The following is a 115,343-nucleotide window of genomic DNA, read 5'->3' on the forward strand; positions in this document are numbered from 1 at the left end:
GGTGGGGCAGTTCCGCTGCCAGCACCGCGTTGCTGCAGTACGAAATCGACACCCATATGACTGCGTTAGCCGAACGCTATGGTGAGGCCGACGCTGTGCGTGCTTACCGCGCTTGTGCCGAGGCTATTGGTGAGCTTGAGTCCTTGGCGGCAGGGCTGGGCAATGTGGATTTTGAACGTCAGCAAAGTCTTTACTATGCCAGTAACGAAGAGGATGTTGCGTCCCTCAAAGAGGAGTTGGCGCTGCGCCAAACACACGGGTTTGAAGCCGAATGGATGGAGCGCGAGGCTATTTTGGCCGAGTACGGCTTTGTGGCACCTGGCGCTATTCTTACTCGGCTAGCCGCCTCTGTTGACCCCTACCGCATGGCGTATCAGCTGTTTTCCAGGGTGGTTGAGCGGGGAGGGGAGGTATATGACCGCACACAAATGGAGACGATGGTGCCGGATGCTGAAGGTGTCACGCTCACGTTGGCTAATGGCGCCAAACTGCGTTGTCAGAACGTCGTTATGGCCGCAGGGTATGAGTCGCAAGCCTGGCTGCCAGAAAAGGTGGCCATCAACCGCAGTAGCTATGCGCTGATCACCGACCCGTTACCACCAGAGGCATTGGGTAAACTACGCCACACCATGGTATGGGAATCGGCGCGGCCTTACCTCTATATGCGCACTACCCGTGATGGACGACTCCTCGTGGGCGGCGACGATGATGACGAAGATATTCCCAAGCGCCGCGACGCGCGAGTAGAGGAGAAAGCGGAAGGGCTGGCAGCTAAAATAGAGGTGCTATGGCCTAAGCTCGATATCAATCCTACCTTCTCCTGGGGCGGCACCTTTGCTGAAACCGACGATGGCCTGCCGTTCTTCGGCCCTCATGAGGCCCAGGGCCCACGCGTTCATTTTGCCATGGCCTACGGCGGCAATGGGATCAGCTATAGCATGATTGGCGCCAAGCTGCTGCGAGCACTTATTGAGGGAAGAGAACACCCCTTGGCGGAGCTGTTTTCGTTTAGGCGCCTAGCAAAAATGACGTGAACAATGTCTATATGCGGGTTTGAAAACAGTAGCAAGCAAGTTTAAAACGCGTATTCTTAATGGATACTCATAGGGATAGCGGGCGATGGGCCACACACTATATTTACGTGCACTGGAGCGCAACGACCTGCGCTTTGTTCATGAGCTAAATAATAACCAAAGCATTATGTCGTACTGGTTTGAAGAGCCTTACGAGTCATTTGATGAGCTGGAGGAGCTGTATAACAAGCATATCCATGACAACGCCGAACGGCGCTTTGTCGCGGAAGATAGCCATGGAAATGCCATTGGTCTGGTAGAGCTGATTGAGATCGACTACATCCATCGCAGCGGCGAGTTTCAAATCATTATTACCCCGGAACATCAGGGGAAAGGATTTGCCCGCACGTTAATTCGACAAGCGCTGCATTACTCGTTCACCATTCTAAACCTGCACAAGGTATATCTCATTGTGGCGGTGGATAATGTCAAAGCGATTCACCTTTACGAGGAGAGTGGCTTTATAGAAGAGGGCCACTTGGTGCAGGAGTTCTTTATCAATGGCAAGTATCGCGATGTAAAGCGGATGTATATCTTGCAGGACACCTACCTAATGCAGCTGTCTGAACGGAGTGATGAAAGCGGCGAGTGGGCTTAAGCACGTATTGGTCTGCTTTTGGTTATTTGTTAACTAATCTTAATTCTCCTGCCAAGTCAGCACAGAAGCTAACTTGGCAGGAGTATCGGTGCTTTATATACTTACTGGAACGAAGCTTCTAGGCGCTCTGCACGGTCACCCGCGGCTGGGTGGCTGGAGAAGACGCTGCTGTTGTTGCCGTACTTGGCTTCCATTTTACGTAGAGCTGCAACTGAAGCCTCTGCATTCATGTCGTGGCGCTGCATTAGCTCAATGGCATAGTCATCAGCTGCACTCTCTTGGCTTTGAGAGAACTGAGCATTGATCAGTTTTTCGCCCAGGTCACCAAGCTCAGAGCTTGATAGTGCGGCGGCGGTAGTGCTGCCGCTGGCCGCAGCTGCCTCACGTGCAGCGGACGCCGCATAGGCAACCTGGAAAGCACGCTTAGAGTGTCCTAACGCGACGTGGCCGATCTCGTGGGCGATAACGTAACGCACTTCATCGTCGGTCATCTCATCCATCAGCCCGCTATGCAGTCGAATGGATCCGTTGGGTACCGCAAAAGCATTCATTTCTTCTATTCGATAAACGTTATAGTCAAGCGTATGGCCGTCGACTGTTTCCCAGCCTTGGGTTAACTTGGCCAAGCGTTTTGCATACTGGCTATCGTCTGCAACAAGGTGGTTCTGGGAATCAAGCTGGGCGATGGTTTGATCGCCTAGTTGTTGCATTTGCTGATCTGACATCGTGGCTGCGCCGGCTAAGCTGGAGCCCGCAGACATTAAGCCGCCGAGATCAGCGCCAGATTGACAGCCGCTAAGAGCGAGTGTCGCCGCTAAACCTAATGCATAAGATGTTTTGCGAACCAAAAAAGGTGTTTTCATCGTCCGTTCCTTCGTCAATGTGCGTGCATAACAAGAAGAGTCTGCACGTTGAGTATTGCGCCTTTATTAGCCGAATTAATATTAGACTATTTCTTTATAAGTAGTTATGCAAAAGTTATTGAGTAATCAGTGCCGTAACCATTGCATACGTTTTTGACCGCTTCACAAAGCTTATCGAACGAACTGTAGGCTGTTAACGGTAGCCACCGGTATTTGATTTCGCGCCAAAGGATTTCGATCAGGTTCAGCTCCGGCGAATACGGCGACAAATAGACCAGATGAATGCGATGTGCCATCCAATCAATAAGTTTGCGCTGGAATGCCTTGGAACGGTGCATTCTGGCATTATCCAGTATCACGACGGCGAAGGCGTGGGTCTTTATGTGCCGCAAACTGATCAAAGGCTTCTATAACGGTCTCAGTGGTCACTGACTCGGTGGTCATGTGGTGAAAAAACTCGTCTTTTCTGGTGAGAAAGCCCAGTACATTCAACCGTTTGCTGTGTGGGTAGGCCGTGACTTCCCAGGGCTTGCCTATCGGGCTCCATGCATAAGGAAGTGACGATGATTGCGAGAAACCGGCTTCATCAAAGAAATAGAGATCGCACTCACCCTCATCTTCCCACTCCTTCAATACATTGATCATCTCTTGCGTATGGCGGAAATCTGTTTCGTCACGCTGTGCCCTCAATGAGCGGCGTATCCGCTTACAGCTATAGCCTTTTTTTTAACGCGCGCCGCAACGTGTCCTGGCTGACGACGTTGCCTGTCTGCTCCTGAAACTTGGCATGGAGGACAGGCAATTGATGGGGATATTCTTCAACCAGTTGCTCTAACACAGCAAGATCACTCTCGCTGAGAAGGTGGGGGCGTCCTTCGCGAGGCTTGTCTTGAAGCCCTTCAATACCCTCTGCTTCCCATTGAGATAACCAAGTCGATACCGTATCGCGCCTGACCCCGATAATATCGCGAATCTGGTTAATCGTATGGCCCTTGTGGTTGAGCAGAATGGCGTGAGCCCGACGACGTAGCGCTCTCTTTTCGCCGTACTGGTAGGCTTCATTTAAGATACGTTGCTGGTCAGGTGTTAAAGAAACAAAACGTAAGCGCCGAGACATGGTTCCGTGTTTTACTCTGATGGATTTTTGTTCTTTATACGCGATAATTTATGCGCAGTCACTTATAACTCCATACCTACTCGTGTAAAAAACGATAGAGATCGACTAAGCCCATTGCAAGGTTACGCTAAGCGTTGTTGTTCAATCTGCACAAAGCGTAATTAATCGTATCCGTGGGCAGTATTAAAGAGATCTATCTTTACAAGTATAGAAGCTTGATAGAAAAGGTTTTCTTGTGCAGGCATCTTTTGTCAAGGATGGATGTGGTTTTTGAAGCATTGCAGTTAAAAAAGCGATGTGTAAAGCGTAGCTACAGCTTGGAGGTTGCTTATCTTAGCCAGTGATTGATGGCGGAGCTTGCCAGTTCACCGGTATACAACGGGCGTAAAAAACGCCTCGCTAAAACGAGGCGTTTTATGGTGATGAAATAGCGTACCGCATCCAGGCTTAACGCAGATAAGCTTTAATAGCGTCAAGTGCTGCGCGTTGCTGTATAGCACGCTGCGCCCATACTTCCATGACATCAACTGCCAACGTATGACCTTGGTAGGCTATTCGTTGCATGGCGTTCACTCCTTTTGCAGGGGGTGTGTTATGTGAAAGATATTGTTGTGTACAGCTGGTGTTGTGCAGAGCAGCAATTTAGCTGTGGTGAGATGTTAAGAGCTTTTTTTGTACGGGGCCAGTCCTAACGATGTAGGTGATTTGCCATTCTACGTAAGCTATGGCTTAAAAATCCTGATGTGGTGATATTAGGTATTTGAATGGAAAAGGTTTTCAACCACATAAAAAAGCCGGAAATTAATCCGGCTTCGGTGTTTAGCTTTGGATCTCAAGGGGAAGAAAGCACCTGAATTAGCCTAAATAGGCTTTCACTGCTTCGACTGCGGCACGATGCCATTGAGCATTCAAGTTCCAGAACTCTAGAACTTCATTATCGTATGCAGGGGGTGTTATCAGAAAAGTCATATGTGGTCCTCCTAGTGGGACTACATTATTAGTATAGCACTTTTTTGTTGCAGTGCAGCATTAAGTGGCGTTGCACCGCTGTCATGCGACAAAATAAACGAAGCTGGATAAAATGGTTTGCATAAGTATTTGCCACGAGAAGCCCTATGCGTCTGCGTATTTTGTCTGACCTGCACCTGGAATTTTTTGACGGAAACCGCGAGCTGCCTGAGGTGGATGCCGATGTCGTCGTTCTCGCGGGGGATATTCACCGCAAGTGCGAAGGTCTTGTCTGGGCGCGTTGCCGCTTTCCGGACACGCCGATTATCTATGTGCCCGGCAATCACGAGTTCTATGGCACCTGCATGCCGTTGCTGCGTGATGAGCTGGCGCTGGAAGCTGAGCGTCTTGATATTGAGCTTCTTGATAACCGTGCCATTACGCTTAATGGCACGCGGTTTTATGGCACAACACTGTGGACGGACTTTGCGCTCTATGCTAATGACCCGACCCAAAACCCTGCCCATACCGAATCAAAAGCATTGCGGTATATGCCCGATTTTAAGATTGTTCAAACTTCGCCTGGGGTAACGTTCACACCCCAGGCGAGTCAGCAGGTGCATGCTGACGCACGCACGTGGCTTGAAGAAGAGCTGTCTCAACCGTTTGATGGCCCAAAGGTGGTGGTGAGCCATCACGCACCCCTTCATGACTGCATTCCTGATCAATATTTAGGCGATGCGTTATCCCCCGCGTTTGCCTCTCATCTGCCGCAGTTAATGGGCAAGATGGATGTATGGGTGCATGGGCATGTCCACGAACCCGTGGATATTCTGCGCAACGGTACACGTATCATTGCTAACCCCGGTGGCTACCCCTATGAATTCAATCCGCCGTTATTTAAGCCGGATTGGCTGATTGAGATTTAAAAATATAAGTTTTCCAATAGATTAGCTATCGAGTTCGAACGTCTGTGGCTTCGTTGGAGAAAGGTCATGCCTGCTACTTTGGTTTAAATTTGACGGCTTTTGCTTGCGCCATTCTGACAAGATACCTATCGTCTTAGTTGTATGATGTATTACATAATATATTAGCCAGATCAGTAACCGATATTGTCGGCACGCTAAATGGCCAGCGCATTTATAAAGAGGGCTTAAGGTGACGTTTTCAAAGCAAGCAGTAATTAATGCCATCGGCGATGGCCTGCTATCGTTCCCGATTACGGATTTTGATAGCCAGGGCCATTTCGATGAAGCGAGCTATCGCAAGCGACTGGAGTGGTTTATTAGCCACGATATTTCAGCTGTTTTCGTTGCGGGTGGCACAGGTGAGTTTTTTAGTTTATCGCTGGAAGAGTACCGCGACATTGTTCGCGTGGCGGTGGAGGTGATCGACGGGCGCTTGCCGGTGATCGCCAGCGCGGGTTTAAGCGTGGAAACCGGCAAAGCCTTTGCAAAAGCGGCTGAAGAGGTGGGCGCCGATGGTATTCTGCTAATGCCGCCCTACCTGACCGAGTGCCCGCAGGATGGCTTGGTTGAGTACGCTCGCCAGATTTGTGATGCCACCTCTATCAACGTTATCTACTATAACCGCGGCAATGGTGTTTTGAGCGCGCCCTCTGTGCAGCGGTTGGCCGATCTTTGTCCGAATTTGGTGGGGCTAAAAGATGGTAAAGGCGATATTCAGGCGTTAAATAAAATCGTTAAAACTGTTGGTGATCGCCTGGTCTATATCGGAGGTGTGCCGACCGCTGAAATCTTTGCTGAAGCCTACGTCTCTATTGGGGTGAACACTTACTCTTCGGCCGTTTTCAACTTCGTGCCGGAAATGGCCGTCACATTTTATAAGGCGCTGCGCCAAGGCAATAAAGACGTTGTGAAACAGATTACCAACGACTTTTTTATTCCTTTCGTGGATATCAGGGATCGTAAGGCAGGTTACGCGGTGAGCTTAATTAAAGCAGGGGCCGATATCGTGGGCTACCCCGGTGGGAGTGTGCGGGCGCCTTTGTCCATGCCCAGTGAAGAAGAAATCACCAAGCTTAAACAATTGGTTGATATTGCGAAGTCTTTTTAAAAGCGTTAAAGGCGATCATAGAGGGCGGCGTTTGTTCGTCCTGGAGCGAGATATTACGCGCGGAAATGTTAGGTAAGACGCTCTGCGTGCTGAAGCCGTCTGTTGGAGAACTGTTATGCCAAGCAACGATACGCCCACGATAACCGAGATGCAGGTCATTCCCGTCGCTGGGCGCGATAGCATGCTACTCAATATCGGAGGGGCGCACTCGCCGTATTTTACCCGCAACCTGGTTATTCTCAAAGATAACCACGGTAATGTAGGGGTGGGTGAAGCCCCCGGTGGTGAGACGATTCAAACGTCTCTGGAGCAGTCACGAGAGATGGTGGTCGGTCAGTCGATCGGAAAAATGCGCTCCATGGTTGCGTCGTTGCACAATGCCGGACGGAGTGCCGATTTTGAAGATTTTGGTAAAGGCTCCTGGACATTTGAGCTGCGCATCAATGCGGTTGCCGCGCTTGAGGCTGCGTTACTAGATTTGATGGGGAAATTTCTGGGCGTGCCGGTGGCAGAGCTCCTGGGAAATGGCAAACTGCGTGATAGCGTTGACGTGCTGGGGTACTTGTTCTTTATCGGTGATGGGCACGCTACGCCGCTGGATTTCCGCCGTGGCACCGAGGGCTTGAATCACGATTGGTACCGTTTGCGTGACGAGGCGGCCATGACCCCGCAACACATCGTTGAGCTCGCTCAGGCGGCGCATGATCGATACGGCTTTAAAGACTTTAAGTTAAAAGGCGGGGCGCTGGCTGGCGAGCAAGAAATAGCGGCCGTCACGGCACTGCACAATGCGTTTCCAGATGCGCGCACGACCATTGATCCTAACGGCGCTTGGTCGCTCGAAGAGGCGATCCGGCTGTGCAAGGACCTCCATGGTGTGATTGCCTACGCAGAAGATCCTTGTGGGGCGGAACAAGGCTTTTCCGGTCGCGAGATTTTAGCTGAGTTTCGCCATGCCACAGGATTGCCTGTCGCCACCAACATGGTAGCCACCAACTGGCGGGAAATGGCTCACGCACTGATGCTGCGCTCGATCGATATTCCTCTGGCTGACCCGCATTTCTGGACACTTTCCGGTGCGGTACGCGTCTCCCAGCTTTGCCAGGATCATGGTATGACCTGGGGTTCCCACTCCAACAACCATTTCGATATTTCTTTGGCCATGTTCGCCCAGGTGGGTGCCGCCGCCGTGGGGCACACCACCGCGCTTGATACCCACTGGATATGGCAGGAAGGCGACGCTCGCCTGACTCACAACCCTCCGGAGATTGCGGGTGGCAAGGTAGCCGTCACCGATGCGCCCGGGCTGGGGGTAGAGATCGACATGAAGGCCATTGAGGAGGCTAATAAGCTCTATCGTTCACTGCCTGCTGGTGCTCGGGATGATGCGATGGCAATGCAGTATTTGATAGATGACTGGAAGTTTGATCCGAAAAAGCCAGCGTTGGTGCGCTGAGTGAATACCCTAAATGTGACAAAGAAGGACATTACAATGAAAAAATTAGTACTCAATTTATCTGTTGCGACAGCGATGATGGCCAGTGCCGGTGCATTTGCCGAATATCCTGAGAAAAACATCGATATGATCGTGCCCTTCTCTGCCGGCGGTGGTAACGATACCTTCGTTCGCGCACTACAGCCGCTACTGGAAGAAAAACTCGATACCAACTTGGTCATCCGCAATATCTCGGGCGGTGGCGGGGCCGTGGGGCTGACGCGTGCGCAAGCCTCTGATGCGGATGGCTATACCTTAGCTGCCGCCAGTAACGCATTGCTGACCCTAGAGGCGCTTGGCAACGTTGCTTTTACGCATGAGGATTTTGATTTTATCGCTAAAATCCTTGAAGAGCCTTATGTCATTGCCGTCGGTGCAGACAGCGAATACGCAGACCTGGGTGCGATGGTCGAAGATGCAAAGCAAGGCTCCTCGGTGGAAGTGGGTGTTTCGGGGGTAGGGTCATCCGCTCACATTGCGGCGGTGGCGTTTGCTGATACCGCTGAAGTCGATTTTAACTTCATTCCCTACCCTGGCGGCTCTGAGACTATCGCCGCTGCTATGGGGGGGCACGTGGATGCTGTGGTGCTAGGTGGGGCAGAACTTCGCTCGGCGCTGGAGTCAGGTCGTTTGAAAGCCCTTGGTATGTCCTACAGTGAGCGTAGCGAGTCGTTGCCCGATGTCCCGACTTTCCAAGAGGAAGGCTACGATCTGTCTCTAACAGTATGGCGCGGTATCGCGGGACCTGATGGCCTTCCTGACGAGGCCAAGGAGAAGTGGGTTAACGCCATCAAAGAAATTGTAGAAGAAGGGACTTTCGAAGAGACAGCCTCGAACCTGGGCTTGGATATTGTTCCGCTGTATGGGGATGAACTAGTGGCGTTTATTGCCGAATCGGCGAAAGTAATGAAAGAAAGTGCTGGCGACTTAGCGGCTGAATAAAATAAGGAGTTAGTGACTGATGGCAAAGGATATAGGTAAACCGATCTTTGATCTGTTTCTTGTGGTGGCATCGGCAATTGGGTTTTATATGGCCACTACGCTGCCAGCAGTCAGCATGGCGGGGGGACTTTCCCCCGCTTCTTTTCCAAAACTGATTTCTGGCTTGATTTTTGTGTGTGCCGTGCCCTGCTTGATACGTGATTGTTCCGAATGGTTCGGAGCAAGAGTGGATAGAGAAGTAGACAAAACTCGTAATGCTATGTCTTCCAAGAAAGGCATGATGCAGTGGCTGATCATTGTGGCTTTGATTATTGTTTATATCAATTTGTTCGAGCGGCTTGGGTATATCGTAAGCACAGCGCTATTTTGTTTCTTTAATGTTGTTTGCCTTGTTGTAGCTAGCGGTGAATTCCAGAAATTAAGCAATAGCCGTAAACTGCGAAACTTGGCAGCGTATACAATTTTCTCGGTCGCATTGTCATTGGTTATTTATTATGTATTTACCGAGCTATTCAATATCCCGCTACCGGATTGATGAAGGAGAAGTGAGATGCTGATGGGATATATGGAAGGTTTGGGATTAGTCTTTCAGTTCGGAACATTACTGGCAATAGCCGGGGGAACCTTTCTTGGGATCATCATGGGGGTACTGCCTGGCTTAACATCGGCGATGGCGATAGCGCTATTGTTGCCGGTAACGTTTGGAATGCCGCCAGTGATGGGTATCGGTATGCTGCTAGGCACCCTGTGTGGTGCTGGCGCCAGTGGCTCGATACCGGCCATATTGTTGAATATTCCAGGGACGCCATCCTCGGTCGCGACTACTTTCGATGGCTTTCCAATGGCTCAAAAGGGCGAAGCGGGGAGAGCCCTGGGGCTGGCAATTGTTGCCTCTTTCTTTGGCGGTGTGGCGAGCATGGTGGTGCTGAGCCTTCTTGCTCCGCCTATCGCTGAGTTTGCGTTGCGTTTTGGGGCGGCAGAGTACTTTTCCCTAAGTATTTTCGGGTTGGTAATCATTGCTTCCGTGGCGGGGAAATCCCTACTGAAGGGGTTGATTGCAGGCCTTATAGGCTTCTTTTGTTCTACCATCGGTACCGACCCCATAGCGGGGGTGGATCGTTTTACCTTTGGGCAACTTTCCCTATTGACCGGGATAAACCTCTTGCCGGCGCTGATTGGGTTGTTCGCAGTCTCGCAGGTACTTAAGGACGCTTTCGATTATGATCCGTCCAATAAACTCCAAAATAGTCCCCACAAAGTCGATATCGCGCGACCCCGGTTTCTTGAGACGTTGCGCAATTGGCGTGCGCTTCTTGTCGGCATCGTATCTGGTTCTGTCGTGGGACCTGTGCCTGGTGCGGGGGGCAGTATCGCCTCGCTGGTAGCTTATGACCAAGCGCGTCGTTTTTCTAAAACACCTGAGAAATTTGGCAAAGGGCATAGTGCCGGCATTGTCTCGGTTGAGAGTGCGAATAATGCGCTGTTAGGGGGGGCGTTAATTCCTACGCTTGCTCTAGGTATCCCAGGTGAAGCTGCGACTGCGGTTCTCTTGGGTGGTTTGATGATTCAAGGCGTCACACCGGGACCGATGTTATTTGAAAACCAGAGCGGCATCATATACGGGATCTTTCTAGCGTATTTAGTCGCCAATTTCTTCATGCTTATCATTATGTGTTTAGGTATTAAACTATTTGTCCGCGTACTGCTGGTGCCCAGGAAGCAGTTGCTTTCGGCTATCATCGTTTTCTGTTTTATCGGGGTGTACGGTGTTGATGGGGATGTGTTTAATCTCTACATAATGTTGGCATTTGGGTTGCTTGGCTACTTTCTCAATCGCTATGGGTTTGGGACAGCTCCCGTTATTCTAGGTCTAATACTGGGGCCTATAGCTGAATCAAACCTGAGACGTGGCTTGCAAGTATTCGGAGGCGATTGGTCACCGTTTTTCACACGCCCCATTAGCGTTACCTTTTTAGTTATCGCCTTTGGGCTTCTGTCGTTGACACTTTGGCAGAACTATCGATCACGTCAGAAAGAGGCGAGCTCTGCCACTACCTGAAACCCATGGGCCGCCATGTGAGGCGGCTAGGGTATTGAAGCCCACTCAAGGGAGTGGGCTTTCTTATTATGGGAGTAAGTGATGGCTAACATTGATTTTGAGACGTTGCGCAATACGATTGAAAAGTCACTCTTGAAGGCGGGCCTAAAGCCTGCTGATGCTGAGATCTGCGCGCGAATTCATGCTGAAAGCACCCGCGACGGCGTACATTCGCATGGCATTGGGCGGGTTCCGCGTTTTATTGAGTACGTCGGGAAAGGCTGGATCGATGTCGACGCTAAGCCAAGCCTTGTTCAGCGGCTGGGGGCGATTGAGGTGCTGGATGGAGGGTTTGGCATAGGCGTGGTCAATGCACTCCATGCGACAGAACGGGCCATTGTATTGGCACGTGAACACGGTATGGGGCTGGTGGCGTTACGCGACACCACTCACTGGATGCGCGGCGGAAGCTATGGTTGGCATGCGGTTGAGCAGGGGTTCGCGACGATTATGTGGACCAATACCGAGTCTTGTATGCCCGCCTGGGGCGGAGCTTCCCAGTCGATCGGTAATAACCCACTGGTGATGGCTGTACCACATAGTACCGGGCCTCTGGTGCTTGATATGGCGATGTCGCAGTTCTCCTACGGCAAGCTGCAGACGACTCAGTTGAAAGGTGAACAACTACCCGTCGATGGCGGTTTTGATAAACGTGGAGCGTTGAGCCGTGATCCTGCGGCGATCGCTGAGACGCGCCGCTTGCTGCCGACCGGTTATTGGAAAGGCTCTGGGTTGGCGATTCTATTAGATGCGTTGGCGGCGCTGCTTGCTCAAGGACGTCCTAGCCATACCATAGATAGGGTTCAGCGCGGCAGTGGCGGCGGTTGCAGTCAGGTGTTTATGGTCTTTGACCCTGAACAACTCGGTGGTCGAGAAGCCTGCGATAGCATTGTCGAAGGTATCCAGACGCATCTGGCCGCTAGCACTCCAGCCGAGCCGGGTCGTAAAGTGCGCTGGCCAGGTGAGTCGACTTCACGTCAGCGATATGGTGATGGGGATATTGTTATCGATGACACGCTATGGCGTTCAGTCTGCGAGCTCGCAGGTGAGCCGTAAAAAAGGCTTTTTGTATCGGTAGAAGAGGTGGAGGCGCTGAAGTATTGACCTTAACAACGCTTGGTGGAACTTATAAGACCTAGGTTGTACGATATAATACAACTAGTGGATTAACGAAGGATAGCTTTCATGGCTAAACCCAGCGCAACGGCAACTGCCCTAAAACCGCTTAAAGTAACTAAAGTGACGCAGCAGGGAAGCTTGTCCGTGCATGTGGCCGACCAACTGGAAGCGTTGATCACCCAGGGTAAAGTCGCGGTAGGAGAGAAGCTACCTACAGAGAACAGCCTGTGTGACTCCTTTGGCGTTAGCCGCACTGTGATCCGTGAAGCGATTACCCATCTTAAGTCTCTGGGGCTGGTGGAAACCCGGCGAGGCGTAGGCACATCAGTGCTGCGCTCTTCCACAGTAGAGGCGCGTCCTGCAGAACGCATTAACCCCACTACTGTGGAAGATATCTTGCACCTGCTAGAACTGCGGCTAACCTTAGAGCCAGCGGCGGCGGAACTGGCCGCCTTACGCCACGACGATGAAGATCGTCAGCGGCTGGAGGCGCAGCACCTTGCCTTTAGTAATGCCTATACTGCAAAAACCCAAGCCCGTGAAGAGGATTATCTGTTTCACTTTGCGATTGCCACGGCGACCAAAAATCCCTTTTTCCAATCTTTTTATAAGCAGTGGAGTCAGAGCGTGATTCCCCGCGCCAAACTGCTGAGTATTGATATTAACCCGATCTCCTCCGAGCGCTATTTAGAGCGAGTTCAGGAAGAGCATAGCTATATTCTTGAAGCTATTCTTTCCCGCGATGCGCAGGCTGCCCGCGAAACAATGTTTCAGCACCTTAACCGGGCGCGCAACACCTACGCCCAATATCGTGGACAGAAGTAACGCGCGCAGTAGCAATGCGACACGGGCGACCAGTGATATCACTGACCATTTAAGGAGCGACGTATGACAATGCGAGGCGAAATGCTGATTGGTCAACAATCAGTGACAGGTACCCAAGCCAACATTCAAGCAGTTAACCCGGCTACCGGTGAAAAGCTTGAACCTATCTATGTCGGCGGCAGTCGTGCACACGTTGAGCAGGCTTGCGAGCTGGCTGAAGCGGCCTATGCTACCTATCGCGAAACGTCCCTCGAAGAGCGGGCGACCTTTTTAGAAACCATTGCCAGTGAAATTGAAGCGATTGGTAGTGAGCTGATTGAGCGCGCCATGGCTGAAACGGGCCTGCCCCAGGCACGCATCGAGGGTGAGCGAGGCAGAACCTGCGGGCAGCTGCGGTTGTTCGCTTCAGTAGTGCGTGCCGGTGAGTGGCTTGATGTACGCATCGACCCGGCCATGCCTGATCGCCAGCCGCTACCGCGTGCCGATCTGCGCCAGCGTCATATCGCCCTGGGGCCTGTGGCTGTTTTTGGTGCCAGCAACTTCCCGCTGGCATTTTCGGTAGCGGGTGGTGATACCGCTTCAGCCCTGGCGGCTGGCTGTCCGGTAGTGGTGAAAGGTCACTCTGCGCACCCAGGCACCTCTGAACTGGTGGGCCAAGCGATTCAAAAAGCTGTAAAAGCCTGCAATTTACCAGAAGGCGTGTTCTCGCTGCTATTTGGTGCCGGTAACGAAATTGGCCAGGCGCTGGTAGATGATCCGCGCATTCAAGCCGTTGGTTTCACCGGTTCACGCAGCGGTGGGACGGCGTTGATGAAAACCGCTCAAGCACGCCCCCAACCCATCCCGGTCTACGCTGAGATGAGCAGCATTAACCCCGTCTTCTTGCTACCGGCAGCCCTTAAAGCACGTGGTAAAGAGCTCGGTGAAGCCTTTGTCGGTTCGCTCAATATGGGCGCGGGCCAGTTCTGCACCAATCCCGGTCTGGTGATTGCGGTAAAAGGCCCTGAGCTGGATGCCTTTATTGAAGCGGCACGCGGTGCGGTGGAAGCCAGCGGCGCACAGACCATGCTAACGCCAGGCATTCATCGTGCCTATCAAGAGGGCGTTTCCAGCCTGAGCGGTGCTGATAAGGTGCGTGAAATTGCCCGTGGTCAAACCGGCAGTGACTATCAGTGCCAAACGGGCCTATTTGCTGCAGCAGCGAGCGATTTCCTCGCTTCAGAAGCGCTGCAAGCGGAAGTGTTCGGCGCTACCTCGCTGGTGGTTGAGTGCGAAGATGCGGCGGATGTAAAACGTGTTGCTGAGCAGCTAGAAGGCCAGCTCACCGTCACACTGCATATGGACGACGCCGATTTGGATGCCGCTAAAGCGCTGCTGCCCACCCTAGAGCGTAAAGCCGGGCGTATTCTCGCCAATGGTTGGCCCACGGGTGTCGAGGTTTGCCACGCTATGGTGCACGGCGGCCCGTTCCCGGCCACCTCTGATTCGCGTACGACCTCTGTCGGTTCGGCGGCCATTCACCGCTTCCTACGGCCGGTTTGTTACCAGTCGCTACCGGAAGGCTTGCTACCCGAGGCGCTTAAAGAGGGCAACCCGCTGAAGGTGTCGCGGTTAGTTGACGGTAAACGTGAGCTGTAGCAATAGCGTTGGGCCAATAACTGTTGTCTCCCTCAAGCGGCCTTCGGGCCGCTTTTTCTTTGCATTGCTTGGGGGCGTTTTGAAAACTGACTAGAATTAGACCGTGGTGCGCTGTTTCATCGAACTAATACAACACGACGGGCCAGGGCCTTTGCTCGCGTGTGTAAAAAAACGAACTGGAGAGTATTCCCATGGAGACCCTCGATTTACTAATTGCCCCGCTGCGCGATGGTCTCTATGCCATCATGATGCCGGTCAGTAACTTTATCTGGAGCTATATTCTTGTCTATCTACTGCTAGGCGCTGGTCTGCTGTTTACCATTATGACGCGAGGTATGCAGTTCCGCCTGTTCAGGCATATGGCCTATGTGACGTTCAGCGCACGCGGTGCTGGGGATGGCATTAGCGGCTTTCAGGCGTTTGCCACCTCCATGGCGGCAAGGGTCGGCACCGGGAATCTAGCCGGGGTGGCTCTGGCGCTCTGGGTGGGTGGGCCTGGGGCTATTTTCTGGATGTGGGTCACTGCGCTGCTTGGTTTCGCCACGGCGTTTATCGAATCAACCCTGGCCCAGATCTATAAGCATCGCAATGAGGATGGCGTATTTCGCGGCGGGCCAGCCTACTATATCGAACGCTGCCTGGGGTGGCGCTGGCTCGGTGGGCTGTTCGCGGTGTTTTTGATTATTGCGTATGGCTTAGCGTTTAACGCCGCGCAGTCGAATACCATTGCGCAAGGCATGAATGGCGCCTTTGGCATTCCTAATTGGCTCACCGGGGTGGTGATTGCCATTTTGGCAGGCTTGGTGATTTATGGCGGCCTCAAGTCAGTGGCGCGTACTGCCGAGAAAATTGTCCCCGCGATGGCGATTGCGTATTTGCTAGTGGCGTTATGGATCCTGGTAACCAATCTTTCTGCCGTGCCCGATATGCTCTCGCTGATTGTGATGAGCGCCTTCGGGCTTGGCCCCGCGGTGGGTGGCGCTGCGGGTTACGCCATTAAAGCGGCGATGGAAAATGGCGTTAAGCGCGGCCTGTTCTCTAATGAAGCGGGCATGGGTTCCACCCCTAATGCGGCGGCTCAGGCAACCGTGAAGCACCCGGCCGCCCAGGGGCTGGTGCAATCTTTTGGGGTGTTCGTTGATACCATCGTGATCTGTAGCTGTACGGCGGTGGTGATTCTGCTTTCCGGGGTGTATGAGCGGCTGATGTCGGAATCGCCGGGAGACAGCATCGAAGGTATTCAGCTCACCCAGGATGCCATGGTCGACCACTTAGGTGGTTTTGGGGAGATATTTATCGCCCTGGCAATTCTGTTTTTTGCGTTTACCTCCATTTTGGCCAACTTCTCGTTCTCGTCGGTGAATATCGAATTCCTGTTCCGCCGCCACGCCAAGAAAGCGGTCAGCGTGTTCAAGGTGATTATTATCGCCATGGTGCTGTTAGGTTCCGTCGCGGAGCTAAGCGTGGTCTGGGACTTTGCCGACTTGGCTATGGGGCTAATGGCGACCACTAACTTATTTGCCATTCTGATCATGGGGCCGATTGCCGTCGCCGTGCTGAAAGATTATGAGCGTCAGCGCCGCGAAGGTATTCATGAGCCGATATTTGACCCTGCCATTCTTAAGCGCCCTGAGCAGGTGGATGCGGATGTATGGCCAGTGAAGGAAGCCAAAGAGAAAGAAGCAAAATAAAGCTAGGGATTTAACTCGCTGCTTCAATAAACGCCTTCGCCCTGGGATCCTGCATATAGGCAACATTGAGCCGGACCCAGGGTGTTGGCTGGTGGTCAGCAAAGAATAAGTGTCCTGGCGAGAGGGTGATTTCCCAGCGGTTGGCCAGCTCGTTCAGGGTTTCAGGCGTGATGGCCGCCGGTGGTTTTGCCCACACAAACATTCCACCTGCCGGTTGGCTATAAACCACCCAACCGGCATTTTTAAGCATCGTTAAGGCCATTGCCATTTGCTTGGCGAGCTTGGTACGTAGCCGCTCGGTGAGTTTCCGGTAGCTGCCGTTTTGCAGCATGGTAGTGACGACATGCTCGGCAAAGCGCGAAGCCGAAATACTGGTCAACATCTTGATATCCACCAAGCGCTGTACTTGCCCAGGCGGGGCGGCGATAAAACCGACTCGTAGCGAAGAGGAGAGGCTTTTTGAGAAGCTGCCCAGATAGAACACCCGGTTTAAGCCATCTAGTGCGGCCAGTCGGGTGGTGGGAGTGTGCTGAAAATCCGCGTAGATATCATCTTCAATCACCTTAAAATCGTGCTGCTCGGCGAGCTGCAACACTCGGTGCGCAACCGCCGGGGTGAGGGTACTGCCCGTAGGGTTATGAAACACGCTGTTAATATAAAACAGTTTAGGGCGGTACTCGGCTAACAACGCCTCCAGACGCTCAATATCCGGCCCGTCCGCAAGCCGTGGCACGCCAATCACGCGAACACGCTGTAAGTGCAGTAGGCCGAACAGGTTGTAATAGCCTGGCGACTCTACAAACACCACGTCGCCGGGCTCAAGCAGCATTCTTACCAGCAAATCCAACGAATGGCTGCCGCCGCCGGTCATCACGATCTGCTGGGCGTCAGCGGTAATCGCTAATGGGCGCAGGCGTTCCTGGATCAAACCGCGTAGATCCTGGGGCCCTTGAGGGGTGCTGTATTCGAAGATTCCCGAACGACTTTTACGTGCCACTTGGCGAATAGCATGGGTGAGATCGTCGCCTTCGCGCCAATCGCTTGGCAGCCAGCCGCAGCCGAGTTTTAGCGTGTGCTCATTAGCACTGAAAAGCCCCCACAGCCCGTTGGTGACCTCTTCCAGCCCGCTCGTTGCGGTCGATGGCGACACCAGTGCTGCTGCGCTATCCGCGACGTAAAACCCCGAGCCGGGTTGTGAGCGCACCAATCCAGACGCCACAAGTCGCTCGTAGGCTTCAATTACTGTGTTACGGCTGATGTGATGGGTGGCCGCTAAGCGGCGAATAGAGGGCAACCGACGGCCACCACCGGCACCGTGCGCTGCAATCCAAGTACGAATGCCCGCTTCGAGCTGCTGCGCGATGGGAGTTGCAGAGTGCCGATTAACCTCTAGCTGCATAACGTGCCCTGTTGTTTTCAACTGTTCGCTAAAAGGGCGGAACAGTGTCTGAAAAGTGGTGATTAAGTGTACCTTACCGCTGCCCGGTAAGCGTGCGAGCTTAGCGGTTCAACGACTCGCTTATTTAGGACTTTGCTATGAACCGCGCCGCTATTCTAACGATCAATACAAAAAGTGCCGCCTGCCTGGCGTTTGCGCTATGTACGATTACCACGGCGGTTAATTTACAGGCCCCGCTTTACGATGCGCTGGCAGCGCGGGATGGTTTGGGCGTTGGGGCCACCACCATCGCTTTCGCCTGCTATGTGTTGGGTATTGTGCCGGTGCTGCTGGGGTTAAATGGCCTGGCTGATCGGGTAGGGCGTAAGCCCCTACTCGTTACCGCACTGCTGTTATGTCTCTTGGCGACCGCGATAACCCTGATAGCGCCCGGTTTATTGGCGCTAGGGATTGCACGCTTTCTGCTGGGTATCAGCACAGGACTGACATCAGCCGTGGCGCCCGCTTATATGCAGCTGCTGTTGGGTGGGCAGGATAACCGTTTGGCGACCCACTATGTCACTGCCAGTACCGCGCTGGGGTTTGGTTTGGGGGCGGCGGTCACCAGCCTGTTTGTTTTCCACACCCCAAGCGTATCGCCTCCTAGCCTGTGGCTTTATCTCGCTATAGCTGCGTTGGCGCTGGTGGTGGTCACCACGCTTAATGATCGTGTGCCGAATGCGACTAAAAGCCCTATGCTACGCCTTCCCAGCTACCCCAAGGGGGCGCTCTGCTATGGACTGGCGATTTTGCTCGCCTGGGCCACGGTGGGGTTGGTCATCGCGATTCTACCTTCGGCATTAAACCAACACGGTTTATCCGCCTGGAGCGGCTTCGCCACCTTCGGTGTTTGCAGCTGCGGGGTGCTGTTTCAGCCTTGGGCGAGACGGCTTGAGCCACCTACCGCGACTCGGCTGGGGCTGGTGATTCTGCCGATTGCCTATGCACTGATCGCCTGGGGTGCCGTTCATGGTTATCTTGCAGCGGTGCTGCTGGGCACGGTGGCCGCCAGCAGCGCCTGCTATGGGTTTATCTATTTGGGTGGGCTAAGCGGTGTATTGGCGATTGCGAATGTGTCGACTAGCCAACAAGCCAGTGCGGGCTATTTTCTGATGGCCTATCTGGGCTTTAGTATCCCGGTGATCACCACCGGGATACTGATTGATGCCGTAGGGCACTCCGTGGCGTTAACACTATTTGGCCTCGCGCTACTGGGCGGTGTGATCGCCACGCTAGTTCTGTTGCGCAAGGCGCGGTAGCTAATCGCTTTCAAGCTGTTAGGCGGGATGCTTCTCTACCAACAATCCACAGGAGGGCGCCGCCCAGCGGGTATGGGTGGTAAACACCACATCACATACGACGGGGGAGTAGTAGCGGCGGACTTCGTCATCAATTCTTACCCGCAACGAATCCTGGCTGGTGACCGAAACGTCAGATGCCTCGGGAAGCACCACATGCACAATCACATACAGTAAGCGCCCGGGACGCACCATGCGCACGCGCACTTCAACGGTGTCGATATCAGCGAGACCCCGCGCTACGGCTTGGCGTACAGGCTCCGCGATAGTCTCATCCGGGGTTTTGTTGAGCAGCTCCCGAAGCGCTTGGGAGGCCATACGCACAGGCACGCCCAAGCACAGCACCACCACCGCAATCACCAACACCGAATCCACGTAGGGCAGAATAGCTTGCCAACCTAATCGCTCAAATAGCATCACCAGGCAGAAGGCGGCTAACACGGCCGCCGAAATAACGCTGTTGACTAACCAGTTGAGTTTATCTGCCGCTACCAAGGGACTGCTGACGTGGCGCTGGCTGCGGTGCATCACCCAGGCTGTTAGTGAACAGGCCGCGGTGGCAAACAGGGCATACAGCACTGCCAAGCCCGCTGCGATCTCACGCCCCCCGGTGAGCAGAGCCGCAATAGCATCGACCAAGGCAAAAATAGACACGCCTAAAATAAGTAGCCCTTTGCACAGATTCACCAGCGACTCAAAGTAGCTATAGCCGAACGGGTAGGATTCGCTATCGGGACGGCTGGCTAATTTGCTCACCTTGATAGTCACCAGCGCGACGCTGAAATAGATCAGATTAAACAGCCCATCCAGCAAGATCGCTTGGGAGTTAGATGCCAAGGTGGCCACGATGCCAGCACAGCCAATCAGCAGCGCCATAAAGGCGGAGAAGGATAAGGTGCTTGATTCACTCTTCACGAACTTTTTCTGCTCCTATGCTTACCTAACCAAAAGGCTGACAAGCATAGCAACTTTGTTCGATAAACTTCATTTTTTAAGTCAAGACGAATGTGTTGCATATGGTCGACTGGCCGACGCTCAGCGACCATATGCCTGCATTACTTCAGTAGCATAAAAATTGAGTTACCCCTCAACCCACACCTCATCACCTTTAAACTCAACCTTCCAGGTACGTAGCTTAACGTCCTCATCCTCTAAACACTGGCCGTCTTCAAGGCGGAAGTGTTGCTTATAGATAGGCGAGGCGACTACCGCCGCACCTTTAAGGTCGCCAACGATGCCTCGGGCGATCACGTTGGCGTTTGAGAAAGGGTCATGGTGGTCGAGGGCGAAAAGCTCATCGCCCTTTCCTTGCCCCAGTCCTGGCAAATAGAAAATAGCGACCTGGGCGGGGCCGTCGGCGGTTTCCAGCCAGGCGGCGACGCCGGAGAACGCGACTAGATCGGCTTTGGTACAGACTTTTTGCCACGCTTGACTGTCTTGAATATCCGCCATATCCATCTCTTTTTTCAGTGCCGTTGCGGTCATGGGTTGCCTCGTTTTTATTCAGTGTCAGTGTCGTTGTCAGTGTCAGGGCCCAGCGTCGCTTAAGCGGGGCGCAGCTGGCCGCGCTCGGAGGTCATGATGATTGACGGATCCGGGCGGTCGTCGTTGACGAAGCTGCGGAAGCGCTTGAGCTTCTCTGGGTCGCTGATCGCGTCCGCCCATTCGCATTGGTAAGTATCCACCACGGTTTGCATCTGGCGCTCTAGCTCATCATTGATGCCTAAGCTGTCTTCCAGAATCACCTCTTTGAGGTACTCCAGGCCGCCGTCGAGGTTTTCGCGCCATACCGAGGTGCGCTGCAAGCGGTCGGCGGTGCGCACGTAGAACATCAAGAAGCGGTCAATGGTGCGGTAGAGCTGCTCGTCATCCAGGTCGGTGGCGAACAGTTCGGCGTGGCGGGGACGCATGCCGCCGTTACCACATACGTAGAGGTTCCAGCCGTTTTCGGTGGCGATAATGCCAATGTCTTTGCTCTGGGCTTCGGCGCACTCGCGTGTACAGCCGGAAACACCAAACTTGATCTTGTGCGGTGAGCGCAGGCCCTTGTAGCGGTTCTCCAATTGAATCGCCATGCCGACGCTGTCCTGTACGCCGTAGCGACACCAGGTGCTGCCCACGCAGGATTTTACCGTGCGCAGCGATTTGCCGTAGGCGTGGCCGGTCTCGAAACCGGCGGCAATCAGCTCGCTCCAGATATCCGGCAGGTCTTCCAGGCGGGCGCCGAACAGGTCGATCCGCTGGCCGCCGGTGACTTTGGAGTAGAGGCTGTATTTTTTGGCGACTTCGCCCAGCACGATGAGTTTGTCCGGGGTAATCTCGCCACCGGCCACACGGGGCACCACCGAGTAGGTGCCGTTTTTCTGCATGTTGGCCATAAAGGTGTCGTTGGTATCCTGCAGGGGAATATGCGCTGCGTCGGTGATCGGCTCATTGAAGCAGGAGGCCAGAATGGACGCCACGGCGGGTTTGCAGATGTCGCAGCCCAGGCGGTGGGTGTCGGCGTTGCCGTGTTTTTCAATCAAGTCAGTGAAGGTTTTGATGCCTTCCACGCGCACAATATCGTAAAGCTCCTGGCGGGTATGGGCGAAGTGTTCGCAAATCGATTTATCGACTTCGACGCCGCGGGCTTCCAGCTCATGATCCACCACGCTTTTGAGCAGCGCGGTACAGCCGCCGCAGCCGGTACTGGCTTTGGTATCGCCTTTCACCCCGCCTAAATCTATCGCACCCGCATCAATGGAGGCGCAAATATCGCCCTTGGAGACGTTATGGCAGGAGCAGATGGTGGCGGTTTCCGGTAGCGCGCCAGGGCCGAGGGTGGGCGCGCCGCCGCTGCTTTGGGGCAGGATCAGCGAAGCGGGTTCATCGGGGAGCTCAATACGGTTTGAGTAGTACTGTAGCAGCGTGTCATAAACGCCGTTGTCGCCCACCAGCATGGCGCCGAGCAGCTTTTTACCGTCGCTGGAAACCACCAGCTTGCGATACTCCTGCTTGATGGGATCCAGGTAGCGGAACATCCGTGCGCCGGGGTTCTGATTACCGTGGGCATCACCAATCGAGCCTACGTCAACCCCCATTAGCTTAAGCTTGGTGCTCATGTCGGCGCCGCCAAACTGGGTGTCACCGCCGATCAGCGTCGATAACGCCGCTTTGGCCATTTGGTAACCGGGGGCCACCAGGCCAAAAATGCTCTGGTTCCACAGTGCCACTTCGCCAATCGCTAAAATGGCTGGGTCGCTGGTGAGGCACTGGTTATCCACGACCACGCCGCCGCGTTCACCAATCTCCAGGCCGCAGTCACGGGCCAACTGGTCGCGGGGGCGGATGCCTGCCGAGAATACAATCAGGTCGGTTTCCAGCACTTTGTCGTCTTGGAAGACCATGCGGTGGCGGCTGGCTTCGCCATCCTCAATACGCTGGGTGGCCCGTTCCAGGAGTACTTGTACCCCCAGTTCTTCGATTTTTTCGCGCAGTAGCTCGCCGCCTTCGTTATCCACTTGCATGGGCATCAGGCGTGAGGCGAACTCCACCACGGCGGTATCCAGGTTTAACCCGCGCAGGGCATTCGCTGCTTCCAAGCCGAGCAAACCGCCGCCTACGACCACGCCGGTGGTGGCGTTTTCGGCGGCCGCTTGGATGGCGTCTAGGTCGTCCAGAGTGCGGTACACCAAACAACCATCGCGATCATTACCGGGAATCGGCGGTACAAAGGGGAAGGAGCCGGTGGCCAGCACCAGGCGGTCGTAGGGGTAACGGCCTTGGTCGGTGACCACCTCTTGCGAGTTGCGGTCAATCTCAATAACGGCTTCGCTTGTGCGCAGTTCCACACCGCTGGTGGCGTAGTAATCCGCCTCGCAAAGGGCGAGCGAATCGGCGTCGCGACCGCTGAAGTATTCAGACAGATGTACCCGGTCGTAGGCGCGGTGGCGCTCTTCACCAAACACGGTGACCTGATAGCGCTCAAGAGCGCCGTTATCGACAAGCTGCTCGACCAGGTGGTGGCCGACCATGCCGTTACCAATAATAATAAGCTGCTGTTGTGAAGCCATCGTTTGGGTAGACATCTAAGCCGCCTCCGACGTTGTATGAGAAGAGTGTTTAGAAGAATCAGGAGTGTGTTGAGATGCCGCTTCGCGTAGCACGTCGACATCCGCCGCACCAAACAGCAGGGCTTGGCGGTAAGCGTTGAGATCGGTACCCGCAAGCGCCTGTTCGAAGTACCAGGGGCCCTGGCTGGTGTCGCCGTAGAGCACCGCGCCCTCTATCTGGCCGTTGCGCAAGAGCAGGCGGCGGTAGTCACCGCGTTCAAGGTCGTGGTAATTCAGTACGTCATGCTCGGCGCTAGCCTCGGTGGGACCAAAGGCATAGAGCGCTACGCCGCTGATTTTAAGTTTGGTGGCGCTGGGGGCATCTGCGTAGCCTTGGGTGGCCGCGCCGCACAGCGTTGCGGCAAGCACTTCTACCTGGCGCCAGATCGGTTCCACCAGGCCGTAGGTGGTGCCATCAAACTGGCAGCACTCGCCAAGGGCGTAGATCGTTGGGTCTGAGGTGGTCAGAAATTCATCCACCATGATGGCGCGTTCGGTTTTGAGGCCCGCCTGATCACCCAGTGCTGCATTGGGTGTAATGCCTGCGGCAACGATCACGCTGGAGGCGTTCAACTGGCGGCCATCGGCAAGATGCAGCTTGGCGACCCGGCCCTGGGCGTCGCTTTCTAGTCGTGCTAGCTGGGCACCGGTGATAATGTTCAAGCCGCGTTGAGTGAGGGTGTCTTTAAGCAGGTGCGCGGCGGTGTTATCCAACTGGCGGTTCATCAACCGCTCGCTGCGCTGAAGCACGCTAACGTTGATGCCGTTGCCACGCTTACGCAGCCCTTCAGCCGCTTCAAGACCGAGTAGGCCGCCACCAATCACGACAGCGTCGCCGCCGCGCTGAGCAATGGCCTCAAGTGCTTCGGCATCTTGCAGGTCGCGAAAGCCGTGTACGCCCTCAAGCTCAATACCGGGAACATCGGGCAGCGCTGGGCGCGAGCCGGTGGCGATGACCAGATGATCGTAATCAAACGATTGGCCGCTATCAGTAATCAATGTTTGGCGCGCACGATCAAGCGTCTCGACCTTTTCACCCAGTATCAGGGTGACGCCTTGATCTGCGTACCATGCGGTATCACGCAGGGTCAGCGCGTCTTGCTGCATCTCACCGGCAAGCAGTGGCGAAAGCAGAATACGGTTATAGGCAGGGTTGGGCTCGGCGCCAATCACCGTGATGCGCTGGGGGCGCGCGGGCTGTTTGACCAGCGCCTCGATGAGGCGGTGGCTGGCCATGCCATTGCCAATAATCACCAGATGGTCGTGGGGTGAGCACCGGGAAGTGGTTTCCATGGGTGGCTCCTCTTGTCGTTGCGGCTGCGTGAGCACCAAACAAAAAAACGCCCCTGTCGCGCCCTCTGTTCTGCAATTTGCAGAAGGAGAGCACAGCAGGGGCGTCGTTGCCCGATAGCGCTGTTTAAAAGCGTATGTTTTAAACGTGCGACAACCGCCATTGGCTGTCAGATGGTTAAAAACCTTGTGTTGTTTCAAGCAAGGAACTGGCCAACTGGCCATTAATCAATATTTATTCAACAACGTCAGTTGCTTAGATATAGATAAAAGATAAGCAGTAACGTGGCTCCTTGGCTTCTCTGCACAGTGATGGTGCGAGAAGTGGGGTGGTGTGCACTCTCACACACCATTTCGCCCGCGATGAGTGCTAAAACGAGCGCTTCATTACTGTTTTTTAATTTTTAAATATTTGTTTTTTATGAATTAATTTTTAATGAGGTGCTTTTAGGCTTGGCTTTTGCAGCTTTACTAAGCAACAAGTTAGTTAACAAGTGATAAGCGCTCATTGTTAGGCGATGGCAGCGAACAATTCCAAAGCCGTTCGAAAAATAACTAGCCGTTAGAAAATGTGTAGCTGTTTAAATTGTAGCTGTTTGAATTAATGTAAATTTTGCACCGACGAAGGTGCGCTGCGGCAACGACGTCCAGCCCTCTTCTCTTAATGCGTTTATATAGCGCCTTAGAGAAAGGGACTGGGCGTTTTTTATGCGTGGCGTTAATTAGCAACCCGAGGAGTAGCTATGACTCAGGCCAAAACGACTTGCCCCTATTGCGGTGTCGGCTGTGGCGTGACGGCAACCATTGAAGCGGGCACGCTAAGCGCTGTCGAGGGCGACCGCGAGCATCCGGCTAACTTCGGGCGGCTGTGTGTCAAAGGGTCTGCGCTACACGAAACCCTGGGCGAACAGGGCCGCCTGACACATCCTCGGGTCGATGGTGTTGAGGTCTCTTGGGACACCGCGCTAAGCACCACCGCCGAACGCTTAAACACCCTGCGCACCGAGCATGGACATCACAGCGTGGCGGCCTACCTCTCGGGGCAGCTGCTGACTGAAGATTACTACGTCGCCAATAAGCTGTTTAAAGGCTTTTTGGGCACCCCCCATTTGGATACCAACTCGCGGCTGTGCATGGCCTCGGCGGTGGCGGGGTATAAGCGCGCCTTCGGTGCCGATGCGGTGCCGTGCAACTACGAAGATTTGGAAGAGGCGGAGCTGATCGTGCTGGTGGGTTCTAACCTGGCCTGGAATCACCCGGTGCTCTATCAGCGCATTAAAGTCGCTAAAGAGCGCAATCCGCTGATGCGTTTGGTGGTGATCGACCCGCGGGTGACCGACAGCTGCGAAATCGCCGACCTCTACCTGGGGATTAAACCAGGCAGCGATGCTTACCTGTTTAACGGCCTGCTGGCGTGGATGGCAAAGCGGCGCAAGCTCGATACCCTTTATCTTGAGCGCCACACCGAAGGCTTCGACGAGGCCCTGGAAGCCGCGCAACAAACGGCGGGGTCGGTGGCGGAGGTAGCGGCGGCCTGTGATGTTGACGCCGAGCGGCTGGAAACCTTCTATTACTGGTTTGCCAGCCAGCTGCATGTGGTCACCCTCTACTCACAAGGCGTTAATCAATCCGCCAGCGGAACCGATAAGTGCAACGCCATTATTAACTGCCACTTGGCCGGCGGCAAAATCGGCTTGCCGGGGGCAGGGCCGTTCTCGATTACTGGCCAGCCCAACGCCATGGGGGGCCGCGAAGTAGGCGGGTTGGCCAACCAGTTAGCCGCGCATATGGATTACCACACCCCAGGCGCCCTGGATTTGGTCAGCCGCTTCTGGGCTACCGACAGCATTACACCGATCCTGCCGGAAGAGCCGGGCCATAAAGCCGTAGCGCTGTTTGAAGCCATCGAGCGCGGTGAAATAAAAGTGCTGTGGGTGATGGCCACCAACCCCGCCATTAGTCTGCCCGATGCGTCGCGGGTCCTCGCTGCGTTGGAAAAGTGCCCGCTGGTCATCGTTTCCGAGTGCGCCGCCCACACCGATCTGCTGCCCTACGCGGATATCGTGCTGCCCGCCTCGGGTTGGTCCGAGAAAGACGGCACCGTGACTAACTCCGAGCGACGTATTTCTCGCCAGAGGGGCATGCTGCCGCCCCCAGGTGAAGCCCGCCACGACTGGTGGATAATGTGTGAGGTGGCGAAACGGTTGGGTTTTGCCGAGGCGTTTAACTACGCTCACCCCTGGGAGATTTTCGACGAGCACGCGCGTCTCTCTGGGTTTGAAAACGGGCTTGAAAACAGTATTGATAACAGCACGGTGCCTGGCAGCCCGCAGCGGTTGTTTGATATATCGGGTTTGGTGGGTCTGGGCCAGGATGGCTACGACGCCTTAGCCCCCATTCAATGGCCGGTCACAAAGGCCGCACCCCATGGCACTGCTCGGCTGTTTGAGGATGGCGAGTTTGCCACCGCCAATGGTCGCGCCAAGCTGCTGGCGATCCATCCCCAAGGGCCTGAACAGGCGCTGAGTGCCGCTTACCCGCTGCGGCTGAACACCGGTCGAATTCGTGATCAGTGGCACACCATGACCCGCACCGCTCGCTCACCGCGGTTAATGAATCACCGCGCCGAACCCTTTATGGACGTGCACCCGGACGATGCCCACACCGCCGGTGTTACCGATCAGGGGTTGGCGGTGCTAACCGCCGAGAAAGGCGAATTTCGCGCCCGGGTACGGGTCTCCAACGCCCAGCGCCGCGGTGAGGTCTTCGTACCCATCCACTGGACTGACTGCTTCACCCAGCAGGCCAGAAGCAGCGCGCTGATCGACAGTATTACCGACCCGCTCTCTGGGCAGCCTGAATCGAAACACGGCGCCGTAGCGTTGGCACCCCTCGCCACTGAGTGGCAGGCGACTCTGCTGGTGGCCGATGGCGTAACGGAATTAACGCCGTGGTGCGCGAACCATTATTGGACGCGGATTCCCATGGCAAGCTGCCAGCGCTGGCAGCTTGCCGATACACAGTCGGTCAATGATTGGTTGGTGCAGCTGAAAGCGTGGCTACCAGGGGGCGTCTCGGTGGTCAGCCAAGACCCCACTAACGGACGGCTACGCGCCGCCTGCGTGGAAAATGGTCAGTTGCGCTGGTGGCTAATGGTTGGCCCACCCAGTGAGTTGCCAGGGTTGGCGTGGCTGCAAGCGCGTTTTAGCGATGCAGCGCTGAGCGATACTCACCGCCGGCGTCTATTGGCTGGCTGCGACGACGGCGCTGCGGATACCGGCCCGGTTGTGTGCAGTTGCCACCAGGTGGGCCAAACCACCATCGTCAATGCTATCCGAGAGGGCGACACCAGCGTAGAAACGTTGGGCGCTAGGCTCGCCTGCGGCACCCAGTGCGGTAGCTGTATCCCCGAATTGAAATCACTTATTGAAGAGGAGCGGCCCAATGCCCGCACTAAGCAACCCCTTGCTACAGAAGTGGTTTAACGCCTTTATGCGTTTGTCGCACCGCGCGCTAACGCCGTTGGTTCAGCATGCTGCAGACATACGTTTGCCACTGCGTGGCGAATGCCGCGCCGGGCATGTTTACCTGGTCGGTGCAGGCAGCGGCGATGCGGAGCTGTTAACCCTCAAGGCTGCACGCTTACTTATGCAGGCGGACGCCGTGGTGTATGACCGCTTGGTAGGCGACGACGTGCTGGCGCTAATACCTAATGGGCGCGAGCGCTACTACGTGGGTAAAGCACGTGGTCACCACAGCGTACCCCAGGTGGAAATCGGTGCGCTGATGGTAAAACTCGCCCGCGAAGGTAAATCAGTGGTGCGCCTGAAGGGCGGTGACCCGGCGGTATTTGCGCGGATGGGCGAAGAACTGGATGCCCTGGCCGCCGCCCAGGTGCCCACGGCCATTGTGCCGGGGATCACCGCTGCTTCAGCCGCCGCAGCCTGTATGGGCATTCCGCTCACCGATCGCGGCCATGCGCAGCAGCTGCGCTTTGTGACTGCCCAACTCTGCCGCGAAGATGGCACTCCGGATTGGTCATCGCTAGCGCGTAAGGATGAAACTCTGGTGTTTTATATGGGACTTTCCAAGGTCGACGCGATTTGTCACGGCCTGCGCCAGGCAGGCCTGCCAGATGAGTGGCCGATCATGCTGGTGGCCAATGCCAGTCAGCCCGAGCAGCAGTCGCTGGTGGGGTCGCTTGCAGATATGCCCGAGCAACTCGCCGCCACTCCCTTGCCATCCCCCTGTTTGATTGTAGTGGGCAGCGTTGTGCAGCGAGTCGCCACCACGCCTGCTGTAAAAATCACTGATGTTTGCGCTTCACCTGTCATCTGACCCTGAAACTCACAACAAAGGAAACGCACTCTATGTCCTATTTATTGCCTGCCGAATTTGCCACCAAGATGGTCGATGCTGGCGAAGCCAAGCTGCATATGTCTACCCGCGATGCGCTGATTCGCGCCTTTATGGCGGGAGCCATTTTGGCCATTGCGGCGGTGTTTGCGGTGACCGTGGCGGTGCAAACCGGCTACCCGATTATTGGTGCGATTCTGTTTCCGGTGGGCTTCTCGATACTCTATCTAATGGGCTTTGACCTGCTGACCGGGGTATTTGTGTTAACGCCGCTGGCGTGGCTGGATAAACGGCCTGGGGTGACGATTAATCGTATTCTCAAGCACTGGGGCATTGTGTTTATCGGTAATTTTGGTGGGGCATTAACGGTCGCCTTTCTCATGGCGATTGTGTTCACCTACGGCTTTAGCACCGAACCCAGCGAAGTAGGGCGGGTGATCGGCGAAGTGGGAGAGGGGCGCACCGTCGGTTATAAAGAGTATGGCGCTGGCGGCATGGCGACGATTTTTATTCGCGGCATACTGTGCAACTGGATGGTGTCGCTGGGGGTAGTGGGGGCAATGATCTCAACCACGGTGAGCGGTAAGGTGATTGCCATGTGGATGCCGATTATGCTGTTCTTCGGTATGGGCTTTGAGCACTCGGTGGTCAACATGTTCCTGTTCCCCTCCGGGCTGATGATGGGCGGTAACTTCTCGATTATGGATTACCTGATCTGGAACGAAATTCCGGTAGTGCTGGGTAACTTGATCGGTGGCTTGGCATTAACGGGGCTCACGCTCTACACCACTCACGTGCGTACCGCGCCGCAAAAAGCCCTATGATTAGCTATTGTGAGCGAGCATTGTGCATCCAAACGGTCTGAACAACCCTACGCGGGGGCGCTGTAGACCCATCCCTGGGCGCTACTTTCGCCATCCATGGCGAAAGACCCCCGCTACGGGTTGATTCAGACCTCGGTAAAATTGCTAAAGCTTGTCATTTACCAAGCCTTCGCTGCGGCGAAGGCTTTTTTTAGGGGAAGCATAATGGCAGCGCTGACCATTTCGCTCGGCCAGCACTCTGATAAAGGGCGCAAGCCAAGCAATCAGGATTTTTATGGCGTTTACCTGCCCACTGAACCTCAGCGTTCTACTAAAGGCATTGCGATAGCCTTGGCGGATGGGATCAGCAGCAGCGAAGTGAGCCGCGAGGCTAGCGAGGCGGCAGTGGGCGGTTTTTTGACGGATTATTACGCTACCCCGGCGACCTGGACGGTCAAAACCTCTGCCCAGCGAGTACTGCAGGCCACCAATGCGTGGCTTTACGCCCAAACCCGCCAGAGCCAGTATCGCTACAACCTGGACCGTGGCTATGTGTGCACCCTGAGCGCGATGGTGATTAAGTCCACCACCGCGCACCTTTTCCATGTTGGCGATAGCCGTATCTATCAGCTCTCTGGCAATACGTTGGAGCCGTTAACTGAGGAGCACCGCTTCTGGGCCTCACGGGAAGTCAGCCACTTAAGCCGCGCCATGGGAGCCAGCCAGCATCTGGAGCTGGATTATCGCCCGGTATCGTTAAGTGCCGGTGATGTGTTTCTACTCTCCACTGATGGTGTTTATGAGTGGCTGACCAGTGCCGAAATGGTCGCGCTGATTCATGCCCACTGGGGCGATCTGGACGCGGCGGCCGAGGCACTGATCGCTGCTGCCCTCGATAACGGCAGCGATGACAACCTCACCGTACAGATTGTGCGCATTGATAGCCTGCCTGAACGTCACTCCAATGAGCTTTACGCGGCGTTAGGCGCGTTACCGCAGCCGCCTGAGTTGCGTGAGGGAAGCGAGCTGGATGGCTACCGCATTGTGCGCCAGCTGCATGCCAGCAGCCGCAGCCATGTCTTTCTGGCGGAAGAGATAGAGAGTGGTGAAAAAGTCGCGCTAAAAACGCTTTCGACTGAGCTAAGCCAAGATCCGGCAAGCATTGAACGGTTCGTGCGCGAGGAGTGGATTGCCCGGCGTATCAATAATGTGCACGTGCTTAAAGCGCCTGCCCAACAGCGGCCACGCCACTACCTGTATACCGTGCTGGCGTATATCGAAGGGCAAACCCTGACCCAGTGGATGCGCGACCATCCGGATGCCGATTTGGCCAGTGTGCGCCCCCTCGTCGAGCAGATCGCCAAGGGGCTGCGCGCCTTTCATCGCCTGGAAATGCTGCATCAGGATTTACGCCCTGACAACGTTATGATCGACACCCAAGGTACGGTAAAGCTGATCGATTTTGGCGCTGCCAAGGTGGCGGGGATCGCTGAAGAGGGCAGTGCGGCTAGCGACGATATCCTTGGCACCGCCCAGTACACCGCGCCAGAGTACTTTCTGGGCGAAGGCGGCTCGACCCTTTCGGATCAATACTCCCTGGCGGTGATCACTTATCAGATGCTAACCGGCACGCTGCCCTATGGCACCGAGGTGGCTAAAACCCGCACCCGGGCGGCGCAGCATAAGCTTGCTTACCAATCGGCGCTTAGCGAAAACCGTGAACTGCCCGCCTGGGTGGATGAGGTGCTCAAAAAGGCATTACATCCCACTCCCCACAAACGCTTTCCGGCGCTTTCGGAGTTTATCTTCGAGCTACGCTCGCCAAGCCCAGACATGCTGAAGCGCGCCCAGTTACCGCTGCTGGAACGTGATCCGGTGCTGTTCTGGAAAGGTGTATCGCTAGCGCTGGCTATTGTGGTGATTGCTCTGTTAGTGCGTTAAGGATGGTGGGATGCAGTGTTATCAGCGCGCATCGTCAAAACGGTCAACCCGGCGCAAGGTTGGGAACAGCTTCATCCAGGCGCCGACCACCGCCAAAGTGCCCACGCCGCCAATAATGGCCGCCGGCACTACGCCAAACCCTGCCGCCATGCTGCCCGCGCGGAACTCGCCTAGCTCATTGCTGGAACCGATAAACAGCATGTTGACGGCATTCACGCGGCCGCGCATCTCATCTGGGGTGGCAAGCTGAATCAGCGTCATGCGTACGTAGACGCTAATCATATCGGCGGCGCCCGCCACCAACATGGCTATCAGGGATAGCCAAAAAATCGTTGAAAAGGCGAACACCAGATTGGCAATGCCAAAAATCGCCACCGCCATAAACATTACCAACCCAGCGCGGCGCTGAATGCCGCGGATGCCTAAGTAGAGCCCCATTAGGAGGGCGCCCACCGCAATGGCGCTACGCAGCGCGCCTAACCCTTCCGGCCCAACGTGCAGCACTTCCTGGGCGTAGATAGGCAGTAGCGCCACGACGCCACCCAATAACACGGCAAACAGGTCCAACGAAATGGCGCCCAAAATAATCGGCTGATGGCGGATGTAACGAATACCTGCGGTAAAGCGCTTTATGGCAGTGCTTTCCAGTATTTTGGCGGCTTCAGCGAAGCGAATGGGTACCGGGAGCAGCAGCACAAGTGCCGCAATAAAACAGCCTAAGCACACGCCGTAGGCAAGGCTGCCACCGCCTAACCCATACAGAATGCCGCCCAATAAAGGGCCGGCGATCACGGCAATTTTCATGATAGAGCTATTCAAGGCAATCGCAGAGGCAAGCTGCGCCCGGGGCACAATATTGGGCAGCAAGCTTTGTAAGGCAGGACCGGTAAAGGCGCGTGCGGCACCAAACAGCGCCAGAACAGCGTAATAGCCGCCCACATTATGACTTTCATTCAGCGAAAGGGTCAGCAGCAGGGCGCTGCATAGCCCTTGCACCATCCAGCTAAGTTGCAAAATACGTTTGCGCGAGAAGCGATCAACGAAATCCCCTGCAGGTAGCAGCAATAGCACCATTGGCAGGAACTGCGCCAAACCCACATAGGCCAGTGCCATCGGGTCCCTGGTGATATCGTAAACCTGCCAAGCCACTACAATGGCCTGAATCTGCATGGCAAATACCGCGGCTAATCGCGACAGCAAAAAACTTAAAAAGCCTGATTGGCGGTGAAGCGGGAGTAAGGGCGCTTCGTCGCTGGCGGATGTTTCGTTAGCGAAGGTCATGGCGTCATCATCGTAAGAGTTTCAATAGCAAAGGGTTGAAGTGGTGCCGTAGCCACCCCATGTTAGTTAACACGCTATCAATAGAAAAGGATGTTAATGATGCAAAATGTGATGCCTAACCCCGGTTTTGGTACGTTTCGCCTGGAAGGCGATACGCTCAAGCAGAGTATTCACGCGGCGCTTGAGGCCGGGTACCGCCACATCGACACGGCGCAGTTTTACGGTAACGAAACCGGTGTGGGTGAAGCAATTCGCGATAGCAGCATCCCGCGCAGCGATATTTTCCTAACCACCAAGGTGTGGTTCGATAAGCTAGAGCCCGCCACGCTGAAAGCCAGCGTGGACGAAAGTCTGCAGAAATTGGGCACTGATTATGTCGACTTGCTGTTAATCCACTGGCCATCCCCTAAGGACGAAGTGCCAATGGTCGATTACCTGGCGGCGCTTAAAGAAGTGAAAGCCGAGGGTAAGGCGCGCAATATTGGTATTTCCAACTTTACCTGCGCACAGGTAGACGAAGCGGTCAGCATTCTGGGCAAAGGTGAGATTCTCACTAACCAGATTGAGGTTCATCCTTTCTTACAGAACCGTAAACTGGTTGAACACTGCGAGCAGCACGGCATTCAGATCACTGCGTTTATGCCATTGGCCGTGGGCAAAGTAATGGACGACCCGACTCTAAAGCAGATCGCCGAGGCGCATAGCGTTACGCCCGCGCAAATAGCGCTTGCTTGGGTGAAGCAGCGAAATATGATTACCATTCCTTCATCGACTAAAGCGCGTAATATTCAAAGCAACATTGCCGCCTTTGATTTGGTGTTAAGCGATAGTGAGATGGTGGAAATTGCCACGCTGGACCGTAAAGAGCGTATTGCTAACCCGGACATGGCGCCCGCCTGGGATGAGTAAGCAGGGTGATTAGTAAGGATTTACAACACTAACAGATGAACGCTAAAAGCTAGCGTGTGTCAGAGTTGATGCCTGCTTCATGTAGGCATCTATGAATGAAAGGAGAAAATGATGAAAAGACACAAGATTAAAGATAACGCGTTAAAAGCGCAGCTGAGAACGCCGATGTTTAAAATGCAGCAGCAAACGCCGAAAAAAGGTAAAGGCAGCTACTCCCGTAAAGGACGCAACTCCCTGGGAAGGCATCGCCAAGCCGCCTAACCCGGCGTTTTGGCGATGCCTTCCCCAGGCATCTCTGCGCAGTATCCCCCATACTGTGCAGACTCCCATCAGTTTGGCCGATCCAATGGATCGGCTTTTTTTAGTGCGCCATGCATGGCGCGCAACTGAAAACGCCCCGACCACTTCCTGTGATCGGGGCGTCGGCTACGCCAAACTACTCCCGCAGTGGGGACATTTCTCGTAGGCATCGCGGGTTTCAGCCTGAAGGCGCTGGTTGCGTTGGCTTGGCGCTGGCTCCTCTACGCCATGAATGGATACCAGTTGGCCCTGCTCCCAGCGTAAGCCGATATCTTTTAACAGGTGCGGATCATGAAAACGCGGATCTTCGTAAAAACGCCGTTGGGTGCGTGAGTGCTTTAAAGCGTTGAGTAACTTGCGAGTAATGGTTGCAATTGCCATGGGGTCGGTCTCCTGGGTTGGGAGGCCGGGCAATATCGCGATCAGGGAGTATCAAAGGTAATGATAAAGCAACATGGCCGCGACACCTGCCGCGGCCAGTTTTCTCTCTACATGTCTGGCGCGCGACAACAATAAGCTGATACCGCATTATTAATAATGCGATGCAGCTTATTCATTCGTGTCGCGGGGATTTGCCAGCGCATGATGAGGTCTCTGAAAAGTCTCGTTAATAAACTAAAGACTGCCTTGTATAGGCAGTCTTTATCTTTTAACCGATGTTTATGAGAGCGTCAAGTCTAGTTAGCCACTTGTTCTACGTTGGTGGTTTGGCAGGTCTCCATTCGATACCCTGACTGGTAAACGCTGCGCAGACGCAGGCCATGACGACCATCCAACTCTAACTTTCGGCGTAGGCGGCTTACGTGGGTATCCACGGTGCGCGTCGAAACGTCCCCTTTGATGCCCCATACCAGCTCTAGCAAGTGCGCGCGGGTAATTAACTCACCAATTTTTGAGAAGAAGAGTGTAGCTAACCGATACTCACGTTCGGTTAAATCCACGGCGTTACCGGCCACGCTGATATAGTGTTCCTCGGTATGCAGGGTAAAGGTGTCGGGGCAGGTCAGCGCTGGGCGCGGTGTGGCATACCCTGAGCGCCTACCTAGTGCGCTTACTCTGGCAATAAGCTCACTGGGGCGAAGGGGTTTAGCGAGAAAGTCGTCTGCGCCCTGTTCGAGTGCTTTCACGACGTCGTCTTCACCCTGACTGGCGGTAATAAACAGGATAGGCCCACGCCAGCTGTCGTGTTGGCGCAGATGGGCAACAACATCCATACCGTCGCTGTCAGGGAGACGCCAATCGATAATCAGCAGATCAAAACTGTGCTGCTGTGTCGCGCGACGAAGCTCGCTAGCGCGAGTAAACAGTGATACCTGGTGTTCTGCAGTCAGTAGACACTGCTCAATAAAAGCCTGCTGATCAAGGTCATCTTCAAGTACGCCAATATGCATAATGGTGATTTCCCTTATTGTCGTCTTATAAACGTCACACGCGTAGACGTGGAAAACTCATGCCTAAAGTTTAGTTGATAATGATACGTTGACACAAAGGTTTACAGTTCGCTCGCAGACGGCCGATATATACTTCTTGCACTTTCAATCGCTAATACTGAGGTGCAGCTTCATGCGTCGTTCTTTGGTTCTTAAATTGAGGACTTTTATCGTCGCGTTGAGCATTGCTCTGCCGTCGACTCATGCTATAGCCCTGGAAGCACCAGAAGGCCCGGCAGTTTTGGTGGTGAGTGGGAAGGTGGGGCAACCCAACGTGGGCGACGAAGCCCACTTTGATAAAGCGATGCTAGAGGCCTTGGAGCAACACGAAACGATTACCCGCACGCCCTGGTACGATGGTGAAGTGCGCTTCTCAGGCCCATTAGGGCGAGCCATACTGGAAGCCGCCGGTGCCGTGGGGGAAAATATGCGTGTGGTAGCGTTGAATGAGTATGCGGCCACCATACCTGTTAGTGATTTCGCGCATTATGATGTGATTTTAGCCATGCAGGCGAACGGCAAAGTACTGCGTGTTCGCGATCAGGGGCCGCTGTTTGTGATTTATCCCTTTGATCAGCATCCTGAACTCATGAACGAAGAGGTTTTAGTGCGCTCGGTGTGGCAGGTGTCGCGTATCGACGTTGAATAATATAACGGGACAATTGCCATGCTGGCCTTTTTTAAGTTCTATTTTTCCCGCAGTACTCGGGTCGCTACATTTTCAGCGATCCTTTTTTTTCTTTCCGCGCTGACCACCGGTGGGGTCATTTATAATCGCCAGCATGCACTGGAGAATCGCCTGCTCGAAAACCTGCTATGGGCTGGGTATCAGTTTGATAGAGAGGTACGCGAGTTTCGCATAACGCTGCTTGAAGCAAGATCCGACAACGCCACTGTTGACGATGTATTGCTGCGTTATGAAATCCTCTTCAGTCGACAATCACTTTTTTATCAAGGCGAAATCGGCAACGTCGTGGCTAAACTGGAAGGCGTTGAGGAGGTCACTCATCAGACCGAAGCGCTGATCTTAGCCATGGAAGCGCTGCTGGAACCGCTTTGGGACGACTCAGTTGGATTAAATAGTGCCTTAATCGCTACCCTCTTGGAGCGGGCAACCCGTCTCCAGCAGCTCACCGGCACCATTTTGATCGAAACCAATGCCCACGTTTCCCGCATGCGTAGTGATGAGCGTCGGATATTGACGCACCTATACGGTTTAGTGCTACTGCTGATTTCACTGCTTATGTTATCAGGCGGTATGCTGGTGCGCGCGCTGATTCTGGAAAGTCGCTCAAGCGATCGCAAGGCCCAGGCGCTAGAAGCCAAGGGGCAAGAGCTAAATGAGGCTGCCAAGCAGGCAGAGAAAGCAAGTCTCGCAAAATCTGAGTTTATGGCTGTGATGAGTCATGAAATCCGTACCCCGTTGAATGGTGTAGTGGGTATGGCGGATTTGTTAAGCGAAGAGGTAAAAACATCAAGCGCGAAGGCCTATTTGGCGGCGCTTAAGCGTAGTGCAGAGAGCCTTCGTGCAGTGATTAACGATATTCTCGACTATACCAAAATTGAGTCCGGGCGCCTCGACATGGATGTTCAGCCGTTCGATCTCCACCAATGCATCGACCAGCTGTGTGAAAGCTACGCTCTTCGTGAGCCAAAGGCTAAGGTCGCCTTCAGTTACGCTATCGATCCTGCTCTGCCACGCTATGTCATGGGCGACATCGCACGGTTGCGTCAAGTCATCATGAACTTAATTAATAATGCGTTGAAGTTCACCGAAGAGGGCTTCGTTAAATGCCAGGTCAAGCCACTGGGAGACGATAATATCCTTGTTGAGGTGCACGATACCGGCTGTGGTATCACGGAAGCGGATCAAGCACAGCTGTTCTCGGCTTTCTCGCAAGTGGATACCTCTATGGCGCGTCGTCATGAAGGCACAGGGCTTGGGCTCGCAATCTGTAAGCGGTTGGTCGAGGCCATGGGCGGGGAGGTCGGAGTTAACAGCCAGCAGGGGCTTGGCAGTCGGTTTTGGTTCACTGTCAGCTTTCCGGAAACCGAACCACTGACGGTCTACCAGGCCGCTGACAGCCAGTTTGTCCCCTCCGCTAAGCACCATATTTTAGTGGTTGAGGATAACCCGCTAAACCAAACGGTAGCACGGGTGATGCTTGAACGCCTTGGCCAGCAGGTGACTATCGCAGAGAACGGCTTAGAAGCACTCGAACAGCTTAAAGTGGATCATGACAACTTTGATTTGGTCTTAATGGATATGCAGATGCCTAAGCTGGATGGAACCGAAACCACCCAACGCTGGCGCGATTATGAAGCTGTGCATCAACTGGCTAAGTTACCGATAGTGGCGATGACCGCCAATGTGATGCCTGAGCACCGCGAGCGCTGTATGCAAAGTGGTATGGACGATATGATTCATAAGCCTTTTACGCGCGATGAACTGCATCAGGTGATCTGCCGCTATCTCTCTAATGCTGAAATCTTAGCGGCTGATGGCGTTCACGTTCACTCGCCTAATAGCCCCAAATCACTGGGTGACGCCGTCGGCGCCGTTCAGGTGCTCGATAAGCGTCTTTGTGAAGAGCTGAAAAGCACCTTTGAGCCAAGGGCGCTGGAGGCACTGCTGACGACATTTTTAACGCGGTTTGGTGAGCGTAGTGCCCGTCTTAACGCCTACTGGCAGTCAGAGGATCGCCCAGCCTTGTGCCAAGAAGCCCACTCGCTCAAGGGCGCTGCGTCTTCGCTCGGCTGTGCGGCGATTGCTGAACAAGCCAGCCAATTGGAGCAAGCGGCTTTAGACGCCCCGTCCAGCGAATTGGCTGTTTATCTGGAGCGTTTAGTGGCGCTGCATACATCTACACAGCAAGCGTTGCACCGGGCAAGCATGCTCTCTTCCTGAGTCATCACATCGGGCAGTGAACGTTCACACATCCAGGCATTAAAGGCACCGGCGGTTAACGGGCGAGAGATAAAGTAACCCTGCCCAATTGGACACCCCGCTTCAGCGAGAAGAGCGTGCTGCGCCGCTGTTTCTATACCTTCAGCGACCACGGTTAGCCCCAGTTGTTTGCCTAAGTCGATAATCGACGCTGTTATCACCAGTGCTTCTTTGTCCTGGTCGATCAGTGATACAAAGCTACGATCAATTTTGAGTTCGCTGAAAGGCAACCGATAGAGCTGAGTTAACGACGAGTGCCCGGTGCCAAAATCATCTAACGCCAGCTGGCAACCGCGTTGCCGCAATGCTTTAAGCACATAGTTTGCATAGCCCAAACACTCAACGCCGGCTGTTTCAGTGAGTTCCAGAGTAATCTTGCTAAGCACCGCATGGTGGCGTTGGCTAAGCTGATCGAACGCTTCCAGTACGCCCTCTGCTTGAATAAAGGCTGCCGGTATATTAATCGAGATGTTCAAGTCCCAGCCTTGCGCCTGCCACTGGGCTTGCTGCTGCAAGGCAAGCTCGATCACGTACCAGGTGAGTGAAACCATCTGGTCACTCTGCTCTGCCAAGGGAATAAAACTATCGGGGTACAGTACCCCGCGTTGGGGGTCTTGCCAGCGTACCAGTGCTTCGGCCCCGATAACGTGGTTATTTTGAAGGTCTATTTGGGGCTGATAGGCGAGAAACAGCTGGTTGTCCTGGATAGCCCTCGCCAATTCATCGCTCGTGGGGGCTTTGGGGGCTTTTTTTAATGGCTCAAGGAATGATGCTAGATCAGTGAATAGCTTGGCCTTCGCTAGAAAGCCGAGCATGTGAAAACCCATTGCCTTTCCTGCTGTAACCGCCAGCGCGGCAGTTTCTTGTGAACAACTGCTAATAAATAGGATTGACGCCTTTATGCGCAAATCGTACAGGTAGTCGAGTATATCTAGGCCCGTAAACTCGCCTAATCCGAAATCAAGTAGAATAAGCTCAGCATTGAGTAGCGCAGGCTGGCGCACTAACTCTCCAAGGCTACCAGCCGTTAGTACCTCATAGCCGTGTTGACTGAGCAGTGTCTTGCCGAGCAGTCGAACATCCGGATCATCATCAATAATTAACGCATTCGACAGCATGGAGGCTCCTTTGATGACCCTTGCTATTGGCTATCGCGGCGCGGTGGTTAGAAAAGCGCATGCCTTGACAGCAAGTGGTTAAGCCCCTTGGGCCTTATTAAAGCCCAAGGGAGAAATAAGCCGAGAATACTTAGAAGGACTCCCACTCGGGTGGCTGGGCGCTCACCAAACGACGCGGAGCGGCAGGCTTAGTCGAGGGCTTATTAACCATTGAGGAAGGCGCTATTTTGCCAAAAAGGGCTTGCTCATCGCTATTGCTGAGCTTGAAGGCGCCCACTAAAGTGCTCAACCGGTCCGCTTGATCACTTAGTTCAGCGGCGGCAGCGCTGGTCTCTTCAACCATGGAGGCATTGTGTTGGGTCATGCTATCCAGCTCATTAACCGCGTCGTTGACTTGACCTATACCCACACTCTGCTCTTTAGCACCGGCACTAATTTCAGCAATCACGTCAGCCACACGCTCGATGCTTTTTACCATCTCCTGCATGGTGTTGCCGGTTTGCTTAACTTGGTCGACGCCGGATTTTGTGCGGCTTAGCGACGTATTGATCAGCGTGGCGATATTTTTGGACGCATCACTGGAGCGGCTGGCTAATATACGTACCTCTTGGGCAACTACCGCAAAGCCTCGGCCATGCTCACCCGCGCGGGCGGCCTCTACCGACGCATTCAGCGCCAGGATATTGGTTTGAAAAGCAATGCTATCAATCAGAGTGACGATATTACTGATTTCAGATGACGAGTCGTTAATGGTATCCATGGTCTGCTCAACGCTGTGCATGGAGTGCAAGCCCTGTTGTGCGAGCTCCTTGGTTGAAAGTGCTAGTTGATCAGCTTGTTGGGCAGAGTCGGAAGCGTTGTTCACCACTGCCGCGATTTGTTCCATCGACGCAGAAGTTTGCTGCAGGTTGGCCGCGGCCTGCTCTGTGCGAGTCGCAAGCTCCTGGCTGCCTTTGGCTATTTCACTTGAGGCATGTTGAAGGCTAACGGTGCTGCTGCTAACTGACTGAAGCGTATCGTCAATGCGTTTAATAAAAGCATTGAACTGCTGTGCCAGTTCGCCGATTTCATCGCGGCGCTGGCTGTTAATACGGGCGGTTAAATCGCCATCACCTTCGGTGATCTCTTTTATGCGTCCGCTAATCTGGCGTATAGCCCGTGACATCATTAACGGCCCAAATAGTGCAATAAGTGTCGCCGCGATAAAGATGATTAAAGCGATAATGATAGTGGATGTTTGCTGCACTTGGATTCTATCAATCACCGCCACTTCTGCTTGATTAATGGCTGTCTCAATATTCATTCCTGATACATCATATACATCGCGTAGTGCATTAAATTTATCTAGTGAGGAGCCGGATAGCATTGTTAATGCTGCTGCGGTATTGCCGCTTTGGTGCAGTTCAAAAACACGCGTTGCCTCTTGTTGCCAATCGCTATATAACGTTTCAAAGTTGGCTAGTTGCGTGGTTAACTCTGGGTAGTCCTGCATATATTCGGCATAGCGCTGCATGCGATCGTAAGCCTGTTGCGAATTCTCTTCGAATTCGGCGATTAGCTCCGGTGCGCGCTCTGTGTCTGGGTCGGCTAATAGGTACTCGATCTCAGCTACCCGAGCTTGGTACAGGTCTCTATCGGCATTGAGTACGGTGGAGCTAGCAGGAATATAATTTTTAATAAACGTGTCTAAGCGACTCTTTACCATGTTAACGAGCAGCGCATCGGCTACCACAATAGCCAGTAGTGCTAACGCAACGCTGATAAAGGCAAGAGCGTACTTAACTCTTATCTGATGAAGACGATTCATATGTACCACTCCGGTAGTGTAAAACGATGAGAGTACATTAACTGTAAAGTCTTAGTAGGGTCGACAGCTTTGTAATGTTTGTGACTTTTTTTCACGTTCCAGGGCTTAATTAGCGGTGTAACAAATTGGCTAGTATTGTAATAAGAACTATTTATATTTAAGTGGCTATTTATATCCCGCCGCCTGTAATTGAAAAAGTTTCGCATAACGGCCTGCAGTGGCAAGGAGTTCTGCGTGAGTTCCTCGTTCAATAATATGTCCTTGATCAATAACAAGAATAAGATCGGCGCTACGCACTGTAGAGAAGCGGTGAGAAATTAATATCGCCATTTTATCGCGGCTATGCTCACGAAAGCGGGCAAAAATTTCGGCTTCTGCGGCGGCATCCATAGCGGCTGTAGGCTCATCTAGTACCAAAATATCGGCATTTTCGCGCATGTAAGCCCGTGAGAGAGCAATTTTTTGCCACTGGCCGCCGGAGAGCTCCTGACCATTTTTAAACCAGCGGCCTAGCTGGGTTTGGTAGCCGCTCGCCATATTGGTAATAAACTCATCCGCCATGCCGTGACGTGCGGCGCGCTGCCAGCGCTGTTCGTCGTTAAAGGCGTGGGTGTCGCCTACGCCCAGGTTTTCACCTACTTGCAGCTGATAGCGTACGAAGTCCTGAAAAATCACCCCGGTACGTTCGCGTAGTGCTTGGGTGCTCCAGTCGCGCAGGTCACTTCCATCTAGCAGAATCCGTCCCTGGGTAGGGTGATAAAGCCGTGTTAGCAGTTTGATAAGGGTAGTCTTGCCCGAGCCATTTTCGCCGACTAAGGCCAGGCTCTGCCCAGGGCAAAGGTGAAGCGATATATCGTGGAGCACATCAGCACCACCGGGGTAGGAGAAGCTAACATGTTCAAAGCGTAGCCCGTCGCCGGGCAATACACCCTGGGTTAGCGTACCCTTCTCACCCTCTACCGGTTGTTCCAGATACTCATACAAATTGGACAGATAAAGGTTATCCTCGTACATGCCGCTAATGGCGGTGAGGCTGGCGGAGAGCGCTGCTTGCCCCTGTTTAAAAACCATTAGGTACATGGTCATTTGACCCAGGGTAAGCGCTCCGGCAATCGTTTCAATCACCACCCAAGCGTAAGCGGCGTAGAAGGTTAAGGTACCCAGCAAACCGAGCAGAAACCCCCAGCTCTCCCGGCGCAAGGTTAGGCGGCGATCTTCGGCAAATAGCTGGGTAAAGATATCTCGGTAGCGTTTGAGAAATAGCCCTTCAAGGCCAAACAGCTTGACCTCCTTAATGCTGTCTTCCCGTGCCAGCACCGTTTCTAAATAGATCTGCATACGGGTTTGCGGTGAGCGCCAGCGAAACAACCGAAAGGCATCGCCCGAGAATTTGGCTTCCGAGATAAATACTGGCAGGGCGCCTGCCACCAAGATCAGCAGCGCCCAAGGGGAAAACTGCACTAGCAGCACCCCGAAGCTGCCTAGCGAGATAGCGTTTTGCAGCAGTCCAAAGGTTTTATTCACCAGGGCAAGGGGGCGTGTAGACGCTTCACGGCGTGCGCGCGTGAGTTGGTCGTAAAGCTCTGAATCTTCAAATTGGCTAAGTGACAGCTGGCCGGCTTTCTCCAGAATCATCACATTGACCTTCTGCCCCAGTAATGCGCGCAACAGCGATTGCTGGGCTGAAAGGCCGCGTTGGGCCAGGGCGATGAGCGCAATAATAATGGCTTCAATACCCACCAGTTTTAGCACTGGCGTAATGGACACCAGCAGGTTGGGGTCAGTGGCTGCTTGGTGAGCCTCCATCGCGCTCACCACCCCGTCTACAATTAACTGACCCACCCATGCGGCCACGGCAGGCAGAACCCCTGCGACCAGTGTACACAGCGCTAAGCCCAGCATCATCCAGCGGGAGGTTTCCCAGACCAAGCCCAAGGCCCGGCGACTGTAGCGAAAGACGCCAAAAAAACCGCTCACAGGCGAAGAGGAGGTAGTGTCAGAAGGAGGCATAAAATGACGGGCGATTACCTAGCATAAAAGAACTGCCATGATGCGGGGATTGAGTAAGGATAGCTAGATAACAACCGCCGGTTGCCTTCAACGGCAACGCGGCGGATTAGGTTTAGTGGGGCAGGATCTTGCCAGATAAACGACTTACCAAGGCAATACTGCCCCATCGGTGCGTGGCTCGGTGCCGCCTTGCAGTACACCTGTATCAGGGTTGCGCAGAATGATTTGGCCACGGCCAAAGCTGATGGAATCAGCAACTTTGACGATGTCGTGGCCGCGGCGGGCCAGCGCCAGGGCTAAGTGGTTGGGGAAGTCGGCTTCGACTTCAATGGTTTTGCCTTTGGTCCACTTCCAGCGTGGCATATCGAGCGCTGCCTGAGGGTTGAGCTGATCTTCAAGCATGGCCGTGACTACCTGCACATGACCCTGGGGCTGCATATAGCCGCCCATCACACCAAAAGGCCCAACGGCTTGATTATCTTTGGTGATAAAGCCTGGAATGATGGTGTGATAAGTGCGTTTGCCCGGCGCCAAGGCATTAGGATGCTGCGGATCAAGCGAGAACGACCAGCCACGGTTTTGCAGGCTGATGCCAGTGCCGGGCACCACCATGCCCGAACCAAAGCCTTTAAAGTTGCTTTGAATGAATGACACCATATTGCCTTCATCATCTGCGGTTGCCAGGTAAACGGTGCCCCCCTTGATTGGGTTGCCGTGTACGGGGTCAACGGCCTGCTCGTTGATCAGTGAGGCACGAGATTTTAAGTACTCACCGTCAAGCATCTGCGCAATGCTTGGGCGCATGGCGTCGAGATCGGTAATGTGGGCAAAGCCATCGACATAGGCCAGTTTGGTAGCTTCAATACGACGGTGCAGGATTTCGACCTGATCGCCTCCCGCTTCGCCCAGGTGCTCCAGCATCCCCAATGCTTGTAGTGCAATCATGCCGCTGCCATTGGGTGGGATTTCCCAAATGTCGTGGCCTTTGTAGCGCACGCTAATCGGGTCAACCCACTCTGGCTGATAAGCGGCCAGGTCTTCTTTGCGTAACAAGCCGCCATGCTCCCTGGAAAAAGCGTCAATGGCCTCGGCCAACTCACCCTCATAAAAGGCTTTGGCGTGGGTGTCAGCAATCGCTTTTAGGCTTTTTGCATGGCCTTCAGATCGCCATAGATTGCCTGCTTCCGGTGCTCGTCCTTCGGGGGCGAAAGTATCAAACCAGGGTTTGAAGGCAGCCTCGTCGTAAGCTGAGTAGGTGTTGAAAGCTTCTTTCCACATTTGATGAATCACGGGCGATACCGGGAAGCCCTCATCGGCCAATGCAATCGCAGGTGCTAACAACGCTGCAAACGGCAGCTTACCGAAGCGCTCAGACAGCGCCGCCCAGGCAGCCGGGGCGCCAGGCACTGTGACAGGCAGCATGCCGTGATTAGGAATAGCGTCGTGGCCAAGTGTTTTAAGTGCTTCAATAGTGGCTGCTTGTGGGGCAGGGCCGCTGGCGTTGAGGCCATGTAGCTTGCCGTCGACCCAGACAATGGCAAAGGCGTCGCTGCCGATTCCATTAGAGGTCGGTTCAACCACGGTTAATGCAGCTGCCGTAGCAATGGCAGCGTCAATCGCATTGCCGCCTTGCTGCAATATGCTAATGCCCACCTGGGCGGCTAGCGGTTGTGAGGTGGCCACCATGCCACGCTTGCCGAAGGTTGCCATTCGGCGCGAGGCGCTGGGGTAGTAGAGTGCGTCTTGTTGCATAACAGGTTCCTATTAGAAGAATGTTGTTGACTAAATTTATTTACGCATCAAATGTTCTCTTGCTGGCCGGCGCTCTTTAAGCGCTGAATTTTACGATCTTGATAGAGCGAAAATAGAATAGAAGCGACAGCTAATGCTAAGAAAAGCGCAGAGAGAGGCCGAGTTAAGAACGTTAACCAGCTTTCATTAAGCTCTAAGGCCCGGAATAGTTGGCGCTCAAGATTGTCGCCAAGCACTACGCCAAGTATCAGCGGGGTGAGCGGTACTTCCGCCTTCCAGAGCAGGTAGCCGATGACTCCGAAAATGAATAGCACCCAGATATCGAACAGGTTGTTATTCAAGGCGTAGGCGCCAATGGCACACAGCATTAGCACCACGGGGACGAGGATCTGTTGAGGAATCAGCGATATTTTGGCAAACCAGCGCACCAGCAGCAGGTTGCAAAGTACCATGACAACCGCGCCAATCAGCAGGCTGGCATAAATGGCGCCAACCAATACCGGATTTTGTTCAAACATCATTGGCCCCGGTGTAATGCCATGCAGAATCAGTACGCCCATCATGATCGCCATGGGCAAATCGCCGGGTATCCCCAGCGCCAGTGTGGGTACAAACGCGCCACCCGCCACCGCGCTATTTGAGGCTTCAGACGCCACGATGCCACTCGGGGTGCCGGTGCCAAACTCTTCAGGATGTCGAGAGAATTTCTTAGCCTGGTCGTAACTCAAGAAGTTCGCCACGGTGCCACCCGTGCCAGGTAGCGCGCCCACCAAGCTGCCAATTAAAGAAGAACGCAGCGTATTGAGCTTTTGCCCCGCCATATCTTTGAGTATTTGGCCGTAGGGAATCGTTACATTCGTATCGATTTTTTTAGAATCGCTCTTCTCATCTTTTAGCTTTTCGATATTGCCCAGTAGCTGTGAGAACGCAAAAATACCAATCATCACCGGTAGAATTTCAAACCCTGAACCCAGTGCGGGTAGGCCAAAATCAAAGCGCAGATTGCTGTTGCGGTCATAGCCCACTGTAGTGATTAAAAGTCCCAAAGCCGCGGCCATCAGGCCTTTGAGTAGTGCACCGCTGGAGAGCCCCGCCACAAGCGTTAGGGCGAATACAATCAGTGCGGTGATTTCCCACGGACGAAAGTTCATGCTAAAGCTGGCAATCAGCGGCCCGAAAAAGACGAGCACCGCCACACTGATCAGGGTGCCTAAAAACGAAGCTGCAACACCAATCCCCAGTGCACGGCCAGGCTCGCCTTTCTGCGCCATGGGGTAGCCATCATAAACAGTAGTGATGGAGGAGGGAGTGCCGGGGATGCCGAGCATTACGCCCGATACAATTCCGCCTGAGTAGCCGCCCACAAACACACCGACCATCAACGAGACCCCACTCACCGGATCCATAGCAAAAGTGAAAGGGAAGACCACCAGGATGGCCATGGTGACGGTGAAACCAGGAATGCTGCCGCCAATAATCCCAAACAACACTCCGATAACGATCAGGCCCAAAACCGATGGCGTGCCGACCTCCGCGAGCGCCTGGAGGAAAAAGTTAGTCATTATTTACTCCACAGGTTAAGGCAGCCATACATTCAGGCCGTAGCGGAAAACCACAAAAATCACCAGCGTTAGGGTGAAACTGAGAGTGAGATTAATGATCCACTTGCGTCGTGTATTGGTGCCCATCAACAGGGCAAGAGAGGTGACTAAGAAACCTATCGTGGCCGCGATATAACCCACTAAGGGGAGCAACGCGGCATAAAGTCCAAACAGAAGGAATAGCGCGACTATAGTGCGTCGGCTCTTAAACCAATCTGTGAGAAGCTGTTTTGCGCCCGCACGCTCAGGCACTTTTACTAATAATGAGCGCACCAAAATCATTAACGACAGCCCCCCGATCACTACCAATAAAATTCGTGGGAACAGCGCCGACCCATAGGGCTGCCAACTGGTAGGAGGCGCAATGCTGCCTGATTCCATCCACATGACGGCCACAATCAAGAGCAGTACCAGCGCCAAGGCGCGGTCTTTCGTTAGTGTAAGCATTAGCGATGCCTCCGGATGGCTCTAGCCCAAGTAGCTAGCCCAAGTAGCTACGAGGGCTAGAGGGATGCGTCCTCAGTTCTGGAAATCGATGTTTTCGGCAGCAGCAGAGAGGGCCGCTTCGTTGTCATCCAAGAACGCTTGATAATCATCACCCGCTAGAAATCTCACCACAGAGCCAAATTCATTCTCGATACGGCTTTGTACCTCTTCATTCTCAAGAGCCTGCTCGTATGCATCAGCGATGGTGTCGAGAACTTCTTGAGGTGTGCCTTTGGGAGCAAAAATACCACGGCTAGTGGAGTGATCCATCTCAATGCCTTGTTCGCGCAGGGTGGCCACATCCGGCATGCTATCGAGACGCTCCGGATGAGCGATGCCTAGAGCGCGGAAGGTGCCGTCCTCAAAGAACGCGCCGCCCGAGGGAAGGTTGAACATTGCGAAATCAACCTCCTCCGCCATTAGAGCCGATACCTGCTCTCCGGTATCTGGGTAACCCACTAAGCGTACATCTGCCATATCGATGCCCGTTTCCTGGAAGAACTGCGCCCAGAAGAAGTGGTCAGTGGAGCTGGGGATCATGCTGAAACGCACTTGGCCTGGGTTTTCGTGAACAAAGTCAGCTATTTCGTCGGCGCTCTGCACCGGATGATTGGCATGGGCGGTTGGAATATTGATGGTTTGGGTGAGCAGTGCGATGGGTTCGAAGGCATCAAACGAGTAGTCGACGGTGCCCGCTAGTTTTGAAAGCGCAATGGTGTCATGGCTGCCAAGCAGCGTGTAGCCGTCGGGATCAGCATCTTTTACGTTACGTGACCCTAATGTTGCCCCTGCGCCTGCCATATTGACGGGAACGATGGACTCTCCAAGGTTCTTCTCGGCTTCCTGAGAAATCAGCCGGAAGAGTATGTCAGTTGCTCCCCCCGGGCCGTAAGGGATGATCAAGCGTATATCCTGCTCAGGATAGTCAGCGTGAGCCGTGGTGGTGAACGCCATACTAGACGCAAGTCCGATGGCCGCTAGTGTAGTGCTTAGAGTAAATGTTGAACGCGTCATTCTTATACACCTTTATAGATTAGGGTTGGTGTTGTGGGATGCCGCTTTTACTGCGGCGCCGTTGTGAGCGCGTGGTCCCGTTGTCGGGTTCTTGTTGTCTTACAAAAGCACCTGCAAGTGCGTGTTAGCCGAGAAGTAAGGCTCCATAAACCAGGGCGCCCATGACCACAAAGGCGGGATGTGTTTTGAAGCGAATCAGTGCAATAGCCGCCACTACACCAATAATCAGCGTGTGGATAGCACCGCTGCTGTCGAGGCTTTCGAGCAGAAACCCCAAGGTCAGCCAAGCCATCATCATGGCGATAACTGGGCGAACCCACTGGCTCATGCGCTTAACGCGAGGTGAGTCACGGTGGCGGTACAGCAGCCCCAGTGCGCCTAGCATCAAGAGCAATGTGGGGATAACAGTAGCGGCTACGGCGATGAAAGCGCCACCAGCCCCCGCTACTTCATAGCCCACATAGCCCGCCATTTTGGTGGCGATGGGGCTGGGTAGCGCATTGCCTAAGGCTAATGTTTCCGCGAAGGCCTGAGACGTCATCCAGCCATAACGGCCCACCACTTCCGCCTCAATCAGTGGGATAATGGCTGGGCCGCCGCCGTAACCAATGATGTTAGGAATAAAAAACGCTAAAAAGAGATCCCAGTAAATCATGCTGTCCCCTCCGCTTTTTTCTTACCGTTAGGGCGTAGCAGGGCGGCAACGAGAATGGCGCCAATCACCCAACCTGGGTGAATGCCGAGCCAGTAGATTAGCCCGGCGGCTATCATGGCCATGGCAATACTGACCAGCCAGCCAAGGGCGGCCTTGGATTTATCGAAAAAGTCCCAGGTTAGCTGCGCCATCATGACCATAACGACAGGTACTACCGCCTGGCCCATGCCGCGAATCCATGCCACATCGCGGTAGCGGCTGAAAATGCCTAACATAACAATCATCGCCACGATCATCGGCACTATGATGGCAATAACGGCGGCGATACAGCCGATGACACCGCCTACACGGTAGCCAATATAGCCGGGCATTTTGGTGGCAATGGGACCCGGTAGGGTATTGCCAATTGCCAGCACGTCGGCAAACTCTTCATCGGTTAGCCAGTGGTGGCGGGTAACGACTTCGGCGCGCACTAAAGGAATCATGGCCGGGCCACCGCCGAAACCAAAAATGCCGATACGGAAGAAGGCCCAGAACAGTTGCCAGGTAACGGCGGGTGGTTTCATGGACGCATATCCCGTACAGCCGATGAGGAGATTAAAAACATACCCGAGCCTTATTTATCGTTTGTAGATTAAAAAATCGATTATCTTGTCTAAAATAGAATATAGGTAGTGCTCGATCCGACGTCAACAGTGAATATGGAATGGACAGCAGGAGCTGAGATGCATAAAGGACATCGTCATGAATAACTCTTTACCTAAGTCAGCAGGGCCCGCTGGGCTAGCCGGGACAGCATCAAGCCGTGTATTTGATAATTTGCGCAAAGATTTAGTCGGCGGGCGTTTTGTTGCCGGCGAAAAGCTCGCGATCAATGCGCTTAAAGATCGCTACCAGGTCGGTTTAAGCCCGTTACGTGAAGCGCTCAATAAACTGGCGGCTTATGGATTGCTGGTGCAGGAGAACCAGCGTGGCTTTCGGGTGCCGAAGCTGTCCAGGGATGAGCTGGACGATATTGCCCAAATGCGCTTGGAAATGGAGGGAATGGCGCTCGAGCGGGCTATCGCTAACGGCGACTCGCTTTGGGAGGCCGATTTGTTGGCCGCCGCGCATCGCCTGAAGCGGGCCGATATTACCTTGGATAAAGGCGAGGAGTGGGAGCATCTGCATACCCAGTTTCACCGTACGTTGGTAGCGCCGTGTGGGTCGGTCTGGCTACTACGCTTTATTGAGCAATTGCATGATCAGTTTGACCGCTACCGGCGTCTGGGGCCAAAAATGCCGACGATTCGCCAGGAACTGGATGAACAGCATCATCAACTCGTGGAGCTGGCGCTGCAGCGTGATGCTAAAGCGGCGCGCGAATTAATGGATGACCATATTCATAAATCTTACGAAGTCGCCCTGAAGCGTTACCAAGAGCACGTATAGTGCGTAAACCAACATGAGTCACAAACATTCGCTGTTAACAGTTGATAAACTGCTGTCCACGGTCTGTCGGCTATCGCCGATCTAATGGAGCAAAGAGGGTGCTATGCACGCAGATAACCAACACGCAGATAAACAAGTAACGGCGCAAACCCTGCACTGGGTGCGCACCTTCATTGTGGCGCATGATATTTGCCCGTTCGCTCAGCGGGAGCTCGCGCGCGATGCCGTCCGTGTTGAGGTAGTGCGCTCCAAGAAAATCGAAGTGGCGCTTGAGGAGTTAATGGTCGAGGTGCAGTGGCTGGACGAGCACCCAGAAACAGAAACCACGCTGCTGGTATTCCCAACGCTGTTCAAAAGCTTTGATCACTACCTGGATTTTGTTGAGCTAGCTGAAAGCCTTCTTGTCGACCAAGGGTACGAAGGGGTCTATCAGCTCGCCACTTTTCATCCTGACTACTGCTTCGATGGGGCTGAGCCCGATGACGCCGCTAACTATACCAACCGCTCCCCCTACGCCATGGTGCATCTGCTACGCGAAGAGAGTGTCGAAAAAGCGATTGAGTTTTACGGCGATACCGACGCTATCCCTAAGCGCAATATTGCTAAGTTAACGGCGATGGGCAGCGAAGCCGCTGAGCAGCAGTTGCAGCACTGTTTTGACGCGGGTAGCTAGGGTGATGGAAGATCGAGCTGATACTTGCCTTTAGCTTTGGCAACATACTGCAAGCCTCAATGGCAAAAGGGCCAGCCGAGCTGGCCCCGAAGTGTGGCCTAAAACTCCTCCCAATCGGGCGTGGTGCTAGGCAATTGTTTAGATGGGTAAGCGCGAGTCGCTGCAAACGTCTGCTGTGAGCTAGTGACGGCGGGGCTTTCCGTACCACTGTTGGTCACGCGCTTCAGTTTGAAGGTGGTGACTAACTCGGCCAAACGAGAGGCTTCATCCTGGAGTGATGCAGATGCCGTGCTAGTCTCTTCAACCAATGACACATTTTCCTGGGTGGCGGAATCCATCTGAGAAACTGCCGTACTCACTTGGCTAATGCCTGACTCTTGCTCTTTTGCGGCGAGCGCAAGCTCTTGCATCATTTCCGTCACTTTACGAATGGCCTCGTTAATTTCCGCCATATCATGGCCATTTTTCGCTGCTTGTTCCGCCCCCACCACAATACGCTGCGAGATATCTTCAATCATGGTGCGTATTTCTTTCGAAGAGGTGGACGTTTTTGTGGCTAATGAGCGAACTTCACTGGCCACCACTGCAAACCCTCTGCCATGTTCGCCTGCCCGGGCAGCTTCCACCGACGCATTCAGCGCCAGGATATTGGTTTGAAAGGCGATAGAGTCAATCACCTGAACAATATCGTGGACTTTGAGGGAGGTTTCTTCCAGTTCGCGCATCAGTAGGCTAGTGCGCTCAGAGGCCTGTTTGCCGGTATTCGCCTGTTGTGCTGCGTCTTGGGTTAGCTGTTGCGCTTGACCAGCGGTGTCCGCGTTCTGCCGCACAATCGATGAAATTTCATCCATACTCGCGGCGGTTTGCTGCAAAGCCGCGGCTTGTTGTTCGGTACGTGAGGCGAGGTCTTGGCTGCCGCTAGCGATTTGCTTGGAACTAGAGGCGACGGCTTCGCTACTTTGATTGAGTGTGCCAATCATCTCTTCCAGACGCTCTTGCATATCCTCCATGGCACTATAAAGGCGGCCGATCTCGTTACGTCCTAGAGTGTCAATATGGCTGGTCAAATCCCCCTTGGCGATGTTTTCACAGATGCGAACCGCACGCTGGAGTGGATTAATAACGAGCCGATTAATCATTATTTGTACCACAATGTAGAGCACTATGGCCGTTAAGATAAGAACGCCCACGGTGATACCAAACATAACGCTGTCGTGCTGGGCCTCCGAGTAAACTTGATTGCCTCTGCTGAGTGCGTAATCATTGAAATGACTGATCGCAGTGCTGAAACTTGAAAATTTCTGATTGATGGAATTCCTATATTCATCAAGAGCCTCATAACGATCATTAGCCAAATCGTTCCTTAGTTCGTCAGTGACAATAAGGTTGTAGCTATCGACAATGTCAGCAATAAGTGGGCGACGCTCGGAATCAACCGGGAGCTTAAGGCCTGAGAGCTCTGCAATACGCTGGTCGGATCTCTGCAAACTCTGCAGCGCTTCCCCTAGTGCCCGCTCTGCATTGTTTTCGTTACCAGCCTGGTAGTGCTGGGACATACGCTCTAACCTTACCCGAACCTCCATTAGGTTTGTTTCTGCACGGTTAGCAGCACTCGCCTGCTGAGCGCTTATCTCATTAATTTCTGCTAGCAGTTGCGCTGCCTCGCGCTCTTCCATCACGCCCATACCACCCAGCACTATGATCATCGCTAAAAGCACGATCAATGCTCCGGCAATCACTCTCTTAACGGATATATTTTGCATTGATACTCCTCCAATACTCCCCGCACCTGTATTGATGCTTAAGGGAGCTTTAGAAGGTATCAATTACTTGTTGACTTAGCTGGTTAATTAAGTTGTTTTTAATGTATTATATTTTTAAATGCTTAATCGTTATAAAATTGTATAGTTAAATGTTTGCTTGTTTTTTTGCAAGCGTTATAGAGGCCTTTTTTTGGAAAATAAGAGGCTTTTTTGGATGCTTGTAGTCGATTATTTAAGGAGGTGTTTGCTTCTCATGGTAGAAGGGAGAGGCGATAAGAAAAAAGAAAAGCCTGAGCTAAGGGTGTAAACCCCCTAACTCAAGCCAATGCCTTTAATCGTTATTTTAAATGTAACGGTTAAAGTGTCTTATGCATCACATAGGTATCGACAAACCCAAGGCGCGCATGACGGTAGGCATTAGGAACGGTACCGACAATGCTAAACCCAAGTTTCTGCCATAAGGCGACGGCGACCTCATTGGTGGCGACCACGGCGTTGTACTGCATGGCTAAAAAACCCAGTTCCCGTGCCTGTTGTTGGGAATGTTCACACATGGCACGCGCTACGCCTTTGCCCCGTGCGGCAGGGGTGACCATATAGCCACAGTTGCATATATGGCCACCAGGGCCTGCCGCGTTGGCTTTTAAGTAGTAGGCACCCAGCACTTGGCCATTTTCATCTTTGGCAACCACACTCGCATTAGGCGTTTTACACCATAGCTGACGGGCAGCTTCAAAGCTGATATCGGGATCAAACGCATAGGTTTCTTGCGCTGCGACAATGGCTTGGAAAGTTGGCCAGAAAGCAGCAAAATCGTCATCCTTCATTGGAGAGAAAGCGAGTGTGGTCATAGTATCCTGTACAGCGAAGCGCTTAACGGGCTGCCTCAGCCACAATTTCGTAGCTACGCAGGCGGTCAGCGTGGTTATAAAAATCGCTATTAATCATAAGCTCATCGGCGCCAGTGCGCGCTTGGAACTCCTCTAGCTCCGCTTTCACCGTCTCTGGCCCACCAATAATCGCCGCGCCTAAAAACTGGCTGACTTGGGCCTGCTCAACCGGGGACCAATCCAGTTGCTCAACCGGTGGCTGTGACTGAGTTGGCTTGCCGCGGATCAGGTTTAAAAACTTCTGCTGCGCGGTCGTGGCCAGGTAGTGAGCCATTGCGTCGCTCTCTGCGGCCATCACCGGTAGGCCGACCATGGCGTGGGGCTTGTCGAGGTGTTGTGATGGACGGAAGTTGTCGCGATATAAGCGCAGGGCTTCAAATAAATAACCCGGCGCAAACTGAGCAGCAAACGCAAAGGGTAGGCCCAGCTTAGCCGCCAGCTGTGCGCTGTAGCCGCTGGAACCCAGTAACCAAATAGGCACATGGGTACCCTGGCCAGGCACCGCTTTCACACGCTGTTGGGGCTCTGCATCGGCTAAGTAGCTGCGCAGCTCGTTAAGCAGTTGTGGAAAATCGTCGACCCCCGCATGGGCGTTGCGCCGCATCGCCTGCATGGTGGCGCCATCCGAGCCCGGCGCACGTCCTAAGCCCAGGTCAATACGGCCAGGGTAGAGCGTTTCCAGGGTGCCGAACTGCTCGGCAATCACTAGCGGCGGATGGTTAGGCAGCATAATGCCACCGCTACCTACGCGGATAGAGGACGTTTGCCCAGCAATATGACCGATCAATACAGAGGTCGCTGCACTGGCGATACCGGCAATATTGTGGTGCTCGGCGAGCCAGTAACGGGTAAAGCCTAGCTGCTCGGTTAATTGTGCAAGGGCAACGCTATCGCGGAAGGTCTCAGCGGCGCTGCCGCCCTGGCGGATGGGTGCCAGGTCGAGGACGGAAAGTGCCGTGGAAGCGAGTTGGCTCATGGGTCACCTGCAAATTAATTCGTGGGCGCGTAGAGTGGAAAAATTACTTAGCGCGCTTGGTAATTACACGTTATGCGGCCAGTGCAGGTGAATTACAAGGTGCCGACTATTCAGGTGACGGATATACAGGTTCGCTGACTCCTCACTCCTCACTCCTCACTTAAAGGCGGAGTAGGGCGAATAAGAATTTCATTCACATCGACATGGGCAGGCTGAGCCAGCGCGTAAACTACCGCATTGGCAATGTCGCGATCCTCTAAGGCATGGGTCGGCGGTTCATCAAAAAAGGGCGTGTCGACCATTCCCGGTTCGATCAGCGTCACACGCATACCGGTACCGCGCAGCTCTTCGCGCAGGTTGTAGCCGATTCCCGTGACCGCCCATTTAGTTGCGCTATACATAGAGCCTGGTATGGTCGTGCGGCCTGCGGCTGAGCCGGTCAGCAGTACATGGCCTTTACTACGTCTCAGTGCGGGCAAGCAGGCTTGAATAGTCAGTCCCACGCCATAGATATTGGTCAGGATCATCTCGCGCCATGCGTCGTGGTCAGCTTCGCTAAAGCCGCCGGGTGAGCCGCCACGGCCAGCGTTGGCAAAGACGGCATCCAGCCGACCAAAGGTTTCCAGTGCCTGCTCGACCATGGCCTGTTGCTGCTCCATGTTGGTCACGTCTAGCTCGCAGGTCAGCACGTTTTCCGGCCCCAGCTCTTGAGCAAGTGCGGTGAGTTTGTCGCTAGAACGGGCGGCCAGCACCAGTTTGTAGCCTTCACGTGCGGCTGCTCGGGCGGTGGCTGCGCCAATGCCGCTGGATGCGCCGGTAATTAATAGCACGCCGTTATGCATGGGGTGCGCTCCTTGCTCGTTTAGACAGTTAAGTCTTAAGCATGGCTAACCTCATGCCATCCTGCAAACATCCCTTGATCCGCCAGGTACGGCACTGCTCATTAATCATTAACGGGAATGCCCATCAGCGTTAGGTTTTAGCATCTTTACGCTTTAGCATCGCTGAGAGATCCAGTATTGCTTGGGCCATATCCGCCATGCTTTTGCTCTGATCCATCGAGGTTTTACGCAGAAAGCGGTAGGCCTCTTCTTCGCTCATGTCCTGGTGGGCCATGATCAGCCCTTTGGCGCGTTCAATCAGTTTGCGTTCACGCAGCGCTTTACGGGTATTCTCCAACTCATCGCTAAGCCCCTGCAAACGGCTGGCCTGGGCTTGGGTGAGTTCAATTAGCGAGCGGCCTAATGGTGAGGTGAGGGCGTTGGCGGTCAGATCGCCTAACGGTTGCCCATCATTAAGCGCCAGCAGTTGTTCGCACGGCGCAGGTGCATAAGTACAATGCTGCGTTTTAGTTTTCTCTAAAGCGTCTTGCGCTTGGGCGATTTTGCGGTGACAGAGTACGCTCAGCTGTGAGATCAGCGCATCTTCAACCCTTTTCATTGAGTCGATACGCAGGGTGGTCAATTCGTACCAGGTTTCACCCAACGTATCAGGTGTCTGTTTGGAGTGTGATGGCGTTGTCGATGAGCGCTGGCAGGCGATGTCACGCAGTTGGCAAATACCCGACAGCGTGCGTGGTGAAAGCTCCTTTTGCCATGCCTGTTGCGCTTCAGGTGTCGCGAACTCTACAAAGGTGTCAAAGCAGCGCTGTTGATCCGACATTAGCTGGTTGAGCAAGGCACGATGAGGCTCGTCGAAGTGGCCATGAGTGAAGCCAAAGGCGCCGCAGGCGCGCTCCTGGCCCGCCAGCTCTTTGCCCTGCATCAAGTGGAAAATGGCCACTAGCGTGCGGGTAATATCAGGGTCGATAGAGGTATCTGCGGCTTCAAACACAATGGCTAGAAGCCCGCTAGTCAACTGGTTAAACGCCTGGGTCGCTGCATCGGGCGTGATGGCAAAGGTGTCGATGGCCTGGCGAAGCGCGCCAAGTTCGTCGAGGGCGGACCAAACGGCGGCAATCCGGCGCAGTAATCGCGCGGCGGCCTGAGGGCGGGCCTCCTCGCTGAGCGCTTCCAGCCGTTGACGCATTAATGCCTCAGCCTGCTGGCTGTGCTGCCGGTAGGTGTCGCGGCGGGTTTTGAAGCGTTGACCCTGGGAAACCAGGTAAATCGTCGAGGCGCCCCGTTCACGCTGGAGCATATGAATAAAGCGGCTAATATCACCGACTATATCGGCGGTGGTGGCAAGGTGGGTAAGGTTGTCGATATCGCAACGGATGGCGGTTAAGAGCAGTTGCTGCGCTGAAGACATAGAAATTTTCCTTGATGACTCGCCGCCTAAATGTAAACACTCCCCTACTGTTATTCTCCCATACCCTTCATAGGCGTATGGGAGTGAACAGCAACGTAGGGGAGTATGAGTGTACTGGAAAGCATTTAACGTAACGACAGAGCGCCTGCACCTACGTCATCACCCACCGCGTCGCGGTAGGCTTTGGCCTCTTCGGCTTCGGTTGCATCGCTAAAGCGTACCAGCAACACGCAGGAGGCCAAAACCAGTACCGTGAGGCCTAAATAGAACAGGCCTTGTTGATACGTTAGGCTTTCACTGCGGAACAAAAATGCTGCGCCTACCGCGCCCACGTTACCGCCAGCGCCAACAATACCCGCAACGGCTCCCAAGGCTTTTTTATTGATAAACGGCACCACGCCGTAGGTAGCGCCTTCTGCCATCTGTACAAATAGACTGAACACCAGCATGATGCCTATCGCAAGGCTCAATACGTGCATCTGTGAGAACGCCACCAAGGCAATACCTTCGCAAACCAAGGCAATAAACAGCCAGCGAACGCGTCCTTTCAAGCCCCCTTGCTTGGCGAAAAGGTCTGAGAAAACGCCCCCAAGGGTGCGCGCAAAAATATTCATTAACCCGAACAAGCCAGCAATCAGGCCAGCGGTGGCCAGGGTAAGGTCAAACTTATCGAAGAAGTAGATGGCGGCAATGTTGTTGATCGTCAGCTCCACGCCAAAGCAGAGGCCATAAACGACGAACAGCGCCCAAACACGAATATCCTTGGCGGCGGCGAGAAAGCTTTGCGCGGCACCGTTTTCACCTGAAGCTTCAGGCAGTTCGCCGCGTGCGCGGAGTTCGCTGAAGTTACCATTGGGCGCATCTTGAGTGAAGAACCAGTAGCCAATACCGGTAAAGAACATCACGACGCCAGGTACCATCATCGCCAAACGCCAGCCAAAGGCTTCGTTAACGCCCAGCATCAGCATGCCGGAGAAGATCAGCGGCATCAGAATTTGTGTCGTGCCGCCACCTAAGTTGCCCCACCCCGCGCTGGTAGCGTTGGCGGTGCCAACCACATTGGGGGCGAACATCATCGAGGTGTGGTACTGGGTAATGACGAAGGAGGCGCCGATGGCTCCAATGGCCAAGCGTGCCAATAGAAAAGTTTCAAAGCTATCGGCCAAGCCAATGCCCATCACCGGGATAGCCCCTAGCAACAGTAGCCCGGTGTAGGTTTTACGCGGGCCGATGCGGTCGCACAATACGCCAATCGCAAGGCGTACAATGACGGTAATCGCCACCGAAGCGATAATCGTATTGCCGATTTGTGTTTGAGTCAGCGAAAGGTCTTCGCGAACGATCGCCATAAGAGGGGCGATGCCGAACCAGCCGAAAAAGCAGATATGAAACGCGAACCATGAAAAGTGGAAAGCGCGCATTTGAGGGGTCGAGAAGTTGAATAACCGAATGCGGTTGGCTTTATTGCGTATGTCCATGGGATGGCCTCACGGGGCATAAAACGAGTTGATCGCTACGCAACGCAAACGAGTTAGCGCGTTACGTAAACAATTGACGAGAACATGCCTTCATCGTTGAAGGTCAGGCTCGACGCACTCGTACCCAGTTGGGCCTGGTCCACGCCTACCACCACTGGTAGGAGTTATGCAGGTAGTTTGCCAGTTGATTGTTTGTTGATAAAAATCAAAATGTTAATTTATTTTTGCTGAACATGTGAGAACTGAAAGACCAACCGTATGCTGCATGATTGGGCATGCAGTGCGCATTTTGCGGCATCTTGGTGCTGGAGGAGTTTTAAACAATGGTGATTTATGATGCCGGTTATTCATGTAAATAGACGGCGTCTATATCCAGTGTGGAGTGGCTACCGATGGCCTCGAAGTGCTCGCTTAACCAGCGTTCGGCGGCGGCTTGGCCCTGTTCACATAGATGACATAAGAAAGGCCACTCGGAATTGGATTTGCTAGAGACCGAGAGCTCCTCAAGGGCCTGCTCACCGCTGATACGGTGGAACAGAGCCTGCTGATAACAGTTTTCAATGCCCTGCTCATCAAGGGCGTGCTTAAGTAGTGCGATCATGCGGATCTCTTTAATCAGTGCTGAATTAAAGGTGATCTCGTTAAGGCGGTTCATAATCGCCGACGCTGAGGTGGGTACTTCATTACGGCTGATAGGGTTAATTTGTATTAGTAGGATGTCCCGCGCGCTGCACTCTTCCATGAGAGGGAACAGCGCTGGATTACCCATATAGCCACCATCCCAATACGCTTCGCCGTCGATCTCCACCGCCTGGAACACAAAGGGTAAGCAGGCGGAGGCCATCACGGCGTCAACGCTCATCTCTTCACGACGGAACACGCGCTGTTTGCCCGTACGTACATTGGTGGCTGCCACAAACAGCTTGAGCTGCTGGCATTGTCTCACCCGCTCGAAATCAATGTGATCGGCCACGATATCGCGCAGCGGATTTATGTTGAGTGGGTTGAGTTGGTAGGGGGAGGCCACTCGGCTTAACAGATCCATGGCAACAAAGCCGGGCGAGTGATCCAGGCTCCAGTTGCCGGTTAAGATATCCATGGGAGAGCGGCGGATGGGGCTGGCCATGCCTGCTCGGCTCACTGCTTGCCAAAAATCGTGCAGTGCTTGCCGAGCGGTCTCTTTATCACCTCGTGTCAGCGCATCGGCCATCACCACGCCGTTCATCGCTCCGGCGCTGGTACCGCTGATACCTTCAATTTCAATACGATCATCGGCCAGTAGGCGATCAATGACCCCCCAGGTATAGGCTCCGTGAGCGCCGCCGCCTTGTAACGCGAGGTCTAGCTTTTTGACCTGTGCCATATGCTTTTTCCTATTGTCACTAGTGAGAATAGTGATTGCAGTGGAAACAGCATGGCATAAGCAGCTAGAGAAGACGAAAGGCTATTTAGCGGGCAGCTCTATGATGGGCGCTTAAGGCGCCCCTGCTAGCGGAGAGCGATGGCTGGTTGAGTAGGGCGCCTCGAATATGGCGTGCTCCATAAGTTTGTCCAGCTGACGGGCAAGCTGCTGGCTGGCCTCTTCCATTACGCCTAAGGCAGCCAGTTGGCCATTGCGGTCGCCCAGGCGGGCAAACTTAAGTGCTTCAGCACCGCTGTCGTGCATACGACGATGGGGCGCCGCTAGCGCTCGATAAGCGTCGCTGCGTGCGTAGCGTTGGTAACCCTCTCCCTGTTGATGCCAGCGGCCTAAACGGCACTGGTGGTGATCCTCTAAGGGAGTATCTGTGTTGGCAGACAGTAGCTGCTTATAAAGTCTGCACTTCCACACCGCATGATCAAGCTTAGCGGAGTGTAAAAATGCAGCGGTGGCGCTGTGATGAATCACCTTGTGCATATGCTGGGATTGGTCAGCCAGTTGATGCACTGCCTGCTTGGCTGTTTGCGCCGAGAGGGCAATCTCATCGTCAGCCAAGCGCTTTTTCACCACGGCCCGTGAGTGCTCTCTTACCTGGCAATTCACTTGTTCCATCAGCAGGCTGAGTTGGTGGCTCAATCGATGCATCGTAAGTGCTAAGCGGTGAACGTCATCAGCAATGGCTGCTAACCCCGGCGATGGCTGGGTTGCGGCGTCAGTGCTGCCAAGTAGACCTTGGCTATGGGCCGTTTCGAGCGCCGTGCTAACCGCTAGCGCTTGGGCGTGGCCCGCACTGCGTGCAAGACCGACCTGCATTTGGCTTAGGGCGTGTAAGGTTTTGGCGAGGACTAACGGGGGTAACGCTTCGGCATGCTCTGTGTCGTGGCAACGCTGATCAAAGGCATTGATCGCGTGTTCAGCCGCGGCAATCAAATTAACTGTCTCCGTTAGAGTAGCGCGCTCACCCGCCAACTGGTCGGCGTACTCTTGAATGCCGCTATTCAGAGAAGCCAGCATATCGGCTCCTCTTGCTTGCAGCATGCCGATGGAGTGCGCTGGTTTCATCAGGCTTAACAGGCGGCCGCTGGGAGACGGGGTAGCAGCGTCAAGCTGAGCGCGTAAGTCGGCGATTTCCTGTTCCAGGCGATGAATTTTTTGATATGGGTGCATAAAGGTGAACATGGCAGAGACACCTACGGCAGATAGCAACGTTTTGTGTTGATTTGTCACAAAGTATTGCAGAGAGTTCAGCTGTGCGCATGATTTAGCTGCCGTGAATGATGAAAATGAGCTATTGGTTGCCTGCAAGACTGAGGTTGTTAACGCTTATGCTTATTAAAAGCCCGGACATTAGCGCCGGGCAAGCTGTGCGGCGGCAGCTGTGCAGCCTAGAAAGGCTGAGGTGGCAAGCCACTCGGCATCAGGATAATAAGCGAACACGTACTGATCCTCTTTTAGACTGTCAATCAGCGGGTACGTCACGTCTTCACGTACCGCCGGGCAGCCATGGCTGCGCCCGAGCCTCCCGGTTTGGGTAATAAACGCGTCACTCACATAGTCAGCGCCATGGATCACAATCGCGCGCTCGAACGCCAAGTCATTAACATTGGGCTCCAGTCCCTCTAGTCGTAGCGAATAGCCGTTGCGGCCATAATAGCTGTTCATAGTACGAAATAGACCAATGCTGGACTGGTGGCTGTCGGGGGTGTTGGAAAACGTTTCGGCTTGGGCGTCGCCGGAACCTTGGCCGTGGGAGACCAGCTCTTCGAAGAGCAGCTTATGCTGGCGCAAATCAAATACCCATAGGCGCGGCTCGGTAGATGGCAGGGAGTAATCGATCACTGCCAGACGCTCGGCATTAGGTTCGGCGCAGTTAAGGGCTTGAGCGGCTAAGCGCAGTGCGTCGGGTGATGCCTGAGGGGCGAGCTGCTGCAACTGGTGGTTTAAAGGCAATACGCCGGAAGGTGGCGTTGAATCAACTTGGGCAAAGAAACTGGCGGCGTGTAGCGGTAATGTAAATAATGTAAAAGGTAAGGAAAATAATAACGTGGCAACATTTAATCGAAGAGCCATAAAAGTCGATCCTACAAGCAATATCAGTCATTATGAAGATTAGCCGACTAAGATAAAAAAACAGGGTCGGCGATGTGGAAGACTATAGTAACGCAAGGAGAGGGCGATGAACGAGATACTGCCACTAAGACGATGGGCGATAGGGGTCGCTCTAGGTCTAACGCTTACCCACAGCCCTTTAGGCATCAGCACTGTTTATGCGGATTCAGTGCCGTTACAGCAGGCGCTGACTCAGCAGTTAAGCACGGTGGAAGCGCATCAGCTCCCCATCGCTGAGTTTTACCAGCTGCGCGATGGTCAGCCCGCCTGGCAGACAGCCAGGGCGGTTGAATCATTGGTAGCAGCACTTAACAGCCTGGAAATCGACGGTCTTACACCCGATGATTATCACGCTGACACGCTGCTGGATGAATTTCAGCGCAGTCAGGCAGGCGATGAAACCGCTCAGGCGTCGTTTGATGCTAAAGCAACTCGGTCGCTGCTGCTGGCGCTGGATCATTTAGAGCGCGGCAAGGTGAACCCGCGTGATGTCGAGTCCCAGTGGGATGCGCCGCGTCCTGAACGTGGCTACTCGCTGCTGCGGGTTGTGCATGCCGTCGATGACCTGGCGCTTGAAAACGCCATGGCGTTGGCCCGCCCCTCATCCGCCGAATATCAGCAGTTGCGCGCTACATTGAAGAAGCATTATCAATTGGCTAACTTGGGCAGCGTGCCCTATCTAGACGCTCGGGATGAGTCGCTGCGCCCAGGTGACGAAGCCGACGATGTAAGCGTGCTGCGCCAACGTTTAGCGCTCTGGGGGGAGGCGGAGTTACAGGTGGCCGATAGCAGTGCTTATCCTATGATTGGCGTGCAGGCGGCGTCTAACCGCCGCACCTTTGACGCCCCGCTAGAGGCCGCTGTGAGGCGTTTTCAACGCCGCCATCTACTGCAGGAAGATGGCGTGGTGGGCGAACAAACCCGTTTGGCCTTGAACACTTCGGTGGCGGCGCGAATCGACCAACTGCGGGTCAATCTAGAGCGCGCGCGCTGGATTCGTCCGATGCAGTCTGCCGAGCCACGGGTGTGGGTCGACATTGCCGGCTACCGGATGCACTACGTGCGGCCTAACGGCCAGCATTGGGATGCCCGGGTGGTGGTCGGTTCATCGCGCCGTGAGACGCCGATTATTCACTCCACGATCAGTCATTTAACCATTAACCCTTCCTGGACGATCCCGCCGACCATTATGCGCGAGGATGTGTTACCCCAGGTACGTGCCGATATCGATTATTTGGCGCGTAAAAACATCCAGGTGATTAGTCTGTCGGGTGAGCAGTTGGTTGCTGAGGAGATTGACTGGCAGCGCCCCGGCGGCGTTATGCTGCGTCAAGTGGCGGGCTCAGGTAACCCACTAGGCCGTGTCGTGGTGCGGTTTCCCAACGATGACATGATCTATTTGCACGATACCCCCGCGCGGGGGTTATTCCAGCGTGAACAGCGTGCGCTCAGTTCGGGCTGTATTCGGGTTGAAGGTGTAGCTGAGCTAGCCCAGATGCTGCTGCAAGACACCGGCAGTCGTTACCAAATGAGTACGCTATTGAGTGGCGGGAGCGATCGCAACGTGAGTTTGACCCAGCGTATTCCCATTGCGCTGCACTATTTAACCGCGTGGCCGAATGCCGAAGGCGAGGTAGAGTTTAGGCCTGACATCTACCGCCGCGATGCTACGCTACTGGCCGCGTTGCAGCGTCCGGTTTAAGCATCTGAAAAGTTAACATAGCGCACTTCAACGTAAAGCACCGCCCGAGGGCGGTGCTTTACATATAAGCGTTCGTGATTGCTGGCGAAGTGCTAGTCGTCGCTTTCCTGCTGATAGTTAGCCACATTAACCGGCCCTGTTTCACCGCTTTCCAGTGTGGCCAGTATCGGTGCGGCCTGGGTTTGGAAGGCAATAAGCGTGTCGCCGCTCAAGCTGGTGTTTTCGGGCAGAGGGACGGTCATCGCATTCACCGGCGAATTGTTAACGATGACTTCATAGTGCAGGTGAGGGCCAGTGCTACGGCCTGTATTGCCTGAAAGGGCAATGCGCTCGCCCATGGTCACTCGTTCACCTTGCTCAACCAACGGCCGGGAGAGATGCAAGTAGCGCGTCCGGTAACCATTGTCGTGGCGGATAACGACATAGCGACCAGCGGCGTGATGGTTACTCACACGCTCAACGACACCATTGGCGGGAGCCGTTACCGGTGTGCCAATAGGCATGGCAAAATCGGTGCCGTTATGGGGGCTGGTGCGGCCAGTCACAGGGTGCTTACGACGTGGATTGAAGCTGGAGCTTAAGCGGTAACTGCCTTCAAATGGGTGGCGGGAAAAGGCAGGATCCAGGCTGCCGCCTTCAGGCGTATAGAAATTATCGTCGCTGGCATTACGTACAACGGTTAAGTCCATGCGTTCGCCGTCGTAATGAACCGCCAACACGCGGGAATCCAGCGTTTCCCCATCAATCATGTCTGACTCAACCAGCACCTGGAAGCGGTCACCGCGGCGGCTGTCACGCCGAAAATCGAGTTTCTTCTCAAGCAGCTTGGTTAGTTCTGTTACCGAGCCGCTGTTCAAACCTGTCGCCTGAGCGGAACGCGCGAAACTACCGCTGACGCTACCCGCATAGAGGCGCTGAACAGGCTCGCCTTGGCGTTCAATTGTGGTGATGGCGAAGTGGTCTGCATCTTTCTCCAACAATATGCCATCACGGGTGTTTTTCATCATGCGTAGCGATAACAAACGCCCATCTTCATCCAGCTGGTAATCAAAGCTGTGTCCGGCGCGCCAGTTCGTTAGCATGCGCTGATCGGGTAAATCCTCAAGCAGGGCCATCACTTCGCTGTAGCCCAAACCTAATTCATTCTGCGCCAATACGGCAAAGGTTTCGCCGGATTCGACAATGTGTGTTTCCCACTCAGGCACAAACGGCTGTTCTGCTGCCAGCTCTAAATCGAGAAAGGAGATATCACCGAACAACTCAACGCCATAATCCTCATAAGAGGTAGCGTCGGCAATTTCGACGGAAGAGCTGCTGTCTACAGCATCCAGCATGCCGCTAGCCAATGTGCCTAGCACAATGGCCATATGCAGCGCACCGTCATCGAGTCCACCGCTTTCCAGTGCTGCGGTATTAAGCGTTGGTGCCTTAAGTGATGCGGTATTCAGTACCGTTACATCGCCGCCCAAAGCTGGCTGATTCGCCATGTCGGCCTCTGCGCTGGCAATCACGTCAAGATCAACGATTTCGGTTGCTGTCAGCTCGCTGAGGGGGATGTTTTCGCGGGTTGCGTCGAGGGCGCGTGAGGCGCGGTCGATCGCATCTGCCACCGGGGTGCGTTCTTGACGCAGGGAGGGAACGCCCGGAGTAGAATCACTTGGAAGCGGTACCAGCACGCTTTCAAGCGGTGTATGCGGTTGATTTAAATCTTGGTATGTCGTCAATAATTTTTGTGTGCCCAGCACAGTGACCATTGTGGCCACGGGTAACAGTAATAATTTATGCGTGCGAGGCAGCGAATGAAGGATTCGCAACATGGGTAAATGGACCGCCGAGTTCGTGATTAAAATTAACTATTAAGTGAATAAACCCAGAAACCATACCCCATGAGGACAGGGGTGCATAGACTGTATGCCTATACATAAAATGTAATTAAACGCAAAAATAGCCATATCAAGCGGAGATTACTATTTATAAACAGCGTTTGCTAACAAATGTAACCCATAAAGCGTGCTAACTAAATAACCTGTGCTAACTATAGACAAAAACTAAGCTTCTTGAAGTTCAGATATAACAAGTGTCGAGTATTTGTGCGCTCATGGGGCGTTGAGTGCCTTTTCGCCTGTTGCCAGCGGCTATTCTCAAGCATTTTAAAAGCATGGGCGGAAGTGTTGGCTATTTCCTGGCATTCTAGCCATGTTTTCGAACACAAGTTTTTTCGAACATTAAGCGCATTGTTTCGCTGTATTGCGTTGAGGAAATCGAAATGTCCCGGGTAACACTTTCACAATGGCAAATGTTGGCCGCCGTGGTTGACCACGGTGGGTTTGCGCGTGCGGCAGAGGCGGTACATAAAAGCCCTTCCACGCTGAACCATGCCGTGCATAAATTAGAAGAGCAGCTCGGCGTCCAGGTGTTGGAGCCTATTGGCCGACAGGTGCGATTAACCGAGGCGGGTGAGCTGCTGCTTCGACGTGCGCGCCAATTAATCGAGAGCGCGGCGTCACTTGAGGATGTCGCCACCCGGCTAGCCGCAGGTTTAGAAGCAGAAGTGGTGGTGGCTATCGATCAGGTGTTTCCTGCCGCGGCTCAAGCCAAGGCGTTAGAGCGCTTCTCTGAAACCTACCCCCAGGTGCGCGTTCAGTTACACGAGAGTGTGCTTAATGGCGGCATTGAAATGCTCTACGATGGCCGCGCCGATTTGGTGATCTCCGGGATTGAGGCGCAGGGCTTCTTGGGCGAGCCGTTGGTAACGGTGCGTTTTGTTGCCGTGGCACACCCCCAGCATGCGCTGCACCAGTTGGGCCGTTCGTTAGATCTGCGCGACCTGGCCCAGCATCGGCAGTTAGTAGTGCGTGATTCAGCCCTGCGCCAATCAACCAACTCTGGCTGGTTGAAAGCGGAGCAGCGCTGGACCGTCAGCCACCTAAACACCTCGCTGGATATGCTAAGGCGTGGTCTTGGCTTTGCCTGGATGCCCGAGACACGCATTGCTGATGAGTTGAGAAGCGGTCAATTAAAACCGCTGCCACTGCCCGCGGGGGGGATTCGCGAAGTGCCGGTTCAGCTGATTTTTCGCGACCGGGATCGCGCAGGACCTGCGGCGCATGCGATGGCGGCTGCACTGAAACAAGCCGTGGTAAGCGAGTGCGCATTGCATGATTCGACTGACTCGAATGAAAGGCCGTAAAACATCCGCTTGAGCCTCCCTGAAGCGGGCGTATGCTGAAAACAGTGATGCAATAACTAAAAAACCCAAACGACTTTTCAGGAGACGCCCAATGGGATTACTTGTAAATGGTAAGTGGCAAGACCAGTGGTATGACACCAAAAAACACGGTGGCGAATTTGTACGCGAATCCGCCCAGCTTCGTGACTGGGTGGGCAGCCAGCCGGAGACTGACGGTGAATGCTACCCAGCGGAAAAAGATCGTTATCATTTATATGTCTCGCTAGCCTGCCCCTGGGCGCATCGCACGCTGATTATGCGTAAGTTGAAAGGGCTAGAGCCGTTGATCGGCACGTCCCATGTTAGCCCTTTGATGCTCGACCAAGGCTGGACGTACCGCCAGGACGAAGGTGCCAGTGGCGATCCCGTTAACGGCGTCGATTTCCATCACCAGTTGTATACCATGACCGACCCGCACTACACCGGTCGCGTGACCGTGCCCGTGCTATGGGATAAACAGCGCAGCGCCATCGTTAATAATGAGTCTGCAGACTTGCTACGTATTTTTAACCGTGCGTTTGATGAATTGACCGGCAACGACCTGGATTTTTACCCAGAAGATCTGCGCGGTGTCATTGACGACGTAAACGCCGATGTCTACGACCACATCAATAACGGCGTTTATAAATCAGGCTTTGCCACCGATCAGACGGTTTATGAGAAGCACGTGAAGGCATTGTTTGACGCCCTAGAGCGGATGGAAGCGCGCTTGGCCGGGCAGCGCTATTTGGCCGGGGAGTGGTTAACCGAGGCGGATATTCGTCTGTTTACCACACTGATCCGGTTTGACGCGGTTTACTATGGCCACTTCAAATGCAATTTTAAGCGCATTGAAGATTATCCCAATCTTTCCAATTACGTGAGGGAAATCTATCAGTGGCCGGGGGTGGCTGAGACCGTCAACATGGATCATATCAAGCGCCACTACTACTACAGTCACGATACGATTAACCCTACGCGGATTGTGCCTGCTGGACCGCTGCTTGATTTTCAGCAGCCCCACGACCGAGAGCGTTTGCCGGGCAAAGGGGTGCGGAGTAAATAGACGTGTAGCGTAAGTAGTGAACGCGCCACTAAGCGGTTTCCACCAAAAAGGGCCACCCAAACGGGCGGCCCTTTTGCTTGCTTATTGGTGCTTGCTGGCTTGGCTTAACTTTATTCGCCTGCGTTTACCGCATCACGAGTACGCTGCCAAGCGCTCTCAGCGCCTTCTTGGGTGGTTTGCCAAGCGTCACGGGCGTTGGCTTTGGTCTGTTCCCACCAGTCATTATCATAAGCGGGGAAGGCTTCCACCTCTTCCTGGCTGGCTTCAACCATGATGCGGTGCTCGGTGTCACCGTCGCCTTCAGTCTCGGTTTCGAGAGTGAAGTAATCGGTATCGACAACGATTTCGCGTCCGCCCAGGCCAAGCACTGAGCCACTTTCAATCACGATGGCGCTGATACGCATCTCTTCATCAAACAAGATGTCATCAACATCGCCGATCTCTTCACCGGAACCGCCGGCAAAATAGACCTCTGCATCCAGAATGTCGTCGGCAGAATACATGCCCTGGGGCTCGTCTTGGGCATGAGCGCCCATCGCAAAGCTTCCCAGTAGGGCAGTACTGATCGCTGTAGTCAGAATTGTCTTACGCATAGCATCTCTCCATGTGGCTACGATAAAGGGTAGGTCGTTTAGCGGATATAGCTGACAATGCCGACCTACTTAAAATGGAACCTACTGCTTATCGGCCCAGTCGTCGGCTTGACGCTCTGCTTCTTCGCGTTCAAGGCCATATCTCTGTTGAAGCTTGCCTACCAACTGGTCTTTCTTACCGCCGATTTGATCCCATTCATCGTCGGTAATTTCGCCCCAACTGGAACGGGCCTTACCCTTCATTTCTGTCCATTTGCCTTCAATTTGATCCCAGTTCATCGCATCGCTCCTTGAGAATAGTGAACTTGTTTAGGCAATTCTTAGGTTAGACTATATATGCACAAGTGCAAGCGCTTGATTCATTGTGGTGCAAGATTGCGAGGTAAGAGAATGTGCGTGAAAAAACTGGTCATGAGCAAAATGCGGTGTTAGGATGCGCCTTCCTCGCATGTGTTGACCCCTCCATCATGACGGTGAGTGTTTGTCTACGTAATTATTAATGAAATAGCTATTAATGACACAGCTATCAATGAGTCAATATTAATAGTTATTCGTAGCAGCGCTTACGGGAACATCTCGCCAATTGCTAGATGTTCATTGCTGTGAAGATGGCGCGCCTCCAGTATTTCACCACACGGGTGAGATCGGCGCAGTAGGTCGCCACAACGGTTGGCCCGTTAACGCGGTGCTTGCCAACCGGATGCTAGGTGCGACCGGCGTCTCCGACTCCATTGATGGCTTTAACCGCTACGGCGGTGCCTGTTATCGACAACGACCACACTTTATGCCGTTGTGCGATGACAGAGTCAGAGACGCTTATGATGTTTTTTGCCGGTATTTACCGGCCTACCAAGGTGTGATTAATGACCTCGACTTCTGTCGCCTCGCCGAGCTTCGGCGATCTGGCTCTTTTGCCTGCCGTTCTGTCTGCTGTTGAATCACAGGGCTACCTAGTTCCTTCACCGATTCAGGCACAAACCATCCCTGCGCTGCTTGAAGGCCGCGATATGCTGGGCCAGGCCCAGACGGGTACCGGCAAAACTGCAGCGTTTGCATTACCGTTACTGTCACGTTTAGAACTGACTCGCCGCGAGCCGCAAGTGTTGGTGATGGCGCCAACCCGCGAGCTGGCGCAGCAAGTAGCCGCCTCTTTTAGTAAGTATGGCCAAAACCTCAAAGGTCTTGAAGTTGCCACCCTATGTGGCGGTCAAGAGTACCGTGAACAGTTGGGCGCCCTGAAGCGTGGCGCGCAAGTGGTTGTGGGTACCCCAGGCCGTATTATCGATCACCTGGATCGCGGTAGCCTGAAGCTTGATGGCCTGTCCGCCTTAGTGCTGGACGAAGCTGATGAAATGCTGCGCATGGGCTTTATCGACGACGTAAAACGCGTGGTTGCCGATACCCCGAAAGATGCCCAGCGTGTGTTCTTCTCGGCGACACTGCCGACTGAAATTGAGCGCATCGTTAACCGCTATTTGGTTAATCCGGTGAAAGTCGCCATTGAGTCTGGCACCACGACCGGCGAGAACATCGAACAGCGCATTGTGCGCGTTGATGGCGGCGCTAAGCTGGAAGCGCTGTCGCGTATTCTTGAAGTTGAACCGGTCGATGGCGCTATCGTCTTTGTGCGTACCCGTGCTGCGTGTACCACGCTGGTTGAGCAACTGACTGCCCGTGGCGTTAACGCCGCAGGCTTGTCGGGTGATCTCGATCAGAGCCTGCGTGAGCGCACCATTACGCGCTTGAAGCGTGGCAAAGTCGACGTGCTGATTGCGACTGATGTGGCTGCGCGTGGTCTAGACGTATCGCGCATTACTCACGTTATCAACTACGATCTACCCCAAGATGCGGAAGCCTACACCCACCGTATCGGTCGTACTGGTCGTGCGGGCCGCAGCGGCATCGCGATTACCTTTGCGGGTTTCCGTGAAGGCCGTAAAGTAGGCTGGATGGAGCAGGCAACCGGTCAGAAAATGACCGAAATGCCGCTGCCTGATGAAAGTGCGATTCGCGCCCACCGCGATGACGTTTTCTATCAGCGCGTTATTGCCTCTTTAACCAAAGGCGCCGAAGAGCAGCGTGCGCTGATTGAGCGTCTGGTCGAAGAAGGTCATGACCCGATTGAGCTGACCTGTGCGTTTGCCGCCATGGCACGTGCTGACGAAGCGCCGATTGGTCGCCTACAGGCGCCGCGCAAAGAGAAGCCTTCGCGTGATGGCGCACCCGCCGGTAAGCCGGGCGCTCGTCGTGAACGCACTAGCGGCCCGACCGAAGGCATGACGCGCTACCGCGTTTCCGTGGGGCATAAAGATGGCGTTAAGCCGGGTCAACTCGTTGGTGCCCTGGCTAATGAAGGTGGTATTGAAGGCGCGCGTATCGGCCGTATCGATATCCGCAACGCTTTCTCTGTGGTCGAACTGCCGAGCGGCTTGCCCGCAACGATTCTGACCAAGATGGCACGTGCCCGTGTTGCCGGTCGTCCGCTGGAAATCAGCGAAGATAGCGCACCGGCAGAGCGTGCACCGCGCCGCCGTCGCGACGAAGGCGATGCGCCGGTTCGTCGTCGCGAACGCGCCTAAAGATTGATCAGTCGCCGTTAAACGGCGCCTGAGAAAATCTCAAACGCCCCCGTACCTTTCCAGGTGCGGGGGCGTTTTTTTGCTACCTTGATTACCATTCACTAGACCAAGGAGGATGATATGTCAGCACCGTTACACGAATGGAATTTGGCGCCTAAAGAGGCGAGAGCCCTGCAGACAGAGCTGGCCAAGCGCTTGGAAATGACCGATCGCCTAGCGCCGGTAACGCATATCGCTGGGGTAGATATCGGTTTTGAAGAGCGTGGCGAAATCACCCGGGCAGCGGTGGTGGTATTGAAGTGGGACCCTGCCACCGCACCCGATTTAAGCGTGGTAGAGCAGGTGATCCACCGCGAACCCACGCGCATGCCGTACATCCCTGGTTTGCTGTCGTTTCGCGAAATCCCCGCTGCGCTGGGCGCGTTTGAAAAACTCAGCGTGATGCCTGAGCTGGTGATGGTCGATGGCCAGGGTATTGCGCACCCACGCCGGTTAGGGGTGGCGGCTCATCTAGGGCTATGGCTGGATTTGCCCACCATTGGGATTGCCAAGTCGCGCCTGTGTGGTCAACACGCTGAGGTGGGCGAGCAGCGCGGTGACAGGGTGCCGCTTTACGCGGGGCAAGAGACCATTGGTGCGGTTTTGCGCTCCCGTACCAAGGTTAAACCAGTGTACGTATCGCCTGGGCACCGCATCACCTTGGAAACATCGCTTGAATGGGTGATGCGCTGCTTAGGACGTACCAAGCTGCCTGAGCCAACGCGGCTGGCGGATCGCTTGGCCTCACGTCGAGATCAGCGTCGCATTGACTAAGGGCAGTGGCCACGCGCTATACAAACGCCAAAAAGCGCCGCAGCAAGCTGGTGGCTTCATGGCAGTCCACAATGTTCGCCAGCAGAGTATCGGGCTCTTCGCCCTGGTCGCGCAGCGCGGCACGTTGGCGCTCAAGGTAGGCACGCATCACCGGCGCAGTAAACTCGGGGTGAAACTGGACGCTCCACTGGCGTGGGCCGTAGCGTAGCGCCTGGTGGGCGTCGTGGCTGTTATGGGCCAGCACTGTGCAACCGTGAGGCGCTTGCATCACCGATTGGGCATGGGTCAGGTGGGCGGAAAAACTTTCTGGTAGCTGTCTAAACAAAGGGTCTTGCTGCCCCGCTTGGGTTAGCCGCACGGTACGCGTGCCGGATTCCCTGCCCGCCGGGTGGTAGTCGCTCACGCCACCAAAAGCGGCGGCCATTAACTGGTGACCATAGCAAACGCCTAGCATCGGCGTTTCGTTTGCCAGCGCCTCTTGCAGCCATGGTTTAAGCGCCTCGCTCCAGGGTTCGGCTTCGCTGACCATGCTGTGCGAGCCGGTAATCACAATGCCCGCGAGTGCTTTAAGATCAGGTGCGCTGGGTTGGCGGGTTGCATCCCATACCTGTAAATCTAAATGTGCCGGTAGAGCCGTGCTAAGCTGCTTTTCAAATAGCGTTTCAAAATCACCGTGCTGGTCGACAACTTCCGGAAAAGCGTCGCCGGTTTTAATGATTAATACACAGGCCATATCACTCCCTCGGTAGGATGAAACGCAAACGTTGAACAAAGGCCTTTCAGGCAGAACGCAAAGGCATGAAGATAGCCTACCATGGCTTATCAAATGGCCAACACGTATTCATTATTAACCTTATAAGGAGACGAGAATGCAACAGATTACCCGCGCAGGCGAACCGCTAGATGTGGCTGGCACACTGCCTGCAAAAGGGCAGCCGGCACCTGCGATGACGCTGACCAACACTGATTTGCAAGACGTTACGCTCGATACCTATGCAGGCAAGCGTAAAGTGCTGAATATCATTCCCAGTGTAGATACGCCTACTTGTGCCATGTCTACGCGGCACTTTAACGAGCTGGCGTCTAACCTTGCGGATACCGTGGTATTGGTTGTCTCTGCGGACTTACCGTTTGCGGCCAAGCGCTTCTGTGGGGCGGAAGGTTTGGATAACGTCGAAACGCTATCGACTTTCCGCCACGCTGAGTTTCGCGAAGCCTGGGGCGTAGCGCTGTGCAACAACCCCATGGAAGGCCTTTGCGCCCGTGCAGTCGTGGTACTGGATGCCGATAACCGGGTGCTGCATAGTGAGCTGGTGAGCGAGTTGAAGAACGAGCCTGATTATGAGGCTGCCTTGGCGGTACTGAACTAGCTCGTATGCCGTTTAGCATGCCGCTCTGACGCCCTCACCAGCGCGCGAATCAAGCGCTGCTGGGGGCGATTGAAAATCAACCACTCCGGGTGCCACTGGACGCCAATCAAGAAGCCGTGTTCCCGCGACTCAATGCCTTGCACCAAACCATCCCTGTCACGTGCAACGATTTCAATCCCTCTACCCGCTTGATAAACGGCTTGATGATGCAGGCTGTTAACCCGACACCAGGTAACCCCTAGCAAGCGATGCAATTTACTCGCTCCTACGATATCAACGGTTTTGCGCGGGAGTACGGTGCGTCGCCGCTTTAGCCCTTCATGGGTCGTGTAGATGTCGGGATCCAGGGTGCCGCCAAGGTGTACGTTGATTAATTGCGCCCCTCGGCAAATACCCAGTACAGGGGTATCCAGCGGGATAAAGCGCTCAAGTAGGGTGAGCTCCAGCTCATCCCGGGCGGGGTCAAGGCGCACATCCAGTTGGACTTCGCCGCCATAAAGGTGGGCCTGAATATCGTCGCCGCCGCCGATGATTAAACCATCAAGGCTTTCTGGCTGCGGGCGCGAAGGAGATAAACGCAGCGGTTTGCCGCCATGCCGCCAGACGGCAAACCAATCGAAACACCACGCTAAATGGCTTTTTTGGTCAGAGGTAGTAATTCCGATAAGCGGCCGAGACATGCGGGTGGTTACTCACTGTTGCGGGAAATAAAGAACGAAAAAAACTAGTGTTTACGGCGTAGCCAGTGGGTCAGTTTCTCTTTTACACGGGTCAATATGGGGCGGTTATGATCGGCGATGTACTCATCGCACCGGGCGAGCAAAACGTCAGCATTAGCGGCCAGTTTCTCAACCTCTACCCAGCGATTCCACTCGACCACGGAGCCCCACCCCGGCTGTGAAAGCTGGGCGTTGGGTAGGCGATAGTGAAAGGTAGGGCGCGGCTTGGTAAGCTGCTTATGCAGTAATTCATGGGCATGATCGGGTCGCAGGAAGGCAAATAGCGGCAACATATCCAGCTCGCGGTTGCGCGTTGGATTGTAGCCCAAATAGTCGTCAATCAGCGTGTCGAGATCCGGCGAATAGCGGCTATCAAGCACTTTTAACGCATAGGCTTTGGGGAATGGATTCGCGTGGGGCAGCATCTCACGGGTAATATCGACTTTAATTTCGTCACGCAGCCAGCTAGCTAACAGCAGGTAAGCACGCAGCATGGCCAGCAAGTAGTCAACGTCGAAACGCTCCACTTCGGGGTTTAGGTGTAACCCAAACCCATACAACAGGCTGGCATCGGTGCCCTTGGCGCCATGCTTACGCAGTGCCTCGAATAGCGTGTCTAAATCTTCCAGCTCATCCCAGGGGATGGGGGGGCAAACGATTTCGGTAGGCACTAGACCGGTGACCATATCACCAATCAATTCGCGGGTTTTTTGATGAAACTCGATCCGCCGCTGATGCTGATGGCGCGCCCACTCGCTGTCTTGGGCGTGCGGGTCGTCAACGAGTGTTTTGTCAGGATGAGCGTACTGAGTGTCGAGCTCGATACCAAATTCGCCCCAGCGTGTATCCTCTACGAGTAGCCGATGAGGGCTTACCACGTTAAGCTCCCCGCCAAACAGCTCACGTACAATCATCGCTGTGTCCCGGGGCGGCAGGCCTGCGAATTCAATTTCAACGCCAACCTGCCGAATTTTCCCATGGCTGTTTAAGCGGTTGGGTGGAGCTTGTAGCGTCATCTCGCCATCCTTGAGGTGAACGTTTAGGTTTCCAGCCTATCATAGTCACGCGTTGAGACTGTGCGTATTACTGGCGTAGCGGCAGCAGATGATAAGCAGAGCGCCATCTAAGCTAATTTTCAGGAGTAAGGCGTGCGACAGCACTGGTTAATCAACTCGCTAACAGGCCTTGTCTTGTTTGTCTTGGCAAGCCTGGTATTGACGAGTACGGCAATTACGCAGGCCCAGGCGCAAACGGTGTCGCTTCCCAGCTTGGGCGGTGGTTCTGAAGAGCAAACGGCCGAGGTCAGTGGTGAAGAGTTCCAGGCGTCCTTGAATGACGTCATCACCATGCTCGAAAGCGAGCAACAGCGCACCGAGCTGCTTAAATCGCTACGCGAGTTGCAGGTCACCGCTGACGCTGCCAGTGAGGATGAAGGCGTGGTGCGCCAAGGGCTGCTGGGGGCTCTCGCTGACACCTTAAGTGACCTGGGTGATCAGGCCCAGGCGGGGGACTCGCCGGTTGATCAGTGGTCACGCCAGTTGGTTCAAGGCGCAGATGATTTGCGCGCGCTTAACGATGATGCCGATCAGGGCGAGGCGATTCGGGCGGTGGCCGAGGGCGCCGTGCTTGCGCTGATTTGGGGAGTGCTGCTGGTCGTCATGATTGCCTTTGGACGCATGGTGGCCACCCGGCGGGAGTGGCCGCTGGATTTACCCCGGGACCCAAAAGGCTGGTTGATGGCGGTGCACTTCTTGCGCCGTATGCTGCCTTGGGCGTTGTCGTTTGCTATCACGCTGGGCATTGGTCAGGTGCTGCCTGATAGCCCTGGGCGAACGCTGGTGCTGGTGGTGGCCTATATTTGCCTGTGTGGTCGGGCGCTCTCGGTGGTATTTGAAACGGTTATCGCATTCTTTAGCCGCGGCCATCGGTTTACCGCGGTTCAACTGCTTCAACAGCACGCGCTGCGCGGCCTGTTTGTGATCGGTGCCTTAATTGCGCTTGGCGATGCGGTTAACTCCTCTCGCTTGGTCGAAATGCTTGGCAGCGAGCTATCGAGCCTAGTGTCGGTGCTTTCCAATATGTTGGCGGCGCTGCTCGCGGCGCGGTTTATTATCAAATTCAAACGCCCCGTACGCCATTTGATTTGCAATCGCCCCTTCAAGCAGCGTCGTGATGCCAGCGCCGCGGTCGAGATGATCCGCTCCCTGGGTGGGCTATGGCACATACCTGCGTTACTGATGGTGAGTGGTTCACTGTTGGCGATTTTTATCACCGTTGGCGATGTAGGCACCGCGCTGGCACGCTCAATTATTTCCGCCAGCCTGTTGGTGTTAACGCTGGTGGTCACTGGGCTGCTGCGCCGCCAAGCGGAACGGATGGGCAAGCGCCGACACCGACACCGCCAGAGCCAGTATCGTAAGCGTTTAGAGCGCTTCGGTTTTGTGCTGGCGCATATCTGTTCATGGATGGTGTTTGCCGAGCTCTCCATGCAGGTGTGGGGCAGTTCGTTCTTTGGGCTGGGCCAGCAGGCCGTGGCCAGCGCGCGGATTGGTCAAGCGCTGGTGAGCCTGGGCGCCACCGTACTATTGGCATGGCTAGTGTGGATCTTCGCTGACACCGCCATTCAGCGGGCACTTACGTCGTCGGCACGCTCTCGGGGGCGGCGGGTTAATCAGGCCCGGGCGCAAACCATCACGCCGATGATTCGCAATGTTATCTTCGTCACCATTTTGATTATTGCCTTCATCGCTGGGCTGGCGAATTTGGGTGTCAATGTCACGCCGCTGCTAGCCGGTGCGGGTGTGATCGGTCTAGCGATTGGTTTTGGCGCCCAGACGTTGGTACAGGATTTGATTACCGGTATTTTTATCTTGATTGAGGATTCGCTGGCGGTAGATGACTTTGTACAGATCAATAACCATATGGGTACGGTCGAAGGGCTGACGCTGCGCACCGTGCGGCTGCGCGATTTGGATGGGATTGTGCATATCATCACCTTTAGCCGCATTGAGTCGATTCATAACATGTCGCGCCAGTTTGGCATCGCGCTGATGCGTATCCGTATTCCGTTTGATATGAAAATCGACGATGCGATTACGCTGATGCAGGAGACCGCCCAGGAGCTGCGCCGCGATCCGATGATGCGCCACTATATTTGGTCGCCGCTGGAAATGCAGGGGGTCCAGGGCTTTGAGGATGGCTGCCCTATCCTACGCATGCGTTTTCGTACCGCACCGGAGATGCAGTGGGATGTCTCACGGGCGTTTAACCTGCTGCTGAAGCAGCGCATGGAAGCCCAAGAGATTGACCTGGGCGTGCCGCGTCTCAGTGTCAGTATGGAAGCGCGCTCCGAAGACCGTATGGAGGCTACCGCGGGGACTTCGTTCTCGCTAGACACAGACTCGCAAGAAAACGACCCACCTGAGCGTGAACAGGGCAAGGGTGAATCAGCCCAAGAAGCTACATCAAATCCAGAGGAACATAAGAAACCCGCGCCGCCGAAACCGGCGCCGCGCCCCACAAAAGCCGAGATTCGCAAGGATGAACAGGAGCGTAAACACGATAACACGGCTAATCGTGCGGCTTCACATCGGCACAAACCCCAGGCACAGGGCGAGCCCCAGAGCGATACCTATGCCAGCCCCGGCGGCGAACATGGCGATCAGTAGCCACGGCCCGCGCCAGCGGCGCCAGCGGTTGTAAAGCGAGACCGCGTGGCTAACGCGGTCAACCAGTTCGTCGTGACGGGAAATCGCGTGGTCGGGGGGCAGTGAAAAGTCGTTGGCGACATCGCCCTGCCAGTGGGCGCCGTGGCTGAGCCCCAGGCGCGCGCGTAGCCTGCCGATATCGCTGACGGTGTCGTGCAGCGTATCGTAGGTTTCACGGCGTTCGGCAACGGCGAACACCGCCTCGGCATCCTGGCGTAGTGCGCTATGCTGGCAGCTAGCAACGGCTTGGCTGATTTCTTGGTCGTTGGCCTCGGGGGAAACCGCGAGGCGCTGGTACAAATCGCGCATAGGGGGCTATCGTTTCTCTTAGGACTGTCAATTCTTGTAGGCCAAACAGGGTGTGCGAGCAGGCTAGCGTTGCATGGCTTCAATAAGTTTGCATCAAATAATCGTAGGCGTTTTTAATACGCTGAAACCGCGCTGAAGCCAAGGCTACCTGGTGCTCGCTCTCCGAATAGAAGCGGTCTGGGTGGTGGAGCTGTGCCATCCGCCGATAGGCGTGGCGCACTTCTATACGGGTGGCGCCTGGGGTAAGTCCCAGCACCGAAAGCGCCCGCGTGGTGCGGTCCGGCGGCGGCGGTGAAGTGCGTTGCTGGCGATTGCGCTGCTCTTGATGATAAGAGTCTTGCTGACGAGAGCGTTGCTGAGAAGAGTGATCGCGAGAGCGGCGTTGCTGTTCCCGCTCGGCTTGTTCGCGCTGCTGTTGTTGCCTGTTCTGCTCCTGCTGGCGCGTCTGTTCCCGCTGGCGTTGCCGTTCGTGCTCGCGGGCTTGGCGAGCCTGCTCTTGGCGCTGCTGCTTCTCCTGCTGTTTTTGCTGCTTCTGTTGGTGGCGCTGCTCTTTTTTTCGCTGTTGCTGTTCGGCCTGGGCGTTGGCCTGTTGGTGCTGCCGTTCCGCCGCCTCGGCCTCGCGTGCTTTTCGGGCATGGTAATCTGGATCGTGAGTTTTCCAGTAGGCATCACGACTGGGGTCTTCGGGGGTGGTAAGCGAGGTGCCGGTGAGCTCCTTAAACAGGGTGTTTAAGGTCATTGGGGCAACGCTTAGCAAATCGGCCAAAAAGCGCAAAATATAGTGGTTGGCCAGCGACAGCTCGCCGTCATCGGTGGCAACGGTAATCGCTTGATGAATAACGCTGAGGCAGCGCTCTGTGCCGCACTCTTTGCGAACCACCTCGGCCGCTAGTTGGATCGCTTGCAGGTCTTGGCTATGGGCAATACTCATCACCGGGCCTAACTCATGCCCGTGGCGAAACTGTGCGGTCACCTGAGCTAGGCGGCGGCGCCGCTGCCCCTCTGAGACGTGTTGGCGGTGCACCAGCACCCAGGCCAACAGCAGCAGGGTTGCCGTATCCACTTGGCTACGGCTCTTTAATAGCAGCAGCTCAAAGGGTGAAAAACGGGCAATGGGCATTTCCTAGCTCCATAGACGAAGAGGTAAACAAAGGGCGGTGGCTTTGCGCAGCCCCATGATCATTTTAGCCATGGTATATCATCACGTTAGCCAAAGGAGTAGGAGATTGATGAGTTGATCAACGTTGAGCGTAAAAACAGCTTTCAGCTGCGTCTTACCCGGCGGCTCAAGGAAGAGACATCGCATAACCTCGACGTCTATCTTTTTGTGCCTGGCGAGCTTGGATTAAGCACCCAGCTTATCTCAGAAGAAGCCTTTTATCATGCGGCCATCAATGTCTCGCGCACCTACTACAGTGACGAGTATCTCTTACCCTTGGTGCACAGTCGATTGGCCAGTCGTAACCGCCTCGGCAGCGATTCGTACCGGTTGAGTCTGAGCCTCTACGCCTACCAATACGTGGAAGCGATGGAGCGCACGACTCGAGCGATGCTGGTGAACGCCAATAAGTTGCGCCACGCTCGCCAAGAGGAGCGGGAAGAAAACCGTGAGGTACAACAGAGTGCTGTCGCCCTACGCGACCAACTGCACGAAATGATCGACCTAAGTGACGGCATTCTCAAGCGGCTGCGACGCCATAAGCCCGATGATGAAAGCTTCAATAAGTACTTTGCCAATATCGATAACTACCTCTCCTGGTTTACCGAACAGCAGTTGCTGGCGTTGATAGCCCATATGCCCCGTGGAGGAGAGTTTACCGATATTCGTCGCCGTTTTATCAGCGTCTGCCATCGAGAGGATGAGTACCGCCGCGAGCAGCAGTACAACGCCGAGCGGGTTATGGCAGACCCAACACGCATGTCGAATAAAATGCGCCTGCTGCGGCGGCTGATTGAGCACCCGATTACCCTGAAACAAGCGGCGTTAGAGCTGGGTGGCGGTGAGCAGAAAGCGGTCAAGGCCCTGGCGACAGCCGTGGTGATGACATTTGTGACCTTGGGTGTACTGCAATTGCGCAGCGTGCTGGGCGGGATTACTGCCCTGTTCGTCTTAGCTATGGCGCTGCTCTACGCCATGCGTGAAGTGTTTAAGGATGATTTGCGCAATACCCTTTGGCGCTGGCTGCGTAAAGGACGCCCCAAGTGGCGCCGACAGTATCGCGACCCCACGCATAACGCCTTGGTGGGGCGTCAACTGGAATGGTTCGACTACAAGCGATTTGCCTCGCTGGGCGAGGATATTCAGCAGATGCGCCGTCGCAAGGTGGCTCAGCGGGAAGAGGTGGTGCTGCATTACCGCTCAAGCTCACGTATGTCGCCCACGCGCTTTTTAAGCGGCTACGAGCACACCCGCGAAACTCTCAACCTGGATATCTCCATGCTGACGCGGCTAATGAGTAAGGGCAAGCATCATATCTACCGTTTAAAAGATGGCCAAGCGGTGCGTGAGGGCGTCGAGCGCCGCCATCTGTTCAACTTGGTGATTCGGGAGACGGGTAGTGAGGATACGCCCTACCTCGCCCGCTGGAAGGTGGTTGTTAGCCGCTCGGGCATTGTCGATGTTGAGAAAGTCGAAGAGAGCAGTGTGGTGAAGGAGCAAAAATAAGAAAGGGGCAAATAAACTGCGCCAGATCAACGCCGCCTCAATGCGTTCATTGATATCGCCTCTCGACATGGGCAAATTGCCAGCAGCGAACTAGTCTCAAAGTACAGGCAGACTAACCTGCATCTGCTGCTCAGTCTTTAAAGGTTGAGCGCAAGGAGGAGTACAATGCAAGCTATTGATATTATGACGCCCAAAGTGGTGAGTGTGGGGCCTGATGCTGAAGTGCGAGAAATTGCCCAGTTGTTGCTCAGTCACCGTATCAGTGCCGTTCCCGTAGTGGATGAGGCTCACCAGGTGATTGGCATTGTCAGTGAAGGCGATTTAATGCGTCGAGTAAAAGGCGACGGTGATCATCGTGACTCCTGGTGGTTATCGCTGTTTACCGGCGGCAAGGACGCTGGCGACTATGTAAAGTCCCATGGTCGTAAAGCCCACGAGGTCATGACCCCGAATCCAATGACCGTCGAAGAGAACACGCCGCTGCACACCATTGCACGCATGTTGGAAAAACACCATATCAAGCGGGTGCCTGTGCTGCGTGATGGCAAGTTAGTGGGCATTGTTAGCCGTGCAAACCTGCTACAAGGTATTGCCAATGCCGCAGTGGCGCCGACCCAGTCGCCCACGGATGATCGGCAAATTCGCGAGGCTATTCTCAACGAGGTTGAGCATAATACCGGCGTACAGGTTGAAGGTATTAGCGTGATTGTGGATGGCGGTGCTGTGGAGGTCTGGGGGCTGGTTGAATCGCTTGAACAGAAGCAGGCGGTAACCGTTGCTGCGGAAAACGTGCCAGGGGTTACCCAAGTCGAAAACCATCTGGGCATGATGCCGCGGGGTGTGGGCTATATGTGACCTAAAGCCCGCTATTAAAGTAGCGGGCTCTGCTTTCTTTACCTTACACCACTGCTTTAATCGCCTGCTCTAAACTGTTTACGCTGCGCTCTGTGTGGTGCAGTTTATCGAGGCCAAATAAACCTATGCGGAAGGTTTGGAAGTTATCGCCTTCATCGCACATCAGCGGTACACCGCCCGCCACTTGAACGCCTGCTTGGGCAAGTTTGCCCACTAAGCCGCTATCGTCGCTATAGCACACCACCACGCCAGGAGCTTCAAAGCCTTCCGCAGCAACGCTTATAAAGCCGTGGCGGTTAAGCATGGCGCGGACTTCCCGGCCAATCGCCTGCTGCTCCTCTTTTACCTTGGCAAAGCCGTAGGCGCGGGTTTCCTGCATAATATCCCTTAGCTGCCGCAGTGCATCAGTAGGCATGGTGGCGTGGTAGGCGTGCCCGCCATTTTCATAGGCCTGCATAATACTGTGCCACTTGCCTAAGTCGCAGGCAAAGCTGTTGCTCTGGGTCTCACTCAAGCGCTGGATGGCGCGTTCAGAGAGCATCACCATGGCGCAGCAGGGCGAGCCGCTCCAGCCTTTTTGTGGCGCACTTACCACCACGTCAATCCCAAGTGCCAGCATATCCACCCACAGGGTGCCCGCGGCAATGGCGTCTAGCACTAATAAACCACCTACCTCGTGAGTGGCCTCTGCTAGCGCTTGAATATAGTCATCCGGAAGTAGCAAGCCAGCAGAGGTTTCGACTTGCGGGGCGAACACCACAGCAGGTTTTTCGCTGCGAATTTGCGCAATGGCCTCCTCAATGGGAACCGGCTGAAAAGGCGAGCGCGGGTCATCAGCCTGTAGACGCCGTGCTTTAAGCACCGTGTGCTGGTCGGTTAAGCGACCCATCTCAATAATTTGCGTCCAGCGGTAGCTGAACCAGCCGTTGCGAATAACCATGGTTTTCTGGTCAACGGCAAACTGGCGCGCCACCGCTTCCATGCCAAAGGTGCCGCTGCCAGGCACAATCACCGCTGCATGGGCGGTGTACACCTCTTTCAGCGTGGCGGAAATATCCCGCATCACACCTTGAAACTGCTGCGACATGTGATTCAGCGAGCGGTCTGTGTAGACCACCGAGTATTCAAGTAGACCCTCGGGGTCGACATTGGGCAGTAAACCAGCCATGGCGTTCTCCTGTCGTTAGAAACAGCCTGTTATTAGAAACAAATAATTAAACACGCATCTTGAGACACGTTAAAGCGCGAGGTTGCGTCTCAGAATACGGATAACTTCGTCGTGATGCCAATGGTGATGGTCTAGGCACTATAAGCGGGCTAGCGACTAAAGTTGCACACGAGTAAACGTTTACGTATTCGAGGTAAGCGTTTACTTTGTGGGTTATGCAGCACTTTTAAGCTGCTTTTGTGCTGTTAACCAGCTATGGCTAAGGAGAATAGATGACCATTAACGTTACCGTTTGGGGTGAAAACGTCCACGAACAAACCAATGAAGTCGTGGCGCGAATTTATCCAGAAGGTATGCATAACTGCATCGCCAAAGGGTTAAACGAAGCTGAAGGGCTCGATGCCCGTGCGGTCACTCTGCAAGACCCCGAACAGGGGCTAAGTGAAGAGATCCTAGAAAATACCGACGTGCTGCTGTGGTGGGGCCACGCTGCTCACGGCGATGTGCTGGAAGAGACCGTCGATCGCGTGCAGGCGCGCGTATTGCAGGGGATGGGACTTATAGTGCTGCACTCTGGGCACTACGCAAAAATCTTCAAACGCCTGATGGGCACGACCTGCTCACTCAAGTGGCGGGAAGCGGGAGAGCGCGAGCGGCTGTGGGTCGTTAACCCTGGTCACCCTATCGTTCAGGGCCTGGGCGACTATATCGAACTGCCGCACACCGAAATGTACGGCGAGCCGTTTGCGGTGCCCAACCCCGATGAAGTGATCTTTATCAGTGCTTTTGAGGGTGGTGAGGTATTCCGTTCAGGGCTGACCTACAAACGCGGCAACGGCAAGATTTTCTACTTCCGCCCTGGTCACGAAACCTACCCAATCTACTACGACGCACAGGTGAAAACGGTACTGAAGAACGCTGTGAAATGGGCGCGCCCGGAAGGCTCCCGGTGGATCGACAGCTGCCCCAATATTCCTGCCGATCAGGCCCCCAACCCGGTGGAAATCAAAGGCGAAGGGCTGCATAAACCCGGCGAAGGGGGCTTCAAATGATCCGCTTGGCGATTATTGGCGCTGGCAGTATGGCGGGGGAACACGCCAAGCACTTTAGCCGGATCGAGGGAGTGGAAGTGGTGGCGGTGTGCGATATGGAGCTGGCCAAGGCCCGTGATTTTGCTGGCCGTTATGGTATCGCCGATGCGTATGACGACCTGAAGACTATGCTGGCGCGGAAGGATATCCAAGCCGTTAGCAACGTCACGCCGGATGGTGTTCATAAGCGCACGTCACTGGCCGCGATCACCGCAGGTAAGCACATTCTGTGCGAAAAGCCGCTGGCGACGAATGCGGATGATGCTCATGAAATGGCCCAAGCGGCGCAGGCCGCCAAGGTCATCAATATGGTCAATTTTAGCTATCGCGATGCGCCGGCCATTCAGCACGCTCGTGCACTGATTACCGCTGGGGCGATTGGTCAAGTTCGCCACGTAGATGCCAGCTACCGGCAAAGTTGGTTGGTCAGCAATGAGTGGGGGCGCTGGGATCAGGAGAGTCAGTGGCTTTGGCGGCTTTCGGAAGCCCATGGCAGCAAAGGCGTATTGGGCGATGTGGGTGTGCATATTGTCGATTTCGCCAGCTTCCCGGTGGGCGATATTAGTCGCGTGAACTGCGAACTGACCTGCTTTGAAAAAGCCCCGAATAACCGCATCGGCGATTATCTATTGGATGCCAACGATACCGCGCTAATGCGAGTGACCTTTGCCAATGGGGCCAAGGGCAGCATTCAAGCCACCCGCTGGGCGACCGGGCACCATAACTCACTAACCCTGAGTGTACACGGTGATAAAGGTGCTATTCGTGTCGATTTAGACGCCTCGAAAGAGGACGTGCAGGTGTGTTTGGACGATGACGTTCACCCGGCGCGCTGGAGCACAGTGAAGGCACCGCCAACACCCAGTATCTATCAGCGTTTTGTGGAAAGCATCCGCAGTGGTCAAAACGACCAGCCGGACTTTGCCCGCGGCGCGGCGATCCAAACCGTTCTTGATGCCTGTGTTATCTCCAGTCAGGAAGATCGCAGCCTGGAAGTTGCAGTGTAATCAGCTTCGCAACGCCGGGCATTTTTCGGCACACTGGAGGCATTCCAGGTGAAAAATAGGGCGGGAAATAGCCGGTGAGAGATTCGGTGATAAAGAGCAAGCAAAGCGCCCAAACGGCCACCATCCGAGAAATTGCCCGGCGGGCCGAGGTATCGATTGCCTCGGTTAGCCGGGCCCTGAACGGCAAGCCAGGGCTCAGTGACGCCCTACGTGAGAAAATTTTGGCGATTAGTCGAGAAGTGGCCTATCAACCCAGCGCCGCGGCTCGTCAGCTAATCAGCGGTAAAACGGCGGTGGTAGGCATCTCTCTCGGCCGTCAGGATATCGAGCTACGTCCTTACTATATCTTGCTCTACCAGCATCTTACCGTGGCCCTCCATCAGCAGGGTATGGTGCCGGTGTTCTTTAATCACCAGCAAACCGCTGAATTACCCGAACGCGCGGGGGCGGCCATTTTGCTTGGTGAAGCCCCAGACGATGAGCGTCCGGCACTGCTTAAGGCCGCTGATATTCCTTTTGTACGCATAGGTGACGCCGGGGAAGGCTTTTCCGTCTCCCCAGACGATAGGCAGGGGCTGTATGAAATAACGCACCACCTCATTACCCAGGGCCGCAAGCGGTTGGCCTTTATGGGCGGTGAGCTAGAAGCACCGCGCCCGCATAGCCGCTTGGAGGGCTATCGGCGTGCGTTGGAAGAGGCGGGGCTTGCCGAACGCTTGATCAGCCTACCGCACCGCCTAGCGTCAGACTCCCTTAACAGCTATCGCTATCTAAATCGCTATTTAGACGAAGAGGGCACTCAACCACTGCCTTTTGATGCGCTGGTATGCGCCACCGACGAACTAGCGTTGGGCTGTGTGGCCGCGCTGGAAGACCGCGGGATCGAGGTGCCTGCTCAGGTCGCAGTAACGGGGTTTGATGACCTGCCCGCCCTCGCCACTGGGCTCACCACCGTACGGCAGGATATTGCCGAGATAGCCGAGACGAGCATGGCACTACTGGCAGAAGCGCGGGCGGGAGCAGCGCCCCGGCACGTATCGTTGCCGGTGGCGCTGGTGTTACGGGAAACGAGTTAGCGCGGGGGTAGCTGCTCTGGCCCAAAACCATCGGGTAGCAGGGCTTCCATGGTGTAGGTTTTCAGTAGTTCGCCGCTGCCGGATAGCACCTTGATTTGCGTTTCTGGCGTGGCGAACTCGCGGATGCGCTGACGGCAGTCGCCGCAGGGCGTGCATAAGTGATCGCCCGGGCCCATGACGTAGACCGTTGCCAATTGGCGTTGCCCTGCGGTTACCATAGCGGAAATGGCCGAGGCTTCGGCACACAGGCCTTTGTAGTGCGCCACTTCTACGTTAGTGCCCGCAAACTGCTGGCCATCCGGCGTCACCATTACTGATGCCACCGGGTGTGCTGAGTAGGGCACATAGGCGTTAGCCCGCGCGCTGAATAACTTCTCAACGATCTCTTCTGATACTTCATCCGTTTGCTGACTCATCACAACTTCCTCTTAAGCGTGGGCTGCGTCGTCGCGTAACACGGTGTCCAAAGCAATCAGCATCATGTCGTCAAAGGTAGTTTGACGGTCTGCGCTGGAGAGCGAATCGCCTTTCAGGATGTGATCCGACACCGTGCAGATGGTCATGGCGCGGGCGCCAAACTCGGCGGCGACGCCGTATAGACCAGCAGCTTCCATCTCTACACCCACAATGCCGTAGCGCTTAAGCATTTCAGCCATTTCGGTTTGCGGGTTGTAGAACAAGTCCGCTGAGAAGATGTTGCCGACTTTGACTGGCACGTTTTTGGCTTTGGCGGCAGCAACGGCGTGCTGGGTCAGCTCAAAGTCTGCGATGGCGGCGAAGTCGTGGTCGTTGAAGCGCATACGGTTAACTTTTGAGTCGGTGCTGGCGCCCATGCCGATGACCACATCGCGCACGTTGACGTCGTCGCGCACCGCGCCGCAGGAGCCCACGCGGATCAACGATTTTACGCCGTAGTCGGTGATCAGCTCTTTGGCATAGATGGAGACCGACGGAATGCCCATGCCGTGGCCCATCACGGAAATCTCGCGGCCTTTATAGGTGCCGGTATAACCAAACATATTGCGCACGTCGTTGACCTGGCGAACATTCTCCAGGTAGGTGTCGGCAATGTACTTGGCGCGCAGCGGGTCACCGGGCATCAGTACGGTATCGGCAAAATCACCGGGGGCAGCGTTGATATGTGGGGTTGCCATCAAAGGTCTCCTTTAAGCGGCGCTAGCCTTTAAGCAGCGTCAGGTAGAAAGCTTGTGCCATCGGCCATGGCCGGAAGCAGGAAAAAGTCGGCCAGGGTTTGGCCAATATCGGCAAAGGTGCCGCGCTCACCCAGCGAGCCGGGGGTAAAGCCGGGGCCATGTACCAGAATGGGGATGTACTCGCGGGTGTGCTCGGTGCCGTGCCAGCTGGGGTCGCAGCCGTGGTCGGCGGTGAGAATCAGCAGATCATCTTCGCTTAGCGCAGCCAGCAGCTTAGGTAGCTGGGCGTCGAAATCTTCTAGTGCGGCAGCGTAGCCCGGCACATCCCGGCGGTGGCCATAGACCGAGTCAAAATCGACAAAGTTGGTCATGATCATAGCGCGCTCGCCTTCGTCGCGCTGGCTGGTGCGCTCGATCTCGTTGAGTGTGGCGTCCATCAGTGCATCGTGGCCGCTGGCTTTTACCTTGTGAGTAATGCCGCAGTGGGCGTAGATGTCGGCAATTTTGCCAATCGAGACCACTTCGCCACCGGCATCATCAAGCTTTTGCAGCACGGTCGGTGCCGGTGGCTCAACGCTATAGTCGCGGCGGTTGCCGGTGCGGGCGAAGGTGTTGCTGTCTTCGCCAATAAACGGACGCGCAATCACACGGCCAATGTTATAAGGCTCCAGCAGCTCGCGGACGGTTTCGCACAGCTTATAAAGCCGCTCAAGGCCGAAATGCTCTTCGTGAGCGGCGATCTGAAAGACCGAATCCGCCGAGGTGTAAACAATTGGCTTGCCGGTGGCGACGTGCTCTTCACCCAGGCGGGCGATGATCTCGGTACCGGAGGCGTGGCAGTTGCCAATCACGCCGGTGAGATCAGCTTCTTGCACGATGGCATCAAGCAGCTCAAGGGGGAAACTGTCGGTTTTATCCAGAAAGTAGCCCCACTCAAAGCGCACCGGGACACCGGCAATTTCCCAATGGCCGGAAGGGGTATCTTTGCCGCTGGAAATTTCTTTGGCGTGGGCGTAAGCGCCTTCCAGGCTTTCTGGTAGCGTCACGCCTTCGGCAACGCTGCCGGTGGCGTCGCGGTGGGCGTGGAATAGCCCCAACTTGGCCATATTGGGCAGCTTGAGTGGCCCAGAACGATTGGCGTTATCCGCCTCGCCACGGGCGCATGCGGCGGCGATATGGCCCAGGGTATCGGAGCCTTCATCGCCGAAGGTCGCGGCATCCGGGGCGGCGCCAATCCCAAAGGAGTCAAGTACCAGTACAATCGCGCGGCTCATAAGGCTTCTCCACGGAAAGTGTCTTGTAGCAGGGTGTCGGCGTTGGCGGCACCTTCGCCAATTGTAAACGCTGCACGCAGCTGTTCGGCGGCGCGCTCGGCGGCGGCGTCACTGCGGGCGTGCACCATGGCAATGGGGCGCTGGCTATCCACGCTCTCACCGATTTCGACGATGTCGGTGAAACCGACGCTGTGATCGACGCTGGCATCGTTACGCAGGCGGCCACCACCCAGTTCCACCACGCTCATGCCCACGGCGCGGGTATCGATACGCTGGACGACACCCGATTGCTCGGCATACACGGGTTTAATCACGTCGGCTTTGGCCAGGTAGTGATCTGAGCGCTCCATAAAGTCACTGGGGCCGCCGAGTTCACGCACCATGCGGGCAAAGACTTCCGCGGCAGCGCCGGAGGTCAGCGCTTTCTCAAGCTTAGTTAGTGCTTCTTCACGTGAGCCAGCCAGCTTGCCGGCGATCAGCATCTCTACCGCCAGCTCGCGGGTGACTTGCATCACGCGGCTGTTGGGGCGGTCGCCGCGCAGTAGCGCCAAGGTCTCGACGATTTCAACGGCGTTACCGGCGCAGGGGGCCAGCGGTTGGCTCATGTCGGTGAGCAGGGCAGTTGTGGGTGTGCCCGCTTGGGTGGCCACATTGGCGATACTTTTAGCCAGCTCGCGGGATTTTTCCGGCGTGGGCATAAAAGCGCCGCTGCCGACTTTTACATCCATGACCAGCGCGTCCAGGCCTGAAGCGAGCTTTTTGCCCAGGATAGAGGCGGTAATCAGCGGAATAGACTCTACCGTGGCGGTGACGTCCCGCACGCCGTAAATGCGCTTATCGGCAGGGGCAAGATCCCCGGTCTGGCCGATAATCGCCACGCCGGTGGATTTCACCACCTCGCGGAAACGCTCTGGCGCAGGGTAGGGGTCGTAGCCGGGGATCGATTCAAGCTTATCCAGCGTGCCGCCGGTGTGTCCCAGGCCGCGGCCAGAAATCATCGGTACAAAGGCGCCGCAGGCGGCGACCCAGGGGCCAAGCACCAGCGAGACCAAGTCGCCTACACCGCCAGTGGAGTGCTTATCGACAATCGGGCCGGGCAGGTTCAGGTCGCTCCACTGCATCACATGACCGGAGTCGCGGGTGGCGGTAGTCAGCGCCACGACTTCTTCACGGCTCATGCCGTTAAGAAACACCGCCATGGTGAAAGCGCCAATTTGTGCGTCGCTAATGCGATCATCGGCAATGCCTTGCACAAAGGCTTTGATCTCTTCAGCCGGCAACGGCTGGTTATCACGCTTAAGGCGAATCAGTTCCTGGGGGAGCAGGGCGTGTTTAGTCGTGTTGGCAGCCATTAGTAACCTCCGGCTGTGGCGGCGGCGTTGGTATTGCCGGTCAGCGTTGCCAGCAGATTGCCCAGCAGGCTGGAAGCTCCAAAGCGGAAGTGCGCGGGCGTTGCCCAGCCTGGGCCCATAATGTTGTTGGCAAGGGCCAGATATGCTGCCGCGTCTTCGGCAGTTTTGACGCCACCCGCCGCTTTAAAACCAACATCTTGGCCGCTGGCCTTGATGGCTCTTAACATGATCTCAGCGGCTTCCAGCGTAGCGTTAACGGCTACTTTGCCGGTCGAGGTTTTAATAAAATCAGCGCCGCCTTCAATAGCGAGTTCGCTGGCGCGTTTAATCAGCTCGGGCTCTTTAAGCTCGCCGGACTCAATAATCACTTTGAGCAGCGCTTGGCCAGCACAGGCGGCTTTGCACATTTCAACCAACTCAAGGCCGGTCTCTTCGTCGCCGGCCATCAGCGCGCGGTAGGGAAAGACCACATCAACTTCATGGGCGCCGGAGGCAACTGCGTCGCGGGTTTCACGGGCGGCGGCCATAATGTCGTCGTCGCCGTTGGGGAAGTTGGTGACCGTGGCAATTTTAACTTGGTTATCGAGTTTATGCGCGGTAAGCGCGCGCTGGGCAGTAACGATAAACTGCGGGTAGACGCAGACCGCGGCTGGATTGCCGAAAGGCGTTTTCACCTGTTGGCAAAGTGCCTCGATGGTGCTGTCAGTGTCGCTGTCGTTCAGGCTCGTCAGGTCCATGAGGGTGAGTGCCTGTCGGGCGGCTTGGACGATATGAGGGGAGGCAGTCGCAGTCATGGAGTTCTCACAAATCAGTAAAAGATAAAAACGGGCACTGCGGATAAAACCGCAGTGCCCGATGCGTTAAGTAGCCGTCACTGCGCTAGCAATGGCAAGCGCTATGCAGACGCGCCACTTAGCGCAATAAAGAAGCCAGCAATCGAGGCCGACATCAAGTTGGATAGTGTACCGGCCAGCACGGCTTTGACACCAAAGCGGGCAATCTCTTTACGACGCGTGGGGGCAATGCTACCTAAACCGCCCAGCAGAATCGCAATGGAGGAGAGGTTAGCAAAGCCACACAGCGCAAAAGAGAGGATCGCCATAGTGTGCGGTGTCATTAACTGACCCGTGGCGGCAACAACTTGTTCCCCGTCAATGTAGGGGGCTAAATTGATGTAAGCGACAAATTCGTTGACCACCAGTTTTTGGCCAATGAATGAGCCCGCCAGGGTCGCTTCTTCCCAGGGTACACCCAACAGGAAGGCGAGTGGAGCAAACAACCAGCCCAAGATCAGCTCCAGGCTCAGCGAGTCAAAGCCCACCCAGCCGCCAATGCCACCCAGGATGCCGTTGATCAGGGCAATCAGGGCGATAAATGCCAGCAGCATCGCACCCACGTTGGCGGCCAGCATTAAACCCGAGGTGGCGCCCGATGCCGCAGCATCTAGCACATTGGCAGGTTTATCTTCCTGGGCGTCAATCTCTTCTTCCACCTTGGAAACGCTGTCGCTATCGGTTACGTCTTGGGTTTCCGGCATGATCAGCTTGGCGAACAGCAGCCCACCCGGTGCCGCCATAAAGGAGGCCGCTACCAAGTACTCCATGGGAATCCCCAGCGCCGCGTAACCCGCCAATACCGATCCAGCCACCGAGGCCAAGCCACCACACATAACGGCAAATAGCTGCGAAGGCGTCATGCGGGCGATAAACGGACGCACTACCAGCGGCGCTTCGGTTTGGCCGACGAAAATATTCGCTGTTGCGGAAAGTGATTCCGTGCGTGAGGTGCCCAGCGCTTTTTGCAGGGCGCCACCCAGGATACGAATCACCCACTGCATAATGCCGATGTAATAAAGCACGGCAATTAGCGACGAGAAGAAGATAATGACGGGGAGTACTTTGATCGCAAATACAAAGCCGACGTTATCAACATCCGCTAAACCACCGAACAGAAAGCCGATACCGTCGTTGGCATACACCAATATTTGGCTAACACCGGACGAAATGGCCTGCAGCACCGCTTGGCCAAACGGCACGTAAAGTACAAAGGCACCGATACCCGCCTGGATAGCAAAGGCGCCCAGCACGGTACGCAGCCGGATCGATTTACGGTCATAAGAGAAGATCAGGGCAATGGCCACCAGAGTGACCATACCCACCAAGCTCATAAGGAGTGTCATATGGGGATCCTTCGCGTCAGCGCGTAAGTAACGTTTTTATAGACAGTAACGCGTTTAAAGTAAGTTGAGCTTGACGGAGTAAATCATCGCATTCTGATAATTGTTGGGGGTACCCAACTTGTTGTCAGAGTAGCGATACTGAATACCGGTGGTGATCAAATCGCTCGGATGCCACCACAGGCTCAGTGCACCGTTGGTGCCTACACTGCCTGCTGTATCGCCCACGTAGTTCTGTTCCAGATACTCATCGTCACGGCCAAACGTCTGTTCGTGCCAGTTGGTGACGCTGAAATTCTGGTTGAGCGCGGTGAAATCATAACCCGCGACCCAGCCTGCCATATAGCCGTTCATGCCGGTATAGCTATTACTTTGTACCCGCGCCGCCCCGATAAAGGGTTTAAACCACAGACCATTGTCGAAGGTAGTGCGGTAGCCCAGGCCCAGAATCTGATCCTGCTCGCGGCTGTTATAACCGTAATCGCGGAAGTCATACAGGTGGGCATAAATCGACAGCGGGCTATCGCCCAGATAAATGTGCGAGGTCACTTTACCTGCGGTGCGGAAGTTGTCCTTGCCGCCGCTGGATTCATCAAACTGGTCGTTGGTGGGGTTCTCGAAATCAAAGAAGCCATAAAACTCGCCCCAGCTAAAGCCAGCGCCGCCTTCGATTTCGAGAAACATGAAGTCGCTTTTAGCCGCATTGGAAGCGGTGCGCGCTTCGGTGCCGTTCGACCAGTCCAGATAATTGACCGAGACGTTGGCGAATGACCACAGCCGATCAAGCGGATGGGGCTGAGCATCATCTGCCATTAGCGGTGTGGTGAGCATCGTCGCCAATACGCCCGTTACGCCAGCGCTAAGCGCGACAAAAGACGAGGAGCGAGAAGAGTGAGAGTGTGTACGAACTGTCATAAAAGCCTCAACAAGGTTATCGCGGAGCCATTTGGGTGTGGCTATCCGAGGGTTGTAATTGTGCGGGTTGGCGTTAATGTTAAAATTATAACATTTAGTGTTATTTTTCTAACGTTGATTTGCAAGTATTGTCACATCAACGCTATTTAAATGTCATATGGCTCTCACTGTGGCACTAATAGTATCAATAGCCGTCGTAGCAGTGGAAATTACGCCGCAGCTCGCTCAGCATAGAAATTGACGCAACACCGATGCTGTCGTTGCGAAAAACACAACAAGAGGGGTTTGCCAGGAGATGCCCACCATGAATGGCCGTAGCGCTCAGCGCCTTGCCAAACTTCAGGAAGCGCTTGCCAGTGGCGGTACTCTTCATCTGCGCGATGCAGCAGAGCTGTGCGATGTTTCCGAAATGACCATCCGCCGCGACCTAACAACCCAGGTCTCCGCCATTAGTCTGCTGGGGGGGCGCTTAGTGATGGCGAATTACCCCGGCGTCACGCCTATTTATGACCTAACCGAGCAGCAGGCCAGCCACTACCAGGCGAAGTATCGCCTGTGCCAGCGAGCACTCGCCTTTATTGAAGAGGGCGATACACTGTTTATTGACTGCGGCTCAACGCTGATGCCGCTGTTGAGCCAATTAAGCCATTTTAATGAGCTGACGGTAGTGACCTATGCGCTTAACGTCGCCAATGCCGTCGCCGCCCTGCCCAACGTGCGCTTGGTGCTACTGGGCGGGCTGTTTTATGCCACCTCGCAGTCATTTGGTAGTGACAATATGACCGCTGCTATCGAGCGGTTAGGTATTAATAAAGCGTTGATATCTGCGGCGGGGGTGGATTTAGAGCGGGGGGTAAGCTGTTTCCACTTTCACGAAGTGGCACCGAAACAAGCGGCCATTGCCACCGCTATGCAGCGCCTGTTAGTGGTAGATGCCAGCAAGTTCGGCGTGGTGCGCCCGGCTTATTTCGCCGCCCTGGACGATTTTGATGTGGTGGTCACCGATGGCGAGGGGGCTCATAGCAGTCAATACCTGGGGTGCGGCAATGCGCCACTTCTTTCATGATCTCGATCAATAGAAAATACTTTAGTCTTAACTGCTTAAGCCTTTAGTGCTTAGGCCAGCGAGGCTCGTCGCCAATTCCCATCCGGCGACGCATATTTTTCCCGGAGCAATGGCGCCCAGCGTCACGTGTGCACTGTCCTTGAGAGCGTTTTCCTAGCACGTTTTCAAGAGCGTCATGCAGAGCATGTTTTGGGAAGAGTATGGGGTGGTAGTTAGCCTGCTATGTAGAAGGGCGACATGGCTAGCTAGTGTTTTAAACAACCTCTGACGAGATCACACCATGCAACGACGCTCACTTTGGCGCAGGCGAGGCACGCTAGTGCTTCTTGCGCTGTGTCTGTTTCTAGCAGGCTGTAGTTCAGCGCTGCTAGACCCAAAAGGCCAGATTGGCGCTGAGCAGCGCACACTGATTCTGACCGCCTTTGGCCTAATGTTGATTGTAGTTATTCCTGTGATTGTCATGACGCTGCTGTTTGGCTGGCGTTACCGGCGTAGTAATAGCCTGGCTAAATACACGCCTGATTGGGCGCACTCCAACGTGATTGAAGCGGTGGTGTGGATCGTGCCCTGTGCGATTATCGCGGTGCTCGCCCTGTTGACCTGGAAGACCTCCCATAGCCTTGATCCCCACAAACCGCTGGAAAGCGATGTGGCGCCGATCGAAATACAGGCGGTGGCGCTTGATTGGAAGTGGCTGTTTATCTACCCCGAGCAGGGTATTGCCAGTGTTAACGAAGTGGCCTTTCCGGTAGATACACCGGTGCGCTTTCGGGTCAGCTCAGGCTCAGTGATGAACGCTTTCTTTATCCCCCATCTTGGCAGCCAGATTTATGCCATGGCGGGCATGGATAACGATGTCCATCTCATCGCCGATGAAATTGGTAGCTACCCTGGTCGTTCCACCAACTACAGTGGCGCAGGCTTCTCTGGCATGACCTTTGAAGCCAAGGTGACCAACCCCGAGGATTTTGACGCCTGGGTGGAAACGGTACGCGCGGCTCCACAAACGCTGACCTACCCAGAAGGTTATGAAGCGTTGGCGGAACCTAGCGAATCGAATCCGGTTGAGTACTTCTCAGCCATCTCACCATCACTGTATGAAAGCATCTTACGAAGCTTCCATACCGGCGGCGAGCATCAGATGGGCGGCGATCATGCTGACTCCCACGATGGCGAAAATGAGAAGACTGCCGATCACGCGGCCGAATCAGGTCATGTCACTAACAACCATGCTAGTCAGGATAATGCCATGCGCAGCCATTCCTCTAGCGTAGAAGTGGGAGGTTAAGCCGTGTTTGGAAAACTCACGTTAGAGTCAATTCCCTACCACGAGCCGATCATCATGGTCGTCGCGGCCTTTATGGCCATTGGTGGGATCGCACTGTTTGGTTTAATCACCTATTACCGTAAGTGGGGCTGGCTGTGGAACGAGTGGTTTACCTCCGTTGACCACAAAAAGCTCGGCATTATGTATTTCATCGTCGCCCTGGTGATGCTGCTGCGCGGCTTCTCGGATGCGATAATGATGCGCACCCAGCTGGCGATGGCCGCCGGGGATGCAGCGGGCTATTTACCCCCCGAGCACTACGACCAGATCTTTACCGCCCACGGCGTGATTATGATCTTCTTTGTCGCCATGCCCATGGTCATCGGCTTGATGAACCTGGTGGTGCCGCTGCAAATTGGTGCCCGCGACGTTGCTTTCCCTTTCCTGAATAACTTAAGCTTTTGGCTGTTTGCAGTCTCCGCGATACTGGTCAATATCTCGCTGGTGGTGGGCGAATTCGCCAAAACCGGCTGGCTCGCTTACGCGCCGTTATCGGGGATCGAGTTTAGTCCCGGGGTGGGGGTCGACTACTGGATATGGGCGTTGCAGATATCCGGTATAGGCACCACGCTGACCGGTATTAACTTTTTCGTGACCATCATTAAAATGCGCACCAAAGGCATGACGATGTTCCGCATGCCGATCTTCACCTGGACATCGCTGTGCGCCAACGTGCTGATCATTGCTTCCTTCCCAATTTTGACCGCGACCATCGCACTGCTAACGCTGGACCGCTATTTGGGCATGCACTTCTTTACCAATGATTTTGGCGGCAACATGATGATGTACGTCAATCTCATCTGGGCCTGGGGCCACCCGGAAGTTTATATCCTGATTCTGCCAGCCTTCGGCGTGTTCTCTGAAGTGATTGCGACCTTTGCCCGTAAGCGGCTGTTCGGCTACGCCACCATGGTGTGGGCGACCATTTCGATCACCTTGCTCTCGTTTGTGGTTTGGTTGCACCACTTTTTCACCATGGGGGCGGGCGCCAACGTCAACGCCTTCTTCGGCATTATGACAATGATCATCGCCATTCCTACCGGGGTGAAAGTGTTCAACTGGCTGTTCACCATGTTCCGCGGCAGCCTGGAACTCACTTCGCCGGTGCTATGGACGCTGGGCTTTATTATCACCTTTACCCTAGGCGGTATGACCGGCGTTATGCTGGCGGTGCCCGCAGCTAACTTTGTGTTGCATAACAGCCTGTTCGTTATTGCGCACTTCCACAACGTTATTATCGGCGGCGTGGTGTTCGGCATGATGGCGGGGCTTACCTATTGGTTCCCCAAAGCGTTCGGTTTCACTTTGAACGAAAAGTGGGGCAAGCGTTCGTTCTGGTGCTGGTTTATCGGCTTCTACGTCGCCTTTATGCCGCTTTACGTACTGGCCTTCTTTGGTGCCGTACGCCGCATGCAGTCCTACGCCAACCCCGAATGGCAACCGTGGATGATTCTGGCTTGGGTAGGCGCGGTAATCATTATGCTGGGCATTGTCTGCACCATCATCCAGTTCTGGGTGAGTATTCGCGACCGCAAACAGAACGCTGATGTCACCGGCGACCCCTGGAACGGCCGCACCTTGGAGTGGTCAACCTCTTCTCCAGCGCCGTTCTACAACTTTGCACGTCTACCGGAAGTGGGCGATATCGACAGCTTCTGGTCGCAAAAGCAGCGTAGCGAAGAGCAGCTTGAAGAAGCCCCCTATACCGATATTCATATGCCGCGTAATACCGTGGCCGGGCCAGTTATCAGCTTCTTTGCGCTGGTCATCGGTTTCGCCCTGGTGTGGCATATCTGGTGGTTAGCCGGCGTCGGCGCCGTGGGTGTATTCATCAGCTTTATGGCACGGGTATTTAACGACGATATCGACTACTACGTTCCCGCTGCTGAAGTTGAGCGAATCGAACGTGAGCATCAACAACGCGTGGAGGCGCAAGCGTAATGGCAACCGATACGTTACATCACGGCGCAACGGCCGAGCCTCATGAGCATCACGATGCTTCGGGCACGAAGCTATTTGGTTTCTGGGTCTACTTAATGAGCGATTTGGTGATCTTCGGGTCACTGTTCGCCACTTACGCCGTGCTGATGAAAGGCACGGCGGGTGGGCCAACCGGCGCTGATATCTTTGAATTACCTTTGATCCTTTTCGGAACCTTTGCACTGCTGATCAGTAGTTTCACCTTCGGTATGGGCGTTTTGGCAATGCATGCCAACCGTGTTGGCCAAGTGAAAGTGTGGCTGATTATTACCTTTCTACTGGGCTTGTGCTTCCTGGGGATGGAAGTCTATGAATTCCAGCATCTGATCCATGAAGGGTACGGTCCGGACCGTAGCGGCTTTTTATCGGCCTTCTTTACCCTAGTAGGTACTCACGGGTTGCACGTTACGTTTGGCATGATCTGGATTTTGGTCATGTTGGTACAGCTGTCGACCAAAGGGTTGAACGATATGACCCGGCCGAGGATTTTGTGCCTAAGCCTGTTCTGGCACTTCCTCGATATTGTCTGGATCTGTGTCTTCTCATTCGTCTATCTGATGGGAGTGTTGTGAGATGAGTGCAAGTTCAACCAATGCCCATGGCAGCGTTAAGTCGTATGTGACAGGACTGGTATTGTCGCTGATACTGACCATTATCCCTTTTGCGGTGGTGATGAGTGGCGCTTTTAGCGTATTGGCTACCGTGATTGTGATAGCCGTGACCGCGGTGTTGCAGATACTGGTGCAACTGGTCATGTTTATGCATATGAGTACCAAAGCCGACGAGGGCTGGAATCTGATGTCCTTCGTCTTCACACTGACGATTCTCGTCCTAGTGGTAGGAGGCTCGCTGTGGATCATGCAGCATCTGCATCTCAACATGATGATCGGCTAATCTCAGCGCCCAGCCGCTGGCGGGATCTGCTCGAGCTGACCAAGCCGGGCATTATCGGCGGCAACCTGATTGCCACCCTGGGGGGCTATTTTCTCGCCGCCCAGGGGCAGTTCGAGTGGCTCAGCTTTGTCTCGGTCATGGTGGGGATTGCATTAATCATCGCGTCAGGCTGTGCGTGTAACAACGTTATTGACCGCGATATTGATGCATTGATGGCGCGTACGCGCCATCGCCCTCTGGTAAGAGGCAGCATCTCTATTACCCAGGCACTGGGCGTTTCGGCGCTGCTGGGTGTGTCGGGGGTGGTGTGCCTGGCGCTGGGCACCAACGGGCTAACCGTTGCCTTGGCGGTGATTGGCTGGGGCGTGTATGTGGGGCTTTATAGCCTCTATATGAAGCGCCGCTCGGAGTACGGCACCTTGGTAGGCAGCCTCTCCGGCGCCATGCCGCCGGTGGTTGGCTACTGCGCCGTGACCGGTCAGTTCGACAGCGGTGCGATCATGCTACTGGTGATTTTCTGCCTGTGGCAGATGCCGCACTCCTATGCCATTGCGATCTTCCGCTACGCTGATTATCAACGGGCATCGATTCCGGTGTTGCCGGTAGTGCGCGGGGTGAAAATGGCCAAACACCATATCCTTGGCTACATTGTGGCGTTTATTCCCGCCTCGCTGGCGCTAGGGTTGGCCAGTCAGGCAGGCGCTGGGTATCTGTGTGTGGCGCTGACCATGGGCGGCTACTGGCTCTACCTGGCGCTGCGCGGCTACCGTTTAGACGACGATGTGCGCTGGGCCAAGAAAGTATTTGGCGTCTCTATCCTAACCATCACCGCGATGAGCTTAGTCATGGTGCTGGAATCGATGGTGCCAATGTGGGTCTAGGCCTCACACACCGTTAAGTCGTTAATTAAACGCCCCGAGCAGTTATCTGCTCGGGGCGTTTTTATTGGCTAGGGAAAAATTCTGTAACTCAGCTTTTCCGCTGACTGGCCTGAATGGCGGTTAGCGCAATGGTGTAAACGATATCGTCGACCAGTGCGCCTCGGGAAAGGTCGTTCACCGGCTTGTTCAACCCTTGAAGCATGGGGCCAACGCTCACTACGCGGGCGCTACGTTGTACTGCTTTATAGGTGGTGTTGCCGGTGTTGAGGTCGGGGAAAATAAACACCGTCGCCTTACCGGCAACCGGGGAGTCGGGCGCTTTTTGTTTGCCTACACTCTCAATGGCGGCGGCGTCGTACTGGAGCGGGCCGTCAATGGCTAAGTGCGGTGCGCGCTGTTTAGCAATCCGGGTGGCTTCGCGGACTTTATCCACATCGGCACCGGTGCCGGAGTCACCGGTGGAGTAGCTGATCATAGCGACACGCGGTTCAATACCAAAGGCCTCCGCGGAGCGGGCGCTTTGTAGGGCGATTTCGGCCAGGGTTTCGGCGTCCGGGTCGGGATTCACCGCGCAGTCGCCGTAGACCACCACCTGTTCGGGCAGCAGCATAAAGAAGATCGACGACACCTGGCTGTATTCTGGCGCAGTTTTAATCAGCTGGAACGCGGGACGCACGGTGTTGGCGGTGGTGTGTACTGCCCCAGAGACGAGTCCGTCGACTTCATCCAGCTGCAGCATCATGGTGCCGAGCACCACGTTGTCTTGCAACTGCGCTTCGGCGGTGAGTTCGTTGAGCTTGCCACGACGACGCTCGACCATCGGGCCAATATAGCGCGCGCGGCTGCTTTCAGGATCGATAATCGTCAGCGCTTTGGGCAGCGTCAGCCCGCGGTTACGCGCCACATTTTCAATATCATCGCGCTTACCGAGCAGTACACAGTCGGCAATGCCGCGGCGCTGGCAGATAATCGCCGCTTCGACGGTGCGCGGCTCATCGCCTTCCGGCAGCACCACGCGCTTTTTGGCCAGTTGAGCGAGTTTCACCAACTGGTGGCGAAACGCCGAAGGTGACAGGCGGCGGGTATAACCGCTGCTTAGGTGGGCTTTCAGCCACTCAAGGTCCATATGGGCCGCCACATAACGAGCCACCTGTTCGGCGCGCTCGAAATCGTCCATGGGAATTTCGCCGCTTAACTGGCTGAGGTGCTGGGCGGTGGTCAGGCTGTCGGTCTCTACCGCCAAAACAGGCAGGCCCGTTTTGAGCGCGGGGCGGCACATCTCAATCATATTGTCGTTGGGCATAAAGCCGTTAGTCAGCAGTACGCCCGCTAATTGAATGCCGTTCATGGTGGCCAGTGCGGAGGCCAGCACCACATCGTCGCGGTCGCCGGAGGCCACTATCAAGCTGCCAGGGGTGAAAATATGCAGCGCATTTGCAGCGCTGCGGGCGCAGAGGCTGGTGGAAAGCACCCGGCGGCTGGCCGCATCGCCTTCGTTCAGCAGTTTGGCATTGAGCGCTCGGGCTACATCCAGGGTGCGCGGCGCACTGAGTGTTTTACTGTAAGGCACCACGCCGATCAGGTGGAACTTATCCGTCGCCAGGGCCGGAGAGTATTGCCGTAGCTCGGTGAGCACCGACTCTTCCAACTGTGGTTTGAAAGTGCCCGGTGCCGCAGAAAGGTCATCTTCCTGAGCGTAGGGCAGGTTTTTCATGCGCATCAAAATGCCGCCCAGGGTGCGGCTGGAGCTAACCCCACCAAAGCTGCGGGCGTGCATATCCAGCTGGTCGGCCAGGGCCTGGGGTTCGTTTAAGTCACCGGTGCCCACCAGAATAATCCGCGCATTCAGCGCGTTGGCGAGTTGGGCATTGGTTTGCGTCGCGTAGGTGGTGTGTTGGGTGGGCACCACGCCTTCTACCACGACAAGGTCTAAGGTACTGCCATCGCGGTGGGCCTGCTGGACAACCTGTTCATAGAGCTCGACGGCGTTTTCCATGAGCTCATCGGTTTGGTCGTCGCGCAGCAAGCGCTCCAGCCGAGCCTGAGAAATCGGCGAAGGCGGGCGCTGATTAAGTGCCCGCGAGACCAGCGCGGTGGAGCGATCCAGCCCCGGGCCGTTCAGCTCGTTCTGCATAAACGGCTTTAAAAACCCGGCTTTCAGGCCGATGGTATCCAGCGCTTGGATTAACCCCAGACAGGCGGAGGTGAGTCCGGCACCCTGGCTGGTGGGCACTAATAGAATGGCTTGTGGCTGGTCGGGGTGGGCAGTCATACACGGGTCTCTAAGCAGTGGCGGGTTTCCATGGCAATGCGGCCCTCTTCATCGGTAGGGATCACCCACACCTGGGGGCCTTGGTGGTCAGGGCTATCCAGCTTGCCCTCTTTGCCGCGAATGGTGGCTTCGTTAGCGTCGTTATCCAACGCAAAGCCGAAGTGGGGCATCAGTGACAATACATTACGGCGCACGATGGGCGAGTTTTCGCCGATTCCGCCGGTGAAAATAACCCCATCGAGCTGGGGCAGCGCGCAGGAGAGCCCCGCCAGCGATTTAGCGATCCGGTAGCAGAATACCTCCACTGCCAGCTGTGCAGTGGCGTGGCCCTGTTCGGAGGCCTCTTCAATTTCACGCATATCGTTGGTTAAGCCTGAAAGCCCTAGTAGGCCGCTGTGTTTGTTGAGCACGTCGTCGATTTTGTCTAACGACCAGCCCAATTGGCGGTGCAGGTGAGCGTGCAGGCCGGGATCAACATCGCCACTGCGGGTGCCCATCACCAAGCCTTCCAAAGGGGTAAGGCCCATGCTGGTATCCTGGCTTTGATTGTTCCACACCGCGCTGGTAGAGCAGCCATTGCCTAAGTGGGCGGTTAGCCAACCGCCTGTGCCACGGCTACTTAGTTCGCCCACCCGCTGACTAACGTAAGCGTGGCTGGTGCCATGAAAGCCATAGCGGCGAATACCATGCTCGGCGTAGAGGTTTTCAGGCAGCGCGTAACGATAGGCACGCGGCGGCATGGTTTGATGAAAAGCGGTATCAAAAACCGCCACTTGCGGCAGTTCAGGGAATACGTTTTGGGTTGCTGCGATGCCTGCTAAGTTGGCAGGGTTGTGAAGGGGGGCGAGCGCTGCGGTGGTTTCGATCGCGGTGATGACGCTATTGTCGATGAGCGCGGCTTGGGTGAAGTGCTCCCCGCCATGCACGATGCGATGGCCCACCGCCGTCGGTAAGCGGCCCTCCATCCGCTCAAGAATCGCGTTAAGTGCCTGGGTATGGTCGGCATCAGGCAGTGGTTGAGTAAAACGTTCACCGGCACTGTTTTTGCCCTTTAAACGTGCCTCCCCACTACTCAGGCGTTCAGCTATGCCTTCAAGTCGCGGTGCCTGAGGGTCTGAATCAATCAACGCGTATTTAATAGAGGAGGAACCGCAGTTAATTACCAGCACCGGTGCGTTCATAAAAACCTTTTCGCTAGGAGGTTAGTGAGCAAATCAGTAGACTTTAGTATAACATGCTGCAGTGCGGAAAAGCAGCGCTAGGATTTCGTTAGCCTTCTATGTGAAAGCTAGGCATGCTGGGCTCTAGCGACCTGCATGACCGCCACCCATCTTACACCTTAACCACTACAACGAGCCGTTTCGTTCCTATGTCAGCGCCTTCTCTGCCAAAACTACTGCCGCGCCATTTGGCCATTGTGTTAATGATGACCGTGGCCACCATGTTCGCCGCCAATCACGTCTCCGCGCGGCTGGCGTTTGATAACGGAACCGGGCTATTGCTGGCGGTATTAACCCGCTCAGGGGTTGCCTGCCTGATTTTAGTGGCGCTAGTCATCGTGCAGAGAAAGCGGCTTTGGCTGCCCGCTGGTTCTTGGCCGTGGCAGCTCGCGGTGGGTCTGCTGATCGCGATCCAGAGCGTTAGCCTCTACTCGGCGGTAGCAAGGCTACCGGTGGTGATTGCGCTGCTATTGGTCAATACCTTCCCGATTCAACTGGCGCTGCTCAGTTGGGCATTGGGCGGCCCACGCCCGACGCTACGTAGCTGTTTGATTATGGGCACTATTTTAATCGGCTTGCTGGTGGTGCTGGATATCCCTTCATGGATTGCCAGTGCTGATGGTATGGGGCCAGGCTGGATCGCGGGGATTGGTTTTGGATTAATGGCGGCCTTCGTATTTGCCTGCGCGCTATGGGTCACTGAGCACCGCCTAGCCGGAGTGGGCAGCACATTGCGTAGCCTGCTGACCATGCAAACGGTGTTTATCGTCATGATCATTGGCGGCATCGCCGGTGTGGTGCCTGGGGGGATGAGTCTGCCGGATAACAGTACCGGCTGGCTGGGGCTTGGGCTGCTCGGGCTGCTGTATGGTTCGGCGTTCTCAACGCTGTTTATTTTTGTGCCACGACTCGATATGGCGCGTAACGCGCCAGTGATGAATATCGAACCGGTGGCCTCCCTGGTGTTGGGCTATTTCGTGCTGGGACAAATGCTTAGCCCAGGGCAGCTAGTCGGGGGAGCCGTGGTAGTCGGCGGTATTATCGTGCTGAGCCTATCCAAGGGGCGGTAAATATTTGCGTTCTTCATAGTTATGGATCACAATACAAACGTGTAAGGAAACACTGTTTTTTAACTGAGGTACAAGCTATGAAGATGTCCGTATTATCACTTACATCGGCGGTACTCCTGGTTGGCGTAGGCGCTTTCGCAACGTCTGCTCAAGCTCAACAGTCTTTCGACTATCCACAAGCTTACTTGGGTGGTGACGCCATGTTTTGGAGTCTTGACCCAGAGAGAGGCTCTTCACGTGACGACGTAGGCTTACGTCTGCGCGGTGGTGCCCAGTTCAATGACTACTTTGCCCTTGAGGGCCATTTAGGTACGGGCGGCTCGGATGGTGGTGCTGATCTAGACCATCTGGCCGGTGCTTATGCCAAAGGGATTTTCCCGGTAGCGCCTGAAGTGCGGTTATACGGTTTAGCGGGCTTCACGGAAGTTGAAGTGAGTGACAACCGGGAGAGCGATTTCTCCTACGGTGGCGGCGCTGAAATGGACATAGCACCTAATTTATCGGTGAACGCAGATTACATGCGCTACCTGGATAAATCTGACTACACCTTTGATGCGGCCAGCGTTGGTTTACGTTACCGGTTCTAATAGCGATGTAAAATTTAACGTTAATCGCTAGTTATATCTAAAAACCCCATGGCTTCTTGCCATGGGGTTTTTGCTTCCCCCCATACTTTCCTCGCGAGCAAAGGAACGTTTTTTGCTTGAAGTTACTGTCATTATATCTCGGTGTAGGTGTGTGCTCACTTAGGTCATCAAGCATTTCTTAATTTCCAGCTTGGTGACTGTCAGAGACTCGGCATAATTTTTCGTAGTTTGGGCCAAATGCTGCAACTGCGAAGGTGATAATGTCGAAGTGACTCGTTGGCAAGAAACGAAAATATAAAGTCCAGCGCTCAACTTGATTAAGCTCCGTTCAAGAGGAAACTATCATGTATAAAATAAGCAAAATGACTGTAGCTGTAGGTTTATGTTCAAGTTTAATGGCAGCATCCGCTATGGTTGAAGCCGCTGAAAAAAATTGGCGTATGGCAACACCTTGGAGTGGTGGGCCGTGGCTTGAACGTGATGCACAAATGTTTGCTGATCGTGTCAATGAGCTTTCTGATGGTGAAATTGCCATTGAGGTTTATCCTGGCGGCACCTTAGGCAGTGCACTGAAGGTAACGAATACGGTCAAGTCTGGAGTTGCGGAAGTAAGCCACAACTACATTAATTATGACTATGGCACCGATCCCACTACCGCGCTTCTAGCAGGCCATTCAAGTGGTTTGACTCCTGAAGAGTTCATGATGTGGATGTACGAAGGGGGAGGCGTTGAACTGTATGAAGAGTACCGCCGCGATGTCTTTGACGTTGTCGCTTTCCCTTGTGCGATTTTGGGTACCGAAATTTTCCTGCACTCCAATAAACGTGTTGAAACTCTTGAAGACTTCCAGGGCTTACGCTTGCGTACTTCCGGTGCATGGTCTGAATTAGCTTCCCGGCTTGGTGCCTCCACGGTGGTAATGGCCGGCGGCGATATCTATAGCGCGCTTGAGCGTGGCGTAATTGATGCAGCCGAGTGGGGTAGCCCTGAAATGAATCAGCCCACGGGTTTTCAGGAAGTGGCCCAGTACGTGATTATTCCAGGCGTGCATCAGTCAGGTGGTTTTTTAGAGTGCCAGGTTAATGAAGATACCTGGAGCGAATTAAGTGAAGATGAACAGGACATGCTGCGTTTAGCGGGCAAGTTAAGCGTTTTTGAAACCTGGCTGGCAAGCTCTTTTGCTGACTTGGATGCCTATCAAGCCTTACTCGATGGCCCCAACGAAATTGTTCATCTTGATCAGGCGTTTATCGATACTATCTACGAAGAGACTGTGAAATGGGAAGACGAGTATGCGGCTGATAATGAGTGGTTTGCTCGCGTCGTTGAGTCCCAGCGCAGCTTTAAAGACACCATGAGCGTATGGCCTGAGTATCGCTTACCGATTGGCAGTATGGGTCGATAATCGAGCCATCAACGAAATGAAAGAGAGGTCTCTGGCCTCTCTTTCATACGTTCAAGTCTCTCTTTTATGACGTGTTGATGAGTAGCCATCATGAAACTAATTCAAGCGATTGAGTCGCTAACCCGTTGGGCAGGTTGGGTAGGTGCGATATTGATTTTTCCGTTAGTTGGCGCGCTAGTAGTGGAAGTATTCAGCCGCTATGTGGCCGGACGTCCAACGCTATGGGCGTTTGAAATTAGCTATATGGTCATGGGTGCCATGTTCATGCTGGGTATGGCCAATGCACTGCGAATTGGCCACCACGTCAGTGTGGATTTGGTGTCGATGCAGCTGAATGCCAAAACTAACGCGCTGCTGCGCATTATTGGCTATGTACTGTTTTTGCCCATTTTAGCGTGGCTTGTGTGGGAGCTTTTTCATTATGCACTGCAAGCGTTTAACTCTAATGAGCGCTCGGGCCGTTCCGCATGGAATCCTATTGTGTGGCCGATTTTGACGGTGTGGTGTATCGGTTTTACCTTGCTAGCACTGCAGGTGGTAGCAGAGCTATTAAAGGCGGTAGCGGTACTGCGTGGCCAGCCGCTACCTGAGGAGGATGCATCATGAGCAGTTATTTATCGTTGATGATGTTTCCGGTGTTGATGCTGTTTATCTTTTCCGGTTTTCCCATTGCATTTTCGATGATTTTGGTGGCAACAGGCTTTGGGATTATCCAGTTTGGTGATGTGGCGGCTTATCAGCTGCTGACCAAAATCGAAGATACCGCGTCTAATTCTATTCTCGCCGCCGTGCCACTCTTTATCTTTATGGGGGCAATGCTCGAGCGTTCAGGAATCGCCGAAAGGCTATTCGAAGCAATCCATATGTGGACACGTCGCTTACCCGGTGGTTTGGGTGTGGGCGCAATTATTATGGGTACGCTCTTCGCTGCCTCTAGTGGTGTAGTGGGCGCTACCGAAGCGGTTATCGGCATGCTTGCGATCCCGGTAATGCTTAAACACCACTACAACAAGAGCCTGATTTCAGGAACGATTTGTGCAAGTGGTTCGCTTGGCACCGCTATCCCGCCCTCTATTACGGTGGTGGTGTTAGGGCCTGTTGCTGGCGTTTCAGTCGGGTCGCTTTTCAGCGGCTTGCTAATTCCTGGCTTTTTAATGGCGGCGATGTTTTTGATCTACATTGTCGGCGTGGCCTACTTGAAGCCGCAGATGGCCCCTCGGGTAGACGAGAGCGAGCCAGAGGAAAGTTGGCAGGAAAAAATACGCGTCACGGCGGTTGCGTTACTGCCTACTATGCTGCTGATTTTTACCGTGCTTGGCACCATCTTAATGGGCTTAGCTACACCAACAGAGGCGGCAGCCTGTGGAGCGCTTGGCTCAGTATTATTGGCACTGGCTTATCGCAATTTAACGCGGGATGTACTGTGGCACGCAGCTATCAAAACCATGAACATCTCGGCAATGATTCTGCTGATTGTAATGGGCGGCAGTATGTTTGCGGGTGTCTTCTTTGCCTCTGGCGGTATGGCAACGGTGCAGTCGATGCTGATGGATACCGGATTAAGCCCCTGGATGATTCTCGGGTTGATTCTACTCATCGCCTTTATTGCGGGCTTCGTGTTGGATTTGATCTCTGTCGTGCTGATCATTATCCCCGTGGCAATGCCGATTGTGCGTATGCTAGGTTTTGATGAAATATGGTTCTGCGTAGCCTTTCTGGTAGTGCTACAAACGAGCTACTTAACACCTCCGCTTGCCCCGGCAATTTTCTACTTAAGAGCCATTACTCCACCAGAAATTACCCTCAAGCATATGTATTGGGGGGTAGTGCCTTTTATCATCGCGCAGTTAGTGGTGCTGGCGCTGGTGTTGGCTTTCCCTAGTCTTGCGTTATGGCTGCCTGATTTGATGAGCGGACCATCTTGGTAATGAGTTAAGTGCGTATTGTTGTGATTGATGCCGCCTAAGGGCGGCATCGTGCGTTTTGGGAAGTGGTATTCGAATATTGTTAGCGCGCTAATTAATTGTTAGACTAACGTCTCTAATGCTATCCCCTAAACGATACGCGCCCGTATAGAGGCGCTGGCCAGGTGGTTGCCTGGTGGCAAACAAGTGAGCCCTGCATGACCCCCGATCAAACATTTGCCCGCTGGGTGAAGGTAGCCCTGGCTGCCTTTGTACTGCTTTTTATTTATTTTCTGGTGGCTGATAGCTTTATGCCCATGACCCCTGAGGCGAGGGTGCTGCGGCCGGTAACCCGTATTGCGCCCGAACTCAGTGGTCCAGTGAGCGAGGTGTTGGTGAGTGATCACCAACACGTTACCAAAGGCGATGTGCTGTTTCAGGTAGACCCCGCGCCGTTTCGATTAGCGGTTGAGCAGGCACAGCTAAATCGCGAGCAGGCCGAACGAGAGAATGCTCAGTTGGAAGCAGAGCTAGCCTCCGCACAAGCGGAATTGGCATCTGCTGAAGCCACAGCTGCGGAGCGGCGGGGTGAACTGCAGCGTGCGGAAACTCTGGTGGCGCAGCAGAGCGTATCCCGCCAGCAGTACGAACAGCAGGTGGCTGCTGAGCGCACTGCACAGGCCAGCGTGGCGGCGGCCAGGGCGAAAATTGTGAGCCTGGAAGTGCAGTTGGGCGATGCTGGTGAGACGAACCTGCGTTTGCGCCAAGCGGAAAACGCGCTTTCCCAGGCGCAGTTGGATCTTGCCCATACCCAGGTACGCGCCGCGCAAGCCGGTAGCGTTGCCAATCTTCAGCTAGACGTAGGTGACTACGTTCAGGCGGGTCAACCAGCGGTAGCGGTAGTGGCGGATGCAATCGATATTATTGCCGATTTCCGTGAAAAGAGCCTGCGCCATGTGGTGCCCGGCGATGTAGCGAAAGTGGTGTTTGATGCCTGGCCGGGGCAGGTATTTGATGCGCAAGTATTCGCCATGGATGCCGGGGTTCGCGATGGGCAGTTGGCCGCCGATGGTCAATTGGCCGATATTCCTACCACTGACCGCTGGGTGCGCGATGCTCAGCGCATGCGCGTTCACTTGGCGCTAAGCCAGCCAATCGCCAACTTATTGCCCAGCGGTGCCCGCGCCACCGTGCAGCTTCAACCCGGTGATGCTGCCTTGGCCAAACCCTTTGTGTGGCTACAGGCGCATATGATCAGTTGGCTGCATTATGTTTATTAAAAAGAGGTCTACCAGGTTTATTAAAAAGAGGCTTGCCAGAGCGCGGGCGTCTAGCAGAGCGGCGCCTAAGCGTAAGCCCGAACTCTCAAAGAATGGCCTGCGTCAGTGCCTGAGAGTGGCCGGGGGAGGCGCGCTGGGGTTTGTGGTCAGCCAATTGATGGGCTGGAACTATGGGGTGTTTTTTACCGTTTTTCCAATGTTCTTGCTGGGTATGGTACCCATCTTGAACGGCCATATCGTGCGTCAGTTTTTGGCCAACGTATCGATCAATGTGCTTGAGGTGAGTCTAGTGGTCGGACTGCTCAAGCATATGCCGGTAGTGATGACCCTGGTGGTCATGGGCATATTTCTATTTCGCTTTAACTTGATGGCGAAAGGGCCGCTGTTTCTATTCGGCGCCAACGGCGTGTTGACGCTCAGTATCCTGCTCCACTTTGCCAGCTACCCCAGTGTAGACTTGAGCGATTTACTGGCCTGCAACCTCGTCGCCAGTCTATTGGCGGTGTTTATTGCCATGCTGATGCATACACTGTTCCCTGACGTGGAAGCGCGTAAACCGCCACCCAGAGTGACCAAGACTTCCTCCCAGATTCGCCATGCAACCTTAATCGGCGGCCTAACCGCGACGCTCTCGTTTGTGGTATTTCAAGTTTTTGACTTGCAGGGGTCGCTTTCCGCGCAGATGGCGACCATCTTGGTGCTATTTACGCTGGGCTACTCCGGTGCGCGGGTATCAGCTGCCAAGCGAGCCGTAGGAACGCTGTTGGGGTGTAATTTAGCGCTACTCATGCAGCTACTCCTGTATACCCAGAGCCACCATTTTCTGCTGGTGGTGTTGCTCTATTGGCTGGGGCTCATGCTCTTCGCCCGGGAGCATATTCATGAAGGCGGCGGCTCGGGGATTGGCTTTGGCGGGATGACCACCCTGGGGATTCTGTTTGGCCAGTCGCTGGGCCCGCAGCAGGATCTGGTTTACAGCGCACTCTACCGGTTCTCCTCAATGAGTGTCGCGCTAGCGCTTACACTGCTGACGATGGCCTGCCTGCACTTTGCGCTGAACTGCTGGACGTCAACGCGCTTACCAGAAAGCAGCCTGTCATAAATACAGCTGCCACAAATAAATCAGCGCAACTTTTTTAATACAGGCTACTCTGATGAGTGTGTCGACGTGTGATTTGATGTGTTTCCCTACTAACGGATTAGAGGTGTTCGTCATGGCAACAGGTAAAGAAGATAAAGCAAAAGGAACGGCCAACAAAGCTGCAGGCAAAGTGAAAGAAGCCGCGGGCAAGGCAACAGGTAGCACCAAAACTGAAGCTAAAGGTAAGGCCCAGCAGGCGAAAGGCGAACTGCAAAAAGGCAAAGGCGACGCCAAGGAGAGCCAGAAAAAACAGCGCTAGTCATGTAACACAGATACCAACAGGGGGCTTCGGCCCCCTGTTGGCGTTTATGCGGTCTGGAAACTCCCGTTTCTCATCTTCAGCGCTGAAGCATTTGGGAATAGCCTGGAGAAGTTTGCTTAGTAGTGACCCAGTATTTTCCACCACAAGCCGCCGACCACCACCCAGATCGCAAGATTAACCACACTCATAATAAAGCCCGCTTTCCACCACTCGCCCAGCGTTAGATAGCCCGAGCCAAAAATGACCGGCGATGTCCCAGTCGCGTAATGAGTTAAGGTCATCATGATCGAGGAAGTGGCGGCCATGATCAGTACAAACGGCATGGGCGGTGCGCCGAGCGTTAATCCAACGGTAAGAAAAGCTGCCATCATTGCGGTGATATGTGCGGTGGTGCTGGCAAAGAAGTAATGAGTATAGAGGAAGGTCAGCACCAGCAGGGCGGATGCTCCCATCCAGCCAATGCCCATCATGGTGATCCAGTTCTGCATATTGGTAGAGAACCAGTCGATCAACCCGGTCTGGTTGAGCTGGGAGGCCATCATTATTAAGGCGCCGAACCAGAGTAGAGTATCCCAGGCGTTCTTTTCCGCCAGCACATCGTCCCAGGTTAATACGCCTGTCAGCAGTAGTATCGATAGCCCAATAAACGCTGACGTGGTGGTGTTGAGGGTGACTGCATCGCCCAGAAATAGCGCCGGGATATCTGCCCACAGCAGCAATAGCACCAAGAAGACAAACAGCATAATGCCTTCGTCTCGGCTGATCTTACCCATTTCGGCAAGTTTATCCCGCGCCATCTGCGTGGCGTGGGGTGTCTGTTTAATATCCGGCGGATAAAGCAGGTAAAGAATATAGGGCATAGCCAGGATAGCGACCAAACCAGGCAGTAGCATGGCGAGCGCCCAGGTCATCCAGCTCAGCTGGATTTCCGCCCCAGTGGCGATAGATATCAGCTCTACGGTCAGTGGGTTGGGGGCAGTGGCGGTGACAAACATCGCTGAGGTAATCGGGTTGCTGTGGTAGTTCACCAGTGCCAAATATTTGCCGATTTTGCTCGACGTGCCATCTTCCGGGCGTGAATCAAAGCCTTTAGCGATAGAGCGCATTATGGGGTGCATGATGCCGCCACCACGGGCGGTATTGCTGGGGGTTACTGGGGCAATGGAGAGCTCTGAAAAGGCCAGGCTGTAGCCGATTCCCAGCGTCTTCTTGCCAAAGATAGAGATGAAATAGTAGCCGATACGGGCGCCTAGCCCCGTTTTAATCAGCCCTCGCGAGATCATAATCGAGATAGCGATTAACCAGATCAGTGAGTTGGAGTAGCTGCTTAAAGCATCGTTAATGGCGGTGCCTGGGTTGTCGCTGGTCACCCCGCTCGCCGCCACAATCGCAATGGCAATGATTGAGATGGCCCCTATGGGCATTGCCTTACCAATAATCGCGGCAATCGTCCCCACAAAAATAGCCAGCATTAGCCAGGCATCAGAGGTGAGACCTTCTGGCAAGGGAATAGCCAGCCATATCAGTAGAGTGATCGCCACCGCAATAGCGGTTGGCCAGGGTTTGAAAGGCAGCGTCGGCATCGTGGAGCCCTATAGTAAGTAGGTGGCTGCGGTACGCTCACAGGCAATAAAGCAGTGCTTGAGTTGCGACTTAAGTCTAGAGCGGATGGACGATTGGCGACTTGCCCCACGTCAATTAGAAGCTTGATCTAGCCAGGATGACTGCTGCTCACAAGATGGCGGCCACCACAGCCACGGCTACAAGCCGATGGGCGGCTGGCGCTTTGGTAATACCATCGACGGCGCCCAGGCGGAATACCTTTTGGTACACGATGCCCAGGCCAACCTTTCGCCCGTGCCCGATGGCCAAGCAGATGGGCGCCGACGTGACGCTGGATTTTCGCAAGGTCGATGTCGTTGAGGAGATACTCAAACTCACCGGTGGGCGCGGGGCTGGGCGATCATAAGATCATTACCTCGCTATGCCCTGGCGGCAAAGAGCGCATGCGCAGGTTGATGAGCATCATCGCCGCGGGACGGTTGGACCTTGGCCCCGATGGTTAACCATCGCTACGCGCTGGAGAATATCGTCGAAGCCTACGATCTCTTCTCCAACCAGCGCGACGGGGTACTGAAAGTGGCGCTTGAGGTTTCATAAAACTCAAGTGACATATTCAGCAGTGAGGCTATAAAGAAAAACCCGCTAATATCAGCGGGTTTTTCGGATTGAAAGAACTATCGAGTATCAGTTCAATTCCAGTGAGAAACTCATTTCAACGCCTGCATCATCCACTCTGAGCCAGTACTCAGTGTTCTTATAAGCATCACCATATTGCTTGAGCATATCAATATCAGACGCTGCTATCTCATCCGAGGGTATCTGCTCCATAACATCGGCCAGCGAATGATAAAACTCGCCTGTCATGTGGCTGTGAAACAGTAGGTCATGCTCTGAAGTAGGGGCTTGTAGCTCTGACTGCAGCGTCGCTGAATCGCTAATACCCACGCCTAACGCAACCGCCGTGTCAGACATAGCGGCGTAAAGCGCTGGTGCGTCTGGTGGCAGCATCATGCTCTTGACTTGCTTGGCTTTTCCGCCTGGTTCAAGTCCAAGAGCCCCTAGCACCGGCATGAAAGCGCTCACTGTAGACAGCAGCGCCAGCGGATTTTGTGAGGCGAGGGTGAGGATGCCGAGACCGCTGGGCGCCCCGTTTTTCATCGTTAGACTGTCAATGCGAGCATTGAAACCAGACAACGACGGGCCAATCATCATGGTGATCGGGTTATTGATCGCCATGTTAATTTCATTCCAAGTACCGTTTAGCTCCTGTAGTTCATCACAGCTGAACGGGTTTTGACGCACTTCCTGCGCATATTTTTGAACGGTTTGAAGCAGTACAGGCAGGTCCAGACCCAATCCAAAGCTGGCCATTCCACCGGTGCTGCCAAGGCCCGGAACCTGTGTGGTCAGGGCACGCAGATCGCTGACAATATCTTCATCGGTCTCAAGGATGAGATTCATCTCCATGCGGTCGAGGCTGTAATCACGCATGCCCATTACCAGACCAGGGAAGCGGCTGGTAATGCGGTCAATATCTGCCTGGCAGGTGGATAGATCCAGAGGTTCTGCATCGACGGCATTCATCAACGCTTGAGTACCCGAATGCGTAGGGCTACTTAGCTCATCAAACAGCCGTGAGGAGTCGATCTGCCCGGCACCGTAAGGCGTGAAGTCATGGCGCTGCTCAAGCTCTGCCAGTGCATCGGTATCACCGATACTGCTGTCGGGCAGCGCTTTACCCAGCACCTGTGCCAGCAGCTCGTCGCTGGCATCCTGCGGCACCACCGATACCAGTAGCTGCTGGTCGTCAATGGCTAGGATGGCCTGGAGTGGGCCCTCAGGCGTCAGTACCCAGTAGTCGGTGCCGTTAGTGGTGGCCGTGCGTGGAGTGATGTCTGCTTTGGCGAGGATGCGCTGCAGCGTTTCGCGAAAGGCATCTTCATCCTGCAGTTGCATGCGCAAAACAGGCAAAATACCCAGCCCATAGAAAGCAGCCTGAGGGCTCATCTTGAGCCCCAGCGCATGCACATCTTCCAGTGACTCAACCCCGACTAACTCTTCACCCATGGCGATTAACAGCGTCATCATCGAATGCAGCACTTCATCGTCTTCTATCTGGGGCAGCGTATCGCGCAGTTCATCCAGATCAGAATCAAGGGTCGCCATGGGCTGCATACGCTGATAAAGATCAAAGACATCCTGTTCAGGCATCGCTTCGCGCGTGGCCATGAAATAAGGGGAGTTAGCCGGAACGTATTTCAGCATTGGCGCTACGTTATTTTTCGGCGCTTCCTCTTGCGTTGCCGCTTCGGTTGGCTCGTTATCATCGCTGCAGCCGCTGAGCAGGCCAGCGCTGAAGAGGGCAAGAGTAACCGCTATGGAAAGTTTGGTTTTCATCTGGAATCAGTTCTTTGAATGGTGTTGGTTTTAAATGAGCCGAGTTGAGCTGAGCGCTCTGTAAATGGGAATCATACACGAGCAATGTATAATTAATCTACTTGGACGGAAAAAGACTCAAAGCCGGTGCATTAAATGCTGGTTAAAGAACATTTGGTAAGCCGTGAGAGTAGCGCAGAGAAAGTGACTCAACACTCTCAGTGCCTCTTGAGCTCAAGAGCAATATTCAGCTGCAATGCTGTTTAGTAGGTCGCTAGTTTAGACTTCCTGGTACAGCTCACTGCCTTTGTTGCGAACCTTCTCCGCTTGTTCTTTTATGCCTTTCATCACTGTTTCCTGATTGACGTTTAGGCCTTGACGGGGTGAATGCCTGCCACTATGGTTATAGACAGACCTGTCTGTTCAGTAGTGTTTAATGATGAGGCTTTATGATGACGCTTGATCCATCGTCGGTCTCCCGGCCCCGAGAACGTATTATTGAAACGGCTAGCCGATTATTTTTCCGCCAGGGCTATTGTCCCACTGGCATTAATCAGATTATCAGTGAGTCGGGGGTTGCTAAGGCCAGTTTTTATACGCATTTCCCTAGCAAAGAGGCCCTTGCCATGGCTTGGCTTAGGCAGCGCGAAGAACGCTGGATTGAACAGCTAGCTGAGCGAATTTCTCAGCATCAACTAACTGAGAAGCGGATTTCCGCTATGTACACCATGTGGTACGACCAGATTCGCGAAGAAGGCTACCGTGGTTGTGGTTTTATCAATATGGCCGGGGAATTCAGTGATGAAAAGAGTCCGGTTAGGGCTCTTGTGCGTGATCACAAAGAGCGTGTAAGACAAGTTGTCGCCAATAATGTGCTAAATGAATATCGGCCCATGATGGAGCCCGATGACTTTGACGAGTTGGTGAATACTATTTACTCACTTTTTGACGGTGCCATTATTCAAGCGCAAAACTTTATGCAGGATTGGCCGATTGATTCTGCAATGAACACCTCACTACAACTGCTTACTTATTACTGCAAGGCCGATTGAAAATACATAAGTGATGAAACACCAGAAATTGTAAGGCTTTCAATATGCTTCTTCCCGCCTTATTAATGCGCAACTCTGCCTTCAATATTGTCGGCGCGGGCTTGTTAATTGTGGCATCTACCTACGGGTTGTCGCGCTATACCTATGGCTTGTTCGTACCCGCTATCAGGGATGATTTCAATTTAAGCCAAACGGCCGTCGGTGCGATTGGCAGTGCCTCCTATCTGGGGTACCTGCTGGCAACGTTGGTGAGTCCGCTGCTG

At 54.6% G+C, this 115,343-nt stretch carries 99 protein-coding genes and 1 pseudogene (1 of these 100 running past the window's edge); 52 read left to right on the top strand and 48 right to left on the bottom strand.

All coding sequences use genetic code 11. From position 1 onward, the window contains the following. Together ACT3UM_RS09025 and speG are read left to right on the top strand one after the other, a co-directional pair. Nucleotides 1-1,034: NAD(P)/FAD-dependent oxidoreductase (locus ACT3UM_RS09025; protein WP_498898038.1), on the top strand; the 1,034-nt coding region annotated here is incomplete at its 5' end. 85 nt (nt 1,035-1,119) lie between these two features. Next, entirely contained in the window at nt 1,120-1,671 is a 552-nt protein-coding gene (speG, locus tag ACT3UM_RS09030) for a spermidine N1-acetyltransferase (RefSeq protein WP_498898040.1), read from the top strand. 101 nt (nt 1,672-1,772) lie between these two features. On the opposite strand, the gene ACT3UM_RS09035 is transcribed toward speG, so the two are convergent. Next, entirely contained in the window at nt 1,773-2,534 is a 762-nt protein-coding gene (locus ACT3UM_RS09035; protein ID WP_498898042.1) for a M48 family metalloprotease, read from the bottom strand. 104 nt (nt 2,535-2,638) lie between these two features. Further along, nucleotides 2,639-3,651 (bottom strand): annotated as a pseudogene (locus ACT3UM_RS09040) (IS630 family transposase). A 1,115-nt stretch (nt 3,652-4,766) separates the two neighbouring features. On the opposite strand from ACT3UM_RS09040, the gene ACT3UM_RS09045 reads away from it, so the two are divergent. The 10 genes from ACT3UM_RS09045 to ACT3UM_RS09090 all read left to right on the top strand — a co-directional run bounded on the left by ACT3UM_RS09045 (nt 4,767) and on the right by ACT3UM_RS09090 (nt 16,483). Then, nucleotides 4,767-5,528 carry a metallophosphoesterase gene (locus ACT3UM_RS09045; RefSeq protein WP_498898044.1) on the top strand — a complete coding sequence of 254 codons (762 nt, stop codon included), beginning with the start codon at nt 4,767-4,769 and terminating at the stop codon, nt 5,526-5,528. 229 nt (nt 5,529-5,757) lie between these two features. Then, on the top strand, nt 5,758-6,675 hold the full coding sequence (kdgD, locus tag ACT3UM_RS09050) for a 5-dehydro-4-deoxyglucarate dehydratase (RefSeq protein ID WP_498898046.1): 918 nt from the start codon (nt 5,758-5,760) through the stop codon (nt 6,673-6,675). A 115-nt stretch (nt 6,676-6,790) separates the two neighbouring features. Next, the gene (locus ACT3UM_RS09055) at nt 6,791-8,131 is read left to right on the top strand and encodes an enolase C-terminal domain-like protein (RefSeq protein WP_498898048.1); all 1,341 of its coding nucleotides are present in this window, start codon (nt 6,791-6,793) and stop codon (nt 8,129-8,131) included. Between the two features lie 36 nt (nt 8,132-8,167). After that, nucleotides 8,168-9,112, top strand: coding sequence for a tripartite tricarboxylate transporter substrate binding protein (locus ACT3UM_RS09060; protein WP_498898050.1), 945 nt, complete (start codon nt 8,168-8,170; stop codon nt 9,110-9,112). Nucleotides 9,113-9,131: 19 nt separating this feature from the next. Next, on the top strand, nt 9,132-9,647 hold the full coding sequence (locus ACT3UM_RS09065; RefSeq protein WP_498898052.1) for a tripartite tricarboxylate transporter TctB family protein: 516 nt from the start codon (nt 9,132-9,134) through the stop codon (nt 9,645-9,647). 15 nt (nt 9,648-9,662) lie between these two features. Continuing rightward, nucleotides 9,663-11,171, top strand: coding sequence for a tripartite tricarboxylate transporter permease (locus ACT3UM_RS09070; RefSeq protein WP_498898054.1), 1,509 nt, complete (start codon nt 9,663-9,665; stop codon nt 11,169-11,171). A gap of 81 nt (nt 11,172-11,252) precedes the next feature. Next, nucleotides 11,253-12,266, top strand: coding sequence for a 3-dehydro-L-gulonate 2-dehydrogenase (gene yiaK / locus ACT3UM_RS09075; RefSeq protein WP_498898056.1), 1,014 nt, complete (start codon nt 11,253-11,255; stop codon nt 12,264-12,266). Nucleotides 12,267-12,395: 129 nt separating this feature from the next. After that, on the top strand, nt 12,396-13,154 hold the full coding sequence (locus ACT3UM_RS09080; RefSeq protein WP_498898058.1) for a FadR/GntR family transcriptional regulator: 759 nt from the start codon (nt 12,396-12,398) through the stop codon (nt 13,152-13,154). Between the two features lie 63 nt (nt 13,155-13,217). Further along, nucleotides 13,218-14,792 carry an aldehyde dehydrogenase (NADP(+)) gene (locus ACT3UM_RS09085; RefSeq protein WP_498898060.1) on the top strand — a complete coding sequence of 525 codons (1,575 nt, stop codon included), beginning with the start codon at nt 13,218-13,220 and terminating at the stop codon, nt 14,790-14,792. Between the two features lie 191 nt (nt 14,793-14,983). Continuing rightward, on the top strand, nt 14,984-16,483 hold the full coding sequence (locus ACT3UM_RS09090; RefSeq protein WP_498898062.1) for an alanine/glycine:cation symporter family protein: 1,500 nt from the start codon (nt 14,984-14,986) through the stop codon (nt 16,481-16,483). A gap of 10 nt (nt 16,484-16,493) precedes the next feature. Here ACT3UM_RS09090 and ACT3UM_RS09095 read toward each other — a convergent pair whose 3' ends face one another. After that, the gene (locus tag ACT3UM_RS09095; protein ID WP_498898064.1) at nt 16,494-17,882 is read right to left on the bottom strand and encodes an aminotransferase-like domain-containing protein; all 1,389 of its coding nucleotides are present in this window, start codon (nt 17,880-17,882) and stop codon (nt 16,494-16,496) included. Between the two features lie 137 nt (nt 17,883-18,019). On the opposite strand from ACT3UM_RS09095, the gene ACT3UM_RS09100 reads away from it, so the two are divergent. Continuing rightward, nucleotides 18,020-19,180: an MFS transporter gene (locus tag ACT3UM_RS09100; protein ID WP_498898066.1), complete on the top strand. Its 1,161-nt coding sequence runs from the start codon at nt 18,020-18,022 to the stop codon at nt 19,178-19,180. Nucleotides 19,181-19,198: 18 nt separating this feature from the next. Here ACT3UM_RS09100 and ACT3UM_RS09105 read toward each other — a convergent pair whose 3' ends face one another. The 4 genes from ACT3UM_RS09105 to ACT3UM_RS09120 form a co-directional block, all read right to left on the bottom strand. Continuing rightward, on the bottom strand, nt 19,199-20,134 hold the full coding sequence (locus ACT3UM_RS09105) for a cation diffusion facilitator family transporter (protein ID WP_498898068.1): 936 nt from the start codon (nt 20,132-20,134) through the stop codon (nt 19,199-19,201). A gap of 165 nt (nt 20,135-20,299) precedes the next feature. Next, nucleotides 20,300-20,704: a nitrite reductase small subunit NirD gene (gene nirD, locus ACT3UM_RS09110; protein ID WP_498898070.1), complete on the bottom strand. Its 405-nt coding sequence runs from the start codon at nt 20,702-20,704 to the stop codon at nt 20,300-20,302. A 59-nt stretch (nt 20,705-20,763) separates the two neighbouring features. Continuing rightward, on the bottom strand, nt 20,764-23,271 hold the full coding sequence (gene nirB / locus ACT3UM_RS09115; protein ID WP_498898407.1) for a nitrite reductase large subunit NirB: 2,508 nt from the start codon (nt 23,269-23,271) through the stop codon (nt 20,764-20,766). A 15-nt stretch (nt 23,272-23,286) separates the two neighbouring features. Next, a complete protein-coding gene (locus tag ACT3UM_RS09120) occupies nt 23,287-24,603 on the bottom strand; it encodes an NAD(P)/FAD-dependent oxidoreductase (protein ID WP_498898072.1) in 1,317 nt (438 codons plus the stop codon). Between the two features lie 740 nt (nt 24,604-25,343). Between ACT3UM_RS09120 and ACT3UM_RS09125 the strand changes: the two genes are divergently transcribed. The 4 genes from ACT3UM_RS09125 to ACT3UM_RS09140 all read left to right on the top strand — a co-directional run bounded on the left by ACT3UM_RS09125 (nt 25,344) and on the right by ACT3UM_RS09140 (nt 31,700). Beyond that, nucleotides 25,344-28,085 carry a nitrate reductase gene (locus ACT3UM_RS09125; protein WP_498898074.1) on the top strand — a complete coding sequence of 914 codons (2,742 nt, stop codon included), beginning with the start codon at nt 25,344-25,346 and terminating at the stop codon, nt 28,083-28,085. Further along, nucleotides 28,045-28,938 (top strand): uroporphyrinogen-III C-methyltransferase, encoded by an 894-nt coding sequence (gene cobA / locus ACT3UM_RS09130; protein WP_498898076.1) that lies wholly within the window; start codon nt 28,045-28,047, stop codon nt 28,936-28,938. The genes ACT3UM_RS09125 and cobA overlap by 41 nt, the downstream gene beginning before the upstream one ends. Before the next feature lie 32 nt (nt 28,939-28,970). After that, nucleotides 28,971-29,780, top strand: a complete 810-nt coding sequence (locus ACT3UM_RS09135; RefSeq protein WP_008957727.1) for a formate/nitrite transporter family protein — start codon at nt 28,971-28,973, stop codon at nt 29,778-29,780. A 204-nt stretch (nt 29,781-29,984) separates the two neighbouring features. Then, nucleotides 29,985-31,700: a bifunctional protein-serine/threonine kinase/phosphatase gene (locus ACT3UM_RS09140; RefSeq protein WP_498898079.1), complete on the top strand. Its 1,716-nt coding sequence runs from the start codon at nt 29,985-29,987 to the stop codon at nt 31,698-31,700. A gap of 21 nt (nt 31,701-31,721) precedes the next feature. Here ACT3UM_RS09140 and ACT3UM_RS09145 read toward each other — a convergent pair whose 3' ends face one another. Continuing rightward, nucleotides 31,722-32,981, bottom strand: coding sequence for an MFS transporter (locus tag ACT3UM_RS09145; RefSeq protein WP_498898081.1), 1,260 nt, complete (start codon nt 32,979-32,981; stop codon nt 31,722-31,724). Between the two features lie 90 nt (nt 32,982-33,071). On the opposite strand from ACT3UM_RS09145, the gene dkgB reads away from it, so the two are divergent. Then, nucleotides 33,072-33,890: a 2,5-didehydrogluconate reductase DkgB gene (dkgB, locus tag ACT3UM_RS09150; RefSeq protein ID WP_498898083.1), complete on the top strand. Its 819-nt coding sequence runs from the start codon at nt 33,072-33,074 to the stop codon at nt 33,888-33,890. A gap of 111 nt (nt 33,891-34,001) precedes the next feature. Then, complete coding sequence (gene arfA, locus ACT3UM_RS09155; RefSeq protein ID WP_498898085.1) at nt 34,002-34,151, top strand: alternative ribosome rescue factor ArfA; 150 nt, start codon at nt 34,002-34,004, stop codon at nt 34,149-34,151. A gap of 165 nt (nt 34,152-34,316) precedes the next feature. On the opposite strand, the gene ACT3UM_RS09160 is transcribed toward arfA, so the two are convergent. Beyond that, nucleotides 34,317-34,571 carry a hypothetical protein gene (locus tag ACT3UM_RS09160; RefSeq protein WP_498898087.1) on the bottom strand — a complete coding sequence of 85 codons (255 nt, stop codon included), beginning with the start codon at nt 34,569-34,571 and terminating at the stop codon, nt 34,317-34,319. A 296-nt stretch (nt 34,572-34,867) separates the two neighbouring features. After that, nucleotides 34,868-35,581 (bottom strand): response regulator transcription factor, encoded by a 714-nt coding sequence (locus tag ACT3UM_RS09165; RefSeq protein ID WP_498898089.1) that lies wholly within the window; start codon nt 35,579-35,581, stop codon nt 34,868-34,870. Between the two features lie 172 nt (nt 35,582-35,753). Here ACT3UM_RS09165 and ACT3UM_RS09170 point away from each other — a divergent pair, with 172 nt between their 5' ends. Both ACT3UM_RS09170 and ACT3UM_RS09175 read left to right on the top strand, forming a co-directional pair. Next, the gene (locus ACT3UM_RS09170; protein ID WP_498898091.1) at nt 35,754-36,269 is read left to right on the top strand and encodes a putative pterin-binding protein; all 516 of its coding nucleotides are present in this window, start codon (nt 35,754-35,756) and stop codon (nt 36,267-36,269) included. 18 nt (nt 36,270-36,287) lie between these two features. After that, nucleotides 36,288-38,528, top strand: coding sequence for an ATP-binding protein (locus tag ACT3UM_RS09175; protein WP_498898093.1), 2,241 nt, complete (start codon nt 36,288-36,290; stop codon nt 38,526-38,528). Here ACT3UM_RS09175 and ACT3UM_RS09180 read toward each other — a convergent pair. From ACT3UM_RS09180 to ACT3UM_RS09220, 9 genes are all read right to left on the bottom strand, one after another. Next, on the bottom strand, nt 38,453-39,685 hold the full coding sequence (locus ACT3UM_RS09180; protein ID WP_498898095.1) for an EAL domain-containing response regulator: 1,233 nt from the start codon (nt 39,683-39,685) through the stop codon (nt 38,453-38,455). The genes ACT3UM_RS09175 and ACT3UM_RS09180 overlap by 76 nt on opposite strands. A 130-nt stretch (nt 39,686-39,815) precedes the next feature. Further along, the gene (locus ACT3UM_RS09185; RefSeq protein ID WP_498898097.1) at nt 39,816-41,492 is read right to left on the bottom strand and encodes a methyl-accepting chemotaxis protein; all 1,677 of its coding nucleotides are present in this window, start codon (nt 41,490-41,492) and stop codon (nt 39,816-39,818) included. A 165-nt stretch (nt 41,493-41,657) separates the two neighbouring features. After that, a complete protein-coding gene (locus ACT3UM_RS09190) occupies nt 41,658-43,502 on the bottom strand; it encodes an ABC transporter ATP-binding protein (protein ID WP_498898100.1) in 1,845 nt (614 codons plus the stop codon). A 144-nt stretch (nt 43,503-43,646) separates the two neighbouring features. Further along, a complete protein-coding gene (locus tag ACT3UM_RS09195; RefSeq protein WP_498898102.1) occupies nt 43,647-45,254 on the bottom strand; it encodes a gamma-glutamyltransferase family protein in 1,608 nt (535 codons plus the stop codon). Between the two features lie 47 nt (nt 45,255-45,301). Then, nucleotides 45,302-46,816: a tripartite tricarboxylate transporter permease gene (locus ACT3UM_RS09200; RefSeq protein WP_498898104.1), complete on the bottom strand. Its 1,515-nt coding sequence runs from the start codon at nt 46,814-46,816 to the stop codon at nt 45,302-45,304. 15 nt (nt 46,817-46,831) lie between these two features. Then, entirely contained in the window at nt 46,832-47,302 is a 471-nt protein-coding gene (locus tag ACT3UM_RS09205; RefSeq protein ID WP_498898106.1) for a tripartite tricarboxylate transporter TctB family protein, read from the bottom strand. Between the two features lie 72 nt (nt 47,303-47,374). Then, a complete protein-coding gene (locus ACT3UM_RS09210) occupies nt 47,375-48,355 on the bottom strand; it encodes a Bug family tripartite tricarboxylate transporter substrate binding protein (RefSeq protein WP_498898108.1) in 981 nt (326 codons plus the stop codon). Between the two features lie 124 nt (nt 48,356-48,479). Then, nucleotides 48,480-49,010, bottom strand: coding sequence for a chromate transporter (locus ACT3UM_RS09215; RefSeq protein WP_498898110.1), 531 nt, complete (start codon nt 49,008-49,010; stop codon nt 48,480-48,482). Further along, nucleotides 49,007-49,576 (bottom strand): chromate transporter, encoded by a 570-nt coding sequence (locus ACT3UM_RS09220; protein WP_498898112.1) that lies wholly within the window; start codon nt 49,574-49,576, stop codon nt 49,007-49,009. Before ACT3UM_RS09220 ends, ACT3UM_RS09215 begins: the two co-directional genes overlap by 4 nt. Before the next feature lie 178 nt (nt 49,577-49,754). Between ACT3UM_RS09220 and ACT3UM_RS09225 the strand changes: the two genes are divergently transcribed. Both ACT3UM_RS09225 and ACT3UM_RS09230 read left to right on the top strand, forming a co-directional pair. Next, the gene (locus ACT3UM_RS09225) at nt 49,755-50,441 is read left to right on the top strand and encodes a GntR family transcriptional regulator (protein WP_498898114.1); all 687 of its coding nucleotides are present in this window, start codon (nt 49,755-49,757) and stop codon (nt 50,439-50,441) included. 103 nt (nt 50,442-50,544) lie between these two features. Then, on the top strand, nt 50,545-51,114 hold the full coding sequence (locus ACT3UM_RS09230; RefSeq protein WP_498898116.1) for a DUF1415 domain-containing protein: 570 nt from the start codon (nt 50,545-50,547) through the stop codon (nt 51,112-51,114). Nucleotides 51,115-51,212: 98 nt separating this feature from the next. Here ACT3UM_RS09230 and ACT3UM_RS09235 read toward each other — a convergent pair whose 3' ends face one another. From ACT3UM_RS09235 to ACT3UM_RS09275, 9 genes are all read right to left on the bottom strand, one after another. Continuing rightward, nucleotides 51,213-52,877, bottom strand: a complete 1,665-nt coding sequence (locus ACT3UM_RS09235; RefSeq protein ID WP_498898118.1) for a methyl-accepting chemotaxis protein — start codon at nt 52,875-52,877, stop codon at nt 51,213-51,215. 356 nt (nt 52,878-53,233) lie between these two features. Beyond that, complete coding sequence (locus tag ACT3UM_RS09240; RefSeq protein ID WP_498898120.1) at nt 53,234-53,728, bottom strand: GNAT family N-acetyltransferase; 495 nt, start codon at nt 53,726-53,728, stop codon at nt 53,234-53,236. A 22-nt stretch (nt 53,729-53,750) separates the two neighbouring features. Continuing rightward, complete coding sequence (locus ACT3UM_RS09245; protein ID WP_498898122.1) at nt 53,751-54,743, bottom strand: LLM class flavin-dependent oxidoreductase; 993 nt, start codon at nt 54,741-54,743, stop codon at nt 53,751-53,753. Nucleotides 54,744-54,892: 149 nt separating this feature from the next. Next, nucleotides 54,893-55,585, bottom strand: coding sequence for an SDR family oxidoreductase (locus ACT3UM_RS09250; RefSeq protein ID WP_498898124.1), 693 nt, complete (start codon nt 55,583-55,585; stop codon nt 54,893-54,895). Between the two features lie 130 nt (nt 55,586-55,715). Continuing rightward, the gene (locus ACT3UM_RS09255; RefSeq protein WP_498898126.1) at nt 55,716-56,993 is read right to left on the bottom strand and encodes a nitrate- and nitrite sensing domain-containing protein; all 1,278 of its coding nucleotides are present in this window, start codon (nt 56,991-56,993) and stop codon (nt 55,716-55,718) included. A gap of 125 nt (nt 56,994-57,118) precedes the next feature. Beyond that, the gene (locus ACT3UM_RS09260; protein ID WP_035577204.1) at nt 57,119-58,471 is read right to left on the bottom strand and encodes a NarK family nitrate/nitrite MFS transporter; all 1,353 of its coding nucleotides are present in this window, start codon (nt 58,469-58,471) and stop codon (nt 57,119-57,121) included. Between the two features lie 343 nt (nt 58,472-58,814). After that, nucleotides 58,815-59,834, bottom strand: a complete 1,020-nt coding sequence (locus ACT3UM_RS09265; RefSeq protein WP_498898128.1) for a patatin-like phospholipase family protein — start codon at nt 59,832-59,834, stop codon at nt 58,815-58,817. Nucleotides 59,835-59,945: 111 nt separating this feature from the next. Beyond that, the gene (locus ACT3UM_RS09270; protein ID WP_498898130.1) at nt 59,946-61,070 is read right to left on the bottom strand and encodes a CZB domain-containing protein; all 1,125 of its coding nucleotides are present in this window, start codon (nt 61,068-61,070) and stop codon (nt 59,946-59,948) included. Between the two features lie 168 nt (nt 61,071-61,238). Next, nucleotides 61,239-61,961, bottom strand: coding sequence for a murein L,D-transpeptidase catalytic domain family protein (locus ACT3UM_RS09275; RefSeq protein ID WP_498898132.1), 723 nt, complete (start codon nt 61,959-61,961; stop codon nt 61,239-61,241). A gap of 106 nt (nt 61,962-62,067) precedes the next feature. Here ACT3UM_RS09275 and ACT3UM_RS09280 point away from each other — a divergent pair, with 106 nt between their 5' ends. Then, the gene (locus ACT3UM_RS09280; RefSeq protein ID WP_498898134.1) at nt 62,068-63,702 is read left to right on the top strand and encodes a L,D-transpeptidase family protein; all 1,635 of its coding nucleotides are present in this window, start codon (nt 62,068-62,070) and stop codon (nt 63,700-63,702) included. A gap of 92 nt (nt 63,703-63,794) precedes the next feature. Here ACT3UM_RS09280 and ACT3UM_RS09285 read toward each other — a convergent pair whose 3' ends face one another. Then, nucleotides 63,795-65,519, bottom strand: a complete 1,725-nt coding sequence (locus tag ACT3UM_RS09285) for a peptidoglycan DD-metalloendopeptidase family protein (protein WP_498898136.1) — start codon at nt 65,517-65,519, stop codon at nt 63,795-63,797. Nucleotides 65,520-65,968: 449 nt separating this feature from the next. Between ACT3UM_RS09285 and ACT3UM_RS09290 the strand changes: the two genes are divergently transcribed. Next, nucleotides 65,969-66,892, top strand: coding sequence for a LysR family transcriptional regulator (locus ACT3UM_RS09290; RefSeq protein ID WP_498898138.1), 924 nt, complete (start codon nt 65,969-65,971; stop codon nt 66,890-66,892). A 91-nt stretch (nt 66,893-66,983) separates the two neighbouring features. Then, on the top strand, nt 66,984-67,976 hold the full coding sequence (locus ACT3UM_RS09295) for a glutathione S-transferase family protein (RefSeq protein WP_498898140.1): 993 nt from the start codon (nt 66,984-66,986) through the stop codon (nt 67,974-67,976). A 110-nt stretch (nt 67,977-68,086) separates the two neighbouring features. Here the strand turns inward: ACT3UM_RS09295 and ACT3UM_RS09300 are convergent, their stop codons facing one another. Next, nucleotides 68,087-68,569 (bottom strand): PRC-barrel domain-containing protein, encoded by a 483-nt coding sequence (locus ACT3UM_RS09300; protein WP_498898142.1) that lies wholly within the window; start codon nt 68,567-68,569, stop codon nt 68,087-68,089. 81 nt (nt 68,570-68,650) lie between these two features. Beyond that, nucleotides 68,651-68,848 (bottom strand): CsbD family protein, encoded by a 198-nt coding sequence (locus ACT3UM_RS09305; RefSeq protein ID WP_498898144.1) that lies wholly within the window; start codon nt 68,846-68,848, stop codon nt 68,651-68,653. Nucleotides 68,849-69,432: 584 nt separating this feature from the next. Here ACT3UM_RS09305 and ACT3UM_RS09310 point away from each other — a divergent pair. Together ACT3UM_RS09310 and nfi are read left to right on the top strand one after the other, a co-directional pair. Beyond that, nucleotides 69,433-71,148: a DEAD/DEAH box helicase gene (locus ACT3UM_RS09310; RefSeq protein WP_035577231.1), complete on the top strand. Its 1,716-nt coding sequence runs from the start codon at nt 69,433-69,435 to the stop codon at nt 71,146-71,148. Nucleotides 71,149-71,268: 120 nt separating this feature from the next. Further along, nucleotides 71,269-71,961: a deoxyribonuclease V gene (gene nfi, locus ACT3UM_RS09315; RefSeq protein WP_498898147.1), complete on the top strand. Its 693-nt coding sequence runs from the start codon at nt 71,269-71,271 to the stop codon at nt 71,959-71,961. Between the two features lie 16 nt (nt 71,962-71,977). Here the strand turns inward: nfi and ACT3UM_RS09320 are convergent, their stop codons facing one another. Beyond that, on the bottom strand, nt 71,978-72,694 hold the full coding sequence (locus ACT3UM_RS09320) for a glutamine amidotransferase (RefSeq protein WP_498898149.1): 717 nt from the start codon (nt 72,692-72,694) through the stop codon (nt 71,978-71,980). 136 nt (nt 72,695-72,830) lie between these two features. Between ACT3UM_RS09320 and tpx the strand changes: the two genes are divergently transcribed. Then, nucleotides 72,831-73,331, top strand: coding sequence for a thiol peroxidase (gene tpx / locus ACT3UM_RS09325; protein WP_035577236.1), 501 nt, complete (start codon nt 72,831-72,833; stop codon nt 73,329-73,331). On the opposite strand, the gene ACT3UM_RS09330 is transcribed toward tpx, so the two are convergent. Then, nucleotides 73,328-74,011: a gamma-glutamyl-gamma-aminobutyrate hydrolase family protein gene (locus ACT3UM_RS09330; protein ID WP_498898151.1), complete on the bottom strand. Its 684-nt coding sequence runs from the start codon at nt 74,009-74,011 to the stop codon at nt 73,328-73,330. The two genes, tpx and ACT3UM_RS09330, sit on opposite strands and share 4 nt — an antisense overlap. Before the next feature lie 44 nt (nt 74,012-74,055). Further along, on the bottom strand, nt 74,056-75,066 hold the full coding sequence (locus tag ACT3UM_RS09335; RefSeq protein WP_498898153.1) for an amidoligase family protein: 1,011 nt from the start codon (nt 75,064-75,066) through the stop codon (nt 74,056-74,058). Nucleotides 75,067-75,198: 132 nt separating this feature from the next. Between ACT3UM_RS09335 and ACT3UM_RS09340 the strand changes: the two genes are divergently transcribed. Next, on the top strand, nt 75,199-77,718 hold the full coding sequence (locus tag ACT3UM_RS09340) for a mechanosensitive ion channel family protein (RefSeq protein WP_035577242.1): 2,520 nt from the start codon (nt 75,199-75,201) through the stop codon (nt 77,716-77,718). On the opposite strand, the gene ACT3UM_RS09345 is transcribed toward ACT3UM_RS09340, so the two are convergent. Next, nucleotides 77,635-78,066 carry a hypothetical protein gene (locus tag ACT3UM_RS09345; protein ID WP_035577244.1) on the bottom strand — a complete coding sequence of 144 codons (432 nt, stop codon included), beginning with the start codon at nt 78,064-78,066 and terminating at the stop codon, nt 77,635-77,637. The genes ACT3UM_RS09340 and ACT3UM_RS09345 overlap by 84 nt on opposite strands. A gap of 79 nt (nt 78,067-78,145) precedes the next feature. Next, a complete protein-coding gene (locus ACT3UM_RS09350; protein ID WP_498898156.1) occupies nt 78,146-79,186 on the bottom strand; it encodes a J domain-containing protein in 1,041 nt (346 codons plus the stop codon). A 114-nt stretch (nt 79,187-79,300) separates the two neighbouring features. Between ACT3UM_RS09350 and ACT3UM_RS09355 the strand changes: the two genes are divergently transcribed. Both ACT3UM_RS09355 and ACT3UM_RS09360 read left to right on the top strand, forming a co-directional pair. After that, entirely contained in the window at nt 79,301-80,731 is a 1,431-nt protein-coding gene (locus ACT3UM_RS09355; protein ID WP_498898157.1) for a hypothetical protein, read from the top strand. A gap of 165 nt (nt 80,732-80,896) precedes the next feature. After that, nucleotides 80,897-81,586, top strand: a complete 690-nt coding sequence (locus tag ACT3UM_RS09360) for a CBS domain-containing protein (RefSeq protein WP_498898159.1) — start codon at nt 80,897-80,899, stop codon at nt 81,584-81,586. Nucleotides 81,587-81,629: 43 nt separating this feature from the next. Here the strand turns inward: ACT3UM_RS09360 and ACT3UM_RS09365 are convergent, their stop codons facing one another. Beyond that, nucleotides 81,630-82,754, bottom strand: coding sequence for a pyridoxal-phosphate-dependent aminotransferase family protein (locus ACT3UM_RS09365; RefSeq protein ID WP_498898161.1), 1,125 nt, complete (start codon nt 82,752-82,754; stop codon nt 81,630-81,632). A gap of 272 nt (nt 82,755-83,026) precedes the next feature. Here ACT3UM_RS09365 and ACT3UM_RS09370 point away from each other — a divergent pair, with 272 nt between their 5' ends. The 3 genes from ACT3UM_RS09370 (at nt 83,027) to ACT3UM_RS09380 (ending at nt 85,928) form a co-directional block, all read left to right on the top strand. After that, on the top strand, nt 83,027-83,806 hold the full coding sequence (locus ACT3UM_RS09370) for a ThuA domain-containing protein (protein WP_144810327.1): 780 nt from the start codon (nt 83,027-83,029) through the stop codon (nt 83,804-83,806). Further along, nucleotides 83,803-84,852 (top strand): Gfo/Idh/MocA family protein, encoded by a 1,050-nt coding sequence (locus ACT3UM_RS09375; protein WP_498898163.1) that lies wholly within the window; start codon nt 83,803-83,805, stop codon nt 84,850-84,852. The genes ACT3UM_RS09370 and ACT3UM_RS09375 overlap by 4 nt, the downstream gene beginning before the upstream one ends. An 86-nt stretch (nt 84,853-84,938) precedes the next feature. Next, complete coding sequence (locus ACT3UM_RS09380) at nt 84,939-85,928, top strand: LacI family DNA-binding transcriptional regulator (RefSeq protein WP_498898165.1); 990 nt, start codon at nt 84,939-84,941, stop codon at nt 85,926-85,928. Here ACT3UM_RS09380 and cdd read toward each other — a convergent pair. From cdd to ACT3UM_RS09415, 7 genes are all read right to left on the bottom strand, one after another. Then, nucleotides 85,925-86,344, bottom strand: a complete 420-nt coding sequence (gene cdd / locus ACT3UM_RS09385) for a cytidine deaminase (RefSeq protein ID WP_498898166.1) — start codon at nt 86,342-86,344, stop codon at nt 85,925-85,927. The two genes, ACT3UM_RS09380 and cdd, sit on opposite strands and share 4 nt — an antisense overlap. 12 nt (nt 86,345-86,356) lie before the next feature. Then, a complete protein-coding gene (deoD, locus tag ACT3UM_RS09390) occupies nt 86,357-87,082 on the bottom strand; it encodes a purine-nucleoside phosphorylase (protein ID WP_498898168.1) in 726 nt (241 codons plus the stop codon). A gap of 29 nt (nt 87,083-87,111) precedes the next feature. Continuing rightward, nucleotides 87,112-88,356, bottom strand: a complete 1,245-nt coding sequence (locus ACT3UM_RS09395; protein WP_498898170.1) for a phosphopentomutase — start codon at nt 88,354-88,356, stop codon at nt 87,112-87,114. Next, nucleotides 88,353-89,708, bottom strand: a complete 1,356-nt coding sequence (gene deoA / locus ACT3UM_RS09400; RefSeq protein WP_498898172.1) for a thymidine phosphorylase — start codon at nt 89,706-89,708, stop codon at nt 88,353-88,355. Before deoA ends, ACT3UM_RS09395 begins: the two co-directional genes overlap by 4 nt. Continuing rightward, nucleotides 89,708-90,502 (bottom strand): deoxyribose-phosphate aldolase, encoded by a 795-nt coding sequence (gene deoC, locus ACT3UM_RS09405; protein WP_498898174.1) that lies wholly within the window; start codon nt 90,500-90,502, stop codon nt 89,708-89,710. Before deoC ends, deoA begins: the two co-directional genes overlap by 1 nt. A gap of 101 nt (nt 90,503-90,603) precedes the next feature. After that, complete coding sequence (locus ACT3UM_RS09410; RefSeq protein WP_035577272.1) at nt 90,604-91,887, bottom strand: NupC/NupG family nucleoside CNT transporter; 1,284 nt, start codon at nt 91,885-91,887, stop codon at nt 90,604-90,606. Between the two features lie 54 nt (nt 91,888-91,941). Further along, a complete protein-coding gene (locus tag ACT3UM_RS09415; protein WP_442905699.1) occupies nt 91,942-92,715 on the bottom strand; it encodes an outer membrane protein OmpK in 774 nt (257 codons plus the stop codon). A 388-nt stretch (nt 92,716-93,103) separates the two neighbouring features. On the opposite strand from ACT3UM_RS09415, the gene ACT3UM_RS09420 reads away from it, so the two are divergent. The 6 genes from ACT3UM_RS09420 to cyoE all read left to right on the top strand — a co-directional run bounded on the left by ACT3UM_RS09420 (nt 93,104) and on the right by cyoE (nt 98,947). Further along, nucleotides 93,104-93,865, top strand: coding sequence for a DeoR/GlpR family DNA-binding transcription regulator (locus tag ACT3UM_RS09420; protein WP_144810319.1), 762 nt, complete (start codon nt 93,104-93,106; stop codon nt 93,863-93,865). A 280-nt stretch (nt 93,866-94,145) separates the two neighbouring features. Then, a complete protein-coding gene (gene cyoA / locus ACT3UM_RS09425) occupies nt 94,146-95,153 on the top strand; it encodes a ubiquinol oxidase subunit II (RefSeq protein WP_009287201.1) in 1,008 nt (335 codons plus the stop codon). Nucleotides 95,154-95,156: 3 nt separating this feature from the next. Next, nucleotides 95,157-97,133, top strand: a complete 1,977-nt coding sequence (gene cyoB / locus ACT3UM_RS09430) for a cytochrome o ubiquinol oxidase subunit I (protein ID WP_009287202.1) — start codon at nt 95,157-95,159, stop codon at nt 97,131-97,133. Further along, complete coding sequence (gene cyoC, locus ACT3UM_RS09435) at nt 97,133-97,744, top strand: cytochrome o ubiquinol oxidase subunit III (RefSeq protein WP_035577276.1); 612 nt, start codon at nt 97,133-97,135, stop codon at nt 97,742-97,744. Before cyoB ends, cyoC begins: the two co-directional genes overlap by 1 nt. A gap of 1 nt (nt 97,745) precedes the next feature. Next, nucleotides 97,746-98,066, top strand: coding sequence for a cytochrome o ubiquinol oxidase subunit IV (gene cyoD / locus ACT3UM_RS09440; RefSeq protein ID WP_022520636.1), 321 nt, complete (start codon nt 97,746-97,748; stop codon nt 98,064-98,066). Then, nucleotides 98,024-98,947 carry a heme o synthase gene (cyoE, locus tag ACT3UM_RS09445; protein ID WP_009287204.1) on the top strand — a complete coding sequence of 308 codons (924 nt, stop codon included), beginning with the start codon at nt 98,024-98,026 and terminating at the stop codon, nt 98,945-98,947. Before cyoD ends, cyoE begins: the two co-directional genes overlap by 43 nt. 88 nt (nt 98,948-99,035) lie before the next feature. Here the strand turns inward: cyoE and pta are convergent, their stop codons facing one another. Both pta and ACT3UM_RS09455 read right to left on the bottom strand, forming a co-directional pair. Next, nucleotides 99,036-101,219 carry a phosphate acetyltransferase gene (pta, locus tag ACT3UM_RS09450; protein WP_498898177.1) on the bottom strand — a complete coding sequence of 728 codons (2,184 nt, stop codon included), beginning with the start codon at nt 101,217-101,219 and terminating at the stop codon, nt 99,036-99,038. Then, on the bottom strand, nt 101,216-102,400 hold the full coding sequence (locus ACT3UM_RS09455; RefSeq protein ID WP_498898178.1) for an acetate/propionate family kinase: 1,185 nt from the start codon (nt 102,398-102,400) through the stop codon (nt 101,216-101,218). The genes pta and ACT3UM_RS09455 overlap by 4 nt, the downstream gene beginning before the upstream one ends. Before the next feature lie 188 nt (nt 102,401-102,588). On the opposite strand from ACT3UM_RS09455, the gene ACT3UM_RS09460 reads away from it, so the two are divergent. The 8 genes from ACT3UM_RS09460 to ACT3UM_RS09495 all read left to right on the top strand — a co-directional run bounded on the left by ACT3UM_RS09460 (nt 102,589) and on the right by ACT3UM_RS09495 (nt 110,086). Next, nucleotides 102,589-103,509, top strand: a complete 921-nt coding sequence (locus tag ACT3UM_RS09460; RefSeq protein ID WP_035583121.1) for an EamA family transporter — start codon at nt 102,589-102,591, stop codon at nt 103,507-103,509. A gap of 77 nt (nt 103,510-103,586) precedes the next feature. Next, the gene (locus ACT3UM_RS09465) at nt 103,587-104,096 is read left to right on the top strand and encodes a porin family protein (RefSeq protein WP_035577281.1); all 510 of its coding nucleotides are present in this window, start codon (nt 103,587-103,589) and stop codon (nt 104,094-104,096) included. A 395-nt stretch (nt 104,097-104,491) separates the two neighbouring features. Continuing rightward, a complete protein-coding gene (locus ACT3UM_RS09470; protein ID WP_231896744.1) occupies nt 104,492-105,502 on the top strand; it encodes a type 2 periplasmic-binding domain-containing protein in 1,011 nt (336 codons plus the stop codon). Between the two features lie 90 nt (nt 105,503-105,592). Next, on the top strand, nt 105,593-106,108 hold the full coding sequence (locus ACT3UM_RS09475; protein WP_035577287.1) for a TRAP transporter small permease subunit: 516 nt from the start codon (nt 105,593-105,595) through the stop codon (nt 106,106-106,108). After that, nucleotides 106,105-107,430 carry a TRAP transporter large permease gene (locus ACT3UM_RS09480; protein ID WP_035577290.1) on the top strand — a complete coding sequence of 442 codons (1,326 nt, stop codon included), beginning with the start codon at nt 106,105-106,107 and terminating at the stop codon, nt 107,428-107,430. Before ACT3UM_RS09475 ends, ACT3UM_RS09480 begins: the two co-directional genes overlap by 4 nt. 194 nt (nt 107,431-107,624) lie before the next feature. Continuing rightward, the gene (locus ACT3UM_RS09485) at nt 107,625-108,686 is read left to right on the top strand and encodes an HlyD family secretion protein (protein WP_498898182.1); all 1,062 of its coding nucleotides are present in this window, start codon (nt 107,625-107,627) and stop codon (nt 108,684-108,686) included. Then, nucleotides 108,676-109,788 carry a DUF2955 domain-containing protein gene (locus tag ACT3UM_RS09490; protein WP_498898184.1) on the top strand — a complete coding sequence of 371 codons (1,113 nt, stop codon included), beginning with the start codon at nt 108,676-108,678 and terminating at the stop codon, nt 109,786-109,788. The genes ACT3UM_RS09485 and ACT3UM_RS09490 overlap by 11 nt, the downstream gene beginning before the upstream one ends. Nucleotides 109,789-109,900: 112 nt before the next feature. Further along, complete coding sequence (locus ACT3UM_RS09495) at nt 109,901-110,086, top strand: CsbD family protein (protein ID WP_035577297.1); 186 nt, start codon at nt 109,901-109,903, stop codon at nt 110,084-110,086. Nucleotides 110,087-110,205: 119 nt separating this feature from the next. Here ACT3UM_RS09495 and ACT3UM_RS09500 read toward each other — a convergent pair whose 3' ends face one another. Beyond that, nucleotides 110,206-111,672: a DASS family sodium-coupled anion symporter gene (locus ACT3UM_RS09500; RefSeq protein WP_035577299.1), complete on the bottom strand. Its 1,467-nt coding sequence runs from the start codon at nt 111,670-111,672 to the stop codon at nt 110,206-110,208. Between the two features lie 251 nt (nt 111,673-111,923). Here ACT3UM_RS09500 and ACT3UM_RS09505 point away from each other — a divergent pair, with 251 nt between their 5' ends. Continuing rightward, on the top strand, nt 111,924-112,058 hold the full coding sequence (locus tag ACT3UM_RS09505; protein ID WP_498898188.1) for a hypothetical protein: 135 nt from the start codon (nt 111,924-111,926) through the stop codon (nt 112,056-112,058). 278 nt (nt 112,059-112,336) lie between these two features. Here ACT3UM_RS09505 and ACT3UM_RS09510 read toward each other — a convergent pair whose 3' ends face one another. Then, nucleotides 112,337-114,049, bottom strand: a complete 1,713-nt coding sequence (locus ACT3UM_RS09510; RefSeq protein ID WP_498898189.1) for a hypothetical protein — start codon at nt 114,047-114,049, stop codon at nt 112,337-112,339. Nucleotides 114,050-114,477: 428 nt separating this feature from the next. Here ACT3UM_RS09510 and ACT3UM_RS09515 point away from each other — a divergent pair, with 428 nt between their 5' ends. Both ACT3UM_RS09515 and ACT3UM_RS09520 read left to right on the top strand, forming a co-directional pair. Continuing rightward, nucleotides 114,478-115,080: a TetR/AcrR family transcriptional regulator gene (locus ACT3UM_RS09515; RefSeq protein ID WP_498898191.1), complete on the top strand. Its 603-nt coding sequence runs from the start codon at nt 114,478-114,480 to the stop codon at nt 115,078-115,080. Nucleotides 115,081-115,124: 44 nt separating this feature from the next. After that, on the top strand, nt 115,125-115,343 hold the beginning of the coding sequence (locus ACT3UM_RS09520; protein WP_498898193.1) for an MFS transporter. Its footprint extends 984 nt past the window's final position; 219 of the gene's 1,203 nt are visible here — the first part of the coding sequence; its start codon is at nt 115,125-115,127; its stop codon lies off the right edge, out of view.

The sequence above is a fragment of the Halomonas sp. AOP13-D3-9 genome, assembly GCF_052379125.1.
GTDB lineage: Bacteria > Pseudomonadota > Gammaproteobacteria > Pseudomonadales > Halomonadaceae > Vreelandella.

Coding starts and splice junctions, on each gene's coding strand:
- speG (WP_498898040.1), top strand. CDS start 1,120: ATGGGCCACACACTATATTTACGTGCACTGGAGCGCAACGACCTGCGC.
- ACT3UM_RS09035 (WP_498898042.1), bottom strand. CDS start 2,534: ATGAAAACACCTTTTTTGGTTCGCAAAACATCTTATGCATTAGGTTTA.
- ACT3UM_RS09045 (WP_498898044.1), top strand. CDS start 4,767: ATGCGTCTGCGTATTTTGTCTGACCTGCACCTGGAATTTTTTGACGGA.
- ACT3UM_RS09055 (WP_498898048.1), top strand. CDS start 6,791: ATGCCAAGCAACGATACGCCCACGATAACCGAGATGCAGGTCATTCCC.
- ACT3UM_RS09060 (WP_498898050.1), top strand. CDS start 8,168: ATGAAAAAATTAGTACTCAATTTATCTGTTGCGACAGCGATGATGGCC.
- ACT3UM_RS09065 (WP_498898052.1), top strand. CDS start 9,132: ATGGCAAAGGATATAGGTAAACCGATCTTTGATCTGTTTCTTGTGGTG.
- ACT3UM_RS09070 (WP_498898054.1), top strand. CDS start 9,663: ATGCTGATGGGATATATGGAAGGTTTGGGATTAGTCTTTCAGTTCGGA.
- yiaK (WP_498898056.1), top strand. CDS start 11,253: ATGGCTAACATTGATTTTGAGACGTTGCGCAATACGATTGAAAAGTCA.
- ACT3UM_RS09080 (WP_498898058.1), top strand. CDS start 12,396: ATGGCTAAACCCAGCGCAACGGCAACTGCCCTAAAACCGCTTAAAGTA.
- ACT3UM_RS09085 (WP_498898060.1), top strand. CDS start 13,218: ATGACAATGCGAGGCGAAATGCTGATTGGTCAACAATCAGTGACAGGT.
- ACT3UM_RS09090 (WP_498898062.1), top strand. CDS start 14,984: ATGGAGACCCTCGATTTACTAATTGCCCCGCTGCGCGATGGTCTCTAT.
- ACT3UM_RS09095 (WP_498898064.1), bottom strand. CDS start 17,882: ATGCAGCTAGAGGTTAATCGGCACTCTGCAACTCCCATCGCGCAGCAG.
- ACT3UM_RS09100 (WP_498898066.1), top strand. CDS start 18,020: ATGAACCGCGCCGCTATTCTAACGATCAATACAAAAAGTGCCGCCTGC.
- nirD (WP_498898070.1), bottom strand. CDS start 20,704: ATGACCGCAACGGCACTGAAAAAAGAGATGGATATGGCGGATATTCAA.
- nirB (WP_498898407.1), bottom strand. CDS start 23,271: ATGGCTTCACAACAGCAGCTTATTATTATTGGTAACGGCATGGTCGGC.
- ACT3UM_RS09120 (WP_498898072.1), bottom strand. CDS start 24,603: ATGGAAACCACTTCCCGGTGCTCACCCCACGACCATCTGGTGATTATT.
- ACT3UM_RS09125 (WP_498898074.1), top strand. CDS start 25,344: ATGACTCAGGCCAAAACGACTTGCCCCTATTGCGGTGTCGGCTGTGGC.
- cobA (WP_498898076.1), top strand. CDS start 28,045: ATGCCCGCACTAAGCAACCCCTTGCTACAGAAGTGGTTTAACGCCTTT.
- ACT3UM_RS09135 (WP_008957727.1), top strand. CDS start 28,971: ATGTCCTATTTATTGCCTGCCGAATTTGCCACCAAGATGGTCGATGCT.
- ACT3UM_RS09140 (WP_498898079.1), top strand. CDS start 29,985: ATGGCAGCGCTGACCATTTCGCTCGGCCAGCACTCTGATAAAGGGCGC.
- ACT3UM_RS09145 (WP_498898081.1), bottom strand. CDS start 32,981: ATGACCTTCGCTAACGAAACATCCGCCAGCGACGAAGCGCCCTTACTC.
- dkgB (WP_498898083.1), top strand. CDS start 33,072: ATGTTAATGATGCAAAATGTGATGCCTAACCCCGGTTTTGGTACGTTT.
- arfA (WP_498898085.1), top strand. CDS start 34,002: ATGAAAAGACACAAGATTAAAGATAACGCGTTAAAAGCGCAGCTGAGA.
- ACT3UM_RS09160 (WP_498898087.1), bottom strand. CDS start 34,571: ATGGCAATTGCAACCATTACTCGCAAGTTACTCAACGCTTTAAAGCAC.
- ACT3UM_RS09165 (WP_498898089.1), bottom strand. CDS start 35,581: ATGCATATTGGCGTACTTGAAGATGACCTTGATCAGCAGGCTTTTATT.
- ACT3UM_RS09170 (WP_498898091.1), top strand. CDS start 35,754: ATGCGTCGTTCTTTGGTTCTTAAATTGAGGACTTTTATCGTCGCGTTG.
- ACT3UM_RS09175 (WP_498898093.1), top strand. CDS start 36,288: ATGCTGGCCTTTTTTAAGTTCTATTTTTCCCGCAGTACTCGGGTCGCT.
- ACT3UM_RS09180 (WP_498898095.1), bottom strand. CDS start 39,685: ATGCTGTCGAATGCGTTAATTATTGATGATGATCCGGATGTTCGACTG.
- ACT3UM_RS09185 (WP_498898097.1), bottom strand. CDS start 41,492: ATGAATCGTCTTCATCAGATAAGAGTTAAGTACGCTCTTGCCTTTATC.
- ACT3UM_RS09190 (WP_498898100.1), bottom strand. CDS start 43,502: ATGCCTCCTTCTGACACTACCTCCTCTTCGCCTGTGAGCGGTTTTTTT.
- ACT3UM_RS09195 (WP_498898102.1), bottom strand. CDS start 45,254: ATGCAACAAGACGCACTCTACTACCCCAGCGCCTCGCGCCGAATGGCA.
- ACT3UM_RS09200 (WP_498898104.1), bottom strand. CDS start 46,816: ATGACTAACTTTTTCCTCCAGGCGCTCGCGGAGGTCGGCACGCCATCG.
- ACT3UM_RS09205 (WP_498898106.1), bottom strand. CDS start 47,302: ATGCTTACACTAACGAAAGACCGCGCCTTGGCGCTGGTACTGCTCTTG.
- ACT3UM_RS09210 (WP_498898108.1), bottom strand. CDS start 48,355: ATGACGCGTTCAACATTTACTCTAAGCACTACACTAGCGGCCATCGGA.
- ACT3UM_RS09215 (WP_498898110.1), bottom strand. CDS start 49,010: ATGATTTACTGGGATCTCTTTTTAGCGTTTTTTATTCCTAACATCATT.
- ACT3UM_RS09220 (WP_498898112.1), bottom strand. CDS start 49,576: ATGAAACCACCCGCCGTTACCTGGCAACTGTTCTGGGCCTTCTTCCGT.
- ACT3UM_RS09225 (WP_498898114.1), top strand. CDS start 49,755: ATGAATAACTCTTTACCTAAGTCAGCAGGGCCCGCTGGGCTAGCCGGG.
- ACT3UM_RS09230 (WP_498898116.1), top strand. CDS start 50,545: ATGCACGCAGATAACCAACACGCAGATAAACAAGTAACGGCGCAAACC.
- ACT3UM_RS09235 (WP_498898118.1), bottom strand. CDS start 52,877: ATGCAAAATATATCCGTTAAGAGAGTGATTGCCGGAGCATTGATCGTG.
- ACT3UM_RS09240 (WP_498898120.1), bottom strand. CDS start 53,728: ATGACCACACTCGCTTTCTCTCCAATGAAGGATGACGATTTTGCTGCT.
- ACT3UM_RS09245 (WP_498898122.1), bottom strand. CDS start 54,743: ATGAGCCAACTCGCTTCCACGGCACTTTCCGTCCTCGACCTGGCACCC.
- ACT3UM_RS09250 (WP_498898124.1), bottom strand. CDS start 55,585: ATGCATAACGGCGTGCTATTAATTACCGGCGCATCCAGCGGCATTGGC.
- ACT3UM_RS09255 (WP_498898126.1), bottom strand. CDS start 56,993: ATGTCTTCAGCGCAGCAACTGCTCTTAACCGCCATCCGTTGCGATATC.
- ACT3UM_RS09260 (WP_035577204.1), bottom strand. CDS start 58,471: ATGGACATACGCAATAAAGCCAACCGCATTCGGTTATTCAACTTCTCG.
- ACT3UM_RS09265 (WP_498898128.1), bottom strand. CDS start 59,834: ATGGCACAGGTCAAAAAGCTAGACCTCGCGTTACAAGGCGGCGGCGCT.
- ACT3UM_RS09270 (WP_498898130.1), bottom strand. CDS start 61,070: ATGTTCACCTTTATGCACCCATATCAAAAAATTCATCGCCTGGAACAG.
- ACT3UM_RS09275 (WP_498898132.1), bottom strand. CDS start 61,961: ATGGCTCTTCGATTAAATGTTGCCACGTTATTATTTTCCTTACCTTTT.
- ACT3UM_RS09280 (WP_498898134.1), top strand. CDS start 62,068: ATGAACGAGATACTGCCACTAAGACGATGGGCGATAGGGGTCGCTCTA.
- ACT3UM_RS09285 (WP_498898136.1), bottom strand. CDS start 65,519: ATGTTGCGAATCCTTCATTCGCTGCCTCGCACGCATAAATTATTACTG.
- ACT3UM_RS09290 (WP_498898138.1), top strand. CDS start 65,969: ATGTCCCGGGTAACACTTTCACAATGGCAAATGTTGGCCGCCGTGGTT.
- ACT3UM_RS09295 (WP_498898140.1), top strand. CDS start 66,984: ATGGGATTACTTGTAAATGGTAAGTGGCAAGACCAGTGGTATGACACC.
- ACT3UM_RS09300 (WP_498898142.1), bottom strand. CDS start 68,569: ATGCGTAAGACAATTCTGACTACAGCGATCAGTACTGCCCTACTGGGA.
- ACT3UM_RS09305 (WP_498898144.1), bottom strand. CDS start 68,848: ATGAACTGGGATCAAATTGAAGGCAAATGGACAGAAATGAAGGGTAAG.
- ACT3UM_RS09310 (WP_035577231.1), top strand. CDS start 69,433: ATGACCTCGACTTCTGTCGCCTCGCCGAGCTTCGGCGATCTGGCTCTT.
- nfi (WP_498898147.1), top strand. CDS start 71,269: ATGTCAGCACCGTTACACGAATGGAATTTGGCGCCTAAAGAGGCGAGA.
- ACT3UM_RS09320 (WP_498898149.1), bottom strand. CDS start 72,694: ATGGCCTGTGTATTAATCATTAAAACCGGCGACGCTTTTCCGGAAGTT.
- tpx (WP_035577236.1), top strand. CDS start 72,831: ATGCAACAGATTACCCGCGCAGGCGAACCGCTAGATGTGGCTGGCACA.
- ACT3UM_RS09330 (WP_498898151.1), bottom strand. CDS start 74,011: ATGTCTCGGCCGCTTATCGGAATTACTACCTCTGACCAAAAAAGCCAT.
- ACT3UM_RS09335 (WP_498898153.1), bottom strand. CDS start 75,066: ATGACGCTACAAGCTCCACCCAACCGCTTAAACAGCCATGGGAAAATT.
- ACT3UM_RS09345 (WP_035577244.1), bottom strand. CDS start 78,066: ATGCGCGATTTGTACCAGCGCCTCGCGGTTTCCCCCGAGGCCAACGAC.
- ACT3UM_RS09350 (WP_498898156.1), bottom strand. CDS start 79,186: ATGCCCATTGCCCGTTTTTCACCCTTTGAGCTGCTGCTATTAAAGAGC.
- ACT3UM_RS09360 (WP_498898159.1), top strand. CDS start 80,897: ATGCAAGCTATTGATATTATGACGCCCAAAGTGGTGAGTGTGGGGCCT.
- ACT3UM_RS09365 (WP_498898161.1), bottom strand. CDS start 82,754: ATGGCTGGTTTACTGCCCAATGTCGACCCCGAGGGTCTACTTGAATAC.
- ACT3UM_RS09370 (WP_144810327.1), top strand. CDS start 83,027: ATGACCATTAACGTTACCGTTTGGGGTGAAAACGTCCACGAACAAACC.
- ACT3UM_RS09375 (WP_498898163.1), top strand. CDS start 83,803: ATGATCCGCTTGGCGATTATTGGCGCTGGCAGTATGGCGGGGGAACAC.
- cdd (WP_498898166.1), bottom strand. CDS start 86,344: ATGAGTCAGCAAACGGATGAAGTATCAGAAGAGATCGTTGAGAAGTTA.
- deoD (WP_498898168.1), bottom strand. CDS start 87,082: ATGGCAACCCCACATATCAACGCTGCCCCCGGTGATTTTGCCGATACC.
- ACT3UM_RS09395 (WP_498898170.1), bottom strand. CDS start 88,356: ATGAGCCGCGCGATTGTACTGGTACTTGACTCCTTTGGGATTGGCGCC.
- deoA (WP_498898172.1), bottom strand. CDS start 89,708: ATGGCTGCCAACACGACTAAACACGCCCTGCTCCCCCAGGAACTGATT.
- deoC (WP_498898174.1), bottom strand. CDS start 90,502: ATGACTGCGACTGCCTCCCCTCATATCGTCCAAGCCGCCCGACAGGCA.
- ACT3UM_RS09410 (WP_035577272.1), bottom strand. CDS start 91,887: ATGACACTCCTTATGAGCTTGGTGGGTATGGTCACTCTGGTGGCCATT.
- ACT3UM_RS09415 (WP_442905699.1), bottom strand. CDS start 92,715: ATGCTCACCACACCGCTAATGGCAGATGATGCTCAGCCCCATCCGCTT.
- ACT3UM_RS09420 (WP_144810319.1), top strand. CDS start 93,104: ATGAATGGCCGTAGCGCTCAGCGCCTTGCCAAACTTCAGGAAGCGCTT.
- cyoA (WP_009287201.1), top strand. CDS start 94,146: ATGCAACGACGCTCACTTTGGCGCAGGCGAGGCACGCTAGTGCTTCTT.
- cyoC (WP_035577276.1), top strand. CDS start 97,133: ATGGCAACCGATACGTTACATCACGGCGCAACGGCCGAGCCTCATGAG.
- cyoD (WP_022520636.1), top strand. CDS start 97,746: ATGAGTGCAAGTTCAACCAATGCCCATGGCAGCGTTAAGTCGTATGTG.
- pta (WP_498898177.1), bottom strand. CDS start 101,219: ATGACTGCCCACCCCGACCAGCCACAAGCCATTCTATTAGTGCCCACC.
- ACT3UM_RS09455 (WP_498898178.1), bottom strand. CDS start 102,400: ATGAACGCACCGGTGCTGGTAATTAACTGCGGTTCCTCCTCTATTAAA.
- ACT3UM_RS09460 (WP_035583121.1), top strand. CDS start 102,589: ATGTCAGCGCCTTCTCTGCCAAAACTACTGCCGCGCCATTTGGCCATT.
- ACT3UM_RS09465 (WP_035577281.1), top strand. CDS start 103,587: ATGAAGATGTCCGTATTATCACTTACATCGGCGGTACTCCTGGTTGGC.
- ACT3UM_RS09470 (WP_231896744.1), top strand. CDS start 104,492: ATGGCAGCATCCGCTATGGTTGAAGCCGCTGAAAAAAATTGGCGTATG.
- ACT3UM_RS09475 (WP_035577287.1), top strand. CDS start 105,593: ATGAAACTAATTCAAGCGATTGAGTCGCTAACCCGTTGGGCAGGTTGG.
- ACT3UM_RS09480 (WP_035577290.1), top strand. CDS start 106,105: ATGAGCAGTTATTTATCGTTGATGATGTTTCCGGTGTTGATGCTGTTT.
- ACT3UM_RS09485 (WP_498898182.1), top strand. CDS start 107,625: ATGACCCCCGATCAAACATTTGCCCGCTGGGTGAAGGTAGCCCTGGCT.
- ACT3UM_RS09490 (WP_498898184.1), top strand. CDS start 108,676: ATGTTTATTAAAAAGAGGTCTACCAGGTTTATTAAAAAGAGGCTTGCC.
- ACT3UM_RS09495 (WP_035577297.1), top strand. CDS start 109,901: ATGGCAACAGGTAAAGAAGATAAAGCAAAAGGAACGGCCAACAAAGCT.
- ACT3UM_RS09500 (WP_035577299.1), bottom strand. CDS start 111,672: ATGCCGACGCTGCCTTTCAAACCCTGGCCAACCGCTATTGCGGTGGCG.
- ACT3UM_RS09505 (WP_498898188.1), top strand. CDS start 111,924: ATGCCCAGGCCAACCTTTCGCCCGTGCCCGATGGCCAAGCAGATGGGC.
- ACT3UM_RS09510 (WP_498898189.1), bottom strand. CDS start 114,049: ATGAAAACCAAACTTTCCATAGCGGTTACTCTTGCCCTCTTCAGCGCT.
- ACT3UM_RS09515 (WP_498898191.1), top strand. CDS start 114,478: ATGATGACGCTTGATCCATCGTCGGTCTCCCGGCCCCGAGAACGTATT.